At 69.9% G+C, this 93,805-nt stretch carries 85 protein-coding genes, 1 tRNA gene and 4 pseudogenes (1 of these 90 cut by a window edge); 25 read left to right on the forward strand and 65 right to left on the reverse strand.

What is annotated here, in order from left to right; translation table 11 throughout:
• The 8 genes from POF73_RS11635 to lxmA all read right to left on the reverse strand — a co-directional run.
• Positions 1-1,062: the 5' portion of a M16 family metallopeptidase gene (locus tag POF73_RS11635; RefSeq protein ID WP_272114545.1), read on the reverse strand. 222 nt of this gene lie to the left of the window's left edge; only the first 1,062 of its 1,284 coding nucleotides appear in the window; its start codon is at positions 1,060-1,062; the stop codon falls past the left edge of the window.
• Entirely contained in the window at positions 1,059-2,300 is a 1,242-nt protein-coding gene (locus POF73_RS11640; protein WP_272114546.1) for a M16 family metallopeptidase, read from the reverse strand. The genes POF73_RS11635 and POF73_RS11640 overlap by 4 nt, the downstream gene beginning before the upstream one ends.
• Positions 2,297-3,115 carry a class I SAM-dependent methyltransferase gene (locus POF73_RS11645; protein WP_272114548.1) on the reverse strand — a complete coding sequence of 273 codons (819 nt, stop codon included), beginning with the start codon at positions 3,113-3,115 and terminating at the stop codon, positions 2,297-2,299. Before POF73_RS11645 ends, POF73_RS11640 begins: the two co-directional genes overlap by 4 nt.
• A complete protein-coding gene (locus POF73_RS11650) occupies positions 3,112-4,218 on the reverse strand; it encodes a T3SS effector HopA1 family protein (RefSeq protein ID WP_272114549.1) in 1,107 nt (368 codons plus the stop codon). Before POF73_RS11650 ends, POF73_RS11645 begins: the two co-directional genes overlap by 4 nt.
• The gene (gene lxmK / locus POF73_RS11655) at positions 4,215-5,492 is read right to left on the reverse strand and encodes a class V lanthionine synthetase subunit LxmK (protein WP_272114550.1); all 1,278 of its coding nucleotides are present in this window, start codon (positions 5,490-5,492) and stop codon (positions 4,215-4,217) included. Before lxmK ends, POF73_RS11650 begins: the two co-directional genes overlap by 4 nt.
• On the reverse strand, positions 5,489-6,451 hold the full coding sequence (locus tag POF73_RS11660) for a hypothetical protein (RefSeq protein WP_272114551.1): 963 nt from the start codon (positions 6,449-6,451) through the stop codon (positions 5,489-5,491). The genes lxmK and POF73_RS11660 overlap by 4 nt, the downstream gene beginning before the upstream one ends.
• On the reverse strand, positions 6,448-7,056 hold the full coding sequence (gene lxmD / locus POF73_RS11665; RefSeq protein WP_272114552.1) for a peptide terminal cysteine decarboxylase LxmD: 609 nt from the start codon (positions 7,054-7,056) through the stop codon (positions 6,448-6,450). The genes POF73_RS11660 and lxmD overlap by 4 nt, the downstream gene beginning before the upstream one ends.
• Before the next feature lie 98 nt (positions 7,057-7,154).
• Positions 7,155-7,373 (reverse strand): lexapeptide family class V lantibiotic, encoded by a 219-nt coding sequence (gene lxmA / locus POF73_RS11670; protein ID WP_272114553.1) that lies wholly within the window; start codon positions 7,371-7,373, stop codon positions 7,155-7,157.
• Between the two features lie 266 nt (positions 7,374-7,639).
• Between lxmA and POF73_RS11675 the strand changes: the two genes are divergently transcribed.
• Complete coding sequence (locus tag POF73_RS11675) at positions 7,640-9,406, forward strand: ABC transporter ATP-binding protein (protein ID WP_272114554.1); 1,767 nt, start codon at positions 7,640-7,642, stop codon at positions 9,404-9,406.
• A gap of 37 nt (positions 9,407-9,443) precedes the next feature.
• Positions 9,444-10,070: a hypothetical protein gene (locus tag POF73_RS11680; protein WP_272114555.1), complete on the forward strand. Its 627-nt coding sequence runs from the start codon at positions 9,444-9,446 to the stop codon at positions 10,068-10,070.
• Between the two features lie 82 nt (positions 10,071-10,152).
• Here POF73_RS11680 and POF73_RS11685 read toward each other — a convergent pair whose 3' ends face one another.
• The gene (locus tag POF73_RS11685; protein WP_272114556.1) at positions 10,153-10,410 is read right to left on the reverse strand and encodes a helix-turn-helix domain-containing protein; all 258 of its coding nucleotides are present in this window, start codon (positions 10,408-10,410) and stop codon (positions 10,153-10,155) included.
• A 268-nt stretch (positions 10,411-10,678) separates the two neighbouring features.
• Here POF73_RS11685 and POF73_RS11690 point away from each other — a divergent pair, with 268 nt between their 5' ends.
• The gene (locus POF73_RS11690; RefSeq protein ID WP_272114557.1) at positions 10,679-11,689 is read left to right on the forward strand and encodes a helix-turn-helix transcriptional regulator; all 1,011 of its coding nucleotides are present in this window, start codon (positions 10,679-10,681) and stop codon (positions 11,687-11,689) included.
• 266 nt (positions 11,690-11,955) lie between these two features.
• Here the strand turns inward: POF73_RS11690 and POF73_RS11695 are convergent, their stop codons facing one another.
• The 7 genes from POF73_RS11695 to POF73_RS11725 form a co-directional block, all read right to left on the reverse strand.
• The gene (locus tag POF73_RS11695) at positions 11,956-12,225 is read right to left on the reverse strand and encodes a hypothetical protein (protein WP_272114558.1); all 270 of its coding nucleotides are present in this window, start codon (positions 12,223-12,225) and stop codon (positions 11,956-11,958) included.
• A 24-nt stretch (positions 12,226-12,249) separates the two neighbouring features.
• Positions 12,250-12,393, reverse strand: a complete 144-nt coding sequence (locus POF73_RS11700; RefSeq protein WP_272114559.1) for a hypothetical protein — start codon at positions 12,391-12,393, stop codon at positions 12,250-12,252.
• A gap of 199 nt (positions 12,394-12,592) precedes the next feature.
• On the reverse strand, positions 12,593-13,045 hold the full coding sequence (locus POF73_RS11705) for a heat shock protein transcriptional repressor HspR (protein ID WP_272114560.1): 453 nt from the start codon (positions 13,043-13,045) through the stop codon (positions 12,593-12,595).
• Between the two features lie 5 nt (positions 13,046-13,050).
• A complete protein-coding gene (dnaJ, locus tag POF73_RS11710; protein WP_272114562.1) occupies positions 13,051-14,232 on the reverse strand; it encodes a molecular chaperone DnaJ in 1,182 nt (393 codons plus the stop codon).
• 36 nt (positions 14,233-14,268) lie between these two features.
• Positions 14,269-14,937, reverse strand: coding sequence for a nucleotide exchange factor GrpE (gene grpE, locus POF73_RS11715; protein ID WP_272114564.1), 669 nt, complete (start codon positions 14,935-14,937; stop codon positions 14,269-14,271).
• A complete protein-coding gene (dnaK, locus tag POF73_RS11720) occupies positions 14,937-16,787 on the reverse strand; it encodes a molecular chaperone DnaK (RefSeq protein ID WP_272114565.1) in 1,851 nt (616 codons plus the stop codon). Before dnaK ends, grpE begins: the two co-directional genes overlap by 1 nt.
• Before the next feature lie 94 nt (positions 16,788-16,881).
• A complete protein-coding gene (locus POF73_RS11725; protein ID WP_272114567.1) occupies positions 16,882-17,946 on the reverse strand; it encodes an MraY family glycosyltransferase in 1,065 nt (354 codons plus the stop codon).
• Between the two features lie 201 nt (positions 17,947-18,147).
• Here POF73_RS11725 and POF73_RS11730 point away from each other — a divergent pair, with 201 nt between their 5' ends.
• Complete coding sequence (locus POF73_RS11730) at positions 18,148-20,430, forward strand: (Fe-S)-binding protein (protein WP_272114568.1); 2,283 nt, start codon at positions 18,148-18,150, stop codon at positions 20,428-20,430.
• Positions 20,431-20,532: 102 nt separating this feature from the next.
• Positions 20,533-20,826, forward strand: a complete 294-nt coding sequence (locus tag POF73_RS11735) for a zinc-ribbon domain-containing protein (RefSeq protein ID WP_272114569.1) — start codon at positions 20,533-20,535, stop codon at positions 20,824-20,826.
• A gap of 31 nt (positions 20,827-20,857) precedes the next feature.
• Here the strand turns inward: POF73_RS11735 and POF73_RS11740 are convergent, their stop codons facing one another.
• From POF73_RS11740 to POF73_RS11755, 4 genes are all read right to left on the reverse strand, one after another.
• On the reverse strand, positions 20,858-21,553 hold the full coding sequence (locus POF73_RS11740) for a DUF2637 domain-containing protein (protein ID WP_272114570.1): 696 nt from the start codon (positions 21,551-21,553) through the stop codon (positions 20,858-20,860).
• A gap of 2 nt (positions 21,554-21,555) precedes the next feature.
• On the reverse strand, positions 21,556-21,777 hold the full coding sequence (locus POF73_RS11745) for a hypothetical protein (protein ID WP_272114571.1): 222 nt from the start codon (positions 21,775-21,777) through the stop codon (positions 21,556-21,558).
• Positions 21,778-21,882: 105 nt separating this feature from the next.
• A complete protein-coding gene (locus tag POF73_RS11750; protein ID WP_272114572.1) occupies positions 21,883-23,052 on the reverse strand; it encodes an MFS transporter in 1,170 nt (389 codons plus the stop codon).
• 180 nt (positions 23,053-23,232) lie between these two features.
• Entirely contained in the window at positions 23,233-23,868 is a 636-nt protein-coding gene (locus POF73_RS11755) for a Chromate resistance protein ChrB (RefSeq protein WP_272114573.1), read from the reverse strand.
• A 101-nt stretch (positions 23,869-23,969) separates the two neighbouring features.
• On the opposite strand from POF73_RS11755, the gene POF73_RS11760 reads away from it, so the two are divergent.
• On the forward strand, positions 23,970-24,617 hold the full coding sequence (locus POF73_RS11760; protein ID WP_272114574.1) for an SDR family oxidoreductase: 648 nt from the start codon (positions 23,970-23,972) through the stop codon (positions 24,615-24,617).
• A 200-nt stretch (positions 24,618-24,817) separates the two neighbouring features.
• Positions 24,818-25,279 (forward strand): GNAT family N-acetyltransferase, encoded by a 462-nt coding sequence (locus POF73_RS11765; protein ID WP_272114575.1) that lies wholly within the window; start codon positions 24,818-24,820, stop codon positions 25,277-25,279.
• Positions 25,280-25,340: 61 nt separating this feature from the next.
• Here POF73_RS11765 and POF73_RS11770 read toward each other — a convergent pair whose 3' ends face one another.
• A complete protein-coding gene (locus POF73_RS11770; RefSeq protein WP_272114576.1) occupies positions 25,341-26,135 on the reverse strand; it encodes an SAM-dependent methyltransferase in 795 nt (264 codons plus the stop codon).
• Between the two features lie 185 nt (positions 26,136-26,320).
• Here POF73_RS11770 and POF73_RS11775 point away from each other — a divergent pair, with 185 nt between their 5' ends.
• The 7 genes from POF73_RS11775 to POF73_RS11805 all read left to right on the forward strand — a co-directional run bounded on the left by POF73_RS11775 (position 26,321) and on the right by POF73_RS11805 (position 36,410).
• Entirely contained in the window at positions 26,321-27,586 is a 1,266-nt protein-coding gene (locus POF73_RS11775) for an FG-GAP repeat domain-containing protein (RefSeq protein ID WP_272114577.1), read from the forward strand.
• A gap of 112 nt (positions 27,587-27,698) precedes the next feature.
• Positions 27,699-28,760, forward strand: coding sequence for a hypothetical protein (locus POF73_RS11780; protein WP_272114578.1), 1,062 nt, complete (start codon positions 27,699-27,701; stop codon positions 28,758-28,760).
• 175 nt (positions 28,761-28,935) lie between these two features.
• Positions 28,936-30,291, forward strand: coding sequence for an FG-GAP and VCBS repeat-containing protein (locus POF73_RS11785; protein ID WP_272114579.1), 1,356 nt, complete (start codon positions 28,936-28,938; stop codon positions 30,289-30,291).
• Positions 30,292-30,778: 487 nt separating this feature from the next.
• A complete protein-coding gene (locus tag POF73_RS11790; RefSeq protein ID WP_272114580.1) occupies positions 30,779-32,257 on the forward strand; it encodes a VCBS repeat-containing protein in 1,479 nt (492 codons plus the stop codon).
• A 130-nt stretch (positions 32,258-32,387) separates the two neighbouring features.
• Entirely contained in the window at positions 32,388-33,821 is a 1,434-nt protein-coding gene (locus POF73_RS11795) for an FG-GAP-like repeat-containing protein (protein ID WP_272114581.1), read from the forward strand.
• Between the two features lie 84 nt (positions 33,822-33,905).
• Positions 33,906-35,345: an FG-GAP and VCBS repeat-containing protein gene (locus POF73_RS11800; protein ID WP_272114582.1), complete on the forward strand. Its 1,440-nt coding sequence runs from the start codon at positions 33,906-33,908 to the stop codon at positions 35,343-35,345.
• Between the two features lie 39 nt (positions 35,346-35,384).
• Positions 35,385-36,410, forward strand: a complete 1,026-nt coding sequence (locus tag POF73_RS11805; RefSeq protein ID WP_272114583.1) for a Yip1 family protein — start codon at positions 35,385-35,387, stop codon at positions 36,408-36,410.
• A gap of 108 nt (positions 36,411-36,518) precedes the next feature.
• Here POF73_RS11805 and POF73_RS11810 read toward each other — a convergent pair whose 3' ends face one another.
• Both POF73_RS11810 and dcd read right to left on the reverse strand, forming a co-directional pair.
• The gene (locus POF73_RS11810; protein ID WP_272114584.1) at positions 36,519-37,025 is read right to left on the reverse strand and encodes a phosphoribosyltransferase; all 507 of its coding nucleotides are present in this window, start codon (positions 37,023-37,025) and stop codon (positions 36,519-36,521) included.
• The gene (gene dcd / locus POF73_RS11815; RefSeq protein ID WP_271664986.1) at positions 37,022-37,597 is read right to left on the reverse strand and encodes a dCTP deaminase; all 576 of its coding nucleotides are present in this window, start codon (positions 37,595-37,597) and stop codon (positions 37,022-37,024) included. Before dcd ends, POF73_RS11810 begins: the two co-directional genes overlap by 4 nt.
• Before the next feature lie 556 nt (positions 37,598-38,153).
• On the opposite strand from dcd, the gene POF73_RS11820 reads away from it, so the two are divergent.
• Positions 38,154-38,227: transfer RNA gene (locus tag POF73_RS11820), tRNA-Gly, on the forward strand.
• 49 nt (positions 38,228-38,276) lie between these two features.
• Here the strand turns inward: POF73_RS11820 and POF73_RS11825 are convergent.
• From POF73_RS11825 to POF73_RS11870, 10 genes are all read right to left on the reverse strand, one after another.
• Complete coding sequence (locus POF73_RS11825; protein WP_272114585.1) at positions 38,277-39,467, reverse strand: tyrosine-type recombinase/integrase; 1,191 nt, start codon at positions 39,465-39,467, stop codon at positions 38,277-38,279.
• Positions 39,467-39,679 carry an excisionase family DNA-binding protein gene (locus tag POF73_RS11830; protein ID WP_272114586.1) on the reverse strand — a complete coding sequence of 71 codons (213 nt, stop codon included), beginning with the start codon at positions 39,677-39,679 and terminating at the stop codon, positions 39,467-39,469. Before POF73_RS11830 ends, POF73_RS11825 begins: the two co-directional genes overlap by 1 nt.
• On the reverse strand, positions 39,676-40,986 hold the full coding sequence (locus POF73_RS11835; protein ID WP_443049496.1) for a replication initiator: 1,311 nt from the start codon (positions 40,984-40,986) through the stop codon (positions 39,676-39,678). Before POF73_RS11835 ends, POF73_RS11830 begins: the two co-directional genes overlap by 4 nt.
• A gap of 142 nt (positions 40,987-41,128) precedes the next feature.
• Positions 41,129-41,374 carry a SpdD protein gene (locus POF73_RS11840; RefSeq protein ID WP_272114588.1) on the reverse strand — a complete coding sequence of 82 codons (246 nt, stop codon included), beginning with the start codon at positions 41,372-41,374 and terminating at the stop codon, positions 41,129-41,131.
• 24 nt (positions 41,375-41,398) lie between these two features.
• A complete protein-coding gene (locus tag POF73_RS11845; RefSeq protein WP_272114589.1) occupies positions 41,399-41,593 on the reverse strand; it encodes a hypothetical protein in 195 nt (64 codons plus the stop codon).
• A 15-nt stretch (positions 41,594-41,608) separates the two neighbouring features.
• Positions 41,609-41,800, reverse strand: a complete 192-nt coding sequence (locus tag POF73_RS11850; RefSeq protein WP_019753380.1) for a mobile element transfer protein — start codon at positions 41,798-41,800, stop codon at positions 41,609-41,611.
• 12 nt (positions 41,801-41,812) lie between these two features.
• The gene (locus tag POF73_RS11855) at positions 41,813-42,451 is read right to left on the reverse strand and encodes a DUF2637 domain-containing protein (RefSeq protein WP_272114591.1); all 639 of its coding nucleotides are present in this window, start codon (positions 42,449-42,451) and stop codon (positions 41,813-41,815) included.
• Between the two features lie 87 nt (positions 42,452-42,538).
• Entirely contained in the window at positions 42,539-43,852 is a 1,314-nt protein-coding gene (locus tag POF73_RS11860) for an FtsK/SpoIIIE domain-containing protein (RefSeq protein WP_272114592.1), read from the reverse strand.
• Positions 43,852-44,208 carry an SCO3933 family regulatory protein gene (locus POF73_RS11865; protein ID WP_147998882.1) on the reverse strand — a complete coding sequence of 119 codons (357 nt, stop codon included), beginning with the start codon at positions 44,206-44,208 and terminating at the stop codon, positions 43,852-43,854. Before POF73_RS11865 ends, POF73_RS11860 begins: the two co-directional genes overlap by 1 nt.
• A 170-nt stretch (positions 44,209-44,378) precedes the next feature.
• Positions 44,379-45,167: a GntR family transcriptional regulator gene (locus POF73_RS11870; RefSeq protein ID WP_272114593.1), complete on the reverse strand. Its 789-nt coding sequence runs from the start codon at positions 45,165-45,167 to the stop codon at positions 44,379-44,381.
• A gap of 107 nt (positions 45,168-45,274) precedes the next feature.
• Here POF73_RS11870 and POF73_RS11875 point away from each other — a divergent pair, with 107 nt between their 5' ends.
• Genes POF73_RS11875 through POF73_RS11885 form a run of 3 tightly spaced genes read left to right on the forward strand, consistent with a single transcriptional unit; the run spans position 45,275 to position 46,534 of the window.
• On the forward strand, positions 45,275-45,682 hold the full coding sequence (locus tag POF73_RS11875) for an NUDIX hydrolase (RefSeq protein ID WP_272114636.1): 408 nt from the start codon (positions 45,275-45,277) through the stop codon (positions 45,680-45,682).
• A 46-nt stretch (positions 45,683-45,728) separates the two neighbouring features.
• Complete coding sequence (locus POF73_RS11880) at positions 45,729-46,157, forward strand: ATP-binding protein (RefSeq protein WP_272114594.1); 429 nt, start codon at positions 45,729-45,731, stop codon at positions 46,155-46,157.
• Positions 46,157-46,534 carry a hypothetical protein gene (locus POF73_RS11885; RefSeq protein WP_272114637.1) on the forward strand — a complete coding sequence of 126 codons (378 nt, stop codon included), beginning with the start codon at positions 46,157-46,159 and terminating at the stop codon, positions 46,532-46,534. The genes POF73_RS11880 and POF73_RS11885 overlap by 1 nt, the downstream gene beginning before the upstream one ends.
• A gap of 1,531 nt (positions 46,535-48,065) precedes the next feature.
• Here the strand turns inward: POF73_RS11885 and POF73_RS11890 are convergent.
• From POF73_RS11890 to POF73_RS11920, 7 genes are all read right to left on the reverse strand, one after another.
• The gene (locus POF73_RS11890; RefSeq protein WP_272114596.1) at positions 48,066-49,646 is read right to left on the reverse strand and encodes a GmrSD restriction endonuclease domain-containing protein; all 1,581 of its coding nucleotides are present in this window, start codon (positions 49,644-49,646) and stop codon (positions 48,066-48,068) included.
• Between the two features lie 645 nt (positions 49,647-50,291).
• On the reverse strand, positions 50,292-51,296 hold the full coding sequence (locus POF73_RS11895) for a tyrosine-type recombinase/integrase (RefSeq protein ID WP_272114597.1): 1,005 nt from the start codon (positions 51,294-51,296) through the stop codon (positions 50,292-50,294).
• 40 nt (positions 51,297-51,336) lie between these two features.
• A complete protein-coding gene (locus tag POF73_RS11900) occupies positions 51,337-51,747 on the reverse strand; it encodes a VOC family protein (protein ID WP_272114598.1) in 411 nt (136 codons plus the stop codon).
• A gap of 1,351 nt (positions 51,748-53,098) precedes the next feature.
• Entirely contained in the window at positions 53,099-53,281 is a 183-nt protein-coding gene (locus tag POF73_RS11905; RefSeq protein WP_272114599.1) for a hypothetical protein, read from the reverse strand.
• Between the two features lie 548 nt (positions 53,282-53,829).
• The gene (locus POF73_RS11910; RefSeq protein ID WP_272114600.1) at positions 53,830-56,649 is read right to left on the reverse strand and encodes a glycoside hydrolase family 2 TIM barrel-domain containing protein; all 2,820 of its coding nucleotides are present in this window, start codon (positions 56,647-56,649) and stop codon (positions 53,830-53,832) included.
• Positions 56,650-57,767: 1,118 nt separating this feature from the next.
• On the reverse strand, positions 57,768-58,904 hold the full coding sequence (locus tag POF73_RS11915; protein WP_272114638.1) for a sensor histidine kinase: 1,137 nt from the start codon (positions 58,902-58,904) through the stop codon (positions 57,768-57,770).
• Positions 58,904-59,572, reverse strand: coding sequence for a response regulator (locus tag POF73_RS11920; protein WP_272114639.1), 669 nt, complete (start codon positions 59,570-59,572; stop codon positions 58,904-58,906). The genes POF73_RS11915 and POF73_RS11920 overlap by 1 nt, the downstream gene beginning before the upstream one ends.
• 339 nt (positions 59,573-59,911) lie before the next feature.
• Here POF73_RS11920 and POF73_RS11925 point away from each other — a divergent pair, with 339 nt between their 5' ends.
• Together POF73_RS11925 and POF73_RS11930 are read left to right on the forward strand one after the other, a co-directional pair.
• Complete coding sequence (locus POF73_RS11925; RefSeq protein WP_272114601.1) at positions 59,912-60,439, forward strand: hypothetical protein; 528 nt, start codon at positions 59,912-59,914, stop codon at positions 60,437-60,439.
• A gap of 140 nt (positions 60,440-60,579) precedes the next feature.
• The gene (locus POF73_RS11930) at positions 60,580-61,869 is read left to right on the forward strand and encodes a DUF418 domain-containing protein (RefSeq protein ID WP_443049493.1); all 1,290 of its coding nucleotides are present in this window, start codon (positions 60,580-60,582) and stop codon (positions 61,867-61,869) included.
• 543 nt (positions 61,870-62,412) lie between these two features.
• Here the strand turns inward: POF73_RS11930 and POF73_RS46205 are convergent.
• The 10 genes and pseudogenes from POF73_RS46205 to POF73_RS11975 all read right to left on the reverse strand — a co-directional run.
• Positions 62,413-62,515: pseudogene (locus POF73_RS46205) on the reverse strand (SigE family RNA polymerase sigma factor); the annotation flags it as partial.
• A gap of 90 nt (positions 62,516-62,605) precedes the next feature.
• Positions 62,606-64,436: pseudogene (locus POF73_RS11935) on the reverse strand (ABC transporter ATP-binding protein).
• 155 nt (positions 64,437-64,591) lie between these two features.
• A complete protein-coding gene (locus POF73_RS11940) occupies positions 64,592-64,774 on the reverse strand; it encodes a hypothetical protein (protein WP_272114602.1) in 183 nt (60 codons plus the stop codon).
• A gap of 117 nt (positions 64,775-64,891) precedes the next feature.
• Positions 64,892-66,187 carry a cation:proton antiporter gene (locus POF73_RS11945; protein ID WP_272114603.1) on the reverse strand — a complete coding sequence of 432 codons (1,296 nt, stop codon included), beginning with the start codon at positions 66,185-66,187 and terminating at the stop codon, positions 64,892-64,894.
• Between the two features lie 134 nt (positions 66,188-66,321).
• Complete coding sequence (locus POF73_RS11950) at positions 66,322-67,431, reverse strand: NlpC/P60 family protein (protein ID WP_272114604.1); 1,110 nt, start codon at positions 67,429-67,431, stop codon at positions 66,322-66,324.
• 57 nt (positions 67,432-67,488) lie between these two features.
• Positions 67,489-67,971 carry a poly-gamma-glutamate biosynthesis protein PgsC/CapC gene (locus tag POF73_RS11955; RefSeq protein ID WP_272114605.1) on the reverse strand — a complete coding sequence of 161 codons (483 nt, stop codon included), beginning with the start codon at positions 67,969-67,971 and terminating at the stop codon, positions 67,489-67,491.
• Complete coding sequence (gene pgsB, locus POF73_RS11960; RefSeq protein WP_272114606.1) at positions 67,968-69,236, reverse strand: poly-gamma-glutamate synthase PgsB; 1,269 nt, start codon at positions 69,234-69,236, stop codon at positions 67,968-67,970. The genes POF73_RS11955 and pgsB overlap by 4 nt, the downstream gene beginning before the upstream one ends.
• 6 nt (positions 69,237-69,242) lie before the next feature.
• Positions 69,243-71,558, reverse strand: a complete 2,316-nt coding sequence (locus POF73_RS11965) for a HAMP domain-containing protein (protein WP_272114607.1) — start codon at positions 71,556-71,558, stop codon at positions 69,243-69,245.
• A 262-nt stretch (positions 71,559-71,820) separates the two neighbouring features.
• A complete protein-coding gene (locus POF73_RS11970) occupies positions 71,821-73,737 on the reverse strand; it encodes an ArnT family glycosyltransferase (protein ID WP_272114608.1) in 1,917 nt (638 codons plus the stop codon).
• 68 nt (positions 73,738-73,805) lie between these two features.
• Positions 73,806-75,092 carry a DUF418 domain-containing protein gene (locus POF73_RS11975; protein ID WP_272114609.1) on the reverse strand — a complete coding sequence of 429 codons (1,287 nt, stop codon included), beginning with the start codon at positions 75,090-75,092 and terminating at the stop codon, positions 73,806-73,808.
• Between the two features lie 802 nt (positions 75,093-75,894).
• On the opposite strand from POF73_RS11975, the gene POF73_RS11980 reads away from it, so the two are divergent.
• Positions 75,895-76,047, forward strand: a complete 153-nt coding sequence (locus POF73_RS11980) for a hypothetical protein (protein ID WP_272114611.1) — start codon at positions 75,895-75,897, stop codon at positions 76,045-76,047.
• Positions 76,048-76,056: 9 nt separating this feature from the next.
• Here the strand turns inward: POF73_RS11980 and POF73_RS11985 are convergent, their stop codons facing one another.
• The 12 genes from POF73_RS11985 to POF73_RS12040 all read right to left on the reverse strand — a co-directional run bounded on the left by POF73_RS11985 (position 76,057) and on the right by POF73_RS12040 (position 87,709).
• A complete protein-coding gene (locus tag POF73_RS11985) occupies positions 76,057-76,407 on the reverse strand; it encodes an ArsR/SmtB family transcription factor (protein WP_272114612.1) in 351 nt (116 codons plus the stop codon).
• Between the two features lie 246 nt (positions 76,408-76,653).
• Positions 76,654-77,007: a zinc ribbon domain-containing protein YjdM gene (locus tag POF73_RS11990; RefSeq protein ID WP_272114613.1), complete on the reverse strand. Its 354-nt coding sequence runs from the start codon at positions 77,005-77,007 to the stop codon at positions 76,654-76,656.
• A gap of 38 nt (positions 77,008-77,045) precedes the next feature.
• Positions 77,046-77,441, reverse strand: a complete 396-nt coding sequence (locus POF73_RS11995; protein ID WP_272114614.1) for an anti-sigma factor antagonist — start codon at positions 77,439-77,441, stop codon at positions 77,046-77,048.
• A 36-nt stretch (positions 77,442-77,477) separates the two neighbouring features.
• Positions 77,478-77,894, reverse strand: a complete 417-nt coding sequence (locus POF73_RS12000) for an ATP-binding protein (RefSeq protein ID WP_272114641.1) — start codon at positions 77,892-77,894, stop codon at positions 77,478-77,480.
• Positions 77,894-78,301, reverse strand: a complete 408-nt coding sequence (locus POF73_RS12005) for a pyridoxamine 5'-phosphate oxidase family protein (protein WP_272114615.1) — start codon at positions 78,299-78,301, stop codon at positions 77,894-77,896. Before POF73_RS12005 ends, POF73_RS12000 begins: the two co-directional genes overlap by 1 nt.
• Positions 78,298-80,022: a SulP family inorganic anion transporter gene (locus tag POF73_RS12010; RefSeq protein ID WP_272114616.1), complete on the reverse strand. Its 1,725-nt coding sequence runs from the start codon at positions 80,020-80,022 to the stop codon at positions 78,298-78,300. The genes POF73_RS12005 and POF73_RS12010 overlap by 4 nt, the downstream gene beginning before the upstream one ends.
• Complete coding sequence (locus POF73_RS12015) at positions 80,019-80,360, reverse strand: ArsR/SmtB family transcription factor (RefSeq protein WP_272114617.1); 342 nt, start codon at positions 80,358-80,360, stop codon at positions 80,019-80,021. The genes POF73_RS12010 and POF73_RS12015 overlap by 4 nt, the downstream gene beginning before the upstream one ends.
• A 1,423-nt stretch (positions 80,361-81,783) precedes the next feature.
• Positions 81,784-82,656 carry an alpha/beta fold hydrolase gene (locus POF73_RS12020; protein ID WP_272114618.1) on the reverse strand — a complete coding sequence of 291 codons (873 nt, stop codon included), beginning with the start codon at positions 82,654-82,656 and terminating at the stop codon, positions 81,784-81,786.
• Positions 82,657-82,709: 53 nt separating this feature from the next.
• Positions 82,710-83,420: an ABC transporter ATP-binding protein gene (locus tag POF73_RS12025; protein ID WP_272114619.1), complete on the reverse strand. Its 711-nt coding sequence runs from the start codon at positions 83,418-83,420 to the stop codon at positions 82,710-82,712.
• Positions 83,417-84,253: an ABC transporter ATP-binding protein gene (locus tag POF73_RS12030; protein WP_272114620.1), complete on the reverse strand. Its 837-nt coding sequence runs from the start codon at positions 84,251-84,253 to the stop codon at positions 83,417-83,419. Before POF73_RS12030 ends, POF73_RS12025 begins: the two co-directional genes overlap by 4 nt.
• Positions 84,250-86,265: a branched-chain amino acid ABC transporter permease gene (locus POF73_RS12035; protein WP_272114621.1), complete on the reverse strand. Its 2,016-nt coding sequence runs from the start codon at positions 86,263-86,265 to the stop codon at positions 84,250-84,252. The genes POF73_RS12030 and POF73_RS12035 overlap by 4 nt, the downstream gene beginning before the upstream one ends.
• 130 nt (positions 86,266-86,395) lie before the next feature.
• On the reverse strand, positions 86,396-87,709 hold the full coding sequence (locus POF73_RS12040; protein ID WP_272114622.1) for an ABC transporter substrate-binding protein: 1,314 nt from the start codon (positions 87,707-87,709) through the stop codon (positions 86,396-86,398).
• Between the two features lie 342 nt (positions 87,710-88,051).
• Between POF73_RS12040 and POF73_RS12045 the strand changes: the two genes are divergently transcribed.
• Both POF73_RS12045 and POF73_RS12050 read left to right on the forward strand, forming a co-directional pair.
• On the forward strand, positions 88,052-88,756 hold the full coding sequence (locus POF73_RS12045) for a hypothetical protein (RefSeq protein WP_272114623.1): 705 nt from the start codon (positions 88,052-88,054) through the stop codon (positions 88,754-88,756).
• A 64-nt stretch (positions 88,757-88,820) separates the two neighbouring features.
• Positions 88,821-88,916, forward strand: a pseudogene (locus POF73_RS12050) (PIN domain nuclease); the annotation flags it as partial.
• A gap of 514 nt (positions 88,917-89,430) precedes the next feature.
• Here the strand turns inward: POF73_RS12050 and POF73_RS12055 are convergent.
• From POF73_RS12055 to POF73_RS12065, 3 genes are all read right to left on the reverse strand, one after another.
• Complete coding sequence (locus tag POF73_RS12055; RefSeq protein WP_272114624.1) at positions 89,431-90,903, reverse strand: sensor histidine kinase; 1,473 nt, start codon at positions 90,901-90,903, stop codon at positions 89,431-89,433.
• A gap of 44 nt (positions 90,904-90,947) precedes the next feature.
• The gene (cseB, locus tag POF73_RS12060; RefSeq protein ID WP_272114625.1) at positions 90,948-91,616 is read right to left on the reverse strand and encodes a two-component system response regulator CseB; all 669 of its coding nucleotides are present in this window, start codon (positions 91,614-91,616) and stop codon (positions 90,948-90,950) included.
• A gap of 106 nt (positions 91,617-91,722) precedes the next feature.
• Positions 91,723-92,181, reverse strand: a complete 459-nt coding sequence (locus POF73_RS12065) for a hypothetical protein (RefSeq protein WP_272114626.1) — start codon at positions 92,179-92,181, stop codon at positions 91,723-91,725.
• Between the two features lie 261 nt (positions 92,182-92,442).
• Between POF73_RS12065 and POF73_RS12070 the strand changes: the two genes are divergently transcribed.
• Both POF73_RS12070 and POF73_RS12075 read left to right on the forward strand, forming a co-directional pair.
• Positions 92,443-93,081 carry a hypothetical protein gene (locus POF73_RS12070; protein ID WP_272114627.1) on the forward strand — a complete coding sequence of 213 codons (639 nt, stop codon included), beginning with the start codon at positions 92,443-92,445 and terminating at the stop codon, positions 93,079-93,081.
• Between the two features lie 142 nt (positions 93,082-93,223).
• Positions 93,224-93,649 (forward strand): annotated as a pseudogene (locus POF73_RS12075) (peptidase S8); the annotation flags it as partial.
• Between the last annotated feature and the right edge of the window lie 156 nt (positions 93,650-93,805).

The following is a 93,805-nucleotide window of genomic DNA, read 5'->3' on the forward strand; positions in this document are numbered from 1 at the left end:
CCCGGCCGCGTACCGGCGGGCGCGGTACGCCTCTCGGGGCGTGGGCCCGGCTTCGGCCAGTTCGGCGAGGCAGGCGGTGACCTCCTCGGCGAGCCGGTGTCCCGTGCCGGGGGCGCCGGCGCAGTCGATCTCCAGCCAGCAGCCGGCGCGGTTCTGCCGGATCCGGGCGTCGACGGCGTACGCGAGCCCGTGTGTCTCGCGCAGCCGCCGGGTCAGCCGGGAGGAGGCGTGGCCGCCGAGGACGACCTGGGCGAGGTGCAGCGCGGTGTGGCCGGGGTCGGGGGCGGGGACGGCCGGGCCGGCGGTGAGCAGGAGCGCCCGGTCGGTGGACGGGTCGTGCAGGGCGAGCCGTCCGGGCTCGGGCTCGTGGCGTGTGAAGGGCGGCAGGTGCAGTCCGGACGGGCCGCCGGACCACTCGCCCAACTCCTCACGCACCCGCGCCAGTACACCCTCCGTGGACTCCATGGACGCCGTGGACTGGCCGCTCAGCACCAGGAGCACGGCGCCCCGCGGGACGATCAACCGGCGGTGGAGGGCGAGCAGGTCCACCTCCGGCACTCCGGTGCCGGGGGCGTCGTCGATCAAGGGGTGCGGGCCGCCGAAGGCGTGGCGGAGCTGGGCCCGGCGCAGACGGGTACGGGTGCCGGGGGCCGGACGGGCCGCCGGGACGGTCGGAGTCGGTCCGTACGACGGTCGTAGCAGCAGGTCGGCGAGCAGTTCCAGCGCGCCCGGCAGCTCCTCCCCCGGCACGCTCACCGACAGCACCAGCTGCTCGGCCGTGACCACGGTGCTGAACTCCGCCCCGAGGTCGGCCGCCCGGTCGGCCACGGCCTGCCGGTCGCGGACGGTCGTGGCGGTGCCGAGGCGGGCCGCGAGCAGCTCCTGCGTGGGAAGGAGGGCGGGCTCGACGCGGGCGTACGGCAGGACGAGCCGGAGTTCGGCGAGAGGGGCGCCGGGGACGCGCACGACGGCCGTGTCCAGGCCGTTCGGCAGGACCGTGCGTAGGGTCTCGCGCGCAGCGGGCTGCCGTATCGCCGTGCGGCTCGGCGAGATGGCCGTCATGGGGCAACTCCCTCCAGGGTGTGGACGGTTCGGGGTGCGGCGAGCAGGGCGCGGGCGGCGGCCGACACCTCGGCGGCGGTGACGGCGGCCAAGCGGCGGGGGATGGCGTCGGGGCCCGCGCCGTCGCTGTCGTACGGGAAGAGCAGCGCGGCACGGCCGTACGTCACCGCGCGGGCGGCGAGCGAGTCGGCCTGGCGATAGCAGGCGGCCCGCAACACGTTCACCGCACGGTGCAGTTCGGGCCCGTCCGGCGGGGTGGCGGCCAGCTCGCCGAGCGCGTCCAGCCACCGGCCGGCGGCTTCCTCGGTGCCGGTGCCCGGTGCCCGGCCGAGCAGCACGAGCGCGAGGTCGGGGGTGGCCGAGGCGAGCCACTGGCCCTGGTACCCGCACATCACGCTCGCCGCGTCCACGGGCCCTTGCTCGGCGACCAGTCGGCGGAGCCGGCCGCGGCGCAGGATCTCGCAGAGGACGACCTGGGCGAGGTACGGGCCGAGTCCCTGGCGCGGATCGGGCAGGGCGTGCCCGATGGCGACGCCGTTCCTGCCGTACGGGATGGTGGCGCGGCTTTCGTCCCCGCACGGCCGTACAGCAGGTTCCCGGCGTACGGCCGCTACGGCGGAACCGGCGTCCCACGCCCCTCGGCCCCACGCCCCGAACTCCCGCTCCACCAGCTCCCCCACCAGCCCGGCGTCCACATCCCCGACCACGGACAGCACGGCCCGCTCGGGCCGGTAGTGGCGCCGGAAGAACTCCTCCGCCTCCCCGGGCGTGGCGTCGCGCAGTTCCGCCGTCGTGCCGTAGGCGTCCCGGGCGCCGGGGTGGAGTGCGGTGAGCACGGTGTCCCACAGCCGGGTGCCGGACCCGGCGGCGCGGATCTCCTCGCCGATGACGGCCACCTCGGAGCGCACGGTCGCGGGCGACGGCTCGAAGCGGAGCAGCCGCCGGGCCTCCCCGGCGAGGACGTCGGGCAGCGCGTCGGCGGGTACGACGGTGTGGAAGACCGTGTGGTCGCGGTGGGTCTCGGCGTTGCACATGCCGCCCACCTCCTGGACGAGGGCCACGAAGGAGTCGTCGTCTCCCAGCTCGTGCGCCCCGTCACGCGGGAACATCAGGTGCTCCACGAGATGCGCCATGCCGTGCCGACCGCGCGGATCGTCGTCACCGCCCGCGGCCACGGTCAGCGCCACGGCCACGAGCCCCCGCCCGGGTGTCTCTTCGGTGACCAGCCGCAGGCTCACGTCAGCGGCCGGTAGACGGAGACGCACATCTTGCGGCTGTCGCCGCCGTCGAACGGCTGCTCGCGCCAGCCGGAGTAGCGGGCGGACAGCTCCAGGCGGGCGATCCCGGCGAGCAGGTCCAGCTCGCTCGGCCACAGGTAACGCATCACCGTGGTCGCCGACTTGGGCGGCTGGGCGTCGAGGAAGAGGGTGTTGTGCACCATCATGTTCTGCGAGGCGGGCAGCACGCCGATCGACTCGATCATGGCGCCGCGCCCGGCGATGGGGTACGTGCTGATCTCGTTCTTCTTCTGCACGTGGTAGTCGCTGGGGTCGAACGTCTCGATCACGACGTGCCCGTCCGGCGCGGTGTGCCGGGCCACGGCGTGGATGAGGGCGATCTGCTCGTCCGGGGCGACCGCGCAGCACAGGGAGTTGAAGGGCGCGAGAACGACGTCGAAGGTGCGGCCCAGGTCGAGCGTGGCGAAGTCGGCGTGCACGGGCGTGATCCGGCCCTCGGGATCCTTCTCGGCGAGCCGCGCGAGCATGCCCTCGGAGGAGTCGACGCCGTGCACCCGGAAGCCCTTGTCGGCGAGCGGCAGCGCCACCCGGCCGGTACCGACGCCGAGTTCGAGCACGCTCGCCCCGGGGTCGGTGAGGGTGAGGAGGAAGTCGGCGATGTCCTCCAGGTCCGGGGTGGAGGGGTAGATCTCGTCGTACACCTCGGCGAGGGCGTCACTGTAGGCGGTGGTCAGGGCGGTGCCGAGCCCGCCGGACACGGCGTTCGCCGGGGTGTCCGTCGGGGTGTTCGCCGGGGCCTCGGTGGTCGTGGTCATCGTGCGTCTCCCGAGCGGGTGTCGAGCGGGTCGAGGTTGTTCTGGGGGTGCAGCGGGTCGATTCCGGCCTCGTGGAAGGCCTGTACGACGAACTCCGCGCGCGTACGCCCCTCGGCGCCGTCAGCGTTCTCGGAGCCGTCGGCCAGGGCATGCGCGATGAGGCCGGAGGCGAGGGCGAAGGCGCGGTGCTGGCCGAAGCTCATGCCGTTCTGGCCGGGGCGCGGGTCCTCGGGGTCCCAGGCGGCGGCCACACCGGGCGCCAGTTCCTCGGTGAACACCGAGGTGGCGGGGCCGGTCAGGGTGCCCGCGTGCGGGGCGACGGCCGCCGCGACCGCGCGCTCGCCGGGGCGGTGGTCGCCGTGCAGGTAGACGACGACGGCGTCGCGGCGCGGGAAGTCCTGCGGGTCGGAGAGCACCTTGGCGTGATAGCGGGCGCCCGCCGCCTCCAGCGCTTCGAGCGCCGCGCCCCACAGCACGACCGCCGCGTCCGCGTCCCGCGCGTGCAGGAAGAGACGGCGTACGGCACCGGCGGGGCGGGGCAGCGGGCGGGAGCCCATGACGTAGAAGAACCCGGGGGACAGCGCGGGCCGCGCGGCCTCCAGCGCGAGTTCGACGTACTCGCCGGGTGCGGGCGGCGTGGCCGGGGACAGCAGCCGGTCGGCCGGTACCCGTGTGGTGACCTCCGCGAGGCGTACGACGAGCTGGTCGCCGTCCGGCCGTCGCAGTACCTCGACGAGGCGGCCGCGGGTGGGCGTGGTGCGGTGCGGCACGGCGACGGCGAGCCGCTCCTCCAGGGCGGGGTCGCGCAGGGTGCGCCGGGGCGGCGGGCCGTCAGGGAGGGCGCCGCCCTGGTGGCGTCCCGCGTGGAGTTCCTCGTACAGCGCGTTGGTGAGCCGGCCGCGCAGGTCACGCGGGCTGTCGGCGGTGACCGTACGCCCGGCGACGGTGGCCTCACGGGCGCCGGGTACGACGGCGACGGCGGCGAGCGCGTCGGCCAGCCGGGGGGCGAGGCCCCGGTGCCGGGGGGCGGGGGATGCGTCCGGCACCGGGGAGTCCAGGAGGGGGGCGGGGAGGGGTGGGGGTGAGGGGACGGTGAGTGTCATCGGGGGCTGCTCCCGTTCCGGGCGGTCGAGGTGGCGTCCGAGTCGAGTGGGTCGCCCGAACCAAGCGAGACACCCGAATCGGGCGAATCGTGCGCATCACCTGAATCGAGCGAGTCGTACGCACCGCTCGCGAAGGTCAGGCCGAGGGTGCGTGCGGCGGCGGCCGGGTCGAGCAGGACCGTGCGGCCGATGCCAGCCGCGGCGCGGGCGACCGGGTTGAGCGTGGCGTGCGACTCCGCCGTGGCAATGAGCCGGTCGAACATGTGCCACCCGGCGTACGCGGCGGCCCGCTCGGGCAGCCCTGCGTCGGGCGTACGGGACTCCAGATAGCCCTGCCAGAAGGCGCCGATCCGGGGCAGATGGCGGCGCAGACTGGCCGAGCCGCGCGTAACGATCTCCTGGTGCGACAGCCCGAACCCGGCGGTGTCGCTCTCCGGCCGCTGCGTACCCTCACCCGTCGGCGCGAACACGGAGTACGTGGCGTGGAAGAGCCACTCCCCGGCGAACGCACCCACGTCCCGCGCGGGGTCGGCGAGCCGGAACTCCTCCCAGTCGCACAGGTAGAGGTCCCCGGTTCCCTCCTCCGCCCGGATGAACTGGTCGAAGCGCAGGTCGCAGTGCGTGGGTGCGTGCGGCACGGTCTGCTCCAGGTCGCGCAGCCGGTGCAGCGCCGCGACGACCTCGGTGTCGTCCTGGACCAGCTGCCAGGCGGCGATCTGCGCCATGCTGCGCGCCTGGACGGCGCTCCACGGCAGGGCCTTCAGCCAGGCCAGCGGCGGCAGCGGCGCCTCCCCGGTGTCCACGTCCTCGGCGGGGCCCAGCCCGTGCAGGGCGCCGACGGCCCGCCCGGCCGCGCGGCACAGCTCGTCGTCGAAGTCGCCGTCCAGCGCCAGCTCGGCCCCCGAACGGGCGCCCGGCACCAGACGGTGCACCGTCACCCCGGCCGCGCGGTCCGCGCCGAGCAGCCCGGGCGAGCGCAGCGGCGAGCCCGGCGCGAGCCGCCGCTGCGCCAACTCCTCGAAGCTCAGGGCGCGTTGGAGTTCGGGGCAGTCGCCGTCCGGCAGCAGGGCGACCGTCTTGACGAAGACCTGCTCGCCGGTCGTGGTCGGGCCGGCCCAGTTGTCGTTGCGTCCGCCGAACGCGGTGACCGCCGCCGCGTCGAGCCGGCCCAGCCCGAGCCGTTCGAGGAGCGTGTTCACGGCGGGCACGGTCTCCAGCTCGGTGGGCCGGTAGCGCTGCCGCGTGGGCGGCCGTTCGGTCGTGGTGGTGGTCATGGTGTGGCTCCCCCGGGGACCGCGCGGCGGCCCTCCTCGTCGATCAGGTCAGCGATGAAGGCGGTGTAGTCGGTGAGTTCGTCGCTCCAGCCGCAGTACGCGGCGAAGTCCCGCATGTGCAGGGCGATCCGCAGCACGGCGGCCCGGGCCGCCCTCTCCCGGTCCACGCCCGGCCCGTACGCGTCGAGCAGCACACCGGGCAGATCGGGCTCCGGGCCGCCGTCCCGTGGGCCGTCCCCGAACACCGGGACGGCCCAGGCGAGTTCGGCCAGGTCGCCCAGCAGCCAGCCCAGGTCCAGCTCGGGCCGGGCGGCGCCCAGGTCCTCCCCGGTCAGCAGCGCCACCGGACCCCGGTGCAGGGGCGGGACCAGCGCGCCGAGGGAGGCGAAGCCGTGGACGAGGACCGTCTCGCCGGGGGCGGCCGGTTCGGCGCACCAGGCGCGGAGCCGTTCCAGCCGGGCGGGCCCCCAGGCGCGGGCGACATGCGCACGCAGGCGGTGCACGGCGGGCTCGGGCGAGTCCAGGTCATGGCCGCCCTCGACGAAGGACCGCAGTCGCACGAGCGCGGGCGGAACGTCGGTCGTGGGCGCTTGCGTTGCGTGCAGTTCGCGCAGCGCCGTACCCGCCGCGGCCAGCGCGTGTGCGACCAGCCGCCGTGCCTGCGGCCGTGCGTCGCGCAGCCAGGCCGCGGCCGAGTACGGGCCGTCGGCGAGGTAGGCGAGGCCGCGGCCCGACGGGCGCGGGGTGACGAGGCAGGCGCCCCTGGTGTGCCGGGGCACGTACGACACGAAGGGCGCCGCCAGCGGTTCCGGCCGGTGCGCGCCCGGCCCCTGCCACCACTCGTAACGCCCGTCGGAGGTGCGCGTGACCCGGGTGACCTGGAGACCGGTGCCGTACTCAGCGACCGGCCGGCCATTGACCTGCTGATCGCCGACCTGCTGTTCGACGGCTGCCGTCACTCCTCCTCCCCTCGCTGCGTCCTCGCGTAGGCGCCCACGCACAGCCCCATCAGCTCCGAGAGCGGGACCGCGCCGCCGTCCTCCCGTTCGCCGGTGCTCGCGCTGACCGCGGGCACGGTCGGCGCGACGACGACGCCGGGGCGGGCCCGCAGTGTGTCGAGGTGCGCCTGCACCACGGGGCTCAGCTGGGCGCGGGGCGGCAGCGAGGGGGCCACGCCGACCAGGGCGGTGGTGGACTGGAGGGCGCACAGCAGCGGGGTGTCGGCGAGCCCGAGGGCGTACCGGCTCAGGAAGTGCATCGTCGCCGGGTGCACGAGGACGAGATCGGGCCAGCCGGCCAGTTCCACATGCGGGGCGGTGCCCGGTTCCGCGTCGTTCCAGTCGTCGGTGAACACCTTGTTTCCACAGAGTGTGGATATCGCGTCCGCCGAGACGAATCGGCGGGCGGAACGGGTCAGCACGACCCTTTTCTCCATCTCGGGAAAGGTGTTGTTCAGCCAGTTGGTCCAGAAGGGCAGGAATGCCACACTGAGCGCTCCGGTGCCCACGAGAAGCACTCGGCGGAATCCGGGATCCGCGATACCGGTGGGGTCCGGGACCTCCATGACCGTCCTCCTGGGAAAAGTGTGTGGTTGCCCGGGGAGGGACCGGACCGGTGGCCGGCACCGGCCCCTCCCCGCGGGTCACTGCTCGGGAAGTCCCGTCAGCACTTGTTCTCGATGGTCTTGGCGGTCAGCGAGCCCAGGGCCGCGGCGCACTGCTGCGAGGAGCGGGCCGTGATGATGGTCGCGCGGATCGCCCACGGGATGGTCGGGCTGAACGCGGGCGCGGCGTCCTTGCCGTCGTACAGGCCCAGCTCCTCGGCGGAGGTGTAGGCGGTGTAACCCTCGAACAGGTCCTTCTCGTTCTGCGTGGACTGCATGAGTCTCTCCCTTTGGTGAATAACCGAAGTGAATTCCGGCCGCCGGTCATTGACTTTCTTCGACTTTCCGGCCGTTGTCCGTCCGCCGCCGTTCTCTGCGAACAGGAGAAATATGGCCCACCGGAAAAGCGGCCCGCTATTGTCAGTTACGGCATGACCGCCGCAGGCAATGCCGCTCCCGGCATGACCGGTTCGGCATGGCCGAAAACGGCATTGCCGCAACCGCCAATACCGCCGCCCCCGCCCGCACGCGTAAAAAGATCAGGGTGAACTCACCTGACTCATCCACCACCCAGGCCCCGCGGCCCGCGCCCCGGCCGCCGCTTCGGGCCCTCCTCGCCCATGCGCGCCCGCACCGGCGCGTCCTCGTGCTGGTCCTGGCGCTGACCCTCGCGGGCAGCGCGGCAGGGCTGGCCCAGCCGATGGTCGTCGAGTCGGCGCTCACGGCGCTCATGACCGGCCGGGGCCTCGGCGACGAGATCCTGCTCATGCTGGCCCTGCTGGCCGTGTCGATCGCCCTCACCTGGAGCCAGGCCCTGGTGAGCGAGCGCACCGCGGAGAAGGTCGTCCTGCAGGTGCGCAAGGGCCTGATCCACCGTCTGATCCGGTTGCGCACCGGCGAGCTGGACAAGACCGAGCCCGGCGGTCTGACGACCCGGGTGACCTCGGACAGCACGCTCGTGCAGCACGCGGCGACCAACGGGCTGATCCAGCTGCTCGACGGAGGCATCCATCTGCTCGCCACCGTCGTCCTGATGGGCATGACCAGTCTGCCGCTGCTCGGCATCACCTCCGGCGTCCTGCTGGTGGTCGGTGTCGCCATGGGCGTGGTGATGCCGCGGATCCGCCGGGTGACCACGCGCGCGCAGACGTCGGTCGGCGAGATCGGCGCCGCGCTGGACCGTTCGCTCGGTGCCGCCCGCACCGTGAAGGCCAACGGCGGTGAGGCGACGGAGACCGCGCGGGCCGTGGCCGCCGCCGAGGACGCCTACCAGGCGGGTCTGGCCGGCGCCCGCTACCAGGCAGCCATCGCGGTGCTCTCGGCGATGGTCGTGCAGGCGTCGTTCCTGGCGGTCATCGGCTTCGGCGGTGCCCTGGTCGCGACCGGCGCCCTGGACCTGGCCGCGCTGATCGCCTTCCTGCTCTATCTGTTCAACCTCGGCGGTCCGGTGCTCTCCCTGGTCGGCGGCACGGCCTCCCTCCAGCAGGGCCTGGGCGCGCTCACCCGGATCGAGGAGGTGGAGCGCATGGAGATCGAGACGGACGTGGACGAGACCCCCGCCCGCCCGGCCGGCCCGGCCCCGCGCGTCACCCTGGAGAACGTCACGTTCGCCTACCCGGGCCGCGCGACCACCCTCGACGAGGTCAGTCTCACCGCCCCGGCGGGCGGCATCACCGCGCTCGTCGGCCCGTCCGGCAGCGGCAAGACGACCGTCTTCTCACTGCTCCAGCGCTTCTACGACCTGGACTCCGGCCGCATCCTGCTCGACGGCACCGACATCGCCACGCTCAGCCGCGCCGAGGTGCGCCGCCGGATCGCGTACGTGGAGCAGGACACCCCCATGCTGGCGGGCACCCTCCGCGAGAACCTGCTGTACGCCGCCCCGGACGCCACCGAGGAGGAGGTCGACCGGATCCTGCGGGACACCCTGCTCGACTCACTGGTCGCCCGGCTCCCGGAGGGCCTCGACACCCATGTCGGCGCCCGCGGCCTCGCCCTGTCCGGCGGTGAACGCCAGCGCATGGCCATCGCCCGCGCACTGCTGCGCCGCCCCCAGGTGCTGCTGCTCGACGAGGCGACGGCCCACCTGGACGGGCTGAGCGAGACCGCGCTGCGGCACACGGTGGAGCGCGCCGCCGAGCACTGCACGGTCGTCCTGATCGCCCACCGGCTCTCCACCGTGACCTCCGCCGACCACATGGTGCTGCTGGCCGGGGGCCGCGTGCGCGACCATGGTCGGCACGGGGAGCTCCTGGGAAGGGACGAGCTGTACCGGGACCTCGCGGCCACCCAGCTGGCGACGACGAACTGACCACCCGTCAGAAATGCACACAGCAAAGGAAGATCCCATGCCGAAGGACCCGGCACCCGCACCCGCCTCCGCGGCCACCGACAAGTACGACGACCACGCCTACGACGACCACGACGAGTACGAGGACGATGACGACGGCTACGAGGAGAAGCCCGTCGTCGAGAACGTCGTCGAGGAGAACGGGTTCGGCACGATAACCGTGCGGCTCGACATGAACGTCGGCGAGGTCACCGTCGAGGGCGAGTCGGTGCCCCGGATCGAACTGCTCCGTGCGGAGGGGGCCGAGGCCGAGGACCACATCCCGATCGGCACCCGGGACGGCGACCGGCTCACGCTGACCGTGGACGGCGAGGAGGCCGTCATCGACCCCGCGAAGGGCCGGCTGACCCGCCGCTCGTACCGGGTCGACGTCCGCCACGCGGACCACGCCTGGCGCCTGGTGCCCGACTCCATCCCGGGCAGCCGTCTGCTGCGGGACGAGGAGCACATCGGCGACTTCTCCTCCGACGGCGACGGACGCGTCCTCGCCGAGTGGCGCGAGGGCGCCGAGCCGGAGGCCCTGGACGTGGCCCTCGGCTACGCGCTGGCCGCCGCGTTCGGCACCGGCGCCCAGCCCATGTGGATGCTCGCGGTGGAGGCTGCCAGCGAGATGCTCCCCGGCTGACCACCCACGGAACGGCGGAACGGCGAGGGGCCCCTCCGGAACGAAACCCGGAGGGGCCCCTCGCCGTCGTCACACGCGGTGGTCAGCCGCGCGCTCCCCTGGCGTCGTCCGCGATGTCGTCCGCGTACAGGTGGGAGACGATCGCCGCCTCGAACCGCGACTTGAGGTCCAGCTTGCGCACGATGCTGGTGGTGTGGGCCCGTACCGTGCGCTCCGCGATGCCCAGGCGGCGGGCGAGCCAGCGGTTCTGTTCCCCCGTGGCGAGCAGGAGCAGCACCTCCCGCTCGCGGTGGGTCAGCGAGGAGAAGTCGAGCGCGTCCTCCCGTACGACAACAGTCATGTTTCCCCCAGTTTGTGTTTGTTCGGGTCCGTCGGATTCCAGCCTGCCAAGCGAAGGCGCGCCGAGCGGGTCCCGTATGCCGCAGCTTGCTGCACGGGGGCGACACCATCCTGCCGACGGAGCGCCGTCTGGACCCGACGATTCCTTGACCAACGCGTTACCCTGTGTCCGAATCGAAAAGGTGGATTCCGCATCGCCGCGGCCTGACCAGCCATACGCGGTGATGCCTGCCACCGGCCCGGGTCGTACGGGGAAACACGGGGGAAGGATGAACAGTGCGGGCAGCATGGGCCTGTTGGGCATCTCCGCGATGGAGGAGCGTGTCTACCGGCACTTCCTGAGAAATCCGGACACACCGACGGAGGACATCCACCTGCTCCTCCACACACCGCAGGAGGACGTCGGCGCCGCGCTGGACCGGCTCACCGAACTGGGGCTGCTCCGCCGCGCGGAGCACGGGGACGACCCGGGAGGCAGCCTGACGGCGACGGACCCGGAGATCGCGGTGGGCCTGCTCACCGACCGGAGGCTGAGCGAGCTGCACCATGAGTTGCAGCAGGTGACCAGGCCCCGCCACCTGGTCGCGGAACTCCGCGCGGAGCAGGGCGCCCGCATGCAGGGCGGCGGCGGGGTGGAGCGGATGACGAACCTCGCGCAGATCCGCAACCGCCTCGACGACCTCGCGTTCTTCGCCCGCGAGGAGATCCTGTCCGTGGAGCCCTACAAGGCGCTCACCCCGGAGAACATCGAGCATGCCCGCCCGCTCGACCGGCGTTGCCTGCGCCGGGGCGTGCGCATCCGCAGCGTCGTACTGAAGGAAGCCCTGGACGACCCGCCCACCGCGGCCTATCTGCGCGAACTGTCCGCCCAGGGTGCCAGCATCAGGGCCGCCTCCGACATCGCCGAACGCATCCTGGTCTACGACCGCCACACCGCCCTGGTCCCGGCCGACCCCGCGGACACCTCACGCGGCGCGCTGGTCGCCCAGGAGTCCGGCCTGGTGGCCAGCATCCTGTCCCTCTTCGACAAGATCTGGAGCCAGGCCACGGACCTCTCCCACCTCCTGGCCGACCCGGCCCCGGACGAGATCACCCTCTCCCCCATGGAGCTGGAGGTCCTCAAGTCCATGTGCCGGGTGACCAAGGACGAGATCGGCGCCCGCCAACTCGGCATCTCCCTGCGCACCTACCGCCGCCACGTGGCAGACGTCCTACGCCACCTGAACGCCAGCAACCGCCCCCACGCAGCATTGCTGGCCCGCGAACGCGGCTGGATCTGACACCCACACGCCCCTCTCACCCCGTCCGGCCTTTCCCGACGCCCACACGCCCCTCTCACCCCGTCCGGCCTTTCCCGACGCCCACACACGCCTCTCAGCCCATCCGGCGTTTCAGGACGAGCAGCGCCTCTCAGCCCGTCCGGCGTTTGAGGACGAGGCCGTTCAGGCCGATGGGGGTCCAGGGGGCGGAGCCCCCTGGCGGGGTCGAAGGGGCGGAGCCCCTGGGGATGGGACGGGTAGGGGCGGCGGGGGCGAGAAAAGCCCCGTCAGCCACCCACCCGCAACTCCTGCGCGCCCCACGCCCGCAGAGCCGGATCCCCGAGAACACCCGCCAGCCACACCCGCACCGCATCACCCGCCGAACCCGACGGGGGCCGGATCCGCAGATGGATCCGGCCCCCGTCCTCGTCGAGTCGCCAGTCATGGCCCCAGCCCTCGGGCAGCTTGCCGAGCACCCTGATCACCGCGGTCGCGGCCGGCGCGTCACCGCCCGCCCTACGGACCAGCACCAGGTCCTGGAACTCCACAGTCGTCATCCACTTCCGTTCACTGCCACCCGTTCACTGCCACCCGTTGACGGCCACGTGGACCGAGGGCCCGCCTCTGTCTCCGACCGTCACCGCCGCGCTCACCGGCAGCGCGACCAGCAACGCCAGGGCGAGTACCGGAATCCCTCTCCGCCTGACGGCCTTCGTCGTGGTCATTGCCGTGCTCCCCGTGTTCCCCCTGCTGTTCATGTCCACGACTCTGCCAGCGCGCACGGGCCGCCTCCAGAGCGATCGCTGTCAGGATCCTGCAGGACAGGGGCCACTTCCTGTCACCCGGTCGCCCCGGCTCCCGCGAACGCGCGAAGGCCCGGAGGTTCGACCGAACCTCCGGGCCCCACACACAACTGACCGCGCGTCAGTCCGACTGCTTCCGCTTGGGCGGCCGCCACACCACCAACGCACTGGTCTGCTGCACTTCCTGATACGGCACCAGATCGCGCCGGTAGGACGCGTGCACCGCCGCCTCCCGCTGCTGCATCGCCAAGGCGGCACCCTCGACGGCGGCCTGGAGTTCGGCCACCCTCGACTGCAGCGCGGCGACCTGGTTCTCCAGCTCGATGATGCGCTTGATGCCGGCCAGGTTGATGCCCTCGTCCTGTGACAACGCCTGCACCTGACGGAGCAGTTCGATGTCACGGGCCGAGTAGCGGCGCCCCCGGCCGGCCGTGCGGTCCGGGGACACCAGGCCGAGGCGGTCGTACTGGCGCAGTGTCTGCGGGTGCAGGCCGGAGAGCTGGGCCGCCACCGAGATGACGTAGACCGGGGTCTCCTCGGTCAGTTCATACGGATTGCGTCGACGGCCGTCCATCTCCATCAAGCTCCCTTCGCGGCCTGGAACAGCTCCGCCCGCGGATCCTCACCCGCGGTCGCCTCGCGATACGCCTCAAGCGCGTCACGAGCCTTCCCCGTCACGTCCTTCGGGACACTCACCTCGACGGTGACCAGCAGGTCTCCGCGGGTGCCGTCCTTGCGGACCGCGCCCTTGCCCCGAGCCCGCATGGTGCGGCCGTTGGGCGTGCCGGGCGGCAGTTTCAGGGTGACCGGCGGCCCGCCCAGGGTGGGAACCCTGACCTCGCCGCCGAGGGCCGCCTCCGTGAAGGTCACGGGGACGGTCACCGTGAGGTTGTCGTCCTTTCGGCCGAACACCGGGTGCGCGTCGACGTGCACGGTGACGTACAGGTCACCGGCGGGACCGCCGCGCTCACCGGGCGCCCCCTTGCCGCGCAGCCGGATCCGCTGGCCGTCCGACACCCCGGCCGGGATGCGCACCTGCATCGTCCGGGACGACTTCGCCCGGCCGCTGCCCTTGCACTCCATGCACGGGTGCTCGGCGATCAGGCCGCGCCCCTTGCAGTCCGGGCAGGGGTCGGTCAGCGAGAAGCCGCCGCCCGAACCCCGGGCCACCTGGCCGGTGCCGACGCAGGTCGGGCACACCCTCGGCGTGCCGTTCTTGTCGCCGGTGCCCGCGCAGGCCTTGCACGGCGACTGCGAGGACATCCGCAGCGGGACCGTGGCCCCCTCGATCGCCTCGGTGAAGCTGAGGGTGACCTCGGTGTCGATGTCCTGGCCCCGACGCGGCTGGGTACGGGTCGTGCCCGTGCCGCCCCGGTTGAACAGGCCCCCGAAGACGTCACCGAGTCCGCCGCCGAAGCCGCCGGCTCCCCCCTGGCCCTGGGCGCCGCCTCCGAAGAGGTCGCCCAGGTCGAAGTTGAAGGAACCGCCGCCCGCGCCGCCCGGCCCCGGACGGAAGCCGCCGTTGCCGAAGAGGGCGCGTGCCTCGTCGTACTCCTTGCGCTTCTTGGGGTCGCCGAGGACGTCGTTCGCCTCGGAGATCTCCTTGAAGCGCTCCTCCGCCTTGGCGTTGCCCTTGTTGGCGTCCGGGTGGTTCTCGCGGGCGAGCTTCCGGTACGCCTTCTTGATCTCGGCCTCGGTGGCGTCCTTGGGGACGCCGAGGACCTTGTAGAAGTCCTTCTCGATGAAGTCCTTGGTGCTCATCCTCGACGTCCCTCCTCTCTCGTCGTCAGGTCAACGTCAGCCCTCGTCCGGGCCACCGCTCTCCTTGTCGTCGGCCGCCGCGGCGCTCTCCTCGGACCCCTCGCCCTTGACCGCCTGCGCACCCGGCTGGGGCTCGGCGACGGCCACCCGCGCGGGGCGGATGGTGCGCTCGCCGATGCGATACCCCGGCTGGAGGATCGCGACGCAGGTCGTCTCGGTGACGTCCGGCGCGTAGCTGTGCATCAGCGCCTCGTGGATCGTCGGGTCGAAGGGCTCGCCCTCCTTGCCGAACTGCTGCAGACCCATCTTCGCGGCGACGGTCTCCAGCGACTCCGCGACGGACTTGAATCCGCCGACGAGTTCGCCGTGTTCCCGCGCGCGGCCGATGTCGTCGAGCACGGGCAGGAGCTCGGTCAGGAGGTTCGCGATGGCGATCTCCTTGACCGTGATCCGGTCGCGCTCGACGCGGCGGCGATAGTTCTGGAACTCGGCCTGGAGCCGCTGGAGGTCCGCGGTGCGCTCTTCGAGCGCCTTGCGCACCTGGTCCAGCTGGGCCGTCAGACCGGCGATCTGTACTGATGCGTCCCCGGCCGGGGCCGCCCCCTCTGCGTTCGAAGAGGTTGCGGCCGCCGACTCGGCGTCTTCAGGGGTGGCGCCGGAGGGGACGTCAGGCTTCTCGTCGAAGCCCGGGGTCTCCTCCGTCATTACGCGGCACCGTCCTTGCGCTCGTCGTCCACGATCTCGGCGTCGACGACGTCGTCGTCGGCGGCCTTGGCGCCACCGTCGGCGGCACCCTCGGGACCGCCCGCGGCCTGACCGGCCTGGGCGTCGGCGTACATGGCCTGACCGACCTTCTGCGAGACGGCCGCGACCTTCTCGGTGGCGGTGCGGATCTCGGCGGTGTCCTCGCCCTTGAGCGCGGTCTTCAGCTCCTCGACGGCGGCCTCGACCTCGGTCTTGACCTCGCCGGGGACCTTGTCCTCGTTGTCCTTGAGGAACTTCTCCGTCTGGTAGACGAGCTGCTCGCCCTGGTTGCGGGTCTCGGCGGCCTCGCGGCGGCGGTGGTCCTCCTCCGCGTACTGCTCGGCCTCCTGGCGCATCCGGTCGACCTCGTCCTTCGGCAGCGAGGAGCCGCCGGTGACGGTCATCTTCTGCTCCTTGCCCGTGCCGAGGTCCTTGGCCGTGACGTGCATGATGCCGTTGGCGTCGATGTCGAAGGCGACCTCGATCTGCGGGACGCCACGCGGCGCCGGCGGCAGACCGGTCAGCTCGAACATCCCGAGCTTCTTGTTGTACGCCGCGATCTCACGCTCGCCCTGGTAGACCTGGATCTGCACGGACGGCTGGTTGTCCTCGGCCGTCGTGAAGATCTCGGACCGCTTGGTCGGGATCGTGGTGTTGCGCTCGATGAGCTTGGTCATGATGCCGCCCTTGGTCTCGATACCGAGGGACAGCGGGGTGACGTCGAGGAGCAGGACGTCCTTGACCTCGCCCTTGAGGACACCGGCCTGCAGGGCGGCGCCGATGGCGACGACCTCGTCCGGGTTGACGCCCTTGTTGGCGTCCTTGCCGCCGGTCAGCTCCTTGACGAGCTCGGCGACGGCGGGCATACGGGTCGAGCCACCGACGAGGACGACATGGTCGATCTCGTTGATGGAGACGCCGGCGTCCTTCATGACGTTGAAGAACGGAGTCTTGCAGCGCTCCAGCAGGTCGGCCGTCAGCTGCTGGAACTGAGCCCGGGTGAGCTTCTCGTCCAGGTGCAGCGGACCCTCGGCGGAGGCGGTGATGTAGGGCAGGTTGATCGAGGTCTCGGTGGAGGAGGACAGCTCGATCTTGGCCTTCTCGGCGGCCTCGCGGAGGCGCTGGAGGGCCATCTTGTCCTTGCCCAGGTCCACGCCGTGACCGGACTGGAACTGCTGGACCAGGTAGTCGACGACGCGCTGGTCCCAGTCGTCACCACCGAGGTGGTTGTCACCGTTGGTGGCCTTCACCTCGACGACGCCGTCGCCGATCTCCAGGAGGGACACGTCGAAGGTGCCGCCACCGAGGTCGAAGACGAGGATCGTCTGGTCGTCCTTGTCGAGGCCGTACGCGAGCGCGGCCGCGGTGGGCTCGTTGACGATACGCAGGACGTTCAGACCGGCGATCTCGCCGGCCTCCTTCGTCGCCTGGCGCTCGGAGTCGTTGAAGTACGCCGGGACGGTGATGACCGCGTCGGTCACCTTCTCGCCCAGGTAGGACTCGGCGTCCCGCTTCAGCTTCTGGAGGATGAACGCGGAGATCTGCTGCGGGTTGAAGGGCTTCCCGTCCAGCTCGATCTTCCAGTCGGTGCCCATGTGACGCTTCACGGAACGGATGGTCCGGTCCACGTTGGTCACCGCCTGGCGCTTGGCGACCTCGCCGACAAGCACCTCGCCGTTCTTCGCGAAGGCGACGACGGACGGCGTGGTCCTGGCACCCTCGGCGTTGGTGATGACGGTGGGCTCGCCGCCCTCCAGAACGCTGACGACGGAGTTAGTCGTGCCCAGGTCGATGCCGACCGCACGTGCCATGGTGAATTCCTCCAGCTGACTTGAGTGGAACGGACTCAAGTGTGCATGACGCCCCCCGCTCGGTCAACAGAGCTGAGTCGACCCCACTCAACTCTTATCCGTTCCTTACGCGCAACTGGCCTGTGACCTGCGTAGATGTGGCATGAGGAGCAGTCCCAAAGGGATCCCCTAAGGGAAAAGAGGGTTGACGCCGAGCCCCGTAGACCTTGATCCGAAGCAGTCCGAGTACGGCCATGAAGGCGGTCGCCCCCACCCAGTACACCCCGGACACGGCCATCCATCCCATGTGCACGAGGACGGCGACGAGCACCCCGGCGAAGGACGCGACACCGAGGAGGACCGTCACGCCCGGCGGGGTGAGGCCGAGCCGGCGCATCCGGTGGGCGAGATGGTCGGGTCCGCCACGCAGCAGCGGCCGTCCGGCCAGTCTGCGGGACAGCGTCACGAGGAGCAGGTCGGCGGTGGCGAGGGCGGTGAGCGCGTACAGCACGCCCGCGCCCGACACCGGATCGCGTCCGGCCCGGGTGATCACGGCCGACGCGGCCAGCACGAACCCGACGAACAGGGACCCGCACGCCCCGAACCCGATCCGCGCGGGCGGCCAGTTGTGCATGAGGAACCCGGTCAGGGCGGCCGCCAGCACGCTCAGCAGCACGGCGAGCGCGTCCATCACCTCGGCCGCGGCGAGCAGACCGACCCCGAAGGCGGTGACGACCCCGACGGTGCCGGCCAGCCCGTCCGCGTGGTCGAGCGACTTGAAGCCGAGGGTCACCAGGACGATGCAGCCGACGGCCGGCACCCCCAGCAGGAAGCCCGTCTCGCCGTACGGCACCACGCAGGCCGCCGCCACGGCCGTACCGCCGACCAGGAACCGCGCCTTCACCCGCCGTACGTCGGCGACCAGCCCGAGCAGGGCGACGGCGCCGGCGGCGATCAGCAGCCGTCTGATCTCGGGGCCCAGCGGGGCGATGCCCGCCCACTCCCAGCCGGCGACGACCAGGCAGGTCGTGAGGACGACACCCGCCCCGCCCAGCAACGGCAGGGGCCGCTGCCGCCGACGGTCGATGACGCCGAGGCGCAGCGCGGGCAGCCGGAACAGCGCCGACAGGAAGGCGGCGATGAGGAGGGCGGCGGTGGCGGCGGCGATCCCGTACAACACGGAGCTAGGTTAGTGCCGTATATCCCATTTCGAGATGAATTACACGATCGGATCTTAAGGCAACCCTCAGCGACTCAGATCACCTCGCCCCTGGCTACAGTGCGACAGAGGATGCGGGTAGTCTCAGAGGACTGCATAAGTTACCGCTTAGTAATGTCGAGGAACCCCCTCGAAACCACCTCGCAGGCCCGAGGAGCCCCAATGCAACTCGCCGCGATCATCGTGTCGCTGGTGCTGACCGTGGTCGGCGTTGCGCTGCTCGCACGCGCCATCGGCCAGTTCGTCCGGTACTTCAAACTCGGCCAGCCGGTGCCGGCCGGCAGCCGGACCGACAACCCCTACGCGCGCAGCGTGACGCTGGTGCGGGAGTTCCTCGGTCACACCCGGATGAACCGGTGGGGCATCGTCGGCTTCGCCCACTGGTTCGTGGCCGTGGGCTTCCTGACGCTGCCGCCGACCCTGGCCCAGGCCTTCGGCCAGCTCTTCCAGGCCGACTGGACGCTGCCGGTCATCGGCGGGTTCCTGCCGTTCGAGCTCTACATCGAGTTCATCGGCGTGATGACCATCCTGGGCATCGCCGTCCTGATGGTCATCCGCTTGCTGAGCCTGCCGTCCCGGGCGGGCCGCAAGTCGCGCTTCGCCGGCTCCAAGGCCGGTCAGGCGTACTTCGTCGAGTACGTCATCCTCACCATCGGCCTCGCGATCTACGTGCTGCGCGGCCTGGAGGGTGCGATCCACCACGTGGAGCACTACGAGGCCGCGTACTTCGCCTCGTATCCGCTGGTCCTGGCCTTCAAGGGCCTGAGCGTCCCCACCCTCCAGACCCTGATCTACTTCACCGCGATGGTGAAGATCAGCACCTCGTTCATCTGGATGATCGTGGTCTCGCTCAACACCAACATGGGCGTGGCCTGGCACCGCTTCCTGGGTTTCCCGAACATCTGGTTCAAGCGCAACGCGACGGGCGAGACGGCCCTCGGCGCCCTGCAGCCCATGACCTCCGGCGGCAAGCCGATCGACTTCACCGACCCCGGTGACGACGACGTCTTCGGCGTGTCCCAGGTCGAGCAGTTCTCCTGGAAGGGCCTGCTGGACTTCTCCACCTGCACCGAGTGCGGCCGCTGCCAGTCGCAGTGCCCCGCCTGGAACACGGGCAAGCCCCTCTCCCCCAAGCTCCTGATCATGTCCCTGCGCGACCACGCGCACGCCAAGGCGCCGTACCTGCTGGCCGGCGGCGGCAAGACCATGGAGGGCGAGGAGAAGGCGTCCGAGGAGCAGCTCAAGGACGTCCCCGCGGCCGCCCTCGCGGAGGCCGAGCGTCCGCTGATCGGCACGGTCGAGGAGAACGGCGTCATCGACCCGGACGTGCTGTGGTCCTGCACCACCTGCGGCGCCTGTGTCGAGCAGTGCCCGGTCGACATCGAGCACATCGACCACATCGTCGACATGCGCCGCTACCAGGTGATGATCGAGTCCGCGTTCCCGTCCGAGGCGGGCACGATGCTCAAGAACCTGGAGAAGAAGGGCAACCCCTGGGGCCTGGCGAAGAAGCAGCGCCTGGAATGGCTCAAGGAGCTCGACTTCGAGGTCCCGGTCGTCGGCAAGGACATCGAGGACCTGACCGAGGTCGAGTACCTGTACTGGGTCGGCTGCGCCGGCGCCCTCGAAGACCGCGCCAAGAAGACCACCAAGGCCTTCGCCGAGCTGCTCCACATCGCGGGCGTCAAGTTCGCGATCATGGGCGGCGACGAGAAGTGCACCGGTGACTCCGCCCGCCGCCTGGGCAACGAGCCCCTCTTCCAGGAGCTCGGCATGGAGAACGTCATGGCACTGAACATGGCGTTCGGCGAGGAGATGGACGACGAGGGCAACGTCACGCCCGAGTCGAAGAAGCCGAGGTCGGCGAAGAAGATCGTCGCCACCTGCCCGCACTGCCTGAACACGATCGGCAACGAGTACCCGCAGATCGGCGGCGACTACGAGGTCATCCACCACACCCAGCTGCTCCAGCACCTGGTGGACGAGGGCAAGCTGGTCCCGGTGACCCCGGTCGAGGGCATCATCACCTACCACGACCCCTGCTACCTGGGCCGCCACAACAAGATCTACACGCCCCCGCGCGAGATCATCGCCAGCGTCCCGGGCATCCGCAACGAGGAGATGCACCGCCACAAGGAGCGCGGCTTCTGCTGCGGCGCCGGCGGCGCGCGGATGTGGATGGAGGAGCGGATCGGCAAGCGCATCAACAACGAGCGTGTCGATGAGGCTCTGTCCGTCAACCCGGACATCGTCTCCACGGCCTGCCCGTTCTGCCTCGTCATGCTGACCGACTCGGTCAACGGCAAGAAGAACGACGGCAAGGCCAAGGAGTCCATCCAGGTCGTCGACGTCGCCCAGCTGCTGCTGGAGTCGGTCAAGACCCCGGTCGACCCGGAGGACGCCGCGGAGACGGAGAGCGAGCCGGAGCCGGAGCCGGTGAAGTAACCGGACCCGACAAGCACCACGGCGCCCCCTGTTCCTGTACGGGACAGGGGGCGCCGTGTTGCGGCAGGCTGTACGCAGGACTGATCGGAAAGGACCTACGGCGTGATCATCTTCGGAACCAAGGGCTACCTCTACCAGCTCGCGATACTCACGCTGGTGTGCGGCAGTTGCGGGAACCCCGCCGCGCACACGCTGCGCAAGCGCGTCACGAAGTTCACGTTGTTCTTCGTGCCGCTGTTCCCGGTCTCGACCAAGTACGCGACGCAGTGCACCTTCTGCGGCGCCGAGCAGAAGGTCACCGGGGAGCAGGCCGAGCAGCTGCAGGCGCAGGCCGCCACCGGTGGGCACGGCGGTCAGCAGCCGTACGGACAGCCGCAGCAGCCGTACCAGTCCTGACCAGGGCCTGTCCCGCGCGCTCGGCCGGAGGCTACGGCTTAGGGTGCTTGGGGCCGTTCATCGTGTCCGCCGCGTGCCTCGGGCCGGGCCGAGACGAGAACTGGCCGACAAGCTCGCGAAAGCAGACCAGGGCGGTGATCGGGGGAATCCCGACGATCACCATCGCCAGCAGGGAACCCGCCGACTGGCCGATGCACAGGGCCACCGCGGTGCCGGACGAGATGAACATGACAGCCCAGGACCGTCGGGCGGTCCGGCGCTGAACGGATGCCCGCAGGATGGACAGTCCCGCGAGCAGCCACGGCCCGTACACCGTCAGCGGCCACCAATGCGCCAGGTCCGGCGACACCACGAGCAGCGCGATGGCGCGCAGCTGATCGTACGAATACGAGATGGACCAGGTGAGCATCGTCACCGCACACAAGGTGATGAGTGTGACCAAGACCGAGACCGTGAGGATCCGCGGGTTTCCGGGGAGTCCGCGTGTGCCCGGCTGCGGCCGGCGTCTGTGGACCGGGCGGGGCTGGGGCTTCGCGCGGACCGGCGAGGGCGGGGGTGGGGCAGGGTCCAGGCCCTGCGTCGTGCTCAGCATCTGGGCCAGTTCCTCGTCCAGGTCCCAGCCGCCCGATGTCGACATCGGTGAGTCCGCGACCTGCCAGAGGTTCTGCATGTCCAGCTGCTGTGTGTAATGAGGTTGATCGCCTAGCGCGTCATAGTCGGTCCTCATTTCTAAAACTTTTCCCCTTCCATCGACGCCCGGAAATATTCACTCTCCACCCGGCTGATGGTTCTCAGGAAGTCCTCAAGCAGATCCGAGCAGTGGGTGATGCTTTCCGTAGTGGTCCGATCAGCTACCTGCAGGGAGCGGAGCTGATCAACCTCAACTGCGAGTCTTTCCTGCCAAGTCACGCCCACATCAACGAGTGCGACACGACGCAGGACATCTGGCATTCGGGGGAATATCCGTCAACGGTGATTATCAGGAATATCCAATGACGGTGCTTCTCAGGTGAAATTCGTACGAGGTAAACATCACGGGATCAGTGAATCGGGGGATCAATCGCCCGATGACCGTACGAGGAGCGCGCCGATGGCCGCCAGGAGCAGGGCGAGGGCTGCGTAGCCGCAGGTGAGGGTGACCGTCGACGCGACCGCGGCGACGAGGAGGGGGCCGCCCGCGTCGCCGAGTTCTCGGCCCAGTTCGGCGGAGCCCATCGTCTGGCCCAGCCGTTCCTCGGGGGTCGAGGTGGCCAGGGCGGCGAAGCCCAGGGGGGTGACCAGGCCGGTGCCGGTGCCGATCAGGACCGCGGCGAGGAGGACGCCGGTCAGGCCGGGCAGCGTCGCGCAGGCCAGGCCCGCCGCCGCGGTCAGCAGCCCGGCGGTGAGGCCGGTGCGGACGGTGAGGCGCCCGTCGTCCAGGGCCCGCCCGGCCCGTGGCTGTACGACGGCCGCGCAGGCCGCCAGCACCGAGACCGCGGCGCCGGTCGCCACCGTGCCCAGGCCGGCCGCGGCGCCGGACACCGGCAGGAAACCGACCCCGACGGAGAGGGCGGCGGTGGCCGCGGCCAGCGCGGCCGTGGGGCGGAGGAAGGACGGGTCGGCCAGACGGCGGGCCAGGTCCAGCACCGTCTGCCGTTGCCTCGGAAGTGGGGGGACGTGCGGGACCGCGAGCGCGGCCCAGAGGGCGACCGCGACGCCCAGCACCGCCAGCACGATGAACAGCAGCCGCAAGCCCCCGGCCCACACCAGGACTCCGCCGAGCAGCGGGCCGAGGGTGTAGCCGATGGACTTGTAGAAGCCGTAGCTGCCGAAGGCCCGCCCGTGCCCCACGGCCGGGTTCAGCCGGGCGACCAGCGCGGACGCGGACGGCGAGAACGCGGAGGCCGCGGCGCCCTGCCCGAGGCGGGCCGCCCAGAGCCAGCCGGGGCTGTCCGCGACGGCGTACGCGGCGGAGGCGAGCGCGAACGCGACCAGGCCGCCCAGCAGCACCGGACGGGCGCCGATCCGGTCGGCGAGGGTGCCGAAGAGCGGCTTGAGCACGACCTCGGCGCCGTCGTACAGGGCGAGCAGGCCGCCCAGGACGAGCAGGGAGGTCACGGCGTCGTCGGAGAGCCCACCGAGGTTCGCGGCGATGCCGTGGGCGCCGAAGGCGGTGGTGAAGCCGGCGGCGTACAGGGGCCACATCTGGGCGGCGGGGGCGGCCTGCCGAGCCGACCTCGCGGTCATCGGGCGTCTCCCTCCTCGGTCACCGGGTGTCCCCCTCCTCGGTCACCGAGCGACTCCCCCCTCGGTCACCGGGTGTCCCCCTCCTCGGTCACCGAGCGACTCCCCCCTCGGTCACCGGGTGTCCCCCTCCTCGGTCACCGAGCGACTCCCCCCTCGGTCACCGGGCGACTCCCCCCTCGGTCACCGGCCGTCTCCCTCCTCCGACGTCGGGTCCGGCGAGGTCCGGGGCTCCGGCACCTGGTGCAGTGCGGCGAACACCCGCTCGGCGTAGTCCGCGCAGGCGGCCACGCACGCCTTGAGCCGCTCACCGGCCGCGGCGGCCTCGGGGGCGCCGAACACGTCGCGCGCCGTCAGATCCCGGTGCCAGCGCCGCAGCCGCTCCAACGACTGCTCCTCCTCCTCCAGTTCGGCCAGCGTGAACTTGGCGATCCGACTGTGCCCGACACCGGCTTCGCCGAGGGCCTTGGCCAGCTCCTGCTCGAACTTGCCGCAGTCCGCGAGGAACTCGGCCCAGTCCGCGGACCGCGCGGCGGTGAACATCTCGCGCAGCCGCTGCCCGTCCTGGGCCCCGCGCCCGGTCGCCGCCAGCGACATCGCCTCGCCCCCGGCCCGCTCGGTCAACTCCAGCGCCCGCGCGATCCCGTCGCCGAACACCGGCAGGTCCGGTACGGCCCACACGCCCTGCCCGAGCGACAGTGCGCCGAGCTTGCGCAGCTCACGCCAGACGGCGACCCGGTGCCGGGAGGGCTCGGCCGGGACCTTGACGACCAGGACCAGCCAGCGGGCCTCGGCGCCCTCGCTCCCGTTTTCAGTCACATTCAGGAATGTAGCAGCGGTTACATCCGGCGGGTCTGTCACAGACCCGACCGCTGCCTTGTCCCGCTGGCAGGAACACCACTCAGCGAACGGAGACAGTGATGAAGGTCGTGGTCGTCGGCGGTACGGGGCTCATCGGCTCGCAGGTGATCGCGCCGCTGCGCGACCGTGGCCACGAGGCCGTACCGGCCGCGCCCTCCACGGGCGTCGACACCCTCACCGGCGAGGGCCTGGCCGAGCCCCCTCAAGGCGCGGACGTGGTCGTGGACGTGTCGAACTCCCCGTCCTTCGATGCCGAACCGGCGCTGGACTTCTTCACGCGCTCGGCACGGAACGTGATCGCGGCCGAGAAGGAGGCCGGTGTCCGCCACCACGTCACGCTCTCGATCGTCGGCGTCGACCAGGTGCCCGACTACGGCTACTACCTGGCCAAGGTCGCCCAGGAACAGGCGGTCCGGGACGGCGGCGTGCCGTACGGCATCGTGCGCGCCACCCGGTTCTTCGAGTTCATCGCGCCGGTGACGGGCATGGCCACCGAGGGTTCGGAGGTACGCCTGCCGTCCCTTCCGCCGCGTCCAATGGCCTCCGCCGACGTCGCCGGCCACCGCGGGCAGCACAATCGTCGCGGTCAGTCCGGTGCCGAGGGCCAGGGTCAGGGCCGCTGCCGCGCTCAGTGCCTTGCGGCTGATGGTGAGAGAGGGCATTGCACAACCTCCTGTGGGGGCAAGTCTTTTGATCACCCCAGGTGACTCGCCGCGCATGCGGGGGGTTGTGTGCGCAGTTGTGCGGTGATGTGGCTTCACCATCCGGGCGAAAGGGACGTCACTGTCCCTGATCAGCGACGGTCAAACTGCCGTAGCGCGGCCGTACACCTGTCGGTCGGCCGGGCTTCCACAGGAATTCACGGTGGGCCGAGGGGGTGACAACCGGGCCCAGTACCGTGGCGATCATGGCGGACTGGGAGATACGGCCGGCCTCGGCGTCGGACCTGGAAGCGGCGGCCGAACTGCGTGCCGTGGTGATGCGGCCGGATCTGGAGCGGCTCGGACGCTACGACGAGCAGCGGGTGCGGCAGCGGCTGCGGGACGCCTACGAGCCCGCCCACACCTGGGTGATCGAGGCGGGCGGCGCGTTCGCCGGCTGTGTGGCCCTGCGGCCGGCCGAGGACGCCCACTGGCTGGAGCACTTCTATCTCGACCCGCGTCTCCAGGGCGGCGGCATCGGTTCGGGCGTCCTGCGCGAACTGCTGGAGCGCTGCGACCGCGACGGAGTCCTCGTCCGGCTGAACGTGCTGCAGGGCAGTGCGGCCCGACGGCTGTACGAGCGGCACGGGTTCACCGTCGCCACCGAGGACCCGGTGGACGTGTTCATGACTCGCCGCCCGCACGCCACCGCCACCGCCACCGACTAGCCCGCCGACCGCCGGACGCCGGCCGCTGACCACCAGCCATCAGGCATCAGGCATCAGCCCTCTACGGCTTGCGCCCCACCCCACCGAAGTCGTCCACCTCGGCCGGTGCCTGCTCACCGGCCTCATTCGGGCGCCAGCGGGAGACGGAGACGAGGCCGGGCTCCAGCAGCTCCAGGCCGTCGAAGAACCGGGCGAGCTCCTGCGGGCTGCGGTTGATCCGGGGGTTGTCGCTCGCCTCGTTCCACTGCTCGATCATCTCGCGCATCTGCTGCGGGTTGAGCACCTCGGTGTCGTCGCAGAGCACGAGGTGGCTGCCGGAGGGCAGTGCGTCCATCAGGCGGCCGACGATGTCGTACACGGTGTCGTCGGTGACGTGGGCGGTGATGCCGAGCAGGATCAGCGCGACCGGCTGAGTGAAGTCCAGGGTCTTGGCGGCCTGCTCAAGGATGGCCTCGGGGCGGCGCAGGTCGGCGTCGATGTAGTCGGTGACGCCTTCGGGGGTGCTGGTGAGCAGCGCCTCGGCGTGGGCCAGCACGACGGGGTCGTGGTCGACGTAGACGATCCGGGTCTCGGGGACGAGCCGCTGGGCGACCTCGTGGGTGTTGTTCGCGGTCGGCAGTCCGGTGCCGACGTCCAGGAACTGACGGATTCCGGCCTCGCGGACGAGGTACTCCACCGTCCGGACGAGGAACGCCCGCTGGGCCAGGGCGATGTCGAGGATCGCCGGGTTGGCGCCCGCTATCTGGTCGCCGACCTGCCGGTCTATCTCGTAGCAGTCCTTCCCGCCGAGCCAGTAGTTCCAGATCCGGGCGGAGTGCGGCACGTTGCTGTTGATCAACGGGCGCTCAATTGGCATGGGAACTCCCCGAGTTGGCGGCCCAGTTGGCCGGATGTCACCGCATAACCTAGACCCGCCGTCCGCGATTGCGTGCACAGGACTGTCACCTCCTCTCGAACGCGTGCATCATTGCCCAGTTGTTGTCCCTGGTGCTGACGAGGTGAACGGTGCCCACGCGAAGAGCCGGGTTGTGTACGGCGGCCATGAGCACCGCCCTCCTGCTGGCGACGGCCTGCGGCCCCACCCCGCACGAGGACGCCGAGCCGGCCCGGCACACCCCCGTCCGGATCGCCGACGCCCCCGCCCGGCTCCCCGTCCCGCAAGGGAAGGGCAGCAAGATCCCCGACGACTTCAACGGCGACGGCCACCGCGACCTCGTCCTCAACGACCTGGTCAAGGCTCAGGCGCACGCCGACGACGCGGGCATCGGCATCGTCTACGGCGGCGACCGCGGGCTCACCCCGGGCGCCCGGCAGCTGCTCAGCCCCCGGCGGCAGGCGGCCCCGACGAAGGGACAGTTCCCCGCGGTGTTCGACGCGGAGGCGACCTGCGACCTGGACGGCGACGGCTTCACGGACCTCGTCGTCTCCACCGACCCGCCCTACGACGGCCAGGGCCGGCCCCCGGTGCCGTTGCAGATCCTCTTCGGCTCGCCCAAGGGCCTGACCGGCCAGGCGGTCAAGCTGGTGATCCCGGCGCGCGCCCGGGCCGGCAACGACTGGCCCGACCAGCCGGTGTGCGGCGACTTCGACGGCGACGACGCGCAGGACCTGGTCGTCCACGCCTCCGACGTCCAGCTCTCCTTCCTGCAAGGCCCGTTCACCCGCAAGGGCACCCCGAGGACCGCGGGCGCCCCCGTGCCGGCCCCCGGCAACGTCCCCACGGGCCCGTCCGCCGACGTCAACGGCGACGGGTACGACGACCTGGTGGTCCGTACGACGGAGGGCGCCGGCAAGTCCGCGGTCGTCCTCGGCGGCCCGGCCGGCCCCACCCGCACCGGAGTCACCCTCCCCGCCGGCATCGACGTGGCCCTCGGCACCTTCGGCAAGGGCAAGGGCACCCTGGACGCGGCGATCGGCACCATGGGCGGCACGTCCCTGCGCTACGACCTCCCCGCAACCGCCGCACGCGGCACCCTCGACGCCCCCGGCACGGTGCTCGACGCCGCCGACTTCGACGGCGACGGCCTCAGCGAACTCGTCTCCAGCGGCTCACGGCTGCGCGTCTTCCGCGGCCGTACGGCAGGACTGGCGACGGCGGGCATGGTGACCGTGGAACCCCCCGCACGCGGCACCACACGCGTCGTGACCGTCGGCGACTTCGACGGGGACGGGCGGGCGGAACTGGTCGTGCGGGCGTACGTCGGCGAGACGAAGGACGCCGTCGCCGTGTACCCGGGCGTGAAGACGGGGCTGGTGGCGGCGGAGCCGTCGGTACGGTTCTCCAGCTCGGAGTTCCTGGCGCCGTAAGGGCCCGTGAACTCGGATGCGTCAGGTGGAACCGCGAAGGGGCCGGGCACGCTCTGCTCTATGAGGCCCCACCTGTGGGCCCACTTGCAGGCCCACAAGCACGGGGGGTGTCGTGAGCCAGGTGCTCTACAACGAGCAGTCATGGAATCCGCTGGCCAGGACCGTGGAGTTGACCGAGGACCGGCTGCGGAACGGCGGCAGGCCCACGCCGTTGAGCGAGCTGAACCTCGGCGCCATGGCGGAGGCGTTCCAGCGCGGCTGCTGGCTCGGGGGCGGCGGGGCGGAACGCCCGCTGCAGCGACTGGCACAGGGGACCGGCGTCGTTCCCGTGACCCGCATCACCGGCACAACCACTCCGGTGCGGGCGCGGCGAGCGGCCGAGTTCGCCCACCGGCTGGGGGAACTGGCCGTATGGCACTGCGGTGGGCCCGGCCAGGTGGCCGCGCTGGCCGCCCGAGCCCAGGCCGAGGGCGTACCGCTGTGGATCGCCCGGCGGTTTGCGCCGGGGCCCGCCGGGCCGATCGCCGTCGCGGTGGACCGGCGCCTGGTACGCGTGGACGTCTGGGGGCCGCACGCTCCCGTCGTACGGATCCGAGCGCCGTACGGCTTCCGTCGTGACTCCCCCGAACCCTCCAAGGGCCTGCGCCTGACGGTCGGCGACGCCACGGCCCAGCTCGAACTCACGAAGAAGCTGCGCAAGTCCAAGAGTTCCGTGGAGGTACGGCTGCCCGGGCAGCGATGGGTGCTGCGGCGGGAGAACGCCACGAGCTCATGGCTGTTGCGCGACGAACGCCCCGTCGCCCTGCTGACGCGGCCCCCGCGCCGACCGGTACTGGAGCCGGGCGCGGTACTGCTGCCGCTGTCCCCCGTGCGGTACGACAGCCCCGACCCGCTGGACGCCGTCATGGCGCAGGTCTTCTCCGTCGCCTTCGGGCTCGGGGACACGACGGGCTGGGCGCGGTTCCGGTCGGAGCGGCGCTCGCTGAACGACGGTGAGCCGATCGTCACCGACGACTGGTGGGACCGCGCCTGGTTCAGCAACCTCGGGAACAGCAGCGACGACAACGACTCCGGCGGCGGTGGCGACGGCTGGGGCGGGGACGGCGGTGGGGGCGACGGCGGAGGCGGAGACGGCGGTGGGGGCGGGGACGGCGGCGGAGGAGGCGGCGACTAGGAACCGTCCGGACAGCCGGCCGCGGCCCCTGCCCCTGCCCCGTCCGGACAGCCGGCCCCTGCCCCTGCCCCTGCCGCCACAGGGACTTCCCGAACGCACGTACAACCCTTGCGCGCCACCGAGGGTCTCCTGATCGCCGACCACCCCCTGTGAAGCCGAGGACGACTCCCACCCCATGCGCAGACACACCTCGGCGGCCCTGGCCGCCGCCCTCCTCACCGCCGGTCTGACCCCGCTCGCCCTGGGCACCCCGGCGTCCGCCGCGGTCGCCAAGCACTACGACGACTTCAACGGCGACGGCTACCGGGACCTGGCGTACGGCCACTACTACAGCGGCATCTCCGGCGCCGGCGGCTGGAAGGGCGGCGCCGTCAACGTCGTCTACGGCAAGGCCGGCGGCCTCGACACCTCCCGCACCCAGGTCGTCCACCAGGACAGCCCGGGCATCCCCGGCACCGGCGAGGAAGACGACACGTTCGGCGAGTCGATCACCAGCGCCGATCTCAACAAGGACGGCTACGCCGACCTGATCGTCGGCAACTCGATGGAGACGGTCGGCGGCACGCAGTACCGCGGCTCGGTCACCATCGTCTGGGGCTCCAGGTCCGGCCTCTCCGGCGGCACCAACGTGACCCCGAAGTCCGGCGCCGGCAGCTACTTCGGCCGCGACCTGGCCACCGGCGACTTCAACGGCGACGGCTCGCCGGACCTCGCGGCCATCGGCGGCTCGGAGGCCTGGCTGTACCGGGGCGGCTTCACCAAGTCCGGTACGACGGGCAGCGTCAGCCGGATCGACAAGACGGGCCAGGGCTGGTACTCGTCCGGCCTCGCGGCCGGCAAGGTCAACGGCGACGGCAAGACCGACCTGGTGGTGCTCGGCGAGCAGTTCATCGACAACAGGCCGACCCCGCGCGTCTGGTTCCTCAAGGGTGCCTCGGGCGGCCTGACTTCAGGCGCCTCCAAGACGTACACCAGCGCTCCCCGGACCGCCGCGATCGGCGACTTCGACAAGGACGGCTACGGCGACATCGCCGTCGGCCTGCCCGACAACAACGACGGCAAGGGCATCGTCAGCGTCTGGCGCGGCACGTCCTCCGGCCCGAGCGGCTCGATGACGTACAACCAGGCCAGCTCCGGCGTCTCCGGCAGCCCCGAGGCGGACGACAACTTCGGCTACGCCGTCTCGGCCGGCGACACCAACGGCGACGGCTACGCGGACCTGGCGGTCGGCGTGCCCCAGGAGGATGTGAACGGCCTGGCGGACCAGGGCGGCGTCCATGTGTTCCGGGGCGGCTCCGGCGGGCTGAGCGGTTCGCGGTCGTCGTGGATCCCGCAGACGGTTCAGGGTCCGGCCGACTCGTACGAGTCCTTCGGCTCCGCGCTGCGCGTGCGCGACGTGACCGGCGACGGCAGGGCGGACCTGGCCATCGGCGCGGCGAACGTCAGCGTGCTGCTGCGCGGCGCGAGCGGTGGGCCGACGGCGAGCGGGCTGACGGAACTGCCGGAAATGGGCGGGACGTTCAGCGACTAGGGTCTGTTGTTTGGATCAGGTCGGCTGCAGGAGACCGCGCAGACCGGCCGAGCCGAGCGGGGTCTGGTGCGTGCAGCTGCAAGGCGGAGGAGGGCGGCGACGCGATGGGGGTCCCCCCGCGCGAGGTTGTTCGAGCGTGGGAGAGTCGGCAACCGACGACAACGCGGCTGGGGGTCCCCCCTCTGGGGGAGTGCGTGCCAGGGCCCGCGACGCCGGCATGATCCAAACGACAGACCCCAGGTGTCGTGTGAGGGCGGCGAGCCCGGTGACGGTGGCGTGATCCCCGTGCCGGGCTCCTGGCACACCGAGCCCCAGCAAGCTCAAAGATTTAACGAACTCACGTACAACCCTTACGAACCGTCGCAGGTCTCCTGATCGCCGACCGCCCAGTGAACCCGAGGACAACTCCCGGCGAACACGAAACGGTCCGCACCCCCAATGACTGCGGATGCCCGCCAGGCATCCCCGCATGCAGCAGGAGAACCGCATGCAGAAGCACCACCTGCGACTCGCCCTCGCGACGGCCACCGCGGCCGCGCTGACGGGCGGTCTGCTCACCTTCGCGGCGTCGACGGCGACCGCCGCGGACTCCACCGACGTCCCGCACGCCGACTTCAACGGCGACGGCATCGGCGACGTGGCCTTCTCGGCCCAGGACGCCTACGTCGGCGGCAAGAAGGCCGCCGGCCAGATCGTCGCCCTCTACGGCACCGGCACCGGCGTGTCCTCCGCCAAGCGCAGCACCGTCAGCCAGAACACCACCGGCAGCCCGGGTACCGCCGAGGCCGGTGACTGGTTCGGCGCGGAGACCGCGTACGCCGACTTCAACGGCGACGGCTTCGACGACATCGCCGTCAGCGCCCCGGGCGAGGACGTCGGCAGCGACGTCGACGGCGGCGGGCTGGCCATCCTGTGGGGCTCGGCCTCCGGCATCACCGGCACCGGCGTGACGATCGCCGACCCGACCCCGTCCGCGCACGACTTCTGGGGCAAGAACCTCGCCGCCGGCGACTTCGACGGTGACGGCAAGGCCGACCTGGCCGTCGGCAACAGCAGCGCCACCATCCACGTCTTCAAGGGCGGTTTCAACGCCTCCGGCGTCGCGGGCGGCCGCTACACCATCAAGCCTCCGATCATGGGCAGCGACGCCAGGGGCCCGCTGAACCTGACCGCGGGCGACATCAACGGCGGCGAGACCGACCTGGTGGTCGACGGCTTCGAGACCGAGACCGGCTACGGCTGGAACCGCAACTACTTCATCCCCGGCGGCCCGGGCGGCCTGAGCACCGCGGGCGCCAAGACCCTCAAGCCCGGAATGATCACCGCGATCGGCGACATCGACAACGACGGCTGGGGCGACATCGTCAGCGGCGCCTACTGGAACCCCACCACCAGCGACGGCACCTCGATCCCGGACTCGGGCAAGGGCGGCAAGATCTGGGTCACCCAGGGCTCGGACGACGGCCCCCTCACCTCGTACGCCACCGGCATCACCCAGGACACCGGCAACGTCCCCGGCACCGCCGAGGGCAACGACTACTTCGGCTACGAGCTCGACCTCGGCGACGTCAACGGCGACGGCTATCTCGACCTCGCCATCGGCGTCGCCGGCGAGAACATCGGCAGCGCCGTGAACACGGGCGCGGTCACGATCCTCTACGGCAGCGCGACCGGCCTGAACACCGCCTCCGGCGCCCAGTCCTTCGCCCAGAGCACCCCGGGCGTCCCGGGCGACGACGAGAACGACGACCAGCTCGGCATGGATGTCAAGCTCGACGACGTCACCGGCGACGGCCGAGCCGACCTCGTCGCGGGCTCGGGTGAGAACGACGGCAACGGCGCGGTTCTCTACCTGCCGTCCGACGGCGCGAAGATCACCGCGACCGGCTCCCGCACCGTCTCGCCGAGCACCTCCGGCGTCTCGACGACGGGCGCCCCGTACTTCGGCTCGAACTTCGCCGACTGAGCCGCCGTACAACTCATAACCGCTCGAACCACTACCTGTCGTACGACCTCACCCGTCGTACGACTCCCCGGCCGGGCCCGTCCCCCGTCCCCACGGGCCCGGCCCCCTCCCCTCCCAGGAGCCCCCGACCTTGCGCAAGCGCACCCTCCTCCTCGCCGCCGCTCTCACCAGCGGCCTCCTCACCGCGCTGCCCGCCGCCACCGCCTCCGCCGCGCCGTCCGGCCTGTCCGGCGACTTCAACGGCGACGGCTACCGCGACGTCGTCATCGGCGCGCCCCTCGCCCCGGTCGCCGGCAAGAGCGACGCCGGCTACGTCGCCGTGATGTACGGCACGTCGAGCGGCCTGGACACCGGCAAGCGGCAGATCATCAGCCAGGCCACTGACGGCATTCCCGGCGTCCCCGAGAACTACGACGACTTCGGCGACCGTCTGACCACCGGCGACCTGGACGGCGACGGTTACACGGACATCGTCGTCGGAGTGCACCGCGAACGGATCGCCGCCACCGACCAGTTCGGCGTTCTGACGGTGCTGTGGGGCGGCGCGACCGGCATCAAGTCCGGCACCGACATCACTTCGCCGCTGCCCGAGTACAAGAACGAGCTCGGCTGGTCCGTGGCGACCGGCGACTTCGACGGCGACGGCGACACCGACCTGGCCGCGGCGAACGTCGCCGCCCCGGGGCTCAACATCTTCCAGGGGCCGATCTCCCGTACCGGCGCGGCCACCGGGCTCGTCGGCATCGACACCCAGGAGCAGACCGGCGTCAGCACCGACAAGCTCGTGGCGGGCGACGTCACCGGCGACGGCACATCGGACCTGCTGGTCATGGGCCAGGAGGAGATCACCGGCGGCTACCGCACCCGCAGCGTCTTCTACAAGGGGTCGGCCTCCGGCCCGACGGCGGGCCCCAAGGTCGCCGGCGGCTACGACGCGGTCATCGCGGACGTCGACAAGGACGGCTACGGCGACATCGTCACCGGCGACTTCATGGAGAAGTCGGCCGCCGAGCCGAACGGCGGCCTCGGCGGCGCGATCACCGTGACGTACGGCGCGGCGACCGGCCTGAGCACCCGTACCCCCGTCCGTATCACCCAGGACACGGCAGGCGTGCCAGGCACCGCTGAGACGAACGACGCCTTCGGCTGGAGCCTCACGGCCGGTGACACGAACGGCGACGGTTACGCCGACATCGCGGTCGGAGTCCCGAACGAGGACCTGAGCGGCCAGGCGGACGCCGGTTCGGTCGTGGTCCTGCGCGGCTCGGCCGCCGGCCTGACGGGCAGCGGTGCCAAGCCCTTCTCGCAGGACACCTCGGGCGTGCCCGGAACGGCCGAGCGACACGACTTCTTCGGCCACGCGGTCCTGCTCACCGACATGAGCAAGGACGGCCGCGCGGAGCTGATCACGTCCGCCCGCGGCGAGAACGCCGGCTCGGGCGCGGCCTGGGCCCTGCGCGGCACGTCCACCGGCATCACGGCCACGGGCGCGAAGTCCTTCGGCAGCACGACGCTGGGCGGGCCCGCAGGCCTGGCGTACTTCGGCGACGTACTGACGGGCTGACGGAGCGCCGCACTGCCGGACCGACCAGCGCTCTCACCCACCCGGGACCGACCACCACTCACCCCACACCAGGAGAACCCCCACATGCCCCGGCCCCACCGCAACCGACTCCACGCCCTCGCCCTCGCCACGGCCACCGTCGCCGCCACTCTGACGGCCACCCCACTGCTCACCGCGGCCCCGGCCGCCGCGGCCCCCGCCAAGTACGCCGACGACTTCAACGGCGACGGCTACCGCGACCTCGCCACCGCCGCCCCGTACACCCCGGTCGGCGGCAAGACCGACGCGGGAGCGGTGGTCGTCAACTACGGCTCCGCGAACGGCATCAGCGCCGCCCGCCGCACCGTCATCACCCAGAACACGGCCGGCATCCCGGGCACCGCCGAGCAGGACGACGAGTTCGGCCAGTCCCTCGCCTCCGGCGACCTGAACCGGGACGGGTACGCCGACCTCGTCGTCGGCTCCACGGGCGAGAACGCCGACGCCGGCGCCGTCGTGATCGTCTGGGGCGGCAAGAGCGGCCTGTCCGGCGGCCAGGCCGTCCCCGACCCCGACCCGTCGGCCCACAACGAGTACGGCATGTCCCTGACCGTCGGCGACTTCAGCGGGGACGGCAAGGCCGACCTCGCCGTCGGCAGCACCGGCAGCGACATCTGGATCCACAAGGGCGGCTTCCTCAAGGCCTCCGGCGCCGCGTCCCGCTACCGGCTCGCCACCGACCTGTACACCGGCGCCATCTACGGCTCCCAGCACCTCGCCGCCGGTGACGTGAACGGCGACGGCACCGCCGACCTGGTCGTCAGCGGCACCCAGGCGGAGACGTACGACAACGGCACCTTCGTCTACCTGGGCTCCGCCTCGGGCCTCACCCGCCAGACGTTCCTCAAGAACGGCGCCTACGAGCTCGCGGCGGTCGGCGACCTCAACGGCGACGGCTACGCCGACGTCGTCGCGTCGACGTACGGCGACGAGGGCGTGACCAGCCTCGGCGGCTCCATCAAGGCCTACCTCGGCAGCGCGGACGGCGTCCGCACCCAGCCGCAGACCACGATCACCCAGGACACCCCCGGCGTCCCGGGCGCGGACGAGGAGAGCGACTGGTTCGGCAACGCCCTGTCCATCGCCGACATCAACCGCGACGGCTACGCGGACGTGGCGGTCGGCACGATCCACGAGGACATCGGCAGCGCGGACATCGCCGGCAGCGTCACCGTGCTGCGCGGCTCGGCGACCGGCCTGACCGCCACCGGCGCCCAGTCCTTCACCCAGAACACGACCGGCGTCCCCGGCACCGCCGAGACCGCCGACCGCTTCGGCGCGTCGGTACGCCTGTCCGACCTCAACGGCGACGGCCGGGCCGACCTGTCCGTGGGCGCGGACGGTGAGAACCACCCGGCGGGCGCCATCTACAGCCTGCGCGGCTCGGCGTCCGGCGTGACGACCACGAAGGCGGTGAGCTTCGGCCCGGCCTCGCTGGGCCTGCCGTCGGGCTACCTGCGGCTGGGCCAGGTCATGCTCGGCTAGGGAGGTCCCCTAGAGAGTCCCCGGCGAGCCCCCTAGGGGATGTCACAGCTCGGCCGCAAAGCCGGGCCCGAACCGCAGGGCCCGGCACGCGATTCTCCGGGACCAGGTACGTTCGAAGACGTGGCTGGATTCAGGATCGGACGGGGCGGCCGGAACAACGGCACCCCGCAAACGCGCCCCCAACAACCTCCGTACGGGCAGCAGGCACCCCAGGGACCGTCGTACGGCTATCCCCCGCCGCCGCAGCAACCGCACGGCGGCCAGGGCGGCGGCAGAGGCGGCTGGCCCCAGGCCAACGGCGGTGGCGGCCAGGGCGGTTACGGCGCCGGAGGCCACGGCGGTCATGGCGGCCACGGTGGTCACGGGGAGCCGGAGTACTTCGGCGACGGCGGCTACCCGCAGGCCCCGCACGACCCGTACGCGGCGAACAACCCCGGCCACACCCAGGCGTTCTCGGTCGGCGAGGACCCCTACAACCAGGGCGGGACCTACCAGGCGGGCACGGCCCCGGCCGGCCCGATCGGCCCCCGCCTGCACTGGAAGGCCCTGCTGCGCGGCATCGTCCTCTCCCCCACCCAGACCTTCCTCCAGATGCGGGACTACACGATGTGGGGCCCGGCCCTGGTCGTGTCGTTCCTCTACGGCCTCCTGGCCGTCTTCGGCTTCGACAGCGCCCGCGAGGACGCGATCAACGCGACCCTCTCCAACGCGGTCCCGATCGTCCTGACGACGGCGGTGGCGATGGTGATCTCCGCCTTCGTCCTGGGCGTGGTCACCCACACCCTGGCCCGCCAGCTGGGCGGCGACGGCGCCTGGCAGCCCACGGTCGGCCTCTCCATGCTGATCATGTCCCTCACCGACGCCCCCCGCCTGGTCTTCGCCATGTTCGCCGGCGGCGACGCGACCTTCGTCCAGGCCCTCGGCTGGGCGACCTGGGTCGCAGCGGGCGCCCTCCTCACCCTGATGGTCTCCAAGTCCCACGACCTCCCCTGGCCGAAGGCCCTGGGCGCGAGCGCGATCCAGCTGGTCGCCCTGCTGTCGATCGTGAAGCTGGGCACGTTCTAGGCACACGGGAAGCACGGAACGACACGGGAAGACCCGGAAAGACCCGGAACGCAGAAAGGCCCCCGGCACGGTCAGCCGGGGGCCTCTTCTCACGTTCCGTCCGTCAGGTCAGGCATCAAGAACCTGCCCGACCCGCCGAACGACGGGCGGCTCGACGCTCCACGGGAAGTTGATCCACTCATCGGTCCGCTTCCACACGTACTCGCACTTCACGAGGGAGTGGGACTTCTCATAGATCACGGCGGACCGCACCTCGGCGACATGGTCGAGGCAGAAGTCGTGGACGAGCTTGAGCGTCTTGCCGGTGTCGGCGACGTCGTCGGCGATCAGCACCTTCTTGTCGGTGAAGTCGATCGCGTTGGGGACGGGAGCGAGCATGACGGGCATTTCGAGTGTGGTCCCCACACCCGTATAGAACTCGACGTTCACCAGATGCAGGTTCTTGCAGTCGAGGGCATAGGCGAGCCCACCGGCGACGAAGACCCCGCCCCGGGCGATGCTGAGCACGATGTCCGGCTCGAACCCGTCGTCGGCGATGGTCTGCGCGAGCTCACGGATGGCGGCGCCGAACCGCTCATAGGTCAGATTCTCGCGTGCTTGGCCGCCGTCGCTCATACCTGTGTCCTGTGGAAGTTCTGGAAGGACCGCGAGGCGGTGGGCCCGCGCTGCCCCTGGTACCGGGATCCGTACCGCTCACTGCCGTACGGGAACTCGGCCGGCGAGGTGAGCCGGAACATGCACAGCTGGCCGATCTTCATGCCGGGCCAGAGCTTGATGGGGAGCGTGGCGAGGTTGGACAGCTCAAGGGTGACGTGCCCGCTGAACCCCGGGTCGATGAACCCGGCGGTGGAGTGGGTGACGAGCCCGAGCCGCCCGAGCGAGGACTTCCCTTCGAGCCGGGAAGCAAGATCATCGGGCAGGGTGATGACCTCGTACGTCGACGCGAGCACGAACTCCCCGGGATGCAGGATGAACGGCTCGTCGCCCTCCGGTTCGACGAGCCGCGTCAGGTCCGCCTGCTCGACAGAGGGGTCGATGTGCGGGTACCGGTGGTTCTCGAACACCCGGAAGTACCGGTCCAGCCGTACGTCGATGCTGGACGGCTGCACCATGGTCTGGTCGTAGGGATCGATCCGTACCCGCCCGGCGTCGATCTCGGCCCGGATGTCCTTGTCTGAGAGAAGCACGCCCCGAGGATACGCAAGGCGCGCGGAACGACGACAATCGCGCCGCCCGCGCGCCAGGCTGTCACTGCTGGTACCGCGTGTACTTCCGCTGCTTCCGGTGCTTCAGCTCGGTTACCGATTCTCCAGCTGCACCGGCACCACACTGCGGAGCCGGGCACAGCGGGGACATCGGACGAGCCGGCCGGGGCCGAGGCGCTCGGCCTGCTGCATCGGGAACGAAGCGGTGCTGAACACGTGCCCATCGGCACAACGGACGACGGTGCGCTCCATCAAGTCCTAGAGTCCCTTCCCCAAGAGCCGCGTCTGACTGCTGCCTGCCTGACGACGAGAGGCCACATTACGGGATCAAAGGGACGGCCCTCCAGGCGGCGCTCCGACCCCGCGCGGCCCCTCTCCCACACCTCCACCGTACGCCCCAACTCCGGCCCCCCGCACCAGGATCCCACCCCTGAAACGCCCTCAGGCCCCTCGGCATCAGCGCCTGGGACCGGAGATGAGGTACAGTGACGAAGCGATCGGACACCGCCTCCGGATCATCACGGAGCGGGCGTCTTACGCGGGTGTAGTTTAATGGTAGAACATCAGCTTCCCAAGCTGAGAGCGCGAGTTCGATTCTCGTCACCCGCTCCATGATTAAGGCCCAGGTCAGAGACCCGGGCCTTTTTGCTGTCCACTGTGATCAGTCGTCGCGTGCCAGATTCGTGCCAGAACGCTGATCGTCCGGCTCATCCGGCGGATCATCTGGCACGGCCGCAGCTTCCTGGCGTGCCTTGCGTACGGTCGCGTCGAGTCCGGCAGCAACTTCCTGCTGTCGTTCGTCGTCGGAGTGCTGATAGATCAGCGCGGCCTTCTCGGAGGACTGCCCGGCACGGACCATCGTGTCCTTCAGGGTGGCGCCGGATCGAGTGGACAGGGTGTGTCCGGTGTGCCGGAGATCGTAGAACCGGAAGCCCTCAGGCATGCCGACGATCTCACGCGCCTTCCGCCACTTCCGACCGAAGGTGCTGCGCCGGAACGGTGCGCCCTTCTCGCCGACGAAGAGCAGACCGTCAGGACCCGACTCGGCGTAGCTCTCCAGGTGCCAGCGGAGCTCCCGACGGAGGAACGCGGGAAGAATCACAGTCCGGGTGCCAGCCTCCGACTTGGTGTCGCCCTGGACCCGCCGCCCGTTCATCCGCTCCGGCTCGGCGAGGCGGACACGAATACGAAGGTTGTCGAGGTCGACATCCCGGCGACGGAGGCCGGCCAGCTCTTCCGGCCGCATCGGACCGTAGGCGCCGAGGTACACCATCAGACGCCACCGCATCCCCACAGCGTTGGCGAGCGCGTCGACCTGGGCGACGGTGGCGATGCGCCGCTCAGCCGCCTTCTCCTTACCGGCCCCCTTGATCCGGCACGGATTGCGCGTAATCAGCTCGTCATCCACGGCGGTTTCCATGATGGCTTTCAGCAGCCGGTACGCCTTAGCCGTGATCGTTTTGGCGCCCGTGATCCGCAGCCGTTCGGCCCGCCACTCGCGGACGCGCGGTGCGGTGATCTCGTCCAAGTCCAACTCGGCGAAGGCAAACAGGTGCTTGTCGAGCAGATAGAGGTAGAGGTCCCGAGACAGCGGAGCCAACTCCCGTTCCTCAACCCACTTGTCGGCGTATGCGCGGAAGCTCACCGCCCCGGCCCCCGGATCGCGCCACTCGCCACGGCGGATCTCCGTCTGCTTCTCAGCAAGCCAGTCGTCCGCGTCCGCCGTCGTCTCGAAGGTGACCGGAGCCGGACGCATCACGCCGTCAGGCCCCGGATAGCGCGCCTGGTAGCGGCCGGAGGGAAGCCGTCTGATCGCCCCGAAGCGGCGTCGCCTGCCCTTGCTGTTGGCCATCAGGCAGCCCTCCCGTAGCGCGGCCGGGGCCGCCTCAGCGGCTCTACCGTGCGGGACCGGATGAACTCCTCGACCGCGCTCTCCGGGATGCGAACATGCCGGCCGACCTTCACGTACCGGATGCGTCGTTCCTCGATCAGCCGCCGGGGGAAGCGGGTGGTGGTGCCGAGCAGTTCGGCGACCTGGTCGACGGACAGGTAGCGGTCGGTCATGCGGTGGGCTCTCCTTCCGTTCCGGGGGCGGGTTTGAGAGATGCGGCAAGCCAGGCTTCGGCGTCCGAGAGGCCGGTACCGGCGAAGACCCAGTGCGCGAGGACGTACATCGTGTCGGTCTCAGGGCCGTTGGCTACTGCAGCTTGGGCTCGGCGCCATTCGGCGCGGGCGTCGCGGAGGGCGCCGAGGGTGGTGGAGTAGCGGCGGGACTTGGTGGAGAAGTGGCCGCGGAAGCCGAGCATGTGGGCCCAGGCCCGAAGGCGGAGGTGTTCCAGTTCCTTGCGTGCGCCGAGGCTCCACGCGGTGCGGATCAGGCGGCGGGCGTGGTCGCTGATGTCGAGTTGGGCCAGCTCGGCGGCGAACTTAAGTGGCCGGTCGAGGGCACCTGTCGCGGTCTCGGCGCCCTTGGTGGCGTACTTGGCGATGTAGGCGGCGACGGCGCGTTCGGTGAGTTCCTGGCCGTCGTTGAACTCGGCGGATCGGATGGTGCGGACGTCGAGTTGGCGGCCGAAGGTGAAGGTGTGGGTGCGCCCGTCGATGACCGGACCGTCCACGCGGACCTTGGCTGCGGCAGCGCGGATGGCGTCGGTGAGCAGCTCGGCCGTGGCCCAGGGCGGAGGCGGGGTGTCGCCACCGCTGGGGCCGTCGATGCGGATGACTGCGTGGAAGTGGACGGCGCCCCGCTTCTGGTACTCGGCGACCTTGGCGAACGACACGCGCCCGTGTTCGCGGAACCTGCGCTGGGACAGGCCCGCGCGCTTGGCGACCTCCCGGCGCAGGTAGGTCGAGAAGCGTCGCCAGAGCTGACCTGCGTGTGCATTCCAGAGCACAGCTGCTTCGTAGTCGTAGGTGTCTGGAGCAAGGGGGGTGCCCAGGGCGTCGTCCTCTTGGCCGTGCGTGACGCCGCAGCGGCAGGGTCGGACTGTTCCGGCCGGGCCTGTTGGACGGTTGTGGACTGGGCCGAAGCTCGGCGCGGTGAAGGTGGCGAACACGCGCGGGTGGGCGGCGACGTGTTCCGGGATGCCCTTGCCGCCTCGTAGGCCCGAGGTGATCAGGTGAAAGGTGTCCCGGCGGTAGACCTCCGCGCAGGCCGGGCACCTCGTCATACGGCGGTTGTTGCAGCGGACCAGGAGCTGACCGGCCGGGAGGCTGGTCGAGTCGAGGTGGTGGAGGACTCGGCCGATTTCGCCGGTCGCGGTGTCGATGTCGTACTCGGTGCGGTGGCCGTCGAGGCGGATCGGGTGGGTGCAGCCGCCGAGGCCGGAGAGTTGGTGGACGATACCCGGCAACGTGCCGTCCGTGGCCAGGTTTGCGAGTTCCGGCAGTGGGGGCGGGGTGGTGCGGGTGAAGATGGCGTTCTCCTTTTCTGGCTGATCTGGTCAGGGAGGACAGGCCCCCGGGGCGGCGGATGCTTGGCCGTGTCGCGCCGCCCCGGAGGTCATGCGTCGTTCAGCGCCTGTGGTGGTCGCGAAGCAGGGAGCGCAGGACCACGGCGGCGATGGCCACGGAGATGGCCGAGACGGCGACGGCCGCCATGAGCGCGGTGAGGACCACGCCACCCGTGATCACGGCCACGACGGCTCCCGTACTGATCGAGACCTGCGGGAGTGAGCGCCCTACCGGCGTCGGAGCAGTCGGCGTGTGGACGTGCGTGGGCGGCGGGGTGGGGTTGTCGGGGTACTTGGGCAGCAGCACAGCGATCCCTTCTCATCTACTCGTCTAGTCATGTGAGCCGTTTATGACGTCCACGCCGGAGCGCGTGCCGGACTCGATGGCGGGGGCCATGAAGGTGTGGGAGAGCCAGAAGCCGAAGAGGGCGATCAGGACGACGATCCAGGTCCGGACACCGAGGAACTTGACCGCTCCCCAGGCGAAGAAGCCGAGGACGGCGACGAGCGGAAGGCTGACAGTCACGGGTGCGGGGTCCTTTCAGCGGACGGGGCAGCGGTGGGTGCGAGCGGCCAGCTCGGCGGCGGCGCGGCTGTCGTAGTCGGAGGAGAAGCCGCAGCGCGGAGCCGTGCAGGCAGCGGTGTGCTTCTCTCGGCCCCTGCCGTCGTACGAAGTGCCGACCTGGACGGGGCCGATGCGGACGACGTTGCGGAAACGGCGGTTGGCGGTCACGTGGGTCTCCTTTCAGAGCTGTGCAGCGATGGCTTCGGCCATGGGCGCCGGGACGCCGAGACGGGCGCGCAGGGTTGGGGTGTCGATGGGCTTTCCGGTGCGGGTGTGGTGCTCGGCGGCGACCTTGCGGGCGTGGTCGACCAGGGCAGTCGGGACGGGGACGGTGGGACGCTCGGGCGACGCTTCGAGGGCCGGTTGGGTAGGTGGCTCGGGAGCGAGTTCGGGCGCGTCTTCCTGGCCCTCGACGGCGTCAACGTCGAACTCGGTGCCGTTGTCTGGTGCCGTCGACGGGGCGGAGTGGGCGAGGAGGGTTCCGCCGAGGAAGGCAACCGCGGGCCAGCCCGCGACGAGGATGCGCAGCCAGGCCGGCACCTCGTTCATGTCGAGCAGCCCGGCAGTGGCCACGTTGGCGCCGAGGGATGCTGCGAGCGCGATGACGAACCAGCACCACCCAGCCGCTTTCGCGTCACCCGAGCGCAGCCGACGCCAGGCAGCGACGAGCAGCAGGTCGACGCTGATCGGGTAGGCCCACGCCTTCCAGCCGTCCTGTCCGGCCGCCAAGGCGATGTCGTGCAAGTGGGCGAAGGACAGGGCGGCGGCAATGAGCGCCTGGACGAGCACCGCGTCGACGCGGGCCAGGTGGGCGCGCATGATGCGGCTCCTTTCGGGTTCAGGCATGGGAGGGGTAGGGCGTTGGCGTGAGGCGGTCACGCCGACCGGGTTGGCGAGGTCAGTCGGTTACGGCTGGAAGGGCTTGAGCGCGGGCAGGTCGGGCACGAGGTGCGCCGAGCCCCGGCAGGTCTCGGCGGCATCGCCGAGGGAGAGGTACGGCGTACGGATGCGGGACCAGCCACCGGAGGTGTCACCGGCCACGGCGAGGCCGGGCCGTTCGGGGGCGATGGCGCAGGCAGCCAAGACGGCCTCGGGCGCAATGTCGCCGAGGGCCATCTTCGCCGAGGCTTCGTCGTTGACGCGATGGCAGACGCGGCCAGTGAGCTGGGCTCGCAGCATGGTGGCCCCCTTGCCGAGTTCGGCGCCGAAGCGCTGCCCGCAGACCTCCAGGTAGATACCGGCGGCACGGCCGAGCTGAGCGAGCCGAATCAGCTGGGTGACCATCTCATCGCGCCGTTGCTCATCCTTCTTCGTGGCGACCAGGAAGAGTTCGGCTACCTCGTCGACGAACAGCACGATGGGCACGGGCCGTTCATGCTCGGGCAGGCCCCAGATGTCAGAGGTGATCTCCTCGTCTGGTGTGCTGGGTGCGATGCCTTGCCGAGCCTTGATCAGGTCGTAGCGATCCTCCATTTCCTCCACGAGTGCGGGCAGGAGATCAGCCGCCTGCTCCGGGTCGGTGGCGAATGCCGAAAGCCGTGAAGCGAAGGGAGCCAGCTCCACACCCCGCTTGCAGTCGATACCGACCAGGGCGACTTGCTGATGGGCCAGCCCGGCGATCAGGTGGCGCAGGTACATGGACTTGCCGGACAGCGTGGCGCCGAGGGTGAGTTGGTGCGGGATGGTGCGGTAGTCACGTACGAACGGGGTGGCGTCCTCTCGCAGTGCCACCGGCACCTTGAGGAATCCGCCCATGACCTTGCGGGGCATCCGCACCCGCCGCAGCACGTCGTAGCCGACAACCCGGAGCTCCACCACACCAGGCTTGAGCGTGGTGACGTAGACGCCGTGAACGCCCCAGGCGTGCCGGAGCCGTTCGGCCGAGGCGGCGACGTCGGCGGGTTCCTGCCCCGGAGCGAGCCGGAGACGGATCCGCAGACCCGTTGAGGTCGGCCGGATGATCCCCCGACGCGGCGGAACGGGCCGGACCTCACGCCGGGTGGTGGCCTTGACGGCGAGGACTCGGAGCCGGGACGGCGCGACGGTCAGGCCGCACGCTTCCATGACCGAGCCGTACGAGCTGAGCAGTCGGGCCGTGGATATCGGCAGGCCAACGGTGGACCAGTACGCCGCCGGGTGCTTGGCCCGGGTGTAGGCGGCCCCGCCGCCAAGTGCGGCGACAGGACCACCTACCTCCAGAAGCGTCGCGATGTCGGCCATCAGGCAGCGGCCCCGGTGGAGGCCGGGAATGCGGCCGGGGTTACAGCGGCGGCGCGGTAGGCGATGCCATGGCGCTGCTGCCCGTTGAAGACGCTCTCCCAGGGACGGGCCACCAGCCCCGGCAGCGAGACCGGCGCCCCGAGGGTCAGCCCCTCGGAGATGCCGCCCTCCGGGACGGTGACCTTGATCAGCGACGACTCTCCGTCCTCGATGTAGACGACGCCGATCGTCATCAGCGCCTCACCGCTGGTTGCGTCCTTGGCGATCTCTCCGGTCTGGCGGTCGCGGACCTTGGGCTCGGGAGCCTCGGTCAGCAGGATCGTGGAGCCGGAGGTCTCAACACGGATGGTACGCAAGGGACTTCCCCTATCTACTCGTCTATACATGATGCGCTCTACGAACCCGATCTGCCGGGATCGCGCGGACCACGTTGCCACACAACTTGCCCACTCGTCTATACGAGTATGCACGTTGGGGTGTACGAGTTCGGGAAGGCGTCCCCGCGCACCACCGCAAACCATGACGATTAGGTCGCCGGAAGCTGGTACGACAGGACGTACGCGTCCGCCGCCATCACCGTGTCGCAGACCTCCACGGCCCGCCCTTCCGTGTCGAAGGCGGTCCGGATCAGGTGAATGACCGGCACACCGGAGGCCAGTCGGAGCGTCTTCACCTCGGCAGGCGAGGGCATCCGGGCCCGGATCTCCTCCTCGAAGTGGTCGAGTCGGTGGCCCAGCTCTTCGAGGCGGGCATAGATGCCGCCGGGTCCGGGGTTCGGTTCGGCGATAGGCGTACCGCGAGCGATGTCGAGCGGCAGGTAGGAGGTGGCGAACTCCACGGGCCGCCCGTCGAGCAAATACCGGCGCCGGCGGGCCAGCACGCGCCGCACGGACCCGAGCCGGGTGGAGACGTCCTGGCTGGCCTTCTCCTCCTTGACCTCCAGGCTGTCGACCTGGGGGTGACTGCCGGCCGCATTCGCCTCGACGATGAAGGCGGACTTCCCTTGCTCCCTGTGCCGCCGGGCAAACCGGTCGGAGGCAAGCCGTCGCACAGGCGGCCGGGGCCGGACGAAGACGCCCTTGCCATGCTCGGCGTGCACGAGTCCTTCGCCCTGGAGGATGGAGAAGGAGTTCCGGACCGTCATCCGGGATACCCCGTAATGCTCGACAAGGTCAGCCTCGGAGGGCAGCTTGTCGCCCTCTCTGAATCGCCCACGGTCGATGGCCTCACGCAACTGGTCGGCGATCTGCCGGAAGACCGCACGATCACTCGTGGGGTCGAGATCGCCGAGGAGGCCGGAAGGAAGAGCGCTCACGTGTACTCCTTTAGGTATCTAGACGTGTGGGCGAGTCTTGTTGCTACGGTGGAGAGCCTAGCCAGCCGAGAGGGCCGAGGAACGTGAGCACTGAACGCCCGCACTCCGTGAGCGTCGCCGGGATCGTCATCGACGCCCACGGCCGTGCCCTCTTGATTCAGCGCCGCGACAACGGCAAGTGGGAACCGCCGGGCGGTGTCCTCGAACGTGAGGAGACCATCCCCGAGGCCCTCCAACGCGAAGTCCTCGAAGAAACCGGTATCAAGATCACGCTTCCCGCGACCCTGACCGGCGTCTACAAGAACATGACGGGCCTGATCGTCTCGCTGGTCTTCCGCTGCGAAGCCGCCGACGGCACACCCACCACCGGAAGCGAGACCCGCGCGCTGCGCTGGGCCACTCGCGAAGAAGTCTCCGAACTCGCCGACGAGGCGTACGCGATCCGCGTCCTGGACGCGATGGACGCGGCGTCTCCGCCTGCCATCCGCGCCCACGACGGCGTGAAACTCGTCTAGCCCGAACCCGCTGCACATGGCGGCCTACCAGCATGAAGGAACTTGTATGCACGAGTATACGAGTAGCGCCCGGGTCTGGGGGCTCACTTGCCCAGGATTTCCAGAAGAGGTCAGCCGAGCCCGCCGCTGGACCCGCGACATCCTGCGCGGGTCGCCGTTAGCGGAGGATGCCGAGCTGATCGTCAGCGAGCTGAGCGCGAACGCGATTCTGCACACGGCCAGTGGCAAGGAATCCGGCAGCTTCCATCTGGCACTCGCGGTCTCCCCGCAGGTGATCGCCCTGTCGGTCACAGACGACGGCGGTACCGGCACGGCCCCGAAGGTCGAGCACCAGGACCAGGAGGCCGAGCACGGCCGCGGACTGGGCATGGTCAGCGTCATCGCGCACCGGGTCGTGGTCCACGAAACCGACGGAGGCCACACCGTCACCGCGGAGCTCTTCGCGCACCCGCGCCGTGGAGGTCACCCGTGCTGATGGACAAGCCGCAGTGGGGCTACTGGTGCGAGTGCTGGACCGAGGACCTGGGCAAGCAGCGGCGGCCGGCACTCCTGGCATCGATCGATGCATACTCGGCGCCCCAGGCCGACAACTGGGTTGCCGTCACCCTGCGCACGATCACACCCGCGCTGGACGCGGAAGCCTCCGACGAGGCCTGGGACTGGTTGTACGAGGGCCGCATCCAGACACGGCGAGCCCTCCTACGGTCTGAGCCCTGCACTGTGTCCATCACCCAGGCCCGCACCCGCATCACATGGACTATCCGGCCCGTGCTCTTCGTACCGCTCGCACACCGCAACGGCAGCGAACTGCCAGCTTGCGCATACGACTTCAAGCCCCACGCGGCCGACTGAGTTACAACTTTCTCTACTGGTTCAAGGCGGCTCGCTCCGCTCCCCGCGCGCGGCCCGGCCCCCGGCCGGGCCTGCGCTCATGTCTCCGCCCCGCTCCAGCCCGGCCGGCGCCCGCGCCGCGCACACAGCAATCAGCCGCCTGATGCCAGAGAAGGGGCAGGTCATGGCTGGGGCGGTCGGCTCCACGGCTTTACGCAGCCACTTTGGCGCGAGCCTCGAAGGTCATGGCCCCAACGTCGTGCTTTACAGGCAGGTTCACAGACTGCCCGACACGCCGGAAGCTTACGGGGCCATGATCACTCGCGCCAAAGCAGCTCCAGCCCAAAGCCGCTCCACCGCCCTCATTTTGCACTGCTAGAAGCCCAGGGGGCAGACCTGCAGACCGGCCGAGCGAGCCTTACGGATTGCCTCTGTGGCATAGCGGCTCGATTCGTCCAGGTAGTGGTTTGACCTGTCTGTATCCCCAAGTGAGCCCCAATGTACGGCTGTTTCCCATTCCTTCGCGGCGGAATCGGCCGCGAAGTAGGCGTCGTTTATCTCGCCCTGCATCTGTGAGGGAACCTTGACGGCTCCCCAGTCCTTGAGCGCTGCGCGTATTATTTCGCCTCGCTGCTTCAAGTATGCGGTGTACACCTGCGGGTCCATTCCGTTTGGCTCCGGGCCTAGGGCGTCCAGAGCCGGTTGGTGCCTCGCGCAGGCCTGATCTGCCTTATCGGCGTAGCTGCTGCCAGTAGTCTCGTCCCCGATCCATAAAATTACAGCCCAAACAATCGGGATGGCTGCCAGGGCTATTCCGACCACAGCAATTATCGTCGCCTTATTGGTGTCTGAACCTTGCGGCGATGGAGGACTGGCACCGTTTGAACTATCGCTCAATTCCACTCTTCCTTGCTTCGCGTGCTGGCGTGAGCGAACCTAAGGTCGACCGCGGGATTCCTGCCAGACGTCGGAGCTGCCGAATGGGTGCACGCGGGAGCGTAAAGCGCGCAACAACGCGCCGTTACCTCAGGTAATCCTTCACTCGGGTCTCATCCATCCCTCGCGGCTCTCATTTCAAGCACATAACGACTCTTGCCGTGTCGATACCCTTCGGGGGCGTGTGCGGCAGTAGACGATCACACCAGACGCGGCACGGGAGGGTCGCTTGGCCGCCCCAGGGCCCGTGCAAGGGCGCCCGAGGCTGACCAATGACGACCGGCAGCGACAAGCGAGCGAGAGCCACCAGCAACGAATCCCCAGGTCAGAACCCCTCAGCCATACGGCTCTCCCGCCAAGGGTGGCGCTCGGGCAAGATGGGGCAGATCCATCAAGGGGTGGGCGGTCAGCTGACACGAGAAATTTCAGACGCACCGATAAGCGCCGAATTCGTCGTAGTCGATCCCCCAGGGACCCGGGTGGTTAACCGACGTCGCCGCTTCCCGTGATCTACCTGACAAGGATGAGCACAGCCTCAAAGCCCTGGCCTCGTACCAGCGTCGCCTCAGAGTCCGTCGGCGCCTGCGCCTTGGCTCGGTCGTTCAGGTCCGCCGACCTAAGCGGGCGCCTCACCGAAGTTCATCCGCGCATTTGCTGCGCCAAGAAGCATACGCGCCCGCGTCTTGAGAAAATTCTCGTAGTCGTCTGCGAACAGTTCCGTTGATGGGCACAGCGCGTGTTTTAGCACGACTTCGTGATGGGAAATCCTATCCTGATAGACACTCGGCGCGTCCCCACTCAGCACCTTATTGTCGATCGCGTTGATGAAGCACATGTTGGCTAGTGGGCTTTGCCTGTCCGTTGGGACACCCTGTGCGCGCAGGAAAGCCTGCGGATATAGGTGGTGAAACTCATTTCTGTTGTACGCCTGAAGCGCCACCGAAAGGTCAATCGCCGAGCCACTGACCAGACTCAATGGCCGCTGCTGCGCCAACAGGAGAACGAATGTCTTCGAACTCACAGCGTTGAGGTTGAAGTTGTTCTCCAGAAAGAAGCGGTCATCGATCTGCACAGGAATTTCATCAAGCTTGGAAGGCTTCCCTTCTTTAAGTTTGATCACTTCTTCGACGTCTGCCTGGAGGTTCCGTTGCACTACTCGACCGTATCGGGCAGAGAAGCAGGCCTTCCAGAACCAGCGCAACAGCATCGACCGCTGCGAGTTTGAGAGTTTCACCGACTTCGAATCGGGCACTGCAAAGAACACGGCTAGCGGCACGAGTAGAGTCGCATGCGGAAGGTTATCGAGTTTTTCCACACGCAACTCCTTTCGGACGAAGTCGATGGCCCCCTTGATTCCGTTGACCACGTGAGAGAACTGTTCTCGTACTTTGGTGCCGTTCAGCGACATTAGAGTCTTCGGGGAAGCATCCCCGTCAACCACCGCCGCACAGCAACGAAGAAGAAGCGTTACGTCTTCTCCGACACCTTTGAAGCCAAATGGCTCCAATTCTTCGCTTAGATCTTCGAAACGTCGCTGCAGATCGAAATCGTCAGACCAAGTCCATGCGCTGAGCAGCTGCAATGTGTCGAGTTCCACACCGAGCCGGTTTACTCTCTCAAACACGATGGCCACGCCAGCTCGATCGTCAGTAGTGAAGGTTTGGACAGGCACGTCCGCTTCCTTGAAGCGGCTGTACAGGTCATCGATTTTTGGCGTCACATCGTCAGGCAGCGCCCGAAATGCCGGTCCGTATTTCGCCGCGTCAAAGAACACGTTCAACGGAAAATGCCTTGCTGGATCGACCTCATTGCCAGTTAGAGGAATAAACAGGCTCTCTTGCGCGTCGACATCGCCGCGATAGTCGAAGTAGATATCGGCCCACTCCGCTTTTGTCGAGGGCTTCAATTCCGTTTGAAAGACACCGAAGATACTTGTCAGACGCTGCTGGCCATCCAGTACATAGTCGATTGGATAATCATCCGGGCGGCGCGGCAACTTGAAGGGACCGAGGTCACGCTCTGTCTTTAACTCCGCCCGAGTTCGCCAAAAGAGCAAAGCACCGAAAGGGTAACCCTTATAGATGCTGTCCATGAGCTGAGCAACTCGGTCAGCGTCCCAGACAAAACCGCGCTGGAAAGCGGGAATTCGGACGCGGCCGTCTGAAACAGCCTCTATGAGTTGACGAATGGACGGCACCAAAGCTCCTTCCGCAGACTGCGCGCAACGCTAGCCGGTGGACAACGGCTGCGTCGGCTGTTTGCCCAAACCGGTCAAAGCGACGGTCGAGGAGAGGACGAGCATGCCGTAAGGAGCGGTCAGGCGTCGGCGACCGGACGGGCCACGCAGGTCAGCGTCACGGCCCTTCTTGCACTGCCACGCGCCAAGATTGCTTCGGGACGGAAAAGGTCCTCGCGCAAGGTGCCATCCATGCGCTTCCGCCGTCGGGACTTGCTCCGGTCGACGGCCGACAGAGTGGCTCAGGCAGGCGGGGGTACAGCGAGGCACACGCGCGCCTGCTCGGTCGTCTGCCCCTCCATCGTGGCTGACTGTCGTCGGCTAAGGCTCAGACACCCCCGGGGCCAGCTCGACCAAGGGACGTTCGAGGCCGTGCCATTCGCGTGCCAGATCCTGCGGGGAACCACGGGGAACAGCGGGAACTTGCCCCAGGTGCGACCAGGACTCCAACACCACTCCGCCGCAGCTCAGCTCAGCCGCCGCCGCCTTGGAACCCAAGCTTCCCAAGCTGAGAGCGCGAGTTCGATTCTCGTCACCCGCTCCATGTGAAACCCCCAGGTCAGAGACCCGGGGGTTCTTTGTTGTCTAGACCGGTGGGGCGGAGTGCTAGTAGATCAGCGCGGCTTTCTCGGAGGACTGTCCGGCGCGAACCATCGTGTCCTTCAGGGTGGCGCCCGAGCGGGTCGAAAGCGTGTGTCCAGTGTGACGAAGGTCGTAGAAGCGGAAGCCGTCCGGGAGGCCGACGGCGGCGCGAGCGCGACGCCACTTCCGACCGAAGGAGGTACGCCGGAAGGGGGCGCCCTTCTCGCCGACGAAGAGCAGGCCATCGGGCCCCTTCTCGGCGTACCAGGCGAGGTGCCGCTTCACCTCCTTGTGGAGGAAGGCCGGGAGGACGACAACGCGGACGCCTGCCTCGGATTTGGTCTCGCCGGGAGCGCGCTTGCCGTTGGTTCGCTCGGGCTCGGCAACGCGGACGCGGATCACGAGGTTGTCGAGGTCGACGTCCCGGCGCCGGAGGCCGGCCAGCTCCTCGGAGCGCATCGGGCCGTAAGCGCCGAGGTAGACCATGAGTCGCCAACGGATGCCGATCGCCTCGGCGAGGGCGTCGACCTGGGCGACGGTGGCGATACGGCGTTCGGCGGCTGATTCCTTGCCCGCGCCCTTGATGCGGCACGGGTTCCGGGTGATCAGGTCGTCGTCGACGGCGGTCTCCATGATGCCCTTGAGGAGGCGGTATGCCTTGGCGACTGTGGTCTTCGCTTTGGTGGCGCGGAGGCGTTCAGCCCGCCACTCACGCACTCGGGGAGCCATGATCTCGTCCAGGTCCAGCGCGCCGAACGTCGGGAGGAGGTACAGCCGAAGAAGGTGCTTGTACAGGTCGTCGGTACGAACAGCCAGTTCCCGCTCTTCGACCCATTTCTTCGCGTAGACACGGAAGTTGACCGCCCCCGCGTCGGGAGCACGCCAGTCCTCTCGGGTCAGGTCTGCCTCAACCTGGGACAGCCAGACTTCCGCGTCCTTCTTGCTCTCGAACGTCTGCTCCGCGCGGATGCGCTCACCGTCAGGTCCGAGGTACGACGCCGTCCAGCGGCCGGACCGGTACTGCCGCACAGCGCCGAACCGGCGGCGTCTTCCCTTCTTTGGCGGCTAATTAGTCGTGCTTGGGCCAGATCGGGCCCTGGTCGGTCCAGATGACGCCCTTGTTGCGGCACAGGCAGAAGGGGTGGCCGATCGGGTCGGTGTAGACCTGCCAGCCGTAGCCGTTGGGGCCGATAAAGTCCTGCCTTAGCGTCGCGCCGAGGTCGAGGACGCGACGCTGCTCGGACTCGATCTCGTCCACTTCGAAGTCGAGGTGGAACTGCTTGGGGTGCTCGCTGTCGGGCCACTGCGGAGCGCGGTAGTCGTCCACCCGGATGAATGCCAGCTCGATCTCGCCGAACTGGATGCCAGCCCAGTTCTCGGAGCTGCCTTCCTTGATCGGACGGCCCGTCACCTCGGAGTAGAAAGCCGCCAGCTTCATCGTGTCCGGGCAGTCGATAATGAAATCGGTGAGTCGCAGCATCCCGCGATCTTGGCACAAGCTCACACCCGACTTCGAGACAGGCCCTGTGTTGGGTTTGTCAAGAGCGCCCCTCATCGCTGACATCAACGGCCGACATCAACAGGCGCGAACGGCAGCGGGCAGCGCCGAACACCGACGGACGATCCATCGAGGCCCAGAGCGAGTTGGCCGACGTCCATGACCCCACATGATCGACCTGATAAGGATGGGGTTCGATCTCAAAACGTGCGCTCACCAGCGATGCCGCCCAGGCTCAGCGACAGTCTCCCGGTCGGCCTAGTGCTGCTCGCGATGTTAGAGACGATATTCGGCCAAGCTGGCGCGTGTCCCATGTCGCACGTTCGTCTATAACATCCGTTTTGAGGTCATGGCTGACGAATGCGCCTCTGTCATATGCCGCAGGACAGAGCTATCCCGTGGTTGGTGATGGGATCGACTCAGTATGCACCATGGGCGCGTCAACGACAGCCGAAACAGGTTCAGTTGAAGAACATGCTGGTCAGCGGCCTGCTAGGTTCCCGGTCGAAATGAAGCCCCGCCCCTGCCATAGCCGACCAGGACGGGGCTTACCTGACGAGGTCATGGACAGCAGCAACTGTCGATGATCTGCATCAAATGAAGGACCAGCATGACGTTGCCTGACAGTCCTCCCGGCAGGGAGCCTAATGACCACAGCTACCGGAGAGCCACCCTGTGGCTAGCTGGCATAACGGCCGTCGCTGGCCTGATCGGGGCACTGGCGGCTCTGATCTCAGCATTTCGGGGATGAGCGCGTACAGCAGCGAAGTACAGCAACTACAGCAACCAGCCCCACCCAGCAGTGCTCCTGGAAGGCCTCCGCGCGACCGCTATGGGGGCGGGAGCGGACGTGACTTGTGACGAACGCCGATCCCGGACCAGAGCGCGGTAAGCCCGAGGCCACAGCGCTCCATGATCGACCAGATAAGGATGAGGACACAGATTCAAATGCTGTCAGGCCTCGGCATCTAGATGGGGTCGGCGTCAACCGCAAACCGATCGCAAACCCACGCGGCGACGCAGCCGGCCAACACCGAGGCGGACGCGTGTGGTTGCCGCCCCGGATGCGACTGCTGCAGCTGACGAACCGGCGTATGGCGGTTTACCCACGGCGGCACAGAGCCGGCCGACCGGCGGATGCACTCGCTGAGGCACTCGGGCGGCTGCCTGGGCCTGCAACCGGTACCCAGTTACAGGTCTACCGTCGGTGGTGTGGCCGGATGCGGGGGCGTCATGACGGGCGTGAGCGAGATGCACGACGTGGAATGGGTGCCGCAGTCCTGCACACTGCCCACCGAGGAGCGGCCCCGCGGGTCCGGCGCGCACAGCGTCTTCACGGCCGCCGCCGGGCCGAGGGACCGAGGGCGGGGGAGCCGACCGGGAGACGGGCGAGTTCCTCGTACGCGGTGACCACCGCGTCGATCTCGGGTCGTTCAGGTCGGGAAGCGGTGCGCCGGGGGGGCATCACCGCCCAGGCGGCCAGGCCCTCCCCGAGCAGGTACCGCTCCGCCTCCAAGCGTCAAGGGAGCCTGTATTTCCAGAAGTTGGGCCAACGGTACAAGGCCGTTCGATGGGCGGGCTCGACGAGGGCGGGGGCGGCTCGGGGGAGGGTCCGATGTGTGCACGGGCCACCTTCGCGGTGACGCGCATACGCCACGCCTCGGTGACCAACTCCGTGAGTTCGGGCAGGCTCAGCGCAGCGAGCCTCGCCTCGGCCCAGTTGTAGCGCAGCTCGGAGGTCCGGAGAGCGAGAACTTCTCCAGCTTCGAAGACACCAGGGCCGCATGCGTCTCCTTGGAGTAGGCGAAGCCCAGGCTGTGGCGGCAACTTAGGCCCGTCGGACTCGCACCGGGCCGGATTCGTGCCAGCAGACTGGTCGGGCCCGTTCTTCTGGAACTGCCCCTGCCGACGGCGAGATCACCGCCTCCACCCACATCCGCACTGGCCGTCACGGTCGAGGGGTCAGGCGCGCGCCTCGGGAAGGTGGGGTCGAGCACCTGTGGGAAGCGCCGGTCGGCAGGGGGCCCGGCCGCATGGTGCGGCGTCGGCGAGGGGGTGGAGGCGCTACTGGGAGAACGAGAAGTACAGAGTTCGCCCGTAGTCGCCCGTCGCCGTGGTGGGGCCGCCGCTGGGGCCGAGCGCGGACGGTGCGTCGAACTTGGTGCCGATCGCCGGGATGGCGTCGAGGAACGACAGATCTCCCTTCGGGAAGGGCGGCGCGGTATGGCGGGGGTCGGGTCCGAACCGGGGGGTGAAGAGGCGCAGGTAGAGGTTCTCGTCCTCGGAGACCACGGTGAGACGTCCGGCGGTGGTGTGCAGGGACGCCCAGCGGATGCCCGCGTGGTAGCCCTTGAACTCCGGGTACACCCAGCCGTCGGCACCGGTCGCGGTGTCGTTGTACTGCTTCGTCCAGACGTCCGTCGCGGCGCCGCGCAGCCGGTTCTTCCACACCCTGTGCGGTCCGTGGCCGAGCCAGGTCACGCCGGTCACCTGCGCTTCGGGATGGTCGAAGCCGACGCCGAAGAGGTCGTACTCGCCGGTGAGGTGGTAGCGGTAGTCCAACTGCAGCCAGCCGCTGGGGTGCAGACGCCACCGGACGTGGCGCAGCACGCCGGAGTACTCGGCCTCCACCGTGTAGCCGTGGCCGTCGGGCCCGTGCGTCAGGCGGGTGAGATCGGCCGTTCCGGTGGTGGGCAGCGGGCCGCGAGACAGCGCGAAGTCCCTTCCTCGGTGGGTGACGCCGGCCAGCATGCCCGTCGTGGCGTCGAGCGTGACCGTGGTGTGGCGGGATACGACGGTGAGCCTGTCGTCCGCGAGCCGGCCGCGTACGGCCGGTCCCGGGCCCGTCCGTACGAGCCGTCGGGCCTGGTCGGCGGCGGATGTGATGGTCCAGGTCCAGCTGCATATCTTGCGGCCGTCGGCGTCCGTGACGGTGAGCGCCATGGCGTCGGCGCGTCGCCAGCCGGGCGGCAGGTGCAGGCGCAGCACTCCTTCCGCGCCGCGCTCGATGTCCGGAGCGCAGGCGGTGCCCTGGGCGCGCACCGTGTGGCCGTCCCGCCGCTGCGACGGGGTGCGGAAGTCCAGGAGCCGCCAAGTGAACAGGCAGGTACGGGTGTTGGTGAAGGCGTAGTGGTTGGTGAGGCTGATCCGTCCGTCGAAGTCGTCCGGCAGGCCGGAGGTGAACCGCTCCGGCTCGGCGAGTTGTACGGGAGACCAGATGTCCTTGATCGTGTAGAAGCTGGCCTCCTTCTCGCGGAAGGGGCCGAGGATGCCGTCGGGTGCGGCGTTGCCCGCCACATCGATTGCGCCGCCGAGGTCGTCCCGCACGATGCCCTCGTCGATCAGTGACCACAGGAAGCCGCCGGCGGAGAGCCGTTCACGGCCCATCAGCTTCCAGTAGTCGTCGAGCCCCGCGCCGGCGCCGCCGTCGTAGAGGCCGTGGAGGAACTCGGTGGGCATGAAGACGTCGCCCTGTTCCTGGAGGATGCGGCGCGTGCTGTCGTACGTCTCGTAGTGGTCGGTGTTGATGCCGCCGAAGTTCGCCCAGGGGTGGAGGACGGTGCGCCGCTGGGGGTCGTGGCGGGCGTAGTCGTCGTCGAGGGCGGTGTTCCAGCCGCCTTCGTTGCCGTTGTCCCAGAACAGGATCGACGGGTGGTTGACGTCACGGGTGACCATCTCGGCGACGAGGGGCCTGCCCGCCGCTTCGTCGTACGACTTCTGCCAGCCGGCGAGTTCGTCGAGCACGTACAGCCCGAGTTCGTCGGCGAGGTCGAGGAAGTGCGTGTCCGGCGGGTAGTGGGACATCCGGACCGCGTTCATGTTCATCTCCCGCATCAGCAGGATGTCCTTGCGGCTGACGCGCGCGCTGGTCGCCCGGCCGGACGTGGGCCAGATGGTGTGCCGGTTGGCTCCCTTGAGGAGGATCTTCACGCCGTTGACGTACACGCCGTCGCCGGGGCGCACCTCGACGGTACGGAAGCCGAACCTCTCGTCGACGCGGTGGATGGTGCGGTCGTCGCCGGCGCGGAGCGCGACCTCGACGCGGTAGAGGTGCGGGGTCTCCGCCGTCCACTGCCGGGGGGAGTCGACAGCGGTCCTGAGGGTCACCATCGTGTCGCCGGGAGCGACGGCCGCGGTGAACGGGGCGCCGACCGGGCGCCCGGAGAGGTCGGTGACCTGGGCGACGAGACGGTCGGCGGAGCCGGTACCCGACAGATGGGCGTCGATCCGCAGCGTGCCGTCGGCGCGGGCGTCGACGGCGATGCGTTCGATGTGCTGGAGCGGGAACGCCTCCAGGTGGACGGGGCGGTAGATGCCGCCGAAGTTCCAGTAGTCGCCGAGGCGTTCGGCCCGGTTGACGGAGTCGTCGGTGGACTCCTTGCTGACGGTCACCTCCAGGAGGTTGTCCTGCCCCGGACGCAGCTTTCCGGTCACCTCGTGCCGGAACCGGTAGAAGCCGCCGCGGTGGACGGGCCCGGCCGAATCGCCGTTGATCCACGCCTCGGTGTCGGTCATCGACCCTTCGAACACGAGGAAGACGCGTCTGTCACGCCAGTGGGCGGGCGGCGTGAAGGTGTGCCGGTAGCGGCCTTTCTCCTCCGGGCGCAGATTCCACCCGTAGTTGTACGTCCCGTATCCGTGGAACTCCCAGTTGGACGGAACCGGAATGCTGCCCCAACTGCCGCTGCGCCGCCCGCTGGTGCACAGGAAGTCCCAGTCGACCGGGTTGTCGGCGTCCTCGCCGGACAGATACAGGCGCTCGGTGCGCGTGGAGGCGTCCGTTCCGTCGACCGCCTCCGCGGCCCGGGCCGAGCCCGCGGGAAGGCCTCCGGCGACGGCGCCGACGGCGCCGAGGATCAGAACGCCACGACGTGACAACTGCATGACATCTCCAGACTTCAAGGAACCGTCGGGTGGGGATGGCAGGGACGTGCGGGGTAGCCGACGGGCCCGGTCGGCACCACGACAGTCGAAGCGCTTGCGCGCACAACGCCGCAGGTCAGAGCAGACGTGCAGGAGCGACGACGACATTAGGAGTCGAATGAATCGAATACAAGAGGGCAGCAGAAGGTACAGGAGCCTCCGGAGTCGCCATGTCAGCGCCGACACCGCCGACCTCGGTACTCGGAGCAGCTCATCTCCAGTGGTACGGATCCAAGGCGGCAAGTGAACCAAGCGCGAGCGTCGGCCGTTTCGCGAGAATCGCGCCCGTCGGCCTTGCCGCGCAGAACGGGCGTCACTCAAGCTCTGTGCACGCCCGAAGGTGTTCCCCGACTGGACGTCCGGCCGAGCCCGGCTCAACACCGTGCCCGTCCGGGAACACGATCTGCCCACCGGTCGTCGCGTCCGTGCCCATAGCGTGCCCGTAAGAGCAGACAACCACGGTCAACAGCGGCGCAATCCGACCTGCGCGAGCGTCCGAAGGAAAGCCATCTGCACACGTCAGAGCCGTATGGCCCGCCCAAGCGCCGTCGCTTCCCAAGCTGAGAGCGCGAGTTCGATTCTCGTCACCCGCTCCATGATTAAGGCCCAGGTCAGAGACCCGGGCCTTTTTGCTGTCCGTGGTGATCAGCGGTCGCGTGCCAGATTCGTGCCCCCGCTCCGAGGACTGGCCGGCGCGGGCCATGAGGTCCTGAGCTTGGCGCCGGTGTCGGCGGCGAGGGTGTTGCCGGTGTGCCGGGCGGGCATAGTGACAGGCCCCCCTACGGGCTGCGGCCGTAGTGCTGGCGGACGAGAAGCTGGACCGTGCGGCGGGCGCGACGCGGATCAACGAGGCCCCGCCTCGCAGGATGAAAACCGGCCGACTGAACGAGCATGCCGGTGGCGATGAGAGGTTTGCGGCCGATCCGGTCGGCGAGGTGGCCGGTGGGGCCTGTCCGGTGCCTCCACGAGATCGGGTAGAGGCCCTGTGGAAGGGAACCAGCGTCAGCACCTTGGCCGAGAGGTACGGGGCCAGGTCGCGTTCCGCTAAGTAGCGCCGATCCGTGTCGGGCGGGTTGTGCTCAGGCGGGACGGGTGGGGGCCCGTAGTTCGATCTCGTATCCGCCCTGTGGGGAGGGTTCGGCGGTGAGGGTGCCGTTGAGCAGTTCGGCGCGTTCTCTCAGGCTGATCAGACCGTGCCGGGCGCTGGGCAGGGCGACGGAGGGGCGGGTGGGGGCGGTGTTGGTGACGGTGACGCCGAAGCGCTGCGCGTCGTGCCACAGGCGCACCTCGGCACGGGCGCCGGGGGCGTGCTTGCGTACGTTCGTGAGGGCTTCTTGGACCGTGCGGTAGACGGTGCGTTGGGCGGTGGTGCTGATGCCGGGCGGGAGCCCGCCGGTCAGGGTGGTCTCGATGCCGCTGTTGGCGATCAGCTGCTGGAGGTCGGCGAGGGTGGGCTGGGGGGTGAGTTCGGTTTCCTTGCCGCCGGAGGCGCGCAGCAGGGTGACCATGTGGCGGAGTTCGTCGAGGGTGTTCACGCTCAGGGTGCGGATGGTGCAGGCGGCGTCGCGGGCGTCGGGATCCTTGGCGGCGACCTGCAGGGCTCCGGCCTGTACGGCGATGAGGCTGACCTGGTGGGAGACGACGTCGTGCATCTCGCGGGCCAGTTGGGCGCGTTCGCGGGCGAGGACGGTCTGGGCGTACAGGGCGCGTTCGTGTTCGCGGGCCACTTCGACCTCGACGAGCTGGCGGGACACGTCGTGCCTGGCCTGCACGAGCTGGCCGAACAGGATCGGGGCGAAGGCCGTGGCCAGCGTGTAGACGAACTGGATGAGCGTCCAGGTGCGGTCGCCGGGAAACGTGTCGCCGGGAAACGTGTCGGACAGGGGCCAGGCGAGGGTGCTCGCCGCCGCGTTCAGCAGGGCGCAGCCGGCCAGCATAGGGCGGCTGCGGGTGCGCGTGGCCAGCGTGTACAGGGCGGCGATCGGCGCGACCGCCACGTCCATGAACAGGGTCATGGGCAGGGTCAACAGGAAGACGGTCAGTGGAAAGCGCCTGCGCAGGAACAGTCCGGCGCAGCCGAGGGCGGCGCAGGCCCACATGAACGGTGTCGCCTCGCCGTAGAGGTTGATCCAGGCGTCGAGCGCGGCGAGCACGACGAGGCCCGCGTCGACGGCCCAGGGCGGCACCCGCCGCCACCGTTCCTGAGCCGTGCTCATCATCCGTTGCCCCCTGCCCTGTTGGCGCCGTCATCGCCGAGCAGTCCGGCCCGCTCCGCGAGGAGCGCCGCCTGGACGCGGCTGGAGACCCGGAGCTTGGTCAGGATCGAGCTGACGTGGTCCTTGACGGTGCCCGCGCTCAGATGGAGGCGGGTGCCGATGTCGGCGTTGGACAGTCCTTCCGCGATCAGGACGAGGACGTCACGTTCGCGGTCGGTGAGCAGATTCACGCGCGCCACGTCCTCCGCGACCTGGGGCGTGCCCGCCCCAGGATGGCCGCGCAGCAGAGCCCGCGAGGCTTTCGGGGACATCACCACGCCGCCGGCGGCCAGGGTGCGTACGAGGTGGGCGAGTTGTTCGGGCTCGGTGTCCTTGAGCAGGAAGCCCGCGGCTCCCGAACGCAGCGCGGTCAGGATGTACTCGTCGGTGTCGAAGGTGGTCAGCATGGCCACCGTCGGCGGCTCGGGCAGCGTCCGGACCTCCCTCAGGACGGTCAGGCCGTCCACATCCGGCATGCGGATGTCGAGGAGCACGACGTCCGGGTGCTCGCGCCGGATCACGTCGGCGGCCTGCGCTCCTTCCACGGTCGCCACGACCTGGATGCCGTCGGAGGCGTTCAGGATCAGCTCGAACCCGGACCGCACCAGCGCCTCGTCGTCCACCACCACTACCCGGATCACCGGCGTTCCGCCTCACACTCGTCTGCTCTGTCCAGCTGCTCGGCGGCCCGTACACCCCGGCATCGGGGCGTCCACGTTCTCGTACGGTGATCGCTCGCTGTCGACAGTACGTCCGGCCGGGCGCGCGGCGGTGCGGCTGCTGTGGACACCCGCCACCCGGCAGGCCGGTTCCAGCCGGTCGGGGGGAGCGCTCCGGCCCGTCGGCGGGCGGGTGGGCGAGGTCCGGCGGATGGTGTCGGCGGTTCTCGTCCGGTGGGATCGGTCCGTGGGCCCGCCCGGGTCTGCCGGCCGCAGTCGATTTCCGTACCGTTCGAGGATCACCCAGCCATGCCCGAGTTGTACCTGCGTCAGCCTGTCCGTGCTCTGCGCCGCTGTGCGGCGCGGCCCCATGTGCTGTTCGGGGGCGTGTACGGGGCGGTACTGGCCAGCTCCGTGGTGGCCGCCCTGACGGAGCAGGGTGAGACGGCGCCCGCCGACCGGTTCAGCAGCGCCCAGTGGCTCCTGGTCACGGCCGCCGCATCGGCCTTGGCGCACGGTTACGCACATCTGATCGCCCTGCGCGGCGACCGGACCCATCACGGTGTGCGTGCCGGGGTGCGGCTGTTGCTGTCCGAGTGGCCGTTGGTGGTGGCGACGGTGCCGACGCTGGTCCTGCTGCTCGGCGCGGCCTGGGGTTGGTGGCCCTCGGCGGGCATCGAGTATGTGGCCTTCGCCGTGAACGTGGTGCTGCTGTTCGCCTGGGGCCTGCTCGCGGCCCGCGCCGCCGGTCGCACCTGGGGCTCCGCCCTGAGGATCGGCACCGTTGACTCGTTGCTCGGGCTGACGGTCGTGGTGGCCAACGCCATCATCAAGTAGGCGGTTGGCCGTCCGGGCCCGCCGACCGGCCGCCGCGGCGCTGTTCCGCCGGTCGGCGGGGCGGTACCGGCCGGTCGGCGGGGGCGTTACCGAAGCCTGCCGGATGGTCCGTCTCCTGACGGCCACGCGAGATTCTCCGTATGACACAGACACAGCTGCCCGAGGAGACGTCAGCTCCGCAGGAGAACTCGCCTCCGCAGCCCCGCACCTCCCCCGAGTCCGCCGTGCCGGCCTCGCCCGGCCCTTCGATGGGACGCCTCGTCGGGGTGGACCTGGCCCGCGCGCTGGCGGTGTTCGGCATGTACGTCGTGCACATCGGCCCCCCGCTGTCCGCCACGAGCGGCGTCGCCAGCTGGATCCGGTACATATCGGACGGTCACTCGTCGGTCCTGTTCGCCACCCTCGCCGGGTTCTCCCTGATGCTGCTCGCCGGCCGCCGCGAGCCCAAGACCGGCCTGGCCGGCCGGCAGGCGAAGGTCCGCATCGCGATCCGCGCCGTGGTCCTGCTGGCGCTGGGCACCGTGATGGCGATGGAGTACGGGGGAGTGATCATCCTCGGCTTCTACGGTGTCTACTTCCTGCTCGCCCTGCCCCTGGTCCGCCTGCGCGCCAAGACCCTCGCGATCATCGCTGCCGCGTTCGCCCTCGTCACACCGCAGCTGGCGTTCGCCCTGACCTCGCTGCTGACCCCGTCGGTCCAGCAGAGCATCAACACCTACGACCCGCTCCGCCACCTCAGCGAGGTAGGCGTGCTCGATCTGCTGCTCACCGGCTTCTACCCGGCGCTCACCTGGATGTCGTTCGTGATCGCGGGCATGGCGCTGGGCCGCCTCGACCTGTCCTCCGGCACTGTCCAGCGGCGCCTGGCCGCGTTCGGTGCCGCCCTCACCGCGACCGCGTACGGCATGTCCCTGCTGCTGGCCGGCCCCGGCGCGTTGCGGAGCACCGCGGAAGGCGGGTCGTCGTCCGGCGGCTCCGGGTCGGCGTCCTTCGGCAGTATGCCGTCGTCCGGCGGCTCCGGGTCGATGCCGCTCGACGGCGGGTCGTTCCCCGATATGCCGGCGTCGTCGCTCCTGGCGGCCGGGCCGCACAGCGGCACCACGTTCGACATCATCGGCAGCCTTGGAGTCGCGATCCTCGTGATCGTGGGCGCGACCGTGCTGATGGACCGCCTGCCGCGACTGCGCCGCCTGGCGAAACCGGTCATCGCCGTGGGCACCATGTCACTGACCGCCTACGTCGGCCACTTCGTCGCACAGTCCGTGTTCTCCACGCCCGCCGGGACCGGCACCCAGCAGTCATGGGTGCCGCTGCTCATGTACGTCCTCGGGGCGATCGTGTTCGCCACGATCTGGTCCCGCTTCTTCCGCCGCGGCCCCCTGGAGTACCTGCTCAACACCGCCACCAAGCCCGCCAAGTACATCCGGTGAGGTCCGGCCGGGGTGGGACCCCTGCACGTCCTACCCCGGCCTGGACGGCCTGCCCGGCCCGCAAGGGGATCGCCCTTGCGGGCTTCGGCCGTGCTCCCGGCCGACCGCTGTCGGCTCCGCCTGTCGTCGACCGGCCGTCCATGGGCAAGGTCCGGGCGACTGCGGGACGTGCGTGGGCGTGCGTGTGCATGCGTGGGCATGATGCCCGGCGCGGCCCGGGGCAACGGCTGGTGCGGGTCAGGAGATGGTGGCCGCCGGTGCGGCTGAGACCACGACGGCCACCCAGGCAGGTGTGGAGACTCGCGGCGTCGCACCGGGCAACGCCGGGGAAACCCATCCGGTCGTGGACACCGCCCTCCTCGGCCGCGTCCACATCGATGTCGCGGACCGCCGCGACATCGATGTGGTCCAACTCGTCCGAGAGCTCCAAGTTCAAAAGGCGCCCGTCACCGGGCGCGATGGGGTGGCCGAGCTGCCGCTCCCCGAGCAGGGGAAGAACCTCCCGCAGCTGCTCTTGGTCCAGCAATCGCCGCACTCGGACTTCGTCGTGTCCGGCGTCCGGGACGTGCTCCAGCGGCACCTCCTCCGCTCTGCGCGCACGCCACCACTCGGTGCTCGGGTTGATCACGACTCGGCGCACGTACGCGCCGAACCGCGCCTCGTCACGAACGCAGGCCGCCCTCCTGCGTGTGCAGGAGGGCGGCCTACAGGAGGTGCTCGGCGTCGGGGGCCCCTCTCACCCGCCGGGGCGTCCCGCCGAGGTCAGCAGCTGCGTCGCCGCGAGCTGCGCGTACAGCTCGTCCTCGGCCACCAGCTCCTCATGGGTGCCGACCGCGCGGACCTTGCCCGCGTCCATGACGACGATGCGGTCGGCGTCCGTCACGGTCGACAGGCGATGGGCCACCACCAGCACGGTGGTCTCGCGTGCGGTCTCGGCGATGACGTCCCGCAGTGCCAGCTCGTTGACGGCGTCGAGCTGCGAGGTCGCCTCGTCCAGGAGCAGCAGCCGGGGCCCGCGCAGCAGCGCGCGGGCGATCGCGACGCTCCCCCACCTTCGGCGGGGGGACCCCCAGGCGCTCGCCGCCGGACAGTTTCGTGCCGCGGTGCCCGACCGGGGTGTCCAGGCCGTGCGGAAGACGCTCGACGAGGGCGTCGAGCCTGGTCCGGGCGAGGACCTCGCGCATGTCGACGTCGGTCGCGCCCGGCGCGGCGAAGACCAGGTTCTCCCGCAGCGTGCCGGCCAGCACCGGCGCGTCCTGCTCGACGTACCCGATGACGGACCGCAGCTCGGACAACGGCCACTTCGTCACGTCCTTGCCGTCGACCAGGACACGGCCGCCGGTCGCTTCGTAGAACCGCTCGACGAGCGCGAAGACCGTCGACTTGCCCGCGCCGGAGGGGCCGACGAACGCCGTCATCCCGCCGCCCGGCACCTCGAAGTCCACCCGCCGGTGGATGTCCGGCAACCCGGGCCCGTACCGGAAGGACACCCCCTCGAAGCGAACCGACGCCGGACGCGGCCGCACCGCCGGGGTCGCCGCGGGCCGCCCCGACCGGTGCCGGTGCTGCTTCTCTGTCGCCAGGTGGTCCACCTGCGCGATCCGGGCGATCGCGGCCGCGCCCTCCTGGTAGTGGGACGCTGCCTCGACCAGCTTGTACACCGGCTCCATCAGGTAGAAGAGGTACAGCAGGAACGCGATGAGCGTGGATACGGGCATGTCCCCGGACGCCACGCGAGCCCCGCCGACGGCGAGTACCGCGAGGAACGCCAGCTCCACGGCGAGGTTGTCCGCCGAACCCAGCACGGCCTCCCACTTCGCGCTGCGCACGCCGTGGCGCCACGCCCTGCGCGCCGCCGCCTCGACGCGAGCGGTCTCCCGCTCCTCGGCGCCGGACGCCTTCACCGTACGGAACGCACCGAAGACCCGCTCCAGGCCCGTGGACATCTCCCCGACAGCAGCCTGCGCACGCTCGGCGGCCTGCCCGATCTTCGGCAGCACCAGCGCGGCAGCCACACCGACGACCGCGACCACACCAAGCGTGACGCCCAGCAGGACGGCATCGAGGAACGCCATCACCACGACCGCCGCGACCAGCGTCACCGCCCCCGTCGCCGCGGAGACCACCGCCTGGGTGCTGACGGCCCGCAGCAGCGTGGTGTCGGAGGTCACCCGGGACATCAGATCGCCCGGCTGCATCCGGTCCACCTCCGCCAGCCGCAGCCGCAGCAACCGGCCGATGAGGCTGCGGCGGGCGGCGAGCACCACCGACTCCGCCGTCCGTTCCAGCACGTAGGCACCGAACGCCTCGGCCACCATGCTCAGCAGTACCAGAACGGTCATGGCCAGCAGGACGGTGCCGATCGTGCCACCGGACGAGAGCCGGTCGACCAGTGTCTTCGTGGCCAGGGGCTGCACCAGCCCCCCGGCGGCCCCGGCCAGCGCACACAGCAGACCGAGCGCGACGGCCCACCGGTGCGGACGGACGTACCCGTACAGCGCCTTGAGCGTCTCCCGGGCGTGCAGGGACTCGGCACCCGTCGCCTCCGGGGCGGATGCGGTGTTCACAGGATTCCTTTCCTACGTGGTCGGCCGCGCACCGCGTCAGCGGTTGCGGGCATCGGCCCGCCGGAGGGCCTTGGGGCGCGGAGATCAGGCGTACGACGGCCAGAGAGAGGCCGCCCGTGCGGCAACGCCTGCCAAAGAGATCTGCGATCGCCGGCTCAGTGGACCAGTGAGGCCGCCCGCGAGGCGAGGAGGTGCACCCCTGCTTCGTAGAACTCAGGACGGACGACGAACAGGACACCGGCGCCCGCCATCAGCGTCAGGCAGAGAAGTTCCGGCAACCGGCCTCTGCCAGGCTCGACGGCGGTCTCGGGCTCCTTGTCACGAACGTGCTGTGTCATGCCTTCAGCCTGGACGCCCGGCCGCTCGCCGCACATCCGGCGACTGTCGGGTCCACCCCCGCCGAGTGGCTGGAGAAGACCGGCCTGGGGTGGTAGCCGTCGGGGCCGCCAGGCACATCAACTCCGCTTGGCGATGACCTGTGACTCCGGCTCGTCGGTCCCCGGGGAGCCGGGGCCGCCGGCAGCCGACGGGGGCGGGCCGGTCAGGGACCGGGCGATGACCGCCGAGCCGCCGCCGTGGAGCAGCACGCTGCCGAGCACCGTCAGGGTCATGGCGTACAGGGCGGTGTCGGCGTACTGCCCGTCCGGCAGAGCGTTGAACGCGAGCAGGCCGAACACGATGGAGGTGGTGCCGCGTGGTCCGAGCGCGCCGACCATGAGCCGTTCTCGCCAGGTGAACGTGGAGCCGAGGAAGGCGAACATGATCGGAAGGATGCGCACGACGGTGAGCGCGGCGGCGCAGAGCACGATGGTGGGCCAGTCGATGCCCTCGCCCACGGCGAGCACCACGGCGTTGCCGAAGAAGAACCACATGCACATCGTCATCATCGAGTTGGTGTCCTCGATGAGCTGGAAGTCCGAGGCGTGGGGAGCCGAGGCGCCCCGCCGACGGACCGGTGCCTGCCTGACGTAGCGGAAGGCGATCCCGCACACGAACGAGGCCACGAAGCCGTTGCCCTCCATCGCCGTGGTCACGGTGTAGGCGAGCAGCGGTGTGACCAGCACGACGATCCGCCGTGACTGCTCCGTCATCCACTCCGCGCGGTCGGCGAGATTGATCAGCCACGCCACCAGCGCCCCCACCACGAAGCCGGCCACGAGGGCCTTCAACGCGAACGGCACGGCCGTGCCGAGGGCCTGCTGGGGTGTGCGGGTGACGGAGTTGGTGCCGACGAGGATCAGCGCGAACAGGAAGAGGGGCGACACGATGCCGTCGTTGTAGCCGCTCTCCACGTTGAGCACGCTGCGCACCCTCGCCGGGATCCGCCGGTCGCGGACCAGCGTCTCGGCCGGGGCGAAGTCGGTCGGGACGACGATGCACGCGATGAGCAGCAGCAGCGCCACCGGAAGCCCGGGCAGCAGCAGCGTTCCCAGCAGCACCATCGTGATCAGGCTCAGTGGCAGGGCCACGAGCAGTGCCCGCGCGGCGGAGCCGGGGTCGTTGCCGAACAGTCGCCCGCCCGGCAGTTCGGTGGCGTCGACGAACAGCAGGACGGCCAGGATGACCTCGGCCACATGCTGAGCGACCTCGGAGTTCAGGGTGACAGCGATATGGCTGTGGGTGAACACGCCCGTGACCACGCCTGCGAGCACCAGTACCAGAGGAGCCCGCACATGCCGTTGCTCCAGCCGACCGGCGACCAGCGACCACCCGGCCACCACCGCGGTGATCACAATCAGGACAGAGATCATTTGAATCCGCTTCAGAACTCGGAACAGGCCGGCGGCCGCCCCACCGGGACCTCCACAAGTGCGTCGACCGGCGTGAGCACAGGCAGACGCTACAACGGACGAGGCCCGGCAGACAGCACCGGCCCTTACCGCTGTCAGAGGCGCCGGGCCCCTCGCAGCCCCTGTGTGTAGTAGCCGTCACCGTCGAGCCGTGAGGTGCCGCCCTTGTCACCCATGGTGGGGCCGCCCGCGTTCTTCCGGCTGGAGATGAAGCGCGGGTGGTCGGCGGTGTCCAGGCCGAGGTAGATACCGATGTGGCCGATCCGTTTGCCGGGCAGCTCACGCGTTCGAAAGAAGACCAGGTCGCCGGGCTGGAGCTGCTGGATGACGGCGGGGCGGCGGTCGGTGAGGGGAATGACGGGTACGCCGAGCCGCCCGTGGGCGATCGCGTCGGGGGTCCGCTGCAGCCCGCTGCCCGCCGCGTTGTCCCTGCTGCTCAGCGGGAACCCCGAGCGGTATCCGTACACCAGCCGGATATAGCCGGAGCTGTCGACGGAGCGCGCGCGGTCCTTCTCGGGGCGGCGGGTGACCGTGTCGGGGAAGGTCCAGGGGATGCCCAGGTAGTCGTAGAAGTCCGATCCCGTGCGCGGCTTCGGCTTCCCTGGCGCAGCACGCCCGGAGCCGCCGGCGGTGTCGGGTGTGTAGCGGGCGGCACCGCTGTATTTGACTCCCGCTGCCGTCGTCCGGACCGGGGCACCGGCGACGTAGTCGAAGGCCGTGGCGAGGATGTCGGGGTCGCGGCTGCCGAGCCGGGACGTGATCCAGGTCCTGAACCAGCCGCTCCGCTCCGCGCCACGGGCCCAGGGCTTGGGCAACAACCGCACCCAGCTCTTGGTGACGACCTCGGCATCCGTCGTACGCGGCTCCGCGAAGGTCCTGCTGGGCCCGGTCAGTACGGCCGTGCGGGCGCCGTCGGTGAACGTGGCGACGACGGTGCCGCGCGGGTCGCGTGCCACCGTGCGGGCGGGGTTGCCGATCCGCTCGAAGTGCAGCGGGCCGCTCCTGACCCGGATTCGGTCACCCAGTGATGCCTGTGATGCCCTTGATGTCTGCGTTGCCGGTGGGGCATCCGTTTTGTCGGTACGGTGCTTGAGCTGCAGGGACAGCTCGCAGCTCGCCGCGAGCAGGACGGCTGTCACCAGGAACAGGACCGTGTTCTTCCTGGTCAGGGAGAACCTACGGATTCTGGGCAGGAGGCGTTTCACTGGTCAACTCCGATGGGGGGAAGGGGAGATGGCGCCGCAGGTCGGTGCGGGGGCGGCTCATTGCGTGGGCAGGGCGCCCAGCAGCAGCCCGGACACCAAGATCACGTAGGTGGCGAAGGTGACCGCGCCGGTGGAGAGGACCGTCGCTGTCTTGGGCTGCCTCTCCAGCTGGTAGGCGATGAGACCGGGGACGATGAACCCGAGGGCCTGATGGGCGAACAGCAGCGGGAACTGCTGTTGGAGCAACAGGGAGAGCCCGGCCTGGAGCAGGACACCGGTGAGCACGACGGCGGCGAACAGCCGCTTGCCGTAGAGGATGACGAAGCGCTGCAGCAGCTTGGTCAGCAGGTAGGTCAGGCCTGCCACGGCCGCGACCATGGCGGCGCGCCGCAGATCGTCGACGAGGGTGAGGGCGAGCCAGCCGGGGGTGATCATGCCGCCCGGTGAGAGGTTGGTGGTCAGGTAGCACAGGAGGGAGAACACCAGACCGAGTGCGATGCCGATGGCGGCGATCTGCGGCGTGACTACTGCGGGGATCAACGGGATGCTCCGTGGGAGGAGTTGTGGTGGGCGCCGGGCGATGTGAGGACGTCGCTCGGATCGGCGGGGTCGGCGGCGGCGAGGTAGTCGGGCGGCAGTGCCGCGAGCCGCTCCAGGAAGAGTTCGCCCTGGCCGTGGATGTTGCCGATGGCGACGACCGAGGCGTCCGGCCCCAGGTGAGCCAGCAGCTCCGTGGTGAGCTGGTCGGGGTCGCGGCGGTCACCGCCGAGATCGACGACGTTCCCGGTCCAGTGCGTGGGTATGGCGTCGGCGGCCGACTTGGTGGGGTGGCCGATGAGGAACACCGTCTCCGGGTCGAGCTGGGGGATGAGCGCGCCCATCTGCCCGTTGCGCTCCACACGGTCGGGACGGCAGTTGATGACGACGTGCAACGGACGGTGGATCGCGCCCAGTTCGAGCAGCTGCTTGATGTTCATCAGTGTCGACTCGGGGTCGTTGGCGGCGAAGACGTTCGCGAAGCGCAGTTGCTTTCCGTCAGGGGTGCGGTACCGCTCGACGGACAGCACACCCGGGTCCGGCGGCGCCTCGTACATGCCCTTCAGCGCGATCGCGCGGTCGACGCCGAGCAGTTCGGCGACCGCGATGGCGATGGCGACGTTCTCCTTGAAGGTGAACCAGCTGAAGCCGCGCAGTTCCTCGTCGGTGACCGTTTCCGGGTCGGCGTAGACCAGCTTGCAGTTCCGGGCGTCGGCCTCCTCCTGGAGGATGTGGAAGCGCTCCTTCTCGGCGGTGACACAGATGCCGTCCTCCGGCATCGAGCGGCACAGGGAGCGGGCCACGTCGTCCAGCGTCGGGCCCATCTCGGCGAGATGGTCCTCGCGGACGTTGCAGAGCACGCCGATGGTGGAGCGGATCAGCTTGGACTGGTTGATCTCCTGGAGTGCAGGCATGACGGCCATGCACTCCATGACCAGGACATCGGGCCGGTAGCCGGCGGCCCGCCGGACGATGCCGATCTGCTCCACGACGTTGGCGATGCCGAACTTGCGGTAGACCGGCTCCTCGGTGGCATCGGGGTGGATGAACCGGGCCGCGGTGCCCGTGGTCTTGGCGACGGTCACCAGGCCGCTGCCGCGCAGCGCGCCCGCGCACAGCCGGGTGATGGAGGACTTGCCGCGAATGCCGTTGACCAGCACTCGGGTGGGTATGGCGGCGAGATTCGCGTCATGGCGGCGCTGTTCGACGATGCCTGCGACGAGCAGGCCGGCGCAGCACGTCGCGAGGACGCAGTACAGGAAAAGCAAGGCGGGTCAGCTCCTGGGACCGGGGCCGGACGGCGAAGTGGAGGGGGAGGGCGCCCCGTCCGGGGAACCGGGCGCGGGCGGTGCGTCGGTGCGGGGCAGTCGCTGTCTGATCAGTTCGAGGCTGCGGGCGATGGATCCCACCTCGTCGTGGTAGCGCGGGTAGAGCACCGTTCGGCGGTCCCCGGCTGCCAACGCCTCGGCGCCCTGGGCGACTTCACGCAACGGACGTACGACGACGAGGTACAGCCAGCCGACGCAGAGGGCGCCCGTGGCCACCCCCAGCAGACCGACGAGCATGATCCGCCGCTGTGCCTCGTACTCAGGCAGGCCGATCCAGAACACCGGCCTGATCGAGGCGACCTTCCAGCCGAGTGCGCCCGCGACGCCCAGCTTGTTGTTGAACGGCGCCACGGCGGCCACCGCCGGATCCCTCCAGCCGAGCAGCAGCTCGGCGGAGCCCTTGGTCGTGCGGTCGTCCTTCATCTGGGCCCGCAGCCGGCTGTCGGAGACCCGCCCGAAGGCCACGAACCCCTTGTTGGACGCGATGACCCGATGCTCGGAGTCCACAAGCCACACCGAGCCGAGACCGGGCCGGTCGAGGATGCCGGTCAGGTACTGGACCTTGAACTCGCCCACGACATAGTGGCGTCCGGATGTCGCCGTCCCACCCTTGACCGGCTGAGCGGCCACGGCGGCGAGCACCGGCTCCGTGCCGGAGGTGTTCGTCTGCCTGACCCCGGGCCTGATGCGGACCTTCGTCGGGGTACGGGGTTCGTCCCCCGCGCGGGCGAGGATCTTGCCGGCGCCGTCGACGACGTACAGGGACCGGTACCGGCCGTGCTGCTCCAGGGACCTGTCGAGGGCCTTGCGCGCCTCCTCCGACCGGGAAGCGTCGATCACGGTGGCCAGATGGGTGAGGTCCGCGTATCCGTCGTTGATCCCCCTGCGCACGCGATCCGCCGTCGTCTCGGTGCGTTGCCGCTGGTCGTCGGAGATCAGCCGGGGTACGACCGCCGCCGGGTGCGGCAAGGTGCTGCCGAGCGTCAGCAGCATCGACGCGGGCCAGGCCAGCAGAGCGAACGCGCACACCACAAGGACGGTGCGCAGTCCGAGCCGGCGCCGGACCTTGCCGGTCCCACGCGGAACACGCCCCTTGGCCGATGGCTGCGCGACCGTGTCCTGCGACGGCCCGCCCCTGCCGCGGAGTTGAAGGCGCAGCGCCTCCAGTGCGGCGCCGATCCGGGCGGGTTCTCCGAAGCGGGACACGTGGACGGGAGCCGTGAGGTCACCCGAGCCGAGCCGCTGCGCGTCGCGGCGCAACCGCAGCACAGGGCGCTGCACCACCAGGTGGAGGGCGGCGGTGACTCCGGCCGCGAGGGCCAGGAGCACGGCCGCGGCGAGGAGGGCGAGACGCAGGTCACCGGTCCCGGCCCCATGGCGCTCGGTCTGCACCGTCGTGACGACCGTCAGTCCGAGTCCGCCGCTCGGACTCTCCTTCGAGGCGAGCCCCCGGGCCACTGCGGCGTACCCGACGGCGGTACGGGTGTTGCCGTCCGCTGCCCGGACGAGGCTGCCGCTCGGACCGTCGAAGCCGCCGGCGGCGGCGGTGTCCGACGGTCCCCTGCTCTGCGCCTGGCGGGAGGCGGAGCCGGCCAGCGACTTGGCCTGCTCGGTGCCGGCTCCCGGCCCGGCCGAGGTGAGGGTGGCCCCGTCACGGTCCACGACGTTGAGCGTGTGCTGCTTGCCGACGGAGATGCCCGGCAGCTTCACGCTCTGGGAGGCGACGAGCAACTCCTGCCTGCCGCCTTGCGACAGCGTCGCAAAGGCCAGCAGCCGGGTGACGCCCGAGTCGTCCCGCACCAGTCTCGGTGGCGGGTTCGCCGGCAGTCCCCGAAGGTTCACCTTCCCGAGCGGTAGGGCCTCGCCCTGCGCGGCGAGCAGCCGACCGGTGGACTGGTCGACGACGGCGGTACCGCGCCACTTGGGGTAGGTCTGGTTGAGGCGGGTCAGCATTCCGTCCGCCGGTGCGGACTTGGAGCCCGCGAAGTCCGCGGCCGCTGTCCGCAGATCGGTGACGCTCTGGTCGACGGCGCCCTGCAGCGCGACCGCCCCGTCCTCGGCGATGTGCTGCTGGGAGCTGAGGACGGCCTCGGGAACGCCGCGTTCGGCATCGCTCCCGACGGCGAACACCGTCAGGCCCGCGACGAGCGCCAGCAGAACCGGCAGGGCCGCCAGTGGCGGGCGTACACCTCCTAACACCGCCATGTCCGCGCGACGCCGAGCGGGGCGCAATTTTGATATCGGGGATCGGGTGGTGGTCAAGAAGAATCCTTTCCAGGAAAGAAGTTCTCGACCTGTCTGACGACGGGAATGCTTCGCCGGTTTATCGGGGAGGTGTGACGGCGCTCACCTAAAGAATGCCACAGCCATCATGACCTGCCGGTTTGGACACCTGTGAGCATGGTGAATTTAAGCTTCACGAAATGCAAACAATTGCGATGGGCCACCCCGCGAACGGGACGACAATTACCCGCAAGGATTATTTTGCATTTCTTCTGCCTCGCCCATCCCGCAGTCGGCTGTTTCACCCCCGCCGATCGGCGGGGGTGCGGCAGTCGTAGAGGCCGAAGTTGCCCCTGGTGCGCCAGCCGTAGGCCCCGGAGCGGATGCGCTTGCAATGGGACTTCACCCACGTCGTGGCGGGGGTGGTGGGTCGCAGGTGGGTGAGCAGCACGTAGCGGAGTTGGTGGGTGGCGATCAGGCTGCCGAGCTGCGGGGCGCTGGGGAAGGGGGTCTTCCCGGTGAACCCGCCCATGACGAGCACGGGTTGGGACTGAGCGCGCAGCAGACGTTCCGCGGGGTAGGCGGCCTGCGTCGCGAGCAGGTACTTCTCGCCTCTGCGGTGCGCGATGAGGTAGTCCAGCAGGGCGGTGTCGCGCGCGCTGGGCCGGTCGAGCTCGGCCCGGCGGAGAGCGGACGGGTCGTGGAGAGCCCTGTGGTGGAACTCGCCGACCGGACCGGCCGTCGGGGACGTGGAGGCGCCCGCGTAGCGCGGGTCGAGGGACGAGACGGCCCAGCCGGCGGGTACGAGCAGAGTGGCCGCGATTCCGGCGGCCAGAGAGCCTTGGACCAGCCGCCGGGAGGCGCGTGACCCGCCGGACCACAGGCCGAACGTCCCGCACACCGCGAAGATCACGGCGAACACCAGCAGCCGGGAGGCGAACCAGGTCGGCCTGTCGAGTACGAGCGCCCAGGCCACCGTCAGCACGATCGCCGACGGCAGCCACAGCCGTCGTCGGCCGCCCGCCTCGTACGCGGACCAAAAGAGCGCGAGGCCGCCTCCGGCCAGCGCGGCGATCGCCGGTGCGAGCACGGCCGTGTAGTAGACGTGATTGCCGTTGGAGACGCTGAACACCACGGCATGGACGGCGAGCCAGCCGCCCCAGAGGAGGAAACCCGCACGCAGCGGGTCGGTCCGCGGCCGGCGGGCGCGCCAGATGAGGGCCGTGACGACGGCGAGCACGGCGAGCGGCAGGAACCAGGCGATCTGCGGGCCGACGGTGTGGTTGACGAGCATCCCCCAGCCGGTGTTTCCGGTCATGCGGCTGGCGGCGGTGGCCGGGACGGCGCCGAACGCGGTGGCGTCGTCGCTGAAGCGGCTCAGGCCGTTGTAGCCGAAGACCAGGCTGAAGGGGTTGTTGTTCGACGTGGCGTCGACATACGGGCGGTTGGCCGCGGGAGTCACCCACGCGATCAGCGCCCACGAGCAGGAGACGGCCAGCGTGACCGCACCGCTCAGCAGGAGGCGCAGAGCCCTCTGCAACGGCGGGTTGGGCGCGGTGAGTTGATACACCACGGCGAAGACCGGCAGGACGAGCCAGGCCTGCAGCATCTTCGTCTGGAAGGCGAGCCCGACCCAGACGCCACACGTGATCAACGGGAGCAGCCGCCCGGTCCGTGCCGCCTTCTGCAGGGCGCCGGCGGCTGCCACCAGCAGGAGAGTGAGGGCGGTGTCCGGGATGGTGGCCCTGTTCAGTGCCACGGTGACCGGAGTGAAGGTGAGCGTCAGCGCGGCGATCAGCGCGGCGAACGGCCCGGCCCATGCCCGTACGATCCGGTGCAGCAGCCATACGGTGAGCACGCCCTCGATCACATGGGGCAGCGCGGCCGCCCACGTGTGCGGCCCGAAGATCCATACGGAGAGGGCATCGGGCCAGAAGGCGCCGGGCACCTTGTCGAGGGTGATCGAACCGCTGGTGTCGAGACCGCCGAAGAAGAAGGCCCGCCAACTGGTGGCCATCGACCGTATCGCCGCGCTGTAGTAGGGGTGGATCGCGGCGTGCCCCATGCCCCAGGCGTACAGCAGTGCGGCGACGCCCAGCACCGCGGCCAACGCAGGGCGTTCCCAGCGCGCCGGAGCTTCCGGCCGGTCGGCGCAGCGGTGCGATTCCCGGCGGAGGCCATGGGAGCCGGTGCTCCGGGCTGTGGGGATGACGGCCATGGCGAAGGTCCTTGAAATCAGGGTTGAGGCGGAACACGCTCGGACTTCTGGTGGTGCCCGCCCGAGGCTCAGCGGACGCGATTCGCCAGTTTCGTGGCGTTGTTGAGCAGATACTCCAGCGGTCCGCGGCGGAAGAAACGGGACCAGACCGCCGCGAACACGGTGGCCCCGGCGATGAAGCAGAGGAGCAGCGCGGCGGAGGCGGACTGCGGCGGGGTGGCCGCTTCGCCGGGCAGGGCGAGGATCACCAGGATGTGGCCCACGTACAGGGTCAGGGACATGGTGCCGACGGCGATGACCGGCGTTGCCAGGCGACGCAGCCACGGCAGTCGGTACAGGGCCACCGTCAGGCACAGGAGCACGGTGATCGCGATCCCCAGGCTGCCGATGAGGTCGAACGTGGAACCGGTGTGCGGCTCGGCTGCCAGGAGCCCCCATGCGTCGGGGCCACCCAGCCCACCACCGACGGGCGAGTCGAAGGATCCCGATGCCATGGCGGCGTCCTTCATGGCGCCTGGGTCCTTCATGGCGCCGAAGTCCTTCATGTCAGGCATCCCGGCCATGACCTTCTGAGCGCCGCCGGTCAGCCGGAGCGCCAGCCACGAGACGCCGTATCCGAACGAGATCAGCGCGGGACCGACCACGGCCAGCCGCCGCTGCACAGCGCCGGAGCTCAGATCCAGTCGGCCCAACGCCATGCCGGTGACCACGAACGTCATCCAGGTGATCGCCGGGTAGAGGCCGGTGAGCAGGAGGTCGAGCACGCCTACGCCGCACAGTCGCGCGATCGGGTCGTACGAGTCGATGCTGTTCACGACCGACTCGCTGAGCAGCGCCCGGATCACGTACGCCACCTGCGGTGTGACGACCGCGAGCGTCGCCGCGATGATCGCGAGCGTTCTGGCCCGTAGCCGCAACAGGGGCAGGGCCAGCAGGAAGTACACCGCGTAGAAGTTGAGGATCCCGGCGCCGCCGAAGTTGGTCATCGCCAACGCGCTGCCCAGTACCAGCAGGATCACGGCCCGGATCACGATCCGGGCCCTCGCCTGCCGGCCGGCCAGTCCGGTCTTCGGCTCAAGGCGACCGGCGATCAGCATCAACGAGAACCCGGCGAGGGTGGCGAACAGCGCCGACGCCCGGCCGCTCGCCAGCTCCAGGAACCAGTCGCCGACGCCGCCGCCTGGCGTGGGTGCGGGGCCGACGTGCACGGCGAACATCCCGAACACGGCCAGTGCACGGGCGAGGTCCACCCCGACCAGCCGCGCCAACGGCGCGGGGCGTTCCGTCGCCGTGGCGGACCCGGGTGAGGGTAAGGGCCGGGAAGGCGTCTTCTTGGCGCTTTCGATCTCGGTCACCGGGACAACCCTGCCGAGGCGGTGGGCGGTCGACCATCCGCCGGGCTTCGGGAGGTGCCCCGCCGGTCGGCCGACCGACCCCCTCCGACTGGCGGGGGACGGTCTCGGCCGTACATGAACGACTGTGGCCGCCGACCTGGTTGCCGGGATGCCGCGAGTCAGCAGGCTCACCACGACAAGATCATGCCTCCCATGGGGGCGAACCAAGGAGGTCCGAGCCTTTCGGTCGGTGGCTTCGCCCTCCGCCCGACGGCGGCAGCCCATCTGTGAAGCGGTGCTCCGAGAGGCCGCCGAAGCCGGCTCCTGGTGGCCGCCACGGCCGACCGGCAGGGACTGACGCTTCGTCCACCACGACCGGGGCTTCCCGTGCATCGCCGCCCTGACGGGCCGGGCATCTCACTGGTACGGGAATCCTGCGCACTCGCGAAAGGTCCTCCGGCTGCATCTCCGAACCGGCCGAGTCAGACGCGGAGCCCGCTCGCATGTCTCCTACCCGCCGCCGCGCATGTCTCCTACCCGCCGCTACTCGAAGCCGTGCCCACAGCGTGCCCATAAGAGCGGACAACCACGGTGAACAGCGATGCGCAATCAGCCCTCGAAGCTGCACCGCAAGCGATGTATCCCCAGGTCAGAAGCGGTGTCGCCGTTGAAGCGCCGTCACTTCCCAAGCTGAGAGCGCGAGTTCGATTCTCGTCACCCGCTCCATGTTGAAACCCCAGGTCAGCGGCCTGGGGCTTGTTTGTTGTCCAGGCCATTTTGGGGTGATGTGCCCCCGCGGAGTTGTGCGGCCCGAGCTCGCTCAATGCCAGCCCGTCCGGCGCTCGAGGACGAGGGCAAGGTCGTCCTCGTCCGGTTCGAGATCTCCTTGTCGTCGGTCAAGGGTGCTCGTGGGTGGCCCCTGCTCCCCCGGATGGCCATCCAGCTGTCCAACTCCCGGGAGACGGCCGCTGTTTGAGGGCCGGCGCTACGACAGCGGCTTTTGCTCACCCTGCGCGGCCCGCAGGTCGGCCAGCAACTCGGCCTGCCCGGCGAGCACCCCGGACAGGATGGTCCGTGCGACCCGCAGAAGCTCCGCGACCTGCGGGCTGGTCAGCGAGTAGTACACGGTCGAACCCTCCTTGCGGGTCTTGACCAGATTCGCCCGCCGCAGCACGGCCAGCTGCTGGGACAGATGAGCGGGCTCGATACCCACCTCGGGCAGCATCTCCGCGACCGCGTGTTCACGTTCGCTCAGCAGCTCCAGGACCCGGATACGGGCCGGATGGCCCAGCGTCTTGAAGAACTCGGCCTTCAGTTGGTACAGCGGCGTACTCATCGTGCCGTCCCCTCCCCGACACAACGGCACGGCCCCTCCGGCCGGAGCACGGCGCATCGCATCCACCCACTCGTCAAGAACATGCGGACCATCCTCGCCTGCGGCACCGGCCACGCCGAACCCGGATGCGAGTAACCAAGCCGCTCGAATCCGGCCACCGAGGAGGATGCCTGCACCGTCGGGCCGGCACACGTGGAAATCCGCCCGGGACGTCGTCCCGGGCGGTCGCCACAGCAGGGTGTCGGATCAGACCTTCTTCACGACGCTGGACTTGAGCTGCATCGCGCCGAACCCATCGACCTTGCAGTCGATGTCGTGGCCGTCCACGCCGTCGACCAGGCGGATGTTGCGCACCTTGGTGCCCGCCTTGATCCCGCTCGGGCTGCCCTTGACCTTCAGCGTCTTGACGACCGTCACGGTGTCACCGTCGGCGAGCACGTTACCGACCGCGTCCTTGATCACCCTGCTTCCGGAGGCGCCGTCCGCGGACTCCGCGGACGGTGACCACTCGTGCCCGCACTCCGGGCAGACCAGGAGCGCACCCATCTCGTAGGTGTAGGCGCCGGAGCATTCGGGGCAGGGGGGAAGGTTGTCACTCATGGCACAGGTGTCTTTCAGTCAGTGAGCGGATACGGGGGTCAGGTGGGCCAGCCGTCGGTGCGCCACGCCTGCTGTGCCTCGTCGGGAGGCGACATGTGGCGGGCGTGGACGGAGAGCGCGGTGGCCAGGTCGCAATGGACGGGGATGTCCGGGCAGTCGCCGGGCGGGACGAGCGAGCCGTCGGCGGGGATGGCGGCCAGTTCCAGGCTGCGACCCGTTCCCGCGAGGCGGCGTGCGGTCTCGGTGATGGCCAGCTGGCCTTCCGCGGACCAACCGCGCAGTTCGGTCAGGTCGAGGATGACCGGTCCGGTGCCGCGGGCGACGACCCAGCCGACCGCTCCGTCGAAGCGGCGGACCGCCGCCGGGCCCAGGTAGCCCGCGACGGAGAGCACCCCGAAGCCGTCCTCGACGGTGTAGCGCCACTCGATGGTCATGACGGTGAACTTCCTTGTGTGTGCGGCCCGTTGAGGTCAGAGGGGGAGAGTTGTCCAGATGCTCTTGCCGTCGGCGTCGCCGTGCACGGCGACGGTGCCGCCGAGTTGCCGGGTGAGCTCCATGACCGTGCCGAGACCGCCACTGGTGCCGGTCGCGGCATGGTGCAGCGAGGGCTGGTGGGGGTGGCGGTCGTGGACGGCGAAGGCCAGGCGGCCTCCGCTCGCCGCATACATGACCATGATCTGCGGGGACACCTCGGCGGCGTGCCGGACGCTGTTGGTCACCAGCTCACTGAGGATCAGCAGCGCCGCGTCCACGACGGGCCGGTGCAGATCTATCCCCCACTCGACCAGCGCCTGTTCGGCGGTCTCACGGGCGAGACGGACGGCGGACGGCTCGTTGGGCAGGGTTAGCACGTGCCGGTACGGAAGGGCATCGAGAACGGGGGCCATCATGTCTCCTGGCGGGCGAGGCGGAAGCCGGTGACGCTCTGGGGGTTCAGGCGCAGCAGAGTGTCGTGCGGGCCGTGCGTCCAGCCCGGCAAGGTGCGGCGGTGATGGTCTGTCTCGTCAGCGTCGCTGAGCACGTCGGCGGGACCATGGACGGTGACCGTCCAGCCGGTGCCGTGCACCGCCCGGATCTCGTCCACGTGGTACGTCACCGTGGCAGGCATCGCCGCCGCCTGGACGGGGGCCCGGACGATCAGTCGGCCGTACTCCCACACATGCCGGGCCGGCCGTACGACGGTCAGCTCCCGCTGCTGGTACACCAGCCGCCCCAGGCTGCTGCCTTCCAGCAGCCACAGGGCCTCCGCTCCAGAGATGTCCACCAGTCGCAGGGGGGCGGGGGCAGTGCTCATCGGACGGCTTCCTCGCCAGCGGTTCGGGGCTTCTGGGCGGGTACGGCGGTCAGGACTCCGGTCGCCTCCAGGTGGTCGCGGGCGGCCCGGATCGCCTCGGGGGTGGTGGCGTGCTCCCGGCCGTCGTGCCGCAGCAGTTCCAGCGCACCGACGGAGTCCAGGACCTGGCGCTGGCCGGTGCGAATCCCGGAGGCCAGGACGAGGATGCCGCGCCGCTTCAGTTTCTCCACGGCGTCCTTGAGGACCAGCGCGCCGGTGGCGTCCATGGTCGACACCCGCGACATGCGCAGGATGACGACCCGTACGTCGGCCACCTCGGTCAGCTCCAGCAGGAAGCGGTGCGCGGCGGCGAAGAAAAGCGGCCCGTCGATGCGGTAGGCGACGATGTGCTCGGCGAGGAGGGCGTGTTGTTCGGCGCTGTGGTCGCCCCGGTCGAGCGGGACTTGGTCGAAGCGGGCCTGCTTGGCCACGGCGCGCAGGGCGAGGGCACCCGCGACGACCAGCCCGATGATCACCGCGTACACGAGGTCCAATGCCAGGGTCGCGACCGCGGTGAGGACGAGGATCAGCGCATCCGAGCGGGTGGCCTTGGCCATCGCCCTGAGCGAGCCGACCTCCACCATGCGGACCGCGGTGGCCAGCAGCACGCCGGCGAGGGCGGCGAGCGGGATCCTGGAGACAAGGGGAGCCGCAGCGAACACGATCACGGCGAGGATCGCGGCATGGGTCAGGGCGGCCAGCCGGGAGACGGCACCTGTGCGGACGTTGACCGCGGTCCGGGCGATCGCGCCGGTCGCGGGCACCCCGCCGAACAGCGGGGCGGCGATATTGGCCAGCCCGTGGCCGAACAGCTCGCGATCGGGGTCGTGCCGCTGCCCCACCGTCATGCCGTCCGCCACCGAGGCGGACAGCAGGGACTCCAGGGCCGCGAGCGCCGCCACGGCCACGGCCGGGGCGAGCAGGGTGCTGAGCGAACCGAGGTCCAGGAAGCCGAGTGAGGGCGCGGGCAGCCCGGACGGAAGGTCGCCGATCGGCTGCGCCGCGTCCAGGCCCGCGACCTGGGAGACGGCCGTAGCCGCGATGACCGCGAGGATGGAGAACGGGACGGTCGGCCGCCAGCGGGCGCCCACCAGCATGACCGCGGCCACCGCGACCGCGAAGCCGACCGCCGTCCAGTTCGGATCCCTCGCGAACTCCACGACGGCCCGCCAGGTCACCACCAGCACACGATCACCCTCGGCCTTGGGCACCCCGAGCGCGTTCGGGACCTGCTGCAGTCCGATCACGCAGGCGATCCCGAGAGTGAAGCCCTCGACCACGGGCGCGGGCACGTACTGCATGTACTTGCCGGCCCGCAGCGCTGCCAGCACCACGAGCATGACGCCGGCCATCAGCCCGACGGTCAGCACGCCGGTCGGCCCGTACTCGCCGACGATCGGCACCAACACCACGGTCATGGCCCCGGTCGGCCCGGACACCTGGAGGTTGGACCCGCCGAACAGCGCGGCGAGCGCGCCGGCGACCACGGCGGTCGCCAGTCCGGCCTCGGCACCGAGACCGGAGGAGACACCGAAGCCGAGAGCGAGCGGCAGGGCCACGATCGCCACGGTGAGGCCGGCAAGCAGGTCCCTGCGCGGATCGCGCCGCATGTCCGCCAGGTCGGCGCGGGTGGGCATGAGTGCGGCGAGCCGGGCCCCGGCCCAGCTGATCCCCGAAGTCATCGCGCCGCGCCCTCGGCTTCCCGCAGCTCTGCCAGCAGCTCGCCCTGCCCGGCGAGCATCTCGGTCAAGATCCGGCGCGCGGCCCTCATCAGATCAGCGACGTCCCCGCCCGCCAGCTCGTAGACCACCGTCGAGCCCTCCCGGGTCGAGGTGACGATCCCGGAACGCCGCAGCACCGCCAGCTGCTGGGACAGGCCGGACGGCTCCACCTCGATGGCGGCGAGCAGGTCCCGCACCGGCAACGGCCCGTCCTGCAGCAGTTCCAGAACGCGTATGCGTACCGGATGCCCCAGCATCCGGAAGAACTCGGCCTTGGCCTGGTACAGCGGAACAGACACAACCCCTCGGCTTCCCTGCAAACCCCACCCCACGGGGGCGGGCACAAAGGCTGTGCCCACGACTACCGGGCAACGTACACAGCCAACTCAGCATCTAACTAATTGCGAAATTTTGCAATTCCGCATGAGTGGCTGATGGGCTGCATCGCAACGGCACTCACTCGTCGACGCCTTGACTGCGATCGGGGCTCTTGGGGCCGGGCAGGGACGTGTGGCGCCGTGCCCACTGCGTGCCCGTAAGAGCGGAGAACCGCGGTCATCAGCGGCGCGATCCGTCCCTCACGGCCACCCCAAATGGAGGACATCCGCGCAGGTCAGAGCCAGACGGCCCGCCCAAGCGCCATCGCTTCCCACTGAGAGCGCGAGTTCGATTCTCGTCACCCGCTCCATGTTGAAACCCCAGGTCAGTGGCCTGGGGTTTGTGTCTTGGTGCGCGTTGTTCGGCTGTTTTCAGCGCGCCAGGTGCACGAACAATGGGCACGTGGAAGGTACAGGAGCAGAGCGGCGGACGTACCCGTCAGGATCCCAGCCTTGTAATGTGGCGTTGACCTGCGGCTTCACGGTTCAGTTCGCAACCTTCTTGCTCCAGAAGACCTCAGCTCGCCATTCCCAGGGCGATGCGCCGGTGTGGCAACGGAGTGGCGCCGAGCCGTGCCCCCGCTTCCGGCGTGTGTCCGTGTGTTGGTGAATGCCCTGGCCGACCTGCACCTGGCCCGCCCTCGGATGCCGCGGCCACTGTACGACCAGGCCCCGCACCTGGCGTAGGCTGCCGCCCAACTGCGTCAGGTTCAGCGGGACATCATCGCCGAAGTCGCGTAGCACCTGCGCCGACTGGGCGTGGGCGGCCCCGCCCCGGACCTCACGGCGAGCCGCCTGGTGCAGGACGTGGAGGCGCGGCTGCATGGGGCACTGCTCGACCCGCCGCTGGGGCAATGGACGGGGCCGAGCCGCCGACCGCGCCCAGGCATACGAGGACACAGGGCTGCTCTTCGGGAGGGTGACGGTCGACGGCGACCGTGTCGCGCATTTCGTCTTGGACGGCGTACAGCCCGCGCGTACGAAGCAGCGCGAGAACAGCGGCTCGTCCCGCACGGGTCGCCGTGGCCGCAGGATGGATCCCCTGCCGGACGATCTCGGGCATGCGTCGCGTGTGAGAAACGCGAGTTTCGGGCACGTCAGCGTGGTGCGCTCATGCCATGTCGTCGAGGCAGGCGCTGACGCCTTCGAATTCTTGACAGTGCCCTCCCCGTGCTCGCTCACGGGAGCTCAGCCCCTCCAACGACGCGAAGTTCCAGGCTTCCGACATGTCACCGTCAGAGGTGGGGCCGTAGCGTGGAAGATGCTCCCACCGTTCGTCCCTCTGGCTGCGCAGCTCTGCCCATTGGAGCAGCGCACCGCTGTGGGCGCTCTGGCAAAGCCATGCTCACGGCAGCACCGCCTCGTTTTCGATGTGCGCGAGTATCCGCTCCAGCCAGGCCAGCAGGTCGCCCTCGACTTCGGTGCGGTTGGTCTCGTTGAACAGTTCGTGTCGCGCTTCGGGGTAGATGCGGTAGGTGATGTCGGTGAGGCCGGCCTGCCGGTAACGGTCGACGAGCAGGTCACTCAGCGCGAGCCCGGCGTTGAGCGGGTCCCGGTCGCCGACCAGGACGTGGACAGGCAGGTGTGCCGGGATGCCTCGGGGCTGCGCGAGTGCTGCCGAGGCGGCGCCGACCTGCCGCATTCCCTCGGCGTCGAGGCTGGAGCCGCAGAGCGGGTCCGCGAGGTAGGCGTCGACGGCTTCGGGGTCACGGCTGAGCCAGTCGAACGGCGTCCGAGCGGGCTCGAAGCCTTTGTTGAGGGCGACGAGCGGGTCCCCGGTGTCGGCCGCCTGGTTGGCGAGCATCGCGTCGACCGCGGTGGTGCCGGCCAGCGCCAGGGCGTCGATGAGGTGGGAGTGGTGCAGTGCGTACTGCTGCGCGGCGAAGGAGCCGAGGCTGTGACCGAGCAGCACCAGGGGCAGACCGGGGTGCCGCTCCCGGATGGTCCCGGAGAGTGTCACCAGATCGCCTACGAGGCTGTTCCAGCCGTCCTCGCCGAGATGGCCGGGTGCGGCATGCCTGCTGAGCCCGTGTCCCCGGTGGTCGTTGGCGTATACGGCGAAGCCCTGAGCCGTCAGCGCCTGGGCGAGCGCGGCGTAGCGGCCGGCGTGTTCGCCCATGCCGTGCGCGATCTGCACCACACCGCGCGGCGGGTCGGCGGGCTGCCACACGTGCACGTGGATGCGTACGCCGTCCTTGCCGCTGTCGAAAGTGAACATGATTCTCCTGGGAAAGGGTGAGTGGAGGGGCGTGGTCCGTGCCGGTGGGGCGGTCAGGCGCTTTCGCCCAGGTAGCCGGCCACGATCCGGGACCGGTCCGCTCTCAGTTCCCGGGCCGTGGCCTGCACGGTGAGTTCGCCGTGGGAGAGGACGCAGCCTCGGTCGGCGACTTCCAGGGCGAGGCCGACGTGCTGCTCGACGAGCAGGACCCCGCAGCCGGAATCGTCGGCGAAGCGCCGGACGACGGGCAGCAGTTCTTCGACGATCACCGGGGCGAGGCCGAGACTGAGTTCGTCGAGCAGCAGCAGCTTGGGACGACGGGCCAGGGCCCGTCCCAGAGCGAGCATCTGCTGTTCTCCGCCGGACAGGAGTCCGGCCTTGCGGTCCCGCAGGCGGGTCAGGACCGGGAAGTAGGCGTACGCCGCCTGCTCGTCGAGCCGTTCTCCCCGGTGTCCCAGCCGCAGGTGTTCCGCCACGGTCAGTCCGGAGAAGATGCCCCTGCCTTCCGGGACATGGGCGATGCCCCGTCGCGCGCGGGCCGCCGCCGGCACCTGGTCGAGAGGTGTTCCGGTGAAGGCGATGGTCCCGGCGGAGGGACGCAGCAGCCCGGAGACGGCCTTGAGCGTGGTGGTCTTGCCGGCGCCGTTGGCGCCCAGCAGGGCGACGACCTCGCCCGCGCCGACGGTGATGTCGAGGTTGCGGACGACGGGTGCTCCGTCGTAGCCGGCGGTGAGTCCGGCCACTTCCAGGACGGGTGTGCTCATGTTGTCTCCGGTGCGCTGCTGAGGACCCCGGGCCGGCCGGTGGTGAGGGAGGAAGGAGTGCCGCCGTCCGGTACGGGTGCGTCGGCGGGCTGGACGGCGGACGCGCCTAGATAGGCGGTGATGACGGCGGGGTCGTCGCGGACCTCGCTCGGGGGCCCCGCCGCGATCACCTTGCCGAACTCCAGGACGACCAGGTGGTCGCAGATGCCCATCACCAGGCCCATGTCGTGGTCGATGAGGAGCAGTGCCGTACCGGCGTCGGCGACGGCGCGCAGGCGGCGGCCGAGTTCGGTGCTCTCTGCGGTGTCCAGGCCGGCGGCGGGCTCGTCGAGGCAGATGATGCGGGGGCGGGCGGCCAGGGCCCGGGCCACGCCGACGAGTTTGCGCTGTCCCTGGGACAACTCGGCCGGGGATGCGTCGGCGAGATCCTGCAGGCCCAGAGTGGTGAGGGCATCGGCGACGGCGGAGGGCGGCGGTGTGCGGCGGCCGAAGGTCTCGCCGAACACCCTGACCCAGCTCGGGTGTTCCGCCGTCACGCGCAGGTTCTCCGTCACCGTGAGGTCCTCGAAGAGTTCGCTGCTCTGGAAGGTGCGGGCGAGACCTCGGCGGGCCCGGGCATGCGGGGGCATGCCGGTCAGGTCCTCGCCGTCCAGTTCCACCCGGCCCCGGGCGCCGACCAGTCCGCTGACCGCGTCCACGAAGGTGGTCTTGCCCGCGCCGTTCGGGCCGATCAGTCCCACCAGTTGGCCTTCGGCGACATCCAGGGTGACGTCGCTGAGTGCGTGGACGCCGCCGTAACTGACGCCCAGCGAACGGACTTTGAACATGCTCATCGTGCGACCTCCTCGCGGGCGGGCGTCGTTACGGCCCCGGCGGTGTCCGACGTGGCGTTTTCGGCGAGGGCCTGGGGGGCTTTCGCCGCGCGGGCGGCTCTCTTCGCCTTCTTACGGCGGTGGTTGGCGCCCGCGATGCCGTCCGGGTTCGCGATCAGCGTCACGATCAGGGAGATGCCGCCGAAGAGCAGGGCCCAGGTCCCCTTGATGCCGAACCACTTGTCCAGGGCGTGCGGGATGAGTGCCTCGGTGGACATCAGGCCGGCGATGACGGCTCCGGAGACCATCGTGATGCCGCCGATGTAGGCGAAGCCGATGAGGCCGAGTGCGGCCAGCGCGGTGAACCGGACCGCGCTGACGGAGCCGAAGTTGTAGCCGTACAGGGTCCCCGCGGCGCTGGCGATGAAAGAGCTGATGGCGAACGCCGCGATCTTCACTCCCCGCACGTTGACGCCTGCCGCCGCGGCCGCGCGCTCGTTGGAGCGGACGGCGAGCATGCGCCGCCCCAGCCCGGTGCGCCTGAGGTTGGCCACGTACAGCCCGAGGGCGGCGGCGACGGACAGGACGAGGAAGCCGAAGAGAGGGCTGGGTTCGTTGCCGTCCAGGCCGCGGAAGGCCGCCCCCGGACCGAGGTCCACCCCGAACAGACGGGGAGGGGGCACGGTCACTCCGGCGGTGCCGCCGAAGGAGGTGTTGGTGAACAGGGCCTGTTCCATCGCGAGCGCGGCGGCCAGCGTGACGACGGCCAGGCTCACGCCGCGGACCCGCAGGGCGGAGATGCCGGCCGCCACACCGAGCAGGGTGGCCAGCAGGGTCGCGCCGAGGGCGTTGAAGGGGAAGGGGATGTGCAGACCGGTCGCCAGGTGGGACAGGGCGAAACCGGCGGTGCCGGAGAGCGCGAGCTGCATCACGGAGATCTGTCCCACGTAGCCGGTGATGACGACGTACGAGAGGACGATGATCGCGCCGATCAACGAGTTCGTCAGCGCCTGGCGGAAGTCGAACGGCAGCACGACCAGGGCGAGGGCGGCGGCGGCCGTGGCCAGGACGGCCGGTCGCAGCAGTCGGTCCGGCAGCGGTACGGCGGGCAGCCGCTGCTCGACGAGTTCACCGCGGCGCGGCAGGCCCGCGCCCTTCACGTAGAGCGCGACGATCATCAGGATGAAGATCAGCAGCTGCTGGAGTCCGGGCATGGCGTTGCCGTTGTCGGTCGGGAACCAGCTCTGGGTGGACAGGTAGTAGACGACCGACTGCATGACGCCGATGAGGATGCCGGCGGAGCAGGCGATCCACAGTGAGGTGAATCCGGCGAAGAGAGCCGCCGCCAGGGCCGGGACCACCTGCAGCGGGAGCGTGACGGAGTCGACCTGGACGATGGGTGCGGCCAGGACCCCGAGCAGCCCCGCGATCAGCGCGGACAGCAGGGTGTTGGCGAGGGAGACGCTGTTGGGTGACAGACCGGCCAGCAGGGCCGCCTGTTCGTTCTCCGAGGCGGCGCGGGTGGCGAGCCCGAACCGGGTCCACCGGTACAGGGCCCCGAGGGCGAGCGCGACGCCGATCACCAGCCCGGTCAGGATGAAACGGTCGGCTGGCGTGGTGACGCCCAGGACGGTGACGGCGTTTGAGGGCAGGATGCTGGGGGCCTGCTGGGGCTGGGTTCCGAACACCAGCAGCACGGCGGCCTGAAGGGTGAGCAGAATGCCGAGTGACGCCGCGAGCTTGGCCAGTGGTGAGACCGCGCGCAGGGGCTTGAACACCGCGACCTCGGTGAGCACACCGACCGCGAGCGCCGCCATGAGCGCCCCCGCCAAGGCGGCGGCGGTCGGCAGGGAGAAGCCGAAGAAGCCGGTGCTCAGGGCCCAGAAGATGTAACCGGCGACCATCGCGACGGCGCCGGTCGACAGGTTGATGATGCCCGAACCCCGGTAGGTCGCCACGACGCCGAGTGCGATGCCGGCGATCAGTGCCCCCTGGCCCAGGCCGAGCACGGCGAAGAGCAGGATCTGTTCCATTTCTTACTCCTGGAGCGCCGTGTTCCTGAGGCCATAGGAAGGCCGTAGGGGAGCCGTCGGGACTCGGGAACACGGCACGGGAAGGTCTGTCGCGGGCCGGAGGCGACCCGGGCGGACGGTGGGACGGGGGTCACCGGGGCGGGCGGAGCCAGTCGGTCAGCGGCTGGAAGGCGCCCTTGCCCTTGTACTGGTAGAACCGCGCCTGGTCGTTGCAGACCGCGGGGGCGTCCGGGTACTTGGCGCACTTGACCTCGGCGGCACCCATGACGACCGGCCCGGTGAACTTCTTCAGCTGCGCGGAGACAGCAGCCGGGGTGATCTTGTCGGCTCCCACGGCGTTGAGGGCCTTGGCGTACGTCAGGATCGTGCTCCAGGCCACGGGTGCGAAGACCTGGGACGCGGTGGCCTTGTCCAGCCCCACCTGGCCGGATGCCGCAAGGAACGCCTTTGAGTCGGCGGCCGAGGTGTCGGTCGGCAGCGTCTGGGCGACGCCGTACGTCCATGTGGGCAGATCACCGCCCAGGCCCTTGGCCACGTCCGGTGACATGCACAGGGGCGTGGACACCACGGGCTTGTCGATGCCGAGTTGCTTGATCGCCTTGGCGACTCCGACGCACCCGGAGCCGATCGTGATGGGCACGATGACGTCGGCGGAGTTGGCGCCTGCCGCGGTGACCGGGCCGATCAGGTCCGTGGCCTGCGCGTCGAAGCCGACCGACTTGACGGTGAGGCCGGCGGCCTTGAGTCCCTTGACGGCTGCGCTTGAAGCGATCTTGTCGCCGGGGGTGTTCGTGTGGATGACGGCCGCCGTCTTCGCCTTGAGGACGTCACGCGCGTACGTTCCCCAGGTGCCGAAGATGTGCGGCAGGTCGCCGAAGGTGCTGTAGGTGTTCTTCGCCGTGGGCAGGGTCGGCCCCGTCGCCACGCCGACCAGAACCGGCTTCCTGCCCGCCACCACGGAGTTGAAGGAGGCATCGCCCAGGTACAGATTGCCGAGGCCGATGGCGGATACGGCCTTGTCGCCGAGCAGTTGCTGACCGCACTTCTGCCCCTCCTCCTCGGCGGAGACCACCGTGCAGACGTTCAGGGCGAGCGGGTGGCCACCGATTCCGCCGAGCTTCTCGTTGACGTACCGAACGGCTGCCTTGGCGCCCAGGGTCGCCTCCGGGCTGCCGCCGGGGCCGCCCTCGACGTTCACCCAGCCGAGCGTGACCGGGGAGAGGCCGGAGTCGGCCTTGCCCGCCTTGCCTCCCACGTAACTCTGATAGTCGGTCACCACGGCGGCCGACGGGCGGGTGTCCGCGGCGGCCGACGAGTCGGCTGCGCCGGCACCGGCCGAGGCAGAGCCCGGGCTCTGCGCGCCACTGCAGGCGGTGAGGCCCAGGACGGGCGCCATGAGGGAGGCGATCAGGCCCAGTCCTCGGACACGCGGATGGGTAGGCATACGAAACCTCCGTGAGCGGAGCGAAGGGAAGTCATGCCGAGGGCATGCGCAACAGGGGGTTGAACGGCCGGCCGGGGACCTGGAGCGCACGGGGTGACCAGCGCGAAGGGCGGCTCGGTGCACCCGGAAAGGCCTGTTCAGGCGGCCTTCCCGAGGTTTCGTAACTTTCTTACGAACCGGGAATCTAGGTGTAGGCTTACCCCCTGTCAACGCCTTGGTTCACTTTGATTTAACGATCAAGCAGCTCGATTTAACGCTCAAGCAGGGGAGGGTGAGGGTGTGACGACGCAGGCCGGAAGGCGCAGGCTGCCTCGGCGATCGATCGAGGAGACCCGGGCCCTCATGCTGGAAGCGGCGACCAAACTCGTCTGTGCGGGAACCGCCGACACCAGCGAGGCCGCGGTCTCCGCCGCCCTGGCCCACGTGAGGGTCAAGCAGGTGACGGAAGAGGCCACCCGCATCATCCGGGACCGGCTGGGCGACGAGTCGGCACCGGCGGTCACCACGGGATCGATCTACCAGATCTGGCCGGCTCAGGCCGACTTCCAGGCCGAGCTGTTGTTCCACCTCACCTCCCGGCAGGCGGAACTGGTACCGGGTCTGCCCGACAGCATCCGGCGCTTCGAGGAAGCCGTCGAAAAGGGCATCACCTGGCAGGAAGCCCTCAACGACGTACTGACCGACAACCACAGGAACCACCGGGTGGACCCGATCTACAGGGTGATGCTCGGTTTCTACGCCAGCGCCGCGAACCCCCGTGTGCGTGAGGCCCTCGGGCACTACGGCGAGTCGTTCACGAAGGTGGCCTGCGAGGCGTACCAGGCCCTGCTCGATACGTACGGGCTGCGCATGCGTGCGCCCTACGGGGTCGATCATCTCGCCACCAGCATCGCGTCCCTGCTGGACGGCTTCCACATGCGGTGGATCGCCGGCTACGGGGACCTGGCGGACCCGTACGGCGACGAGAACTGGTCCCTTGTCACAAGGGTTGCCGTCATGCTGTTCGACCAGTTCACCGAACCCGTACCCGCGGACGGCACTTCCTGAGGACCCATGGGCCGGCCGCCGGGCGGTTGGCGACGCCACCTGCGACGGCTGCGGATCGCCCGGCGGGCTGACCCTCCTGCACCGCGACCGCGACTTCGAGTGCATCGCCGCCGTCACCGGCCAGGAGCTCCAGTGGTACGGGCCCGAAGCCGGCAAATGAACCAGATGCAGGCGAGCCGCCTCGCCGGATGACTCTGCACTCGCGAAGCGCTCCCCGAGCCGGGCATGCGAGCCGGCCGAGCCGAGAGCGGAGCCCGTTCACTCTGGCGCTCGGCCCGCCGCGCTTCAGAGCCGTGCCACAGCGTGCCCGTAAGAGCGGACAACCACAGTCAACAGCGGTGCGAACCAGTTCTCGCAAGGCGGCCGATACGCCACATAAGCGCAGGCCAACGATCACATGGCCTTCCAAGCGCCGTCGCTTCCCAAGCTGAGAGCGCGAGTTCGATTCTCGTCACCCGCTCCATATTGAAACCCCAGGTCAGCGGCCTGGGGTTCATTTGCTGTCTAGACCATTTTCTCGGCATCATCAACACCGGCCACATGACCGGCCCCGCCCAAGCCGCGCCGTTCTCCCAGAACGCCACCCAGACCAGGAGCGGCGGGAGGTCGCGGAACTGGCGCGGCTGCACCAGTTGAACCTGGGAATGGAGAAGTAGGCCCACGGATCCGTTGTTTCACTCGGCACCCCCGTCGGCGGGGCCGCCCCCGGTGAGGCGCAGGGTCGCCTCCGCACCCCCGTCGGGATGGTTGCGGAAGGTCAGGCGGGCGCCGAGCAGCCGGGCCTGGCCGGAGGCAATGGTCAGGCCCAGGCCCGTTCCCGCGGACTCGGAGCCGGTGCGGAACCGCTGAGGGCCGGAGGCGGTGACGACGGCCAGCAGGTCGGGTGGGAAGCCTGGGCCGTGGTCGCGGACCCGGACGACCGGTCCGGCGCCGTCCCCGTCTGTCTCAGCGTCCGTCTCGACGTCCACCTCGACCGTTACCGGCGGCGCGCCGTGCCGCAGGGCGTTGTGGACCAGGTTGGTGAGGATCCGCTCCACGCGCCGCGGATCGGTCTCCGCGACCGCGTCCGCGACGATCCGCACCTCCACGCGGCCGTCCGCTGGGCTGTGCGGTGGGTTGTTCACGTGGCCTGTTTTCGGGCTGCCCACCCGGCCGTCCGCTGGGCCGTGCGGCGGGTCGTTCACGTGGCCTGTTTTCGGGCTGCCCACCCGGCCGTCCGCTGGGCCGTCCGGCGGGTCGTTCACGTGGTCCGCTCCCGGGCCGTCCGCCTGCCCCTCCCTCCTCCGGCTCACCACCCGTCCCTCCGCCCCGTCGAGCCCGGCGACCGCGCGCCGGGCCATCGCGCTGACCTGCCGGGGTTCGGTCTCCACCGCCACCGCGTGGGCGTCGAGGCGGGCGACCTCAAGGACGTCTTCGACCAGCCCGCGCAACTTGTGCACCCCGCCCGCGACCAGCTCGGACGCCGGGCCGGGCGGCAGCAGGCCGGTCGCGGTCACCATCGCCGCGACCGGAGTGCGCAGTTCGTGAGCGATGTCGGCCGTCACCCGCCGCTCGGCCTCCAGCCGGGCGGCGAGCGCGTCAGCCATGGCGTTCACGGAGGCGGCGATCCGGGCGATCTCGTCCCGCCCTTGCGGGCCGATACGGGCGTCCAGGTCGCCTTGAGCGATGCGTTCCGCCGTATGGGCGGCGGCGGTGGCCCGGCGGCCCATCCGCACGCCGAGGGCCAGACCGGCCAGGGACACGGCGACGGTGGCCGCCGCGCCTGCGGTGACCAGCGTCCGGTCCAGCGCGGCCAGCTCGTCGGCCTCACTGTCGTAAGGCTGCGACAGCGCGAGCACGGTCCGGTCGGAGATGCGGGTCGCCGCCCACAGCACCGGATCGGGTCCGTCCTGGAGATAGGTGACGCGGACGCCGCGGCGCACCGCCTTCGACACGGCCGCGGGCAGGTCCGGCGGGTCGAGCCGGGCCGCGGACTTGCGGCCGGCCGCCTGGTCGTAGACGGCGCTCATCAGCTGCCGGTCCAGGTAGGAGCGGGCCGTGGCCAGCTGGCTGGCGGCGGTGATGTGGTGGACGAGCAGGCCGACCGTGCCCGCGACGCACGTGGCCGCCGCGGCGACGGCCAGAGCCACCTTCGTGCCGATGTTCATGGGAGCCGTACCGAGTTCATGAGTGCTGTACCGATTCCCGGGCGCTACGGGCGCAGCTTGTAGCCGAAGCCTCGCACCGTCTCAATGCGTTCATGGCCGATCTTGCAGCGCAGTCGCCGGATGTGGACGTCCACCACCCGGGTATCGCCGGACCAGGCGTAGTCCCACACCTTCTCCAGCAGCAGGTCCCGGGTGAGCACCGTGCCGGGCGAGGCGGCGAACTCCTGCAGCAGCTTCAGCTCCGTCGTGGTGAGGGCGAGCGGCTTCCCCCCGCGGCGCACGTCCAGGGTCTCCAGGTCGAAGGCCAGGTCACCGAAGGCGAGCGGGGCGCTGCACGACCGCCGCTCGGCGGGCGCGGCGCGGCGCAGCAGGGCGCGGATGCGGGCGGCCAGCACCATGCCGTCGAAGGGCTTGGTGACGTAGTCGTCGGCGCCGGCCTCCAGGCCCATCACCACGTCCACCGGGTCGTTGCGGGCCGAGATCAGCAGCACCGGCACCCCCGACTCCTCGCGGATACGGCCGGCCAGGCTCACCCCGTTCAGGCCGGGCAGCATGATGTCCAGGACCGCCACGTCCGGTGCCTGCTCCCGGAACAGGGCGAGGCCGGTCGTCCCGTCCGCGGCGGTGCGCACCGCGTAGCCGCTGCTCACCAAGGTGAGACGAGTCGCTTCCCGGATCATCTCGTCGTCCTCGACCAGCAGGACCTCGTGCATGTGTGTCTCCTGAGACGTCGCGCTCCGGCCCCCAAGAGGACCACTCGTATGTGTCGGTGACCCGGCGGCCGTTCACAGTCGCGGGGCGGAAACGCCGTCATGCTCGTCATGCCTGCGGCACCTGCAGGCGCAGGTCACCGACGTCCGCCGCCCAGTCGGGTGCGGGCGGGCGGTCGGGAGTGAGTACGGCGTGGCTGTAGTAGGCGGCGTACTCGCGCCTGACGAAGCCGCTGAGGACGAGGTGGACCGGGAAGAAGGGGGAATCGCCGTGGGGGCAGCCGGACCTACAGGCGAAGTCGACCACCAGCCCGGTTCCGACCGCCCGGGGCGTGCCCCAGCCGCGCCACTTCAGGCCGTACAGGGTGGTGGTCGGGGTCAGATCAATGACGTCGGGGCGCTGCTGCGATCTTGAGCGCACGTCGTTGACGTAGACCGGCCCCGTCCAGGGGATCGCGGTCGGCGCCAGGCCCTCGACCCGCGTGCCGTCGGCCACCGTGCCGCACCCGGCCAGGCCTATGAGGCTCATGGCGAGCAGCACGCCCAGTGCCGGTCCGCCGTATCGCATGCCGCTCTCCTGCCCTCCGGTGCCAGCAGGAGGACCACCCTTACGGCTCCAGATGAACGAGACATGTCTTGACATAAAGGAGTCGGTAAATCATGGAAGCGCTCCCACATCTCTGTAACAGCCGTACGTCATTTCCGCCCGGCAGCTGTGATCCGGCCGCCGGGCCACTGTCATGCGCGGCTGGTCCTCTTTGGTCAGCCGGGGCGCACGGCCCCGGAAAGGGTCCGGAACCAGGATCCGAGACAAGCCCAAGGAGCCACCATGTCCTCATCCGAGATGTTGGAGACGCAGCTTGAGAAGCGGCGCGGCCTCGCACGGCGACGTGCCCGGATGGTCGCCGTTCCCGCCATGCTGCTCAGCCTCACCGTCGGCGGGCTCGGCCTGTCCACCATCGCGCACGCCGCCGATTCCCCCCAGTGCCCCCCCAACGCCGGGGCGTCCACCTGTGGGGCGAACAGCAAGGGCAAGGCGCCGGTCACGGGCGACGAACAGCACCCCCAAAAGCTGACTCCGGGAAAGATGCAGGACAAGACCCTGAAGGCCTGGCAGGGCATCGGGTGGCCGAACTGGCGCAACATCGGCGACCGTGACGACTCCTGGCAGATCAGCAGTTGGGTCGACCAGTTCGGCGCCCGGCACGGTGAGTGGGTCGAGACGGGCGGTCGATACTTTGACAACGGCGGCTCTCTCCGGGAGTTCATGAACGAGGGCCATGCGGGCGCGTCGTCGTCGAACTACCAGGGAACGTTCCAGGAGTACGTCGCGCACACCTTCGACCACAACCCCAACGGGGAGGGCGAGAGGACGGGCCAGGACCGGTTCGTGCGTGCGATCAACACCGGTGACACGTGGTTCACGCGGGACCACTACAAGACCTTCAGTTACCTCGGCAAGTTCTAGTAAGCCACGGGGACGGCAGGAACCCCGGGACCGGACTTCAGTTCAAGAGGTCGTTGCAACACTCCGATGCAGGGGAACGCGATGGACTTCGAGATCCAGAAGGACCGGAGACCGCAGGACCAAGGAAGCTCCTGAAGGAGCCGACCCGCTGACGGGCAACAAGGTGTTCAAGGTCCCGGCCGGCGAGGCCGAGTACACCCTGACCACGTCGGCCAGGCGAAGCGCCCGTGTCCAGGCCGCCTCCACCCGGGGTCGACGCGAGCTGGACGTTCCACTCGAAGGCGCCGTCCAGCGGGCTGCCGACCGAACTGCCGGTCTCCACGGTGCGCTTCGCGCCGAAGACGGGCCTGGACAGCCGGGTCGAGGCCGGCCGGACCGTCACCTACCCGGTCACCGTCGAGGGCGCGGCCAAGGGGCAGAACCTCAAGTCGCTGTCGGTGTACGTGTCGTACGACGACGGCAGGACCTGGAAGAAACCGAGGTCCGCAGCGGAAGGATCACCGTGAAGAACCCTGCGAAGGGCAACACGTCCACGATCTCGATCCACAACGCGTACTACGGCAAGTGAGGCCGTGGTTCGCCGGCGTGAATGAGAGGAACCCCAGCCGCCGTGCGGCTGGGGTTCCTCGGCGCGTCAGCGCTGCAGGGTGAGCACGCCCGGCCGGTACGGCAGTTTCGCGTAGTCGATGCCGTCCGAGGAGGGGTCCCTGCCCTGGTAGAGGAG

The sequence above is a fragment of the Streptomyces sp. HD genome (assembly GCF_028369295.1).
Classification (GTDB): Bacteria; Actinomycetota; Actinomycetes; order Streptomycetales; family Streptomycetaceae; genus Streptomyces.

Excerpts from the sequence above, each read along its gene's own strand:
- POF73_RS11945 (WP_272114603.1), bottom strand. The coding sequence starts at position 66,187 with ATGATCTCTGTCCTGATTGTGATCACCGCGGTGGTGGCCGGGTGGTCG.
- POF73_RS11990 (WP_272114613.1), bottom strand. The coding sequence starts at position 77,007 with ATGAGTGACAACCTTCCCCCCTGCCCCGAATGCTCCGGCGCCTACACC.
- POF73_RS11910 (WP_272114600.1), bottom strand. The coding sequence starts at position 56,649 with ATGCAGTTGTCACGTCGTGGCGTTCTGATCCTCGGCGCCGTCGGCGCC.
- POF73_RS11855 (WP_272114591.1), bottom strand. The coding sequence starts at position 42,451 with ATGCGCGCCCACCTGGCCCGCGTCGACGCGGTGCTCGTCCAGGCGCTC.
- lxmK (WP_272114550.1), bottom strand. The coding sequence starts at position 5,492 with ATGACCACCACCACGACCGAACGGCCGCCCACGCGGCAGCGCTACCGG.
- POF73_RS11770 (WP_272114576.1), bottom strand. The coding sequence starts at position 26,135 with ATGCCAATTGAGCGCCCGTTGATCAACAGCAACGTGCCGCACTCCGCC.
- POF73_RS12000 (WP_272114641.1), bottom strand. The coding sequence starts at position 77,894 with ATGGCCCCCGTTCTCGATGCCCTTCCGTACCGGCACGTGCTAACCCTG.
- POF73_RS11685 (WP_272114556.1), bottom strand. The coding sequence starts at position 10,410 with ATGACTGTTGTCGTACGGGAGGACGCGCTCGACTTCTCCTCGCTGACC.
- POF73_RS12020 (WP_272114618.1), bottom strand. The coding sequence starts at position 82,656 with ATGTTCACTTTCGACAGCGGCAAGGACGGCGTACGCATCCACGTGCAC.
- POF73_RS11750 (WP_272114572.1), bottom strand. The coding sequence starts at position 23,052 with ATGACCGCGAGGTCGGCTCGGCAGGCCGCCCCCGCCGCCCAGATGTGG.
- POF73_RS11705 (WP_272114560.1), bottom strand. The coding sequence starts at position 13,045 with ATGGACGGCCGTCGACGCAATCCGTATGAACTGACCGAGGAGACCCCG.
- POF73_RS12045 (WP_272114623.1), top strand. The coding sequence starts at position 88,052 with ATGCTGGAAGCGGCGACCAAACTCGTCTGTGCGGGAACCGCCGACACC.
- POF73_RS11700 (WP_272114559.1), bottom strand. The coding sequence starts at position 12,393 with ATGACCACGACGAAGGCCGTCAGGCGGAGAGGGATTCCGGTACTCGCC.
- POF73_RS12010 (WP_272114616.1), bottom strand. The coding sequence starts at position 80,022 with ATGACTTCGGGGATCAGCTGGGCCGGGGCCCGGCTCGCCGCACTCATG.
- POF73_RS11885 (WP_272114637.1), top strand. The coding sequence starts at position 46,157 with ATGGACAAGCCGCAGTGGGGCTACTGGTGCGAGTGCTGGACCGAGGAC.
- POF73_RS12030 (WP_272114620.1), bottom strand. The coding sequence starts at position 84,253 with ATGAGCATGTTCAAAGTCCGTTCGCTGGGCGTCAGTTACGGCGGCGTC.
- POF73_RS11915 (WP_272114638.1), bottom strand. The coding sequence starts at position 58,904 with ATGAGCACGGCTCAGGAACGGTGGCGGCGGGTGCCGCCCTGGGCCGTC.
- grpE (WP_272114564.1), bottom strand. The coding sequence starts at position 14,937 with ATGACGGAGGAGACCCCGGGCTTCGACGAGAAGCCTGACGTCCCCTCC.
- POF73_RS11930 (WP_443049493.1), top strand. The coding sequence starts at position 60,580 with ATGACACAGACACAGCTGCCCGAGGAGACGTCAGCTCCGCAGGAGAAC.
- POF73_RS11810 (WP_272114584.1), bottom strand. The coding sequence starts at position 37,025 with ATGAGCGACGGCGGCCAAGCACGCGAGAATCTGACCTATGAGCGGTTC.
- POF73_RS11765 (WP_272114575.1), top strand. The coding sequence starts at position 24,818 with ATGGCGGACTGGGAGATACGGCCGGCCTCGGCGTCGGACCTGGAAGCG.
- POF73_RS11775 (WP_272114577.1), top strand. The coding sequence starts at position 26,321 with ATGAGCACCGCCCTCCTGCTGGCGACGGCCTGCGGCCCCACCCCGCAC.
- POF73_RS11745 (WP_272114571.1), bottom strand. The coding sequence starts at position 21,777 with ATGCCAGATGTCCTGCGTCGTGTCGCACTCGTTGATGTGGGCGTGACT.
- lxmD (WP_272114552.1), bottom strand. The coding sequence starts at position 7,056 with ATGGAGGTCCCGGACCCCACCGGTATCGCGGATCCCGGATTCCGCCGA.
- POF73_RS12065 (WP_272114626.1), bottom strand. The coding sequence starts at position 92,181 with ATGCGATACGGCGGACCGGCACTGGGCGTGCTGCTCGCCATGAGCCTC.
- POF73_RS11900 (WP_272114598.1), bottom strand. The coding sequence starts at position 51,747 with ATGCTGCGACTCACCGATTTCATTATCGACTGCCCGGACACGATGAAG.
- POF73_RS11980 (WP_272114611.1), top strand. The coding sequence starts at position 75,895 with ATGCCAGCCCGTCCGGCGCTCGAGGACGAGGGCAAGGTCGTCCTCGTC.
- POF73_RS11740 (WP_272114570.1), bottom strand. The coding sequence starts at position 21,553 with ATGAGGACCGACTATGACGCGCTAGGCGATCAACCTCATTACACACAG.
- POF73_RS11985 (WP_272114612.1), bottom strand. The coding sequence starts at position 76,407 with ATGAGTACGCCGCTGTACCAACTGAAGGCCGAGTTCTTCAAGACGCTG.
- POF73_RS11760 (WP_272114574.1), top strand. The coding sequence starts at position 23,970 with ATGAAGGTCGTGGTCGTCGGCGGTACGGGGCTCATCGGCTCGCAGGTG.
- POF73_RS12025 (WP_272114619.1), bottom strand. The coding sequence starts at position 83,420 with ATGAGCACACCCGTCCTGGAAGTGGCCGGACTCACCGCCGGCTACGAC.
- POF73_RS11650 (WP_272114549.1), bottom strand. The coding sequence starts at position 4,218 with ATGACACTCACCGTCCCCTCACCCCCACCCCTCCCCGCCCCCCTCCTG.
- POF73_RS11690 (WP_272114557.1), top strand. The coding sequence starts at position 10,679 with ATGAACAGTGCGGGCAGCATGGGCCTGTTGGGCATCTCCGCGATGGAG.
- POF73_RS12005 (WP_272114615.1), bottom strand. The coding sequence starts at position 78,301 with ATGAGCACTGCCCCCGCCCCCCTGCGACTGGTGGACATCTCTGGAGCG.
- POF73_RS11645 (WP_272114548.1), bottom strand. The coding sequence starts at position 3,115 with ATGACCACGACCACCGAGGCCCCGGCGAACACCCCGACGGACACCCCG.
- POF73_RS11790 (WP_272114580.1), top strand. The coding sequence starts at position 30,779 with ATGCAGAAGCACCACCTGCGACTCGCCCTCGCGACGGCCACCGCGGCC.
- POF73_RS11880 (WP_272114594.1), top strand. The coding sequence starts at position 45,729 with ATGCACGAGTATACGAGTAGCGCCCGGGTCTGGGGGCTCACTTGCCCA.
- dnaK (WP_272114565.1), bottom strand. The coding sequence starts at position 16,787 with ATGGCACGTGCGGTCGGCATCGACCTGGGCACGACTAACTCCGTCGTC.
- POF73_RS12040 (WP_272114622.1), bottom strand. The coding sequence starts at position 87,709 with ATGCCTACCCATCCGCGTGTCCGAGGACTGGGCCTGATCGCCTCCCTC.
- cseB (WP_272114625.1), bottom strand. The coding sequence starts at position 91,616 with ATGCACGAGGTCCTGCTGGTCGAGGACGACGAGATGATCCGGGAAGCG.
- POF73_RS11785 (WP_272114579.1), top strand. The coding sequence starts at position 28,936 with ATGCGCAGACACACCTCGGCGGCCCTGGCCGCCGCCCTCCTCACCGCC.
- POF73_RS11825 (WP_272114585.1), bottom strand. The coding sequence starts at position 39,467 with ATGGCCAACAGCAAGGGCAGGCGACGCCGCTTCGGGGCGATCAGACGG.
- POF73_RS11970 (WP_272114608.1), bottom strand. The coding sequence starts at position 73,737 with ATGGCCGTCATCCCCACAGCCCGGAGCACCGGCTCCCATGGCCTCCGC.
- POF73_RS11860 (WP_272114592.1), bottom strand. The coding sequence starts at position 43,852 with ATGGCCGACATCGCGACGCTTCTGGAGGTAGGTGGTCCTGTCGCCGCA.
- POF73_RS12035 (WP_272114621.1), bottom strand. The coding sequence starts at position 86,265 with ATGGAACAGATCCTGCTCTTCGCCGTGCTCGGCCTGGGCCAGGGGGCA.
- POF73_RS12055 (WP_272114624.1), bottom strand. The coding sequence starts at position 90,903 with ATGAACATCGGCACGAAGGTGGCTCTGGCCGTCGCCGCGGCGGCCACG.
- POF73_RS11830 (WP_272114586.1), bottom strand. The coding sequence starts at position 39,679 with ATGACCGACCGCTACCTGTCCGTCGACCAGGTCGCCGAACTGCTCGGC.
- POF73_RS11695 (WP_272114558.1), bottom strand. The coding sequence starts at position 12,225 with ATGACGACTGTGGAGTTCCAGGACCTGGTGCTGGTCCGTAGGGCGGGC.
- POF73_RS11805 (WP_272114583.1), top strand. The coding sequence starts at position 35,385 with ATGTCACAGCTCGGCCGCAAAGCCGGGCCCGAACCGCAGGGCCCGGCA.
- POF73_RS12070 (WP_272114627.1), top strand. The coding sequence starts at position 92,443 with ATGTCCTCATCCGAGATGTTGGAGACGCAGCTTGAGAAGCGGCGCGGC.
- POF73_RS11730 (WP_272114568.1), top strand. The coding sequence starts at position 18,148 with ATGCAACTCGCCGCGATCATCGTGTCGCTGGTGCTGACCGTGGTCGGC.
- POF73_RS11995 (WP_272114614.1), bottom strand. The coding sequence starts at position 77,441 with ATGACCATCGAGTGGCGCTACACCGTCGAGGACGGCTTCGGGGTGCTC.
- dnaJ (WP_272114562.1), bottom strand. The coding sequence starts at position 14,232 with ATGAGCACCAAGGACTTCATCGAGAAGGACTTCTACAAGGTCCTCGGC.
- POF73_RS11680 (WP_272114555.1), top strand. The coding sequence starts at position 9,444 with ATGCCGAAGGACCCGGCACCCGCACCCGCCTCCGCGGCCACCGACAAG.
- POF73_RS11800 (WP_272114582.1), top strand. The coding sequence starts at position 33,906 with ATGCCCCGGCCCCACCGCAACCGACTCCACGCCCTCGCCCTCGCCACG.
- lxmA (WP_272114553.1), bottom strand. The coding sequence starts at position 7,373 with ATGCAGTCCACGCAGAACGAGAAGGACCTGTTCGAGGGTTACACCGCC.
- POF73_RS11940 (WP_272114602.1), bottom strand. The coding sequence starts at position 64,774 with ATGACACAGCACGTTCGTGACAAGGAGCCCGAGACCGCCGTCGAGCCT.
- POF73_RS11925 (WP_272114601.1), top strand. The coding sequence starts at position 59,912 with ATGCCCGAGTTGTACCTGCGTCAGCCTGTCCGTGCTCTGCGCCGCTGT.